Source organism: Variovorax paradoxus (assembly GCF_009498455.1).
Lineage (GTDB): Bacteria > Pseudomonadota > Gammaproteobacteria > Burkholderiales > Burkholderiaceae_C > Variovorax > Variovorax paradoxus_H.
In genome coordinates, this window is sequence record NZ_CP045644.1 from 399,998 (window position 1) to 513,800 (window position 113,803).

The 113,803-nt window shown below is 68.2% G+C and carries 101 protein-coding genes and 1 pseudogene (1 of these 102 only partly in view); 40 read left to right on the forward strand and 62 right to left on the reverse strand.

What is annotated here, in order from left to right; all coding sequences use genetic code 11:
- Window positions 1-9: 9 nt before the first annotated feature.
- On the forward strand, window positions 10-747 hold the full coding sequence (locus tag GFK26_RS01750) for an OmpW/AlkL family protein (RefSeq protein WP_153280588.1): 738 nt from the start codon (window positions 10-12) through the stop codon (window positions 745-747).
- Window positions 748-775: 28 nt separating this feature from the next.
- Here GFK26_RS01750 and GFK26_RS01755 read toward each other — a convergent pair whose 3' ends face one another.
- From GFK26_RS01755 to GFK26_RS01765, 3 genes are all read right to left on the reverse strand, one after another.
- On the reverse strand, window positions 776-1,462 hold the full coding sequence (locus GFK26_RS01755) for a glutathione S-transferase family protein (protein ID WP_153280589.1): 687 nt from the start codon (window positions 1,460-1,462) through the stop codon (window positions 776-778).
- Between the two features lie 109 nt (window positions 1,463-1,571).
- Entirely contained in the window at window positions 1,572-2,132 is a 561-nt protein-coding gene (locus GFK26_RS01760; protein WP_153280590.1) for an MgtC/SapB family protein, read from the reverse strand.
- A gap of 1 nt (window position 2,133) precedes the next feature.
- Window positions 2,134-4,164 (reverse strand): lytic transglycosylase domain-containing protein, encoded by a 2,031-nt coding sequence (locus GFK26_RS01765; RefSeq protein ID WP_153280591.1) that lies wholly within the window; start codon window positions 4,162-4,164, stop codon window positions 2,134-2,136.
- Window positions 4,165-4,173: 9 nt separating this feature from the next.
- Between GFK26_RS01765 and GFK26_RS01770 the strand changes: the two genes are divergently transcribed.
- Window positions 4,174-4,791: a 5-formyltetrahydrofolate cyclo-ligase gene (locus tag GFK26_RS01770; RefSeq protein WP_153280592.1), complete on the forward strand. Its 618-nt coding sequence runs from the start codon at window positions 4,174-4,176 to the stop codon at window positions 4,789-4,791.
- Between the two features lie 6 nt (window positions 4,792-4,797).
- Here the strand turns inward: GFK26_RS01770 and GFK26_RS01775 are convergent, their stop codons facing one another.
- Window positions 4,798-5,781 (reverse strand): LysR substrate-binding domain-containing protein, encoded by a 984-nt coding sequence (locus tag GFK26_RS01775; protein ID WP_153280593.1) that lies wholly within the window; start codon window positions 5,779-5,781, stop codon window positions 4,798-4,800.
- A gap of 173 nt (window positions 5,782-5,954) precedes the next feature.
- On the opposite strand from GFK26_RS01775, the gene GFK26_RS01780 reads away from it, so the two are divergent.
- Window positions 5,955-6,272 carry a DUF2917 domain-containing protein gene (locus GFK26_RS01780; protein WP_153280594.1) on the forward strand — a complete coding sequence of 106 codons (318 nt, stop codon included), beginning with the start codon at window positions 5,955-5,957 and terminating at the stop codon, window positions 6,270-6,272.
- 121 nt (window positions 6,273-6,393) lie between these two features.
- On the opposite strand, the gene GFK26_RS01785 is transcribed toward GFK26_RS01780, so the two are convergent.
- On the reverse strand, window positions 6,394-6,828 hold the full coding sequence (locus GFK26_RS01785) for a BLUF domain-containing protein (protein WP_153280595.1): 435 nt from the start codon (window positions 6,826-6,828) through the stop codon (window positions 6,394-6,396).
- 91 nt (window positions 6,829-6,919) lie between these two features.
- Between GFK26_RS01785 and GFK26_RS01790 the strand changes: the two genes are divergently transcribed.
- Window positions 6,920-7,690, forward strand: coding sequence for a Crp/Fnr family transcriptional regulator (locus GFK26_RS01790; protein WP_194274005.1), 771 nt, complete (start codon window positions 6,920-6,922; stop codon window positions 7,688-7,690).
- 21 nt (window positions 7,691-7,711) lie between these two features.
- On the opposite strand, the gene GFK26_RS01795 is transcribed toward GFK26_RS01790, so the two are convergent.
- Complete coding sequence (locus tag GFK26_RS01795; protein ID WP_228121870.1) at window positions 7,712-8,560, reverse strand: DUF6279 family lipoprotein; 849 nt, start codon at window positions 8,558-8,560, stop codon at window positions 7,712-7,714.
- Window positions 8,561-8,609: 49 nt separating this feature from the next.
- Here GFK26_RS01795 and glmU point away from each other — a divergent pair, with 49 nt between their 5' ends.
- Complete coding sequence (glmU, locus tag GFK26_RS01800; RefSeq protein ID WP_153280596.1) at window positions 8,610-10,040, forward strand: bifunctional UDP-N-acetylglucosamine diphosphorylase/glucosamine-1-phosphate N-acetyltransferase GlmU; 1,431 nt, start codon at window positions 8,610-8,612, stop codon at window positions 10,038-10,040.
- A 44-nt stretch (window positions 10,041-10,084) separates the two neighbouring features.
- Here glmU and GFK26_RS01805 read toward each other — a convergent pair whose 3' ends face one another.
- Window positions 10,085-10,423: a hypothetical protein gene (locus GFK26_RS01805; RefSeq protein ID WP_153280597.1), complete on the reverse strand. Its 339-nt coding sequence runs from the start codon at window positions 10,421-10,423 to the stop codon at window positions 10,085-10,087.
- 171 nt (window positions 10,424-10,594) lie between these two features.
- Here GFK26_RS01805 and GFK26_RS01810 point away from each other — a divergent pair, with 171 nt between their 5' ends.
- Complete coding sequence (locus tag GFK26_RS01810; RefSeq protein ID WP_153280598.1) at window positions 10,595-12,109, forward strand: PLP-dependent aminotransferase family protein; 1,515 nt, start codon at window positions 10,595-10,597, stop codon at window positions 12,107-12,109.
- On the opposite strand, the gene GFK26_RS01815 is transcribed toward GFK26_RS01810, so the two are convergent.
- From GFK26_RS01815 to GFK26_RS01850, 8 genes and pseudogenes are all read right to left on the reverse strand, one after another.
- Window positions 12,082-13,008, reverse strand: a complete 927-nt coding sequence (locus tag GFK26_RS01815; protein ID WP_153280599.1) for an ROK family protein — start codon at window positions 13,006-13,008, stop codon at window positions 12,082-12,084. The two genes, GFK26_RS01810 and GFK26_RS01815, sit on opposite strands and share 28 nt — an antisense overlap.
- A 40-nt stretch (window positions 13,009-13,048) precedes the next feature.
- Complete coding sequence (locus GFK26_RS01820) at window positions 13,049-13,243, reverse strand: DUF2905 domain-containing protein (protein WP_056575522.1); 195 nt, start codon at window positions 13,241-13,243, stop codon at window positions 13,049-13,051.
- Window positions 13,244-13,252: 9 nt separating this feature from the next.
- Window positions 13,253-14,029, reverse strand: coding sequence for a histidinol-phosphatase (gene hisN, locus GFK26_RS01825; protein WP_153280600.1), 777 nt, complete (start codon window positions 14,027-14,029; stop codon window positions 13,253-13,255).
- 101 nt (window positions 14,030-14,130) lie between these two features.
- Window positions 14,131-15,000, reverse strand: coding sequence for an ABC transporter permease (locus tag GFK26_RS01830; protein ID WP_153280601.1), 870 nt, complete (start codon window positions 14,998-15,000; stop codon window positions 14,131-14,133).
- A 121-nt stretch (window positions 15,001-15,121) separates the two neighbouring features.
- The gene (locus tag GFK26_RS01835) at window positions 15,122-15,994 is read right to left on the reverse strand and encodes an ABC transporter ATP-binding protein (protein ID WP_228121871.1); all 873 of its coding nucleotides are present in this window, start codon (window positions 15,992-15,994) and stop codon (window positions 15,122-15,124) included.
- Window positions 15,995-16,054: 60 nt separating this feature from the next.
- Window positions 16,055-17,065, reverse strand: a complete 1,011-nt coding sequence (locus GFK26_RS01840) for an ABC transporter substrate-binding protein (RefSeq protein WP_153280602.1) — start codon at window positions 17,063-17,065, stop codon at window positions 16,055-16,057.
- Window positions 17,066-17,104: 39 nt separating this feature from the next.
- On the reverse strand, window positions 17,105-18,004 hold the full coding sequence (locus GFK26_RS01845) for a TauD/TfdA dioxygenase family protein (RefSeq protein WP_153280603.1): 900 nt from the start codon (window positions 18,002-18,004) through the stop codon (window positions 17,105-17,107).
- A gap of 412 nt (window positions 18,005-18,416) precedes the next feature.
- Window positions 18,417-19,524, reverse strand: a pseudogene (locus tag GFK26_RS01850) (class I SAM-dependent methyltransferase).
- Window positions 19,525-19,563: 39 nt separating this feature from the next.
- On the opposite strand from GFK26_RS01850, the gene GFK26_RS01855 reads away from it, so the two are divergent.
- The 6 genes from GFK26_RS01855 to GFK26_RS01880 are packed head-to-tail and all read left to right on the forward strand — an operon-like array spanning window position 19,564 to window position 23,798.
- Window positions 19,564-20,346: an SDR family oxidoreductase gene (locus GFK26_RS01855; protein WP_153280604.1), complete on the forward strand. Its 783-nt coding sequence runs from the start codon at window positions 19,564-19,566 to the stop codon at window positions 20,344-20,346.
- Window positions 20,347-20,360: 14 nt separating this feature from the next.
- Window positions 20,361-20,738 (forward strand): dihydroneopterin aldolase, encoded by a 378-nt coding sequence (locus tag GFK26_RS01860; protein WP_056576172.1) that lies wholly within the window; start codon window positions 20,361-20,363, stop codon window positions 20,736-20,738.
- A 52-nt stretch (window positions 20,739-20,790) separates the two neighbouring features.
- Window positions 20,791-21,720, forward strand: coding sequence for a tRNA 2-thiocytidine(32) synthetase TtcA (gene ttcA, locus GFK26_RS01865; protein WP_153280605.1), 930 nt, complete (start codon window positions 20,791-20,793; stop codon window positions 21,718-21,720).
- 46 nt (window positions 21,721-21,766) lie between these two features.
- The gene (locus tag GFK26_RS01870) at window positions 21,767-22,390 is read left to right on the forward strand and encodes a DUF4136 domain-containing protein (protein ID WP_153280606.1); all 624 of its coding nucleotides are present in this window, start codon (window positions 21,767-21,769) and stop codon (window positions 22,388-22,390) included.
- Between the two features lie 22 nt (window positions 22,391-22,412).
- Window positions 22,413-23,063, forward strand: coding sequence for a histidine phosphatase family protein (locus tag GFK26_RS01875; protein ID WP_153280607.1), 651 nt, complete (start codon window positions 22,413-22,415; stop codon window positions 23,061-23,063).
- 42 nt (window positions 23,064-23,105) lie between these two features.
- A complete protein-coding gene (locus GFK26_RS01880; RefSeq protein ID WP_153280608.1) occupies window positions 23,106-23,798 on the forward strand; it encodes a Crp/Fnr family transcriptional regulator in 693 nt (230 codons plus the stop codon).
- 238 nt (window positions 23,799-24,036) lie between these two features.
- On the opposite strand, the gene GFK26_RS01885 is transcribed toward GFK26_RS01880, so the two are convergent.
- Window positions 24,037-27,201: an efflux RND transporter permease subunit gene (locus tag GFK26_RS01885; RefSeq protein ID WP_153280609.1), complete on the reverse strand. Its 3,165-nt coding sequence runs from the start codon at window positions 27,199-27,201 to the stop codon at window positions 24,037-24,039.
- The gene (locus GFK26_RS01890) at window positions 27,198-28,352 is read right to left on the reverse strand and encodes an efflux RND transporter periplasmic adaptor subunit (RefSeq protein ID WP_153285823.1); all 1,155 of its coding nucleotides are present in this window, start codon (window positions 28,350-28,352) and stop codon (window positions 27,198-27,200) included. The genes GFK26_RS01885 and GFK26_RS01890 overlap by 4 nt, the downstream gene beginning before the upstream one ends.
- Before the next feature lie 253 nt (window positions 28,353-28,605).
- Here GFK26_RS01890 and GFK26_RS01895 point away from each other — a divergent pair, with 253 nt between their 5' ends.
- From GFK26_RS01895 to GFK26_RS01935, 8 genes are all read left to right on the forward strand, one after another.
- Window positions 28,606-29,064 carry a hypothetical protein gene (locus tag GFK26_RS01895; protein ID WP_153280610.1) on the forward strand — a complete coding sequence of 153 codons (459 nt, stop codon included), beginning with the start codon at window positions 28,606-28,608 and terminating at the stop codon, window positions 29,062-29,064.
- Window positions 29,065-29,154: 90 nt separating this feature from the next.
- Complete coding sequence (gene miaB, locus GFK26_RS01900) at window positions 29,155-30,516, forward strand: tRNA (N6-isopentenyl adenosine(37)-C2)-methylthiotransferase MiaB (RefSeq protein WP_153280611.1); 1,362 nt, start codon at window positions 29,155-29,157, stop codon at window positions 30,514-30,516.
- Window positions 30,516-31,943, forward strand: coding sequence for a sensor histidine kinase (locus GFK26_RS01905; RefSeq protein WP_153280612.1), 1,428 nt, complete (start codon window positions 30,516-30,518; stop codon window positions 31,941-31,943). The genes miaB and GFK26_RS01905 overlap by 1 nt, the downstream gene beginning before the upstream one ends.
- An 86-nt stretch (window positions 31,944-32,029) precedes the next feature.
- On the forward strand, window positions 32,030-32,641 hold the full coding sequence (locus tag GFK26_RS01910) for a hypothetical protein (protein WP_416222536.1): 612 nt from the start codon (window positions 32,030-32,032) through the stop codon (window positions 32,639-32,641).
- A gap of 61 nt (window positions 32,642-32,702) precedes the next feature.
- Window positions 32,703-34,091: a sigma 54-interacting transcriptional regulator gene (locus tag GFK26_RS01915; RefSeq protein WP_101491163.1), complete on the forward strand. Its 1,389-nt coding sequence runs from the start codon at window positions 32,703-32,705 to the stop codon at window positions 34,089-34,091.
- A 402-nt stretch (window positions 34,092-34,493) separates the two neighbouring features.
- Window positions 34,494-36,509 carry a glucans biosynthesis glucosyltransferase MdoH gene (mdoH, locus tag GFK26_RS01925; protein ID WP_153280614.1) on the forward strand — a complete coding sequence of 672 codons (2,016 nt, stop codon included), beginning with the start codon at window positions 34,494-34,496 and terminating at the stop codon, window positions 36,507-36,509.
- A gap of 369 nt (window positions 36,510-36,878) precedes the next feature.
- Window positions 36,879-37,784, forward strand: a complete 906-nt coding sequence (locus GFK26_RS01930; protein ID WP_153280615.1) for an RNA ligase family protein — start codon at window positions 36,879-36,881, stop codon at window positions 37,782-37,784.
- The gene (locus GFK26_RS01935) at window positions 37,781-38,920 is read left to right on the forward strand and encodes an AAA family ATPase (protein ID WP_153280616.1); all 1,140 of its coding nucleotides are present in this window, start codon (window positions 37,781-37,783) and stop codon (window positions 38,918-38,920) included. The genes GFK26_RS01930 and GFK26_RS01935 overlap by 4 nt, the downstream gene beginning before the upstream one ends.
- Window positions 38,921-38,990: 70 nt before the next feature.
- On the opposite strand, the gene ffh is transcribed toward GFK26_RS01935, so the two are convergent.
- Window positions 38,991-40,385, reverse strand: a complete 1,395-nt coding sequence (gene ffh / locus GFK26_RS01940; protein ID WP_101491166.1) for a signal recognition particle protein — start codon at window positions 40,383-40,385, stop codon at window positions 38,991-38,993.
- Window positions 40,386-40,576: 191 nt separating this feature from the next.
- Between ffh and GFK26_RS01945 the strand changes: the two genes are divergently transcribed.
- The 8 genes from GFK26_RS01945 (at window position 40,577) to GFK26_RS01980 (ending at window position 50,928) form a co-directional block, all read left to right on the forward strand.
- Window positions 40,577-41,389: a cytochrome C assembly family protein gene (locus GFK26_RS01945; protein WP_153280617.1), complete on the forward strand. Its 813-nt coding sequence runs from the start codon at window positions 40,577-40,579 to the stop codon at window positions 41,387-41,389.
- Entirely contained in the window at window positions 41,386-41,643 is a 258-nt protein-coding gene (locus GFK26_RS01950; protein ID WP_153280618.1) for a PP0621 family protein, read from the forward strand. Before GFK26_RS01945 ends, GFK26_RS01950 begins: the two co-directional genes overlap by 4 nt.
- Complete coding sequence (locus GFK26_RS01955; RefSeq protein ID WP_153280619.1) at window positions 41,640-43,337, forward strand: two-component system sensor histidine kinase NtrB; 1,698 nt, start codon at window positions 41,640-41,642, stop codon at window positions 43,335-43,337. The genes GFK26_RS01950 and GFK26_RS01955 overlap by 4 nt, the downstream gene beginning before the upstream one ends.
- A 5-nt stretch (window positions 43,338-43,342) precedes the next feature.
- Window positions 43,343-44,893, forward strand: a complete 1,551-nt coding sequence (locus GFK26_RS01960) for a sigma-54-dependent transcriptional regulator (RefSeq protein ID WP_153280620.1) — start codon at window positions 43,343-43,345, stop codon at window positions 44,891-44,893.
- Window positions 44,880-45,497, forward strand: coding sequence for a 1,6-anhydro-N-acetylmuramyl-L-alanine amidase AmpD (ampD, locus tag GFK26_RS01965; RefSeq protein ID WP_153280621.1), 618 nt, complete (start codon window positions 44,880-44,882; stop codon window positions 45,495-45,497). Before GFK26_RS01960 ends, ampD begins: the two co-directional genes overlap by 14 nt.
- 348 nt (window positions 45,498-45,845) lie before the next feature.
- The gene (locus GFK26_RS01970; RefSeq protein ID WP_153280622.1) at window positions 45,846-48,758 is read left to right on the forward strand and encodes a ribonucleoside-diphosphate reductase subunit alpha; all 2,913 of its coding nucleotides are present in this window, start codon (window positions 45,846-45,848) and stop codon (window positions 48,756-48,758) included.
- A gap of 219 nt (window positions 48,759-48,977) precedes the next feature.
- Entirely contained in the window at window positions 48,978-50,168 is a 1,191-nt protein-coding gene (locus tag GFK26_RS01975) for a ribonucleotide-diphosphate reductase subunit beta (protein ID WP_099795108.1), read from the forward strand.
- Window positions 50,169-50,367: 199 nt separating this feature from the next.
- The gene (locus GFK26_RS01980) at window positions 50,368-50,928 is read left to right on the forward strand and encodes a histone H1-like DNA-binding protein (RefSeq protein ID WP_099795107.1); all 561 of its coding nucleotides are present in this window, start codon (window positions 50,368-50,370) and stop codon (window positions 50,926-50,928) included.
- Window positions 50,929-51,042: 114 nt separating this feature from the next.
- Here the strand turns inward: GFK26_RS01980 and GFK26_RS01985 are convergent, their stop codons facing one another.
- The 7 genes from GFK26_RS01985 to GFK26_RS02015 form a co-directional block, all read right to left on the reverse strand.
- Entirely contained in the window at window positions 51,043-51,945 is a 903-nt protein-coding gene (locus tag GFK26_RS01985; protein WP_153280623.1) for a carbohydrate kinase family protein, read from the reverse strand.
- 58 nt (window positions 51,946-52,003) lie between these two features.
- Window positions 52,004-53,383: a zinc-ribbon and DUF3426 domain-containing protein gene (locus GFK26_RS01990; protein WP_153280624.1), complete on the reverse strand. Its 1,380-nt coding sequence runs from the start codon at window positions 53,381-53,383 to the stop codon at window positions 52,004-52,006.
- Between the two features lie 82 nt (window positions 53,384-53,465).
- Complete coding sequence (gene prmA, locus GFK26_RS01995; protein WP_153280625.1) at window positions 53,466-54,356, reverse strand: 50S ribosomal protein L11 methyltransferase; 891 nt, start codon at window positions 54,354-54,356, stop codon at window positions 53,466-53,468.
- Window positions 54,357-54,379: 23 nt separating this feature from the next.
- Window positions 54,380-55,729, reverse strand: a complete 1,350-nt coding sequence (gene accC / locus GFK26_RS02000) for an acetyl-CoA carboxylase biotin carboxylase subunit (protein WP_099795103.1) — start codon at window positions 55,727-55,729, stop codon at window positions 54,380-54,382.
- A 2-nt stretch (window positions 55,730-55,731) separates the two neighbouring features.
- Window positions 55,732-56,190 carry an acetyl-CoA carboxylase biotin carboxyl carrier protein gene (gene accB, locus GFK26_RS02005; protein WP_153280626.1) on the reverse strand — a complete coding sequence of 153 codons (459 nt, stop codon included), beginning with the start codon at window positions 56,188-56,190 and terminating at the stop codon, window positions 55,732-55,734.
- Window positions 56,191-56,291: 101 nt separating this feature from the next.
- A complete protein-coding gene (locus GFK26_RS02010; RefSeq protein WP_153280627.1) occupies window positions 56,292-56,852 on the reverse strand; it encodes a TlpA family protein disulfide reductase in 561 nt (186 codons plus the stop codon).
- Window positions 56,853-57,449, reverse strand: coding sequence for a hypothetical protein (locus GFK26_RS02015; RefSeq protein ID WP_101491179.1), 597 nt, complete (start codon window positions 57,447-57,449; stop codon window positions 56,853-56,855).
- A 101-nt stretch (window positions 57,450-57,550) separates the two neighbouring features.
- Between GFK26_RS02015 and mpl the strand changes: the two genes are divergently transcribed.
- Window positions 57,551-58,963, forward strand: a complete 1,413-nt coding sequence (mpl, locus tag GFK26_RS02020; protein WP_153280628.1) for a UDP-N-acetylmuramate:L-alanyl-gamma-D-glutamyl-meso-diaminopimelate ligase — start codon at window positions 57,551-57,553, stop codon at window positions 58,961-58,963.
- The gene (locus GFK26_RS02025) at window positions 58,960-59,469 is read left to right on the forward strand and encodes a cupin domain-containing protein (RefSeq protein WP_153280629.1); all 510 of its coding nucleotides are present in this window, start codon (window positions 58,960-58,962) and stop codon (window positions 59,467-59,469) included. The genes mpl and GFK26_RS02025 overlap by 4 nt, the downstream gene beginning before the upstream one ends.
- An 11-nt stretch (window positions 59,470-59,480) precedes the next feature.
- Here the strand turns inward: GFK26_RS02025 and GFK26_RS02030 are convergent, their stop codons facing one another.
- The 6 genes from GFK26_RS02030 to GFK26_RS02055 all read right to left on the reverse strand — a co-directional run bounded on the left by GFK26_RS02030 (window position 59,481) and on the right by GFK26_RS02055 (window position 66,802).
- Entirely contained in the window at window positions 59,481-60,599 is a 1,119-nt protein-coding gene (locus GFK26_RS02030) for a 3-deoxy-7-phosphoheptulonate synthase (protein ID WP_153280630.1), read from the reverse strand.
- Between the two features lie 235 nt (window positions 60,600-60,834).
- Window positions 60,835-61,368 (reverse strand): hypothetical protein, encoded by a 534-nt coding sequence (locus tag GFK26_RS02035; protein ID WP_153280631.1) that lies wholly within the window; start codon window positions 61,366-61,368, stop codon window positions 60,835-60,837.
- 82 nt (window positions 61,369-61,450) lie between these two features.
- On the reverse strand, window positions 61,451-62,911 hold the full coding sequence (gene tldD, locus GFK26_RS02040) for a metalloprotease TldD (RefSeq protein ID WP_153280632.1): 1,461 nt from the start codon (window positions 62,909-62,911) through the stop codon (window positions 61,451-61,453).
- 115 nt (window positions 62,912-63,026) lie between these two features.
- Window positions 63,027-64,181: a rod shape-determining protein RodA gene (gene rodA, locus GFK26_RS02045; RefSeq protein ID WP_153280633.1), complete on the reverse strand. Its 1,155-nt coding sequence runs from the start codon at window positions 64,179-64,181 to the stop codon at window positions 63,027-63,029.
- A 35-nt stretch (window positions 64,182-64,216) separates the two neighbouring features.
- A complete protein-coding gene (locus tag GFK26_RS02050; RefSeq protein ID WP_153280634.1) occupies window positions 64,217-66,052 on the reverse strand; it encodes an ATP-binding protein in 1,836 nt (611 codons plus the stop codon).
- A 6-nt stretch (window positions 66,053-66,058) separates the two neighbouring features.
- A complete protein-coding gene (locus tag GFK26_RS02055) occupies window positions 66,059-66,802 on the reverse strand; it encodes a response regulator transcription factor (protein ID WP_153280635.1) in 744 nt (247 codons plus the stop codon).
- 281 nt (window positions 66,803-67,083) lie between these two features.
- Here GFK26_RS02055 and GFK26_RS02060 point away from each other — a divergent pair, with 281 nt between their 5' ends.
- Genes GFK26_RS02060 through mtgA form a run of 5 tightly spaced genes read left to right on the forward strand, consistent with a single transcriptional unit; the run spans window position 67,084 to window position 72,344 of the window.
- A complete protein-coding gene (locus GFK26_RS02060; protein WP_153280636.1) occupies window positions 67,084-67,677 on the forward strand; it encodes a YqiA/YcfP family alpha/beta fold hydrolase in 594 nt (197 codons plus the stop codon).
- A 60-nt stretch (window positions 67,678-67,737) separates the two neighbouring features.
- Window positions 67,738-69,813 (forward strand): ribonuclease catalytic domain-containing protein, encoded by a 2,076-nt coding sequence (locus tag GFK26_RS02065; RefSeq protein WP_153280637.1) that lies wholly within the window; start codon window positions 67,738-67,740, stop codon window positions 69,811-69,813.
- Between the two features lie 52 nt (window positions 69,814-69,865).
- Window positions 69,866-70,717: an energy transducer TonB gene (locus tag GFK26_RS02070; RefSeq protein ID WP_153280638.1), complete on the forward strand. Its 852-nt coding sequence runs from the start codon at window positions 69,866-69,868 to the stop codon at window positions 70,715-70,717.
- Window positions 70,718-70,746: 29 nt separating this feature from the next.
- Window positions 70,747-71,604, forward strand: coding sequence for a shikimate dehydrogenase (gene aroE / locus GFK26_RS02075; protein ID WP_153280639.1), 858 nt, complete (start codon window positions 70,747-70,749; stop codon window positions 71,602-71,604).
- On the forward strand, window positions 71,601-72,344 hold the full coding sequence (mtgA, locus tag GFK26_RS02080; RefSeq protein ID WP_153280640.1) for a monofunctional biosynthetic peptidoglycan transglycosylase: 744 nt from the start codon (window positions 71,601-71,603) through the stop codon (window positions 72,342-72,344). The genes aroE and mtgA overlap by 4 nt, the downstream gene beginning before the upstream one ends.
- On the opposite strand, the gene GFK26_RS02085 is transcribed toward mtgA, so the two are convergent.
- The gene (locus GFK26_RS02085) at window positions 72,289-72,726 is read right to left on the reverse strand and encodes a DUF2809 domain-containing protein (protein WP_153280641.1); all 438 of its coding nucleotides are present in this window, start codon (window positions 72,724-72,726) and stop codon (window positions 72,289-72,291) included. The two genes, mtgA and GFK26_RS02085, sit on opposite strands and share 56 nt — an antisense overlap.
- Window positions 72,727-72,735: 9 nt before the next feature.
- Here GFK26_RS02085 and GFK26_RS02090 point away from each other — a divergent pair, with 9 nt between their 5' ends.
- The 3 genes from GFK26_RS02090 to ruvC all read left to right on the forward strand — a co-directional run bounded on the left by GFK26_RS02090 (window position 72,736) and on the right by ruvC (window position 77,401).
- Window positions 72,736-73,599: a lysophospholipid acyltransferase family protein gene (locus GFK26_RS02090; protein WP_153280642.1), complete on the forward strand. Its 864-nt coding sequence runs from the start codon at window positions 72,736-72,738 to the stop codon at window positions 73,597-73,599.
- Window positions 73,600-73,603: 4 nt separating this feature from the next.
- Window positions 73,604-74,593, forward strand: a complete 990-nt coding sequence (locus GFK26_RS02095; RefSeq protein WP_101491192.1) for a phosphatidate cytidylyltransferase — start codon at window positions 73,604-73,606, stop codon at window positions 74,591-74,593.
- 2,259 nt (window positions 74,594-76,852) lie between these two features.
- Window positions 76,853-77,401 (forward strand): crossover junction endodeoxyribonuclease RuvC, encoded by a 549-nt coding sequence (ruvC, locus tag GFK26_RS02105; protein WP_101491194.1) that lies wholly within the window; start codon window positions 76,853-76,855, stop codon window positions 77,399-77,401.
- Between the two features lie 4 nt (window positions 77,402-77,405).
- Here ruvC and glyA read toward each other — a convergent pair whose 3' ends face one another.
- Complete coding sequence (gene glyA, locus GFK26_RS02110; RefSeq protein ID WP_153280643.1) at window positions 77,406-78,728, reverse strand: serine hydroxymethyltransferase; 1,323 nt, start codon at window positions 78,726-78,728, stop codon at window positions 77,406-77,408.
- Window positions 78,729-78,834: 106 nt separating this feature from the next.
- Here glyA and GFK26_RS02115 point away from each other — a divergent pair, with 106 nt between their 5' ends.
- Window positions 78,835-79,782 (forward strand): LysR family transcriptional regulator, encoded by a 948-nt coding sequence (locus GFK26_RS02115; protein ID WP_153280644.1) that lies wholly within the window; start codon window positions 78,835-78,837, stop codon window positions 79,780-79,782.
- Between the two features lie 10 nt (window positions 79,783-79,792).
- Here the strand turns inward: GFK26_RS02115 and GFK26_RS33940 are convergent, their stop codons facing one another.
- The 21 genes from GFK26_RS33940 to dksA all read right to left on the reverse strand — a co-directional run bounded on the left by GFK26_RS33940 (window position 79,793) and on the right by dksA (window position 104,010).
- Window positions 79,793-79,969: a hypothetical protein gene (locus tag GFK26_RS33940; protein WP_180838962.1), complete on the reverse strand. Its 177-nt coding sequence runs from the start codon at window positions 79,967-79,969 to the stop codon at window positions 79,793-79,795.
- Window positions 79,970-79,989: 20 nt separating this feature from the next.
- Window positions 79,990-80,913: a UDP-3-O-acyl-N-acetylglucosamine deacetylase gene (gene lpxC, locus GFK26_RS02120; RefSeq protein WP_056575680.1), complete on the reverse strand. Its 924-nt coding sequence runs from the start codon at window positions 80,911-80,913 to the stop codon at window positions 79,990-79,992.
- A 232-nt stretch (window positions 80,914-81,145) separates the two neighbouring features.
- A complete protein-coding gene (ftsZ, locus tag GFK26_RS02125) occupies window positions 81,146-82,360 on the reverse strand; it encodes a cell division protein FtsZ (RefSeq protein ID WP_099795080.1) in 1,215 nt (404 codons plus the stop codon).
- 170 nt (window positions 82,361-82,530) lie between these two features.
- On the reverse strand, window positions 82,531-83,760 hold the full coding sequence (gene ftsA / locus GFK26_RS02130; RefSeq protein WP_056575685.1) for a cell division protein FtsA: 1,230 nt from the start codon (window positions 83,758-83,760) through the stop codon (window positions 82,531-82,533).
- Window positions 83,761-83,780: 20 nt separating this feature from the next.
- On the reverse strand, window positions 83,781-84,530 hold the full coding sequence (locus GFK26_RS02135; RefSeq protein WP_153280645.1) for a cell division protein FtsQ/DivIB: 750 nt from the start codon (window positions 84,528-84,530) through the stop codon (window positions 83,781-83,783).
- A 137-nt stretch (window positions 84,531-84,667) separates the two neighbouring features.
- Window positions 84,668-85,639, reverse strand: a complete 972-nt coding sequence (locus GFK26_RS02140; RefSeq protein WP_153280646.1) for a D-alanine--D-alanine ligase — start codon at window positions 85,637-85,639, stop codon at window positions 84,668-84,670.
- On the reverse strand, window positions 85,636-87,111 hold the full coding sequence (gene murC / locus GFK26_RS02145; protein ID WP_153280647.1) for a UDP-N-acetylmuramate--L-alanine ligase: 1,476 nt from the start codon (window positions 87,109-87,111) through the stop codon (window positions 85,636-85,638). The genes GFK26_RS02140 and murC overlap by 4 nt, the downstream gene beginning before the upstream one ends.
- Window positions 87,108-88,172, reverse strand: a complete 1,065-nt coding sequence (murG, locus tag GFK26_RS02150) for an undecaprenyldiphospho-muramoylpentapeptide beta-N-acetylglucosaminyltransferase (protein WP_153280648.1) — start codon at window positions 88,170-88,172, stop codon at window positions 87,108-87,110. Before murG ends, murC begins: the two co-directional genes overlap by 4 nt.
- Entirely contained in the window at window positions 88,169-89,464 is a 1,296-nt protein-coding gene (gene ftsW / locus GFK26_RS02155) for a putative lipid II flippase FtsW (RefSeq protein ID WP_153280649.1), read from the reverse strand. Before ftsW ends, murG begins: the two co-directional genes overlap by 4 nt.
- Entirely contained in the window at window positions 89,461-91,722 is a 2,262-nt protein-coding gene (gene murD, locus GFK26_RS02160; protein ID WP_153280650.1) for a UDP-N-acetylmuramoyl-L-alanine--D-glutamate ligase, read from the reverse strand. The genes ftsW and murD overlap by 4 nt, the downstream gene beginning before the upstream one ends.
- Before the next feature lie 10 nt (window positions 91,723-91,732).
- Entirely contained in the window at window positions 91,733-92,911 is a 1,179-nt protein-coding gene (gene mraY / locus GFK26_RS02165) for a phospho-N-acetylmuramoyl-pentapeptide-transferase (protein WP_153280651.1), read from the reverse strand.
- A gap of 15 nt (window positions 92,912-92,926) precedes the next feature.
- Complete coding sequence (locus tag GFK26_RS02170; RefSeq protein WP_153285824.1) at window positions 92,927-94,378, reverse strand: UDP-N-acetylmuramoyl-tripeptide--D-alanyl-D-alanine ligase; 1,452 nt, start codon at window positions 94,376-94,378, stop codon at window positions 92,927-92,929.
- Between the two features lie 5 nt (window positions 94,379-94,383).
- Window positions 94,384-95,940, reverse strand: a complete 1,557-nt coding sequence (locus GFK26_RS02175; RefSeq protein ID WP_153280652.1) for a UDP-N-acetylmuramoyl-L-alanyl-D-glutamate--2,6-diaminopimelate ligase — start codon at window positions 95,938-95,940, stop codon at window positions 94,384-94,386.
- A 1-nt stretch (window position 95,941) separates the two neighbouring features.
- On the reverse strand, window positions 95,942-97,696 hold the full coding sequence (locus GFK26_RS02180) for a peptidoglycan D,D-transpeptidase FtsI family protein (protein ID WP_153280653.1): 1,755 nt from the start codon (window positions 97,694-97,696) through the stop codon (window positions 95,942-95,944).
- Window positions 97,693-98,037, reverse strand: coding sequence for a cell division protein FtsL (gene ftsL, locus GFK26_RS02185; RefSeq protein ID WP_153280654.1), 345 nt, complete (start codon window positions 98,035-98,037; stop codon window positions 97,693-97,695). The genes GFK26_RS02180 and ftsL overlap by 4 nt, the downstream gene beginning before the upstream one ends.
- A gap of 2 nt (window positions 98,038-98,039) precedes the next feature.
- The gene (gene rsmH / locus GFK26_RS02190; protein WP_062474238.1) at window positions 98,040-98,963 is read right to left on the reverse strand and encodes a 16S rRNA (cytosine(1402)-N(4))-methyltransferase RsmH; all 924 of its coding nucleotides are present in this window, start codon (window positions 98,961-98,963) and stop codon (window positions 98,040-98,042) included.
- 8 nt (window positions 98,964-98,971) lie between these two features.
- Window positions 98,972-99,400 (reverse strand): division/cell wall cluster transcriptional repressor MraZ, encoded by a 429-nt coding sequence (gene mraZ, locus GFK26_RS02195; protein WP_056576192.1) that lies wholly within the window; start codon window positions 99,398-99,400, stop codon window positions 98,972-98,974.
- Window positions 99,401-99,673: 273 nt separating this feature from the next.
- Window positions 99,674-101,002 carry an ATP-dependent protease ATPase subunit HslU gene (gene hslU / locus GFK26_RS02200; protein WP_153280655.1) on the reverse strand — a complete coding sequence of 443 codons (1,329 nt, stop codon included), beginning with the start codon at window positions 101,000-101,002 and terminating at the stop codon, window positions 99,674-99,676.
- 2 nt (window positions 101,003-101,004) lie between these two features.
- Window positions 101,005-101,550 carry an ATP-dependent protease subunit HslV gene (gene hslV, locus GFK26_RS02205; RefSeq protein ID WP_042578379.1) on the reverse strand — a complete coding sequence of 182 codons (546 nt, stop codon included), beginning with the start codon at window positions 101,548-101,550 and terminating at the stop codon, window positions 101,005-101,007.
- Window positions 101,551-101,655: 105 nt separating this feature from the next.
- A complete protein-coding gene (locus GFK26_RS02210) occupies window positions 101,656-103,296 on the reverse strand; it encodes an STAS domain-containing protein (RefSeq protein WP_153280656.1) in 1,641 nt (546 codons plus the stop codon).
- A gap of 48 nt (window positions 103,297-103,344) precedes the next feature.
- Complete coding sequence (gene dksA, locus GFK26_RS02215) at window positions 103,345-104,010, reverse strand: RNA polymerase-binding protein DksA (RefSeq protein WP_153280657.1); 666 nt, start codon at window positions 104,008-104,010, stop codon at window positions 103,345-103,347.
- 669 nt (window positions 104,011-104,679) lie between these two features.
- On the opposite strand from dksA, the gene GFK26_RS02220 reads away from it, so the two are divergent.
- The gene (locus GFK26_RS02220) at window positions 104,680-106,218 is read left to right on the forward strand and encodes a YdgA family protein (protein WP_228121873.1); all 1,539 of its coding nucleotides are present in this window, start codon (window positions 104,680-104,682) and stop codon (window positions 106,216-106,218) included.
- Between the two features lie 145 nt (window positions 106,219-106,363).
- Here the strand turns inward: GFK26_RS02220 and GFK26_RS02225 are convergent, their stop codons facing one another.
- The 8 genes from GFK26_RS02225 to GFK26_RS02260 all read right to left on the reverse strand — a co-directional run.
- Window positions 106,364-107,416 carry a CobW family GTP-binding protein gene (locus tag GFK26_RS02225; protein WP_153280658.1) on the reverse strand — a complete coding sequence of 351 codons (1,053 nt, stop codon included), beginning with the start codon at window positions 107,414-107,416 and terminating at the stop codon, window positions 106,364-106,366.
- A 101-nt stretch (window positions 107,417-107,517) separates the two neighbouring features.
- Window positions 107,518-108,732, reverse strand: a complete 1,215-nt coding sequence (locus tag GFK26_RS02230) for a class I SAM-dependent rRNA methyltransferase (protein ID WP_153280659.1) — start codon at window positions 108,730-108,732, stop codon at window positions 107,518-107,520.
- 73 nt (window positions 108,733-108,805) lie between these two features.
- The gene (locus tag GFK26_RS02235; RefSeq protein ID WP_153280660.1) at window positions 108,806-109,726 is read right to left on the reverse strand and encodes a tyrosine recombinase XerC; all 921 of its coding nucleotides are present in this window, start codon (window positions 109,724-109,726) and stop codon (window positions 108,806-108,808) included.
- Window positions 109,727-109,764: 38 nt separating this feature from the next.
- A complete protein-coding gene (locus GFK26_RS02240; protein WP_228121874.1) occupies window positions 109,765-110,418 on the reverse strand; it encodes a YdcF family protein in 654 nt (217 codons plus the stop codon).
- Entirely contained in the window at window positions 110,415-111,110 is a 696-nt protein-coding gene (locus GFK26_RS02245; protein ID WP_153280661.1) for a DUF484 family protein, read from the reverse strand. The genes GFK26_RS02240 and GFK26_RS02245 overlap by 4 nt, the downstream gene beginning before the upstream one ends.
- On the reverse strand, window positions 111,107-111,991 hold the full coding sequence (gene dapF, locus GFK26_RS02250) for a diaminopimelate epimerase (RefSeq protein WP_153280662.1): 885 nt from the start codon (window positions 111,989-111,991) through the stop codon (window positions 111,107-111,109). The genes GFK26_RS02245 and dapF overlap by 4 nt, the downstream gene beginning before the upstream one ends.
- Window positions 111,992-112,076: 85 nt before the next feature.
- Window positions 112,077-112,898 (reverse strand): alpha/beta fold hydrolase, encoded by an 822-nt coding sequence (locus GFK26_RS02255; protein WP_153280663.1) that lies wholly within the window; start codon window positions 112,896-112,898, stop codon window positions 112,077-112,079.
- 60 nt (window positions 112,899-112,958) lie between these two features.
- A protein-coding gene (locus GFK26_RS02260) for an MFS transporter (protein WP_153280664.1) crosses the window boundary here: on the reverse strand, window positions 112,959-113,803 show its 3' portion. It continues 736 nt past the right edge of the window; the window shows 845 of its 1,581 coding nt (coding positions 737-1,581); its start codon lies off the right edge, out of view; it ends in the stop codon at window positions 112,959-112,961.

A 113,803-nucleotide genomic window follows, 5' to 3' on the forward strand; every position in this document is an offset into this window, starting at 1 on the left:
TTCACACCTATGAAAAAACTCACAACAACAGCATCGTTGGCTTTGGCGGCATTCGGGGGCCTGGCATCGGGCAGCGCCCTGGCGCAGAACGCCGGCGACTGGGTCGTCGGCACCGGCTGGTTCCATCTGTCGCCGCAGGATTCAAGCAAGCCGCTGACCGTGACCTCGCCCGTGCACAGCGTGCTGGCCGGCTCGGGCGCGAGCGTCAGCAACTCGGACACGCTGGGCATGAACATCGCCTACTTCGTCGACAGCCACTGGGCCGTCGAAGGCGTGCTCGGCGTGCCGCCCAAGTTCAAGCTTCAGGGCACCGGCACGCTGGCGCGCGTGGGCGAGCTCGGCCAGGCCCGCCAGTGGAGCCCCACGGTGCTGGCCAAGTACTACTTCAACGAAGGCAACGACGCCTTCCGTCCGTTCGTGGGCCTGGGCGCCACCTATGTCTGGTACAGCGACGTGAAGCTCACGCCGAACCTGCAAGGCGCGCTGGCCAGCCAGTTCCACGTGCGTCCGTCGTCGGTGAACACCACGGCCAAGCTCGACAGCGCGTTCGCGCCCGTGCTCAACGCCGGCGTGGCCTACCAGTTCGACAAGCACTGGGGCGTGTCGTTCTCGGTGTCGTACATCCCGCTGAAGACCAAGGCCAAGCTCACGACGACCAGCATCACCGGCCTGCCGGTGGCGCGCAGCGAGTCGAGCCTGAAGCTGAACCCGATCGTCACCTACCTGGCGGCGACGTACCGGTTCTGATGAAGTCCGGCGAGCCCCGATCGCGCGCTCAATCGCGCGAGGTGCGGTAAGGCTCGTCGAAGGCCACGAAGGTCTTCTCGGCCAGGGCGCCCGCGATCCATGCGGCGACGCCCGGCAAGGCCGCCACGCGCGCGATGTACGCGTCAATGGCCGGCGGCACCGGCAGGCCGTAGCCGCGGATGCGCATGCCCACCGGCGCGAAGAAGGCGTCGGCGATGGTGAAGGCCCCGAACAGCATCGGGCCGCCGTGCGTCTCGAGCAGCTCGGTCCACATCTGCACGATGCGGTCGAGGTCTTCCTGCACGCCGGGCTGCTCGGCCAACAGCCGCGCGCCCACCTCGGGCAGCGAGGCCTCGATGTTCATCGGGCAATTGCCGCGCAGGTGCGTGAAACCCGAATGCATTTCGGCGCAGATGCTGCGCGCACGGGCCCGCTCGGCCACGCCCTGGGGCCACAGCTGCTTCTCGGGAAAGCGCTCGGCCAGGTACTCGGCGATGGCGAGGGTGTCCCAGATGGCGAGGTCGCCGTCGACCAGCACCGGCACCTTGGCGACGGGGTTGATGGCGCCGATCACGTGCTTGAACTGCGAGGTGGCGTCGAACGAGTCGAAACGCACCATCACCTCTTCGAAGGGAATGCCGGCTTGGGTCATGAGCACCCAGGGGCGCATGGACCACGACGAGTAATTCTTGTTGCCGATGTAGAGCTTGGACATCTGTCAGGGTCTCCGGGTCAGTGCGGGAATGCGGGGCAAAGCCGTCGATGCTAGCCGGGCGGCGCGCTGCGATTGATGCCGAAGGCGGCGCGAATTGATGCGAGCCGCTTCAGCGTTCGTCGTCACGGCGCGATTCGGGCGGCACGATCACGCGCGGGCTGGCGCCGTTCGCATTCGATGGCTTCACGACGCGCTCGATGAGGGTCACGAGACGCGGCACCAGCGACAGCACCGCGAGCGCCAGCAGTGCGCTGAGCACGGCCGTGACCTCGCGGCCGAGCCCGCAGGCCATGCCGATCGCGGCCGTCATCCAGAGCCCGGCGGCGGTGGTGAGGCCCTGCACGTGCGATTCGTCCTTGCCCTGCTTGAGGATGGTCCCGGCGCACAGGAAACCGACGCCGGCCACCAGCCCCTGGATCACACGGCTCATGTCGGCCGGCACGATGCCGGTCTGCTGCGGGATCAGCACGAACAGCGCCGAGCCGATGGCCACCAGCATGTGGGTGCGCACGCCGGCCGCCTTGCCCTGCTGCTCGCGCTCGAAGCCCAGAAAGAAGCCCAGCACGGCTGCGAGCAACAGTCGCACCGCGATGCGCGTGAGCTGCGCGACGTCGCCCACGTCCGAAAACTCGGACGCGACGGTGTCGAGCACCTCATCGCGCCAGGTCATCTCAGGGCAGGTCCTTGTTGGGCTCGGGCTCGGCGGCGTTGCGCGGCCCCACGCGGCCCAGGCGCTCTTTCAGCGACTGCGGCTTGCCGCTGATGATCGCGGCGTAGTGGGTGGTGTTGGCCAGCACCTTCTTCACGTAGTCGCGCGTCTCGTTGAAGGGCACGTTTTCGGCCCAGATGGCCGCGTCGATCACCGGGCCGTTGCGCCAGTTGCGCGGGCGGCCGGGACCGGCGTTGTAGGCCGCGGCGGCCAGCGCCATCGAACCGTCGAAGTCGTCGAGCGCGAGCTTCAGGTAGTTGGTGCCGATGGTGATGTTGGTCTCGCGGTCGTTGATCTGGCCGGGCGTGAAGTCGGTCATGCCGATCTTGCGGGCGGTCCAGCGCGCGGTGGCGGGCATGACCTGCATGAGGCCCGAAGCGCCGACGCCCGAGCGCGCGTCCATGATGAAGCGGCTTTCCTGGCGGATCAGGCCGTACACGTAGGCCGGGTCGAGGCCGATGTCCTGGCTCTTGCGCAGCACCGTGTCGTGGAAGGGCATGGGGAAGCGCTGCTCGACATCGATCACGCCCTTGGTGCGCTCGCTGGTGTTGATGCAGCGGTCCCACACCTCGCGCTGGCAGGCCAGGTCGGCGGCGGCCAGCAGGGCGCGGTCGTCCATGCCGCCCTTCTCGTGCAGGTTGGTGGCGTAGTTCCACTCGCGCGTGCCTTCGGAGCGCAGGCCCATGCCGATGGCGTACAGGCCGCGTTGCAACCCGGGGTTGGTGCGCGCGGCGTTCTTTTCTTCGGGCGTGAGCGGCGCGGGGCGCGTGGCCGCCACGACGCGCTGGCCCAGCTCTTCGAGCGCCAGCATTTCGTAGAAGCCGCGCGTGCCGGCGATGCTGGTGTACAGCTCGCGGGCCTGCGCGCGGCGCTCGTCGCCGCCCGCGGCGCTGAGCGCGCGGGCCTTCCAGTAGACCCAGGTGGGGTCTTGCTGGGCGGCGTCGCTCATGGCGTTGATGGCGGGCGCGACGTCTTTCCACTGGCTGGCGCGCAGTGCGGCGCGCACACGCCAGCCGAGCATGTCGTCGGACAGGTCGCTGTTCTTGGTGACATTGCCGAAGTAGCTCACGGCCATCGGCGAGAGCTTGTTCGCGGCCGCGCGGCCGATGGTGCCCCAGACCCAATTGCGCTCCTCGGCGGAAAGCATCGGGCTCCACTTGCTGTCGAGCTGCGCGGCGCCCTGGTCGGGGTCTGCGACCGCGATCTTGATGAGCGCGAGCACCACGAGTTCCTTGCGCGACTTGGCGGCCACGAAGGCGCGGCCGGTGAGGAACTTGGCGGCGCTGGCGTTGACCTCTTCGAACAGCGGCAGCGCGTCAGGCGCGGCGATGGTGACGGCGCCGCGCGCGGCCGCGGGCCGGTTGGCCTCGATGGCCAGGCGCGCCTTCTTCCAGGCGTCGTTGGTCGTCATGAGGCGGGCCGCGACCATGCGGTCGACGGCGGTGAGGCAGCCGTCGTCGCTGTCCTTTTGCGCGAACCAGTTGCGGCGTACTTCGTCGGCCTGTGCCTGCGTGGCCGTGCCGGTGCGCAGCGTGTCGACCAGCACCGCGTAGCAACGCACCTGGGCGTCGTCGCCCATGCGGAAGCCGGCGATGTTGGCGGCAAAGCCGTCCCAGTCGCGACGCTGGCCGAGCAGCAGCAGCCAGTCGTTGCGCAGGCGGTCTTCCTGGTAGGTGTTGGGGTAGCGGGCGTAGAAGTCCTGCACCTCGTTGGGCGCGGCTTCCTGCAGGCGGGCCTTGAGCTCCCAGTAGGCGGCCCAGGGTTCGAGTGCGTGGCCGCGGGCCTGCGGCAGCAGGGCCGTGAGGCGGGCCTTGTCGCCGCGCTGGAAGGCCTGCTTCATCTGGACCAGCACGTCGTCGTTGGTGTTGTTCTGCGCGGCGGCGGGCTGTTGCGACAGCAGCGCGGCGAGTGCAAGAACGGCGAAAAAAATCAGGGCGGGCGCGCCGCGACGCGGATGAGCGCGCGCGGATGCCAAAATGCTTGGGAACTGCATCGGGGGATTATGGACAAGTCAAAGGATGCCGACACCTCGGCCACGGCGAGTTTTCTGAAGGGTCAACTGCGAAAGGCGCTCATCGAGCAACGGCTGGGCATGCCCGACCGCCTCGCGCGGGCCGACCTGTTGCAGCGGGTGATGCGGATCTGGCTGGTCGGCCGGCCCGACACCGTGATCGGCGCCTACTGGCCGATCAAGGGCGAGTTCGACCCCCTACCCGCCCTGCACCGCTGGAAGGAAGACGGCGAGCTCATGGAAGAAACGCAGCGCCGCCGCATCGGACTGCCGGTGATCGACAAAGTCCACAAGACGCTCACCTTCCATGCCTGGTACCCGGGCTGCCAGATGGAAGAAGACGCCTACGGCATTCCCAAGCCCAAGGACACCGAGCTGATCGTGCCGACCCTGCTGTTCGTGCCCTGCGTGGGCTACAGCGCCGGCGGCTACCGGCTGGGCTACGGCGGCGGTTTCTACGACCGCACGCTGGCGGCGCTCGAGCCCCGACCGTTCACCGTGGGGCTGGGCTTCACGAACGGCTTTCTGGACGACTTCGAGCCCGAGGCGCACGACCTGCCCCTGGACGCGATCCTCAACGACAACGGCGTCGTCTGGCCGACGTCCTGAGCCGGTTCAGTCGAGGTTGTCGACCGTGTCCGGGTCGGGCACCTCGCCCACCGTTTCACGCGTGGTGGCGGCCTGCGCTTCCAGCCAGTCGGAAAAGGCCTTGATCTCCGGCCGCAGCGCATTGCGCGGCCCTGAAATGAGCCAGTAGGCCATCGGCGAATCGAGGCGGTGCTGCGGCAGCACCTCGATCAGGTCGCCATTGGCCAGGCTCTCGGCCACCAGCGAGTTGCGCGCCAGCACCACGCCCTGGCCGGTGAGCGCGGCCTGCACCATCTGGTAGGCATAGTTGAAATAGAGCCAGCGCTTGGGCTGCGCGCGCTCCATGCCGTTCACCTCGAACCAGCGCCGCCACGTGAGCCATTCGAGGTGCGTGCGGTGCGCGTCGCCGGCCTCGATGAGCGTGAAGCGCGCAATGTCGGCCGGCGTCTTGATCGGCGGGTTGCTCTTGATGAGCCACGGGCTCGCCACCGGCGTCAGGTTTTCGCCGAACAGGCGCACGGCGCCGGCGGGCATGGCCTCGGGCGGGCCGTAGCGCAGCGCGATGTCGACGTCGGCCACGTCGAGGTCGACCGCGATGTCGCTGGCGTCGATGCGGATGTCGATCTCGGGGTTGTCGCGCTGAAAAGCCTCGAGCCGCGGAATCAGCCACATCGAGGCGAACGAGGCAAAGGTGGTGAGCGCCACGCTCTTGCGGCCCGCGCTCTGGCGGATCTGCCGCACGGCCATGTCGATGCGCGGCAGCGCCTGCTGCACCGACAGCAGAAGCTGCGCTCCGGCGCTGGTCAGCTCGACCGCCCGCGTGTGGCGCAAAAACAGCGACACGCCCACCTCTTCTTCGAGCGACTGGATCTGCCGGCTCACGGCCGACTGGGTGAGCGCCATTTCCTCGGCCGCGGCGCGGAAATTGAGGTGCCGCGCGACCGCCTCGAAGGCCCGCAGGTGCCCCGCGGAAATCGGGCGGGAGCGCAGGTGGGTTTGCGAATGTTGCATGGGTATGACTTTGGTGTGCGTCCCGGCGGCCAGTCGATTGATGCGGGAATCGCATCAGTAGGCTACCTCGTTTTCATTGGACCTCCAAGGCCGCAAAAACGATCATTCATTCCCGAACTGCGCCAACCTCTCTGTCTGTCAATGCGCTTCGGACCAGCTTAGGAGTCCACACCATGTCCACCGCCGTCTGCACCAACGAATCGCTCGCTTCCCTGTCCCGTTCCACCCGCACCGCGGCCATTCCGCCGGCCGTGCGCCGTGGCGCCTGGCAGATCGCGCCCGGCGAGGCGATGAGCCTGAAGGCGCGGTCGGCGAGCGTGCTGCGCGTCAAGCAAGGCCGCGTGTGGGTCACGCCCGACGCCACGGCCCGCGGCCCCAGCGAAGACATCGTGCTGGCCCCGGGCGAGTCGCTCACGGTGGCTGCCGGCCAGCGCATCGTGATGGAAGCCTGGGATGGCTACGGTGCCACCTACGTGTGGGACCCGGTCTGACCGGCCGCCCGCGCGACCGGCAGCTCCCGCACTCCTGATCCAAGGCGGCTTCGGCCGCCTTTTTCTTTGCCCGGCGTTGTCGTGCGCCGCAGCAGCAGCAGCAGCAGCAGCAGCGCCGGGCTCAGCTGCTGATGTCGAAACTCGCGCGCAACGCCAGGAAGTACGCCAGCGCGGCCTCGCCGCGCAAGGCCTGCAGGGCCGAGATCGGGTCGGGCCCCTCGCACTCGGCCAGCCCCATGGCAAAGCCCGTGTAGCGCCGGGCGGCCAACGGCCCGTCGTGGACCACCACGAGGTCCGCATGCCGGGGATCGCGCTGCAGCCGCGCCATCAGGCCTTGCGCCGCCTCGTGCGGCCCCTCGAAATGCTGGCAGAAGAATTGGCCGTCGAACACCAGAAGGCCGGAGATGCCGTCCACGGCATTGCGGGCGCGGGCCTGGGTGACGATGGCGCCCACGGTGGCGGGCGGCAGGTCCTGCGTGAGCAGGCTGCAGTAAAGGAATTCGTGCAGTTTTTCCGGTTCTGCGGGATTGGATGCGGGTGATTGTTCTTGTGTCATTCGGTGCGGAAGGGTAAACGCTTCCGAGTCTAGGGAGCTGCCCGGCGTCCCGATATGTAAAAAGACACAGCGCCGCGGCCTATAGTGCGGCGTGAAATTCGAGGACTACCCCATTGCCGCCGCGCCGCCCCAGGGCGCGAATGCGTGCGAACACTGCGCCCTGCGCCGTCTTGAGGCCTTTTTGCCGGTGACGGCGCAGCAGCTGCAGGCCATCGGGGCCTTTCGCATCGGCACCCGGCGTGTCGAGGCGGGCGGCACCGTCATCGAGGAGCACCGCGCCAGCCCGCAGCTGTTCACGCTCTACGCAGGATGGGCCTTCCGCTACAAGACGCTGAGCGACGGCCGCCGGCAGATCCTGAGTTTCCTGCTGCCGGGCGACTTCATCGGCCTGCAGGACGAGTTTGCAGACGGCCACACGCACGGTGTCGAGGCCGTGACCGACGCCACGCTCTGCGCCTTCCCGCGCGACCGCCTGTGGGAGCTGTTCCACGCCGAGCCCCGGCTCGGCTACGACATCACTTGGCTCGCCGCGCGCGAGGAAAAGATGGTGGACGACCACCTCGTCACCGCGGGCCGCCGCAACGCCGGCGAGCGCGTGGCCATGCTGCTCATGCACCTGTACCGCCGGGCCCAGCGCCTGGGCATGGTGCGCGACGAGTGGGTCGAGTTTCCGTTCAACCAGCAGCACATCGCCGACGCGCTGGGGCTGTCGCTGGTGCACACCAACAAGACGATGCGGCGGCTGCAGGGTCTGGGCCTGTACAAGCTCGACGGCGGATGGCTGCGCATCCTGGAGCCGCATGCGCTCGAAACGCTGGGCGACTACTTCGAGCGCCCGATGCGGCCCGTGCCGATGCTCTGAGGGCGGCGTCCGCCCGCTGCCTCAGCGCGCGGCCACCAGCTGCCGCAGGTCGCCCTGGTAGGCCTGCAACCGCCGCACCGCCTGCTCGCGCTGCGCGGCGCTGGTGGTGTTGTGCAGCGCCGCCAGGTTGCGGCAGCCTTCCTGCAGCAGCGCCTGCTGCTGGTCGCGCCAGGGACCGGGCGGCGGATCGGCGATGCGCAGCACGTAGGCGTGCAGCGCGGCGCGGGCCTCGGCCTGCGAGGTGCGCGGGCCGCCGTTGCTGCCAAGAAAGCCCCGCAGCAGCACCAGCGCCTCCTGCTGGCGCAGGCGCCGTTCTTCATACGCCAGCCGCGGGCTGAACACCGACTGCGCGACCTGCTGGCGCAAGAGCGCGCGCTGCTCGGTCGTCAGGCGGCCGTAGAAGTCTTCCTGCCGCTCGAGAAACTGGTCGTAGCGCTTTTCCTGCACCTGCGCGGGGCTGCGGTCGAGCCAGTCCTTGCGGTACTCGGCGTTTTTCTTCGCGTACTTGCGTTCGAGCTGCTGCAGCTGCGCCTCGCTCAGGCTCAGCACGAGTTCCGCGCTGGCGGCCTCGGCACGCTCGGTGACGGCCAGCAGCCGCTCGCGCACCCGGTCGGCCAGCTGGCAGGCCTGGGCCGGCGTCACGTCGGCCGACGCCAGGCCCTGGGCCTCCTGCAGCAGGCCGATGAGGCGCGGCAGCTCGTTCTGGCGGTGCCAGGCCAGCAGTTGGGCCAGTTCGTCGCGCACCTTGGGGGTCTGGGCGTCGTCGAAGTCGAAGTAGCCGTCGAGCCACCAGTAGCTCAGCTCGGGCAGGTTGTTGTAAGCAAGCTTGACCGCGCTGCAAGCCCCCAGGGCAGCAGCCAGCAGGAGCACACCGATAATCCGGGCCAGTCCAGCACAACGAATCCGGGAAGAAAAGCGCATGAATCAGACTCCGCAGCAGAGCAACCAGGGACCGGTCGACGTCGTCATCATGGCGGCCGGCAAGGGCACGCGCATGAAGAGCAAGTTGCCCAAAGTGTTGCATCGTTTGGCCGGCCGCGCCTTGCTGGCCCATGTGACCGACACCGCCGCGCGCATCGGCGCGCGCCATGTCGTGGTCGTGACGGGCCACGGCGCCGAGCAGGTCGAGACCGCCATCAAGGCCACCGCCGTCAACGCCGCCGCGCTCGGCTTCGCACGCCAAGAGCCCCAATTGGGCACCGGCCATGCCGTGCAGCAGGCCACGCCGCAGCTGCCGGACGACGGCACCGTCGTCATCCTGTCGGGCGACGTGCCGCTGATCGCCGAGGACACGCTGCGCACCCTCATCGCCGCCAGCGGCGGCGAGCGGCTCGCGCTGCTGACCATCGAACTCGACGACCCCACGGGCTACGGCCGCATCATCCGCACCACGGCGGGCGGTGAAGTGACGGCCATCGTCGAGCACAAGGACGCGACCGAGGCACAGCGCGCCGTGCGCGAGATCAACAGCGGCGTGATGGCCGCGCCCGCGCGGCTGCTCAAGGGCTGGCTGGCGCGGCTGGACAACAAGAACGCCCAGGGCGAGTACTACCTGACCGACATCGTGAAGTTCGCGGCCGACGACCGCGTGCCGGTGGTGGCGCATGTCACGACCGACGCGCTGCAGGTGGCGGGCATCAACAGCCCGGCCCAGCTTGCGGCGCTGGAACGCGCCTGGCAGCTGCGCCAGGCCAACGCGCTGATGGAACAGGGCGTGCGCCTGGCCGATCCGGCGCGCTTCGACCTGCGCGGCACGCTGAGCTGCGGCGCCGACGTCGACATCGACGTCAACTGCGTGTTCGAAGGCACGGTGTCGCTGGGCGAAGGCGTGCGCATCGGCGCGAACTGCGTCATTGCCAACGTGCGCATCGAGGCGGGCGCGGTGATCCACCCCTTCACCCACATCGACGGCGAGAAGGCTGGCGTGACGGTGGGTCCGGGCGCGCTGGTCGGGCCCTTCGCGCGGCTGCGGCCCGGCGCCCAGCTGGGTGCCGAGGTGCACATCGGCAACTTCGTCGAGGTCAAGAACTCCACGCTGGCGGCGGGCGCCAAGGCCAACCACCTGGCCTACCTGGGCGACGCCACGGTGGGCGAGCGCGTGAACTACGGCGCGGGCAGCATCACGGCCAACTACGACGGCGCCAACAAGCACCGCACCGTGATCGAGGCCGACGTGCATGTGGGCAGCAACTGCGTGCTCGTGGCGCCTGTGACGATCGGCGCGGGCGGCACCATCGGCGGCGGCTCGACCGTGAACAAGTCGACCGAGCCCGGCGCGCTGACCGTGGCACGCGGCAAGCAGGTCAGCTTTTCAAACTGGAAGCGGCCGCAGAAGTTGCCGAAGAACTGACGGCGGCTTCGGGCGTGGGTTCGGGGCAGGCCCTGCCCCGGACCTCACCAGCCCGTCAGCAGGCGCACGAAGCGCATCACCGGCCGCACCTCTTCTGCCGGCGCCGTGGCCCGCGCGGCCCGCACCGGCGCATGCACCCGCAAGTGCACCGGCGTGATCGCCGACACCTCGATCCAGCCGCCCTGCGGAACGCAGTGCACATCGCCTTCGCCGAGCAGCGTCTCGGTCATGAACACCCGCTCGCCCAGCCAGCCCGGCGGCGACACCACGCGGGCGCGGCCTTCGGCCAGCTGAAGCCAGGCGCCCGCATCGACGGCGGTGCGCAGGCTCTGGCCGGGTTCAAGGACGATGGAATCGGGCGCTTCGCAGAGGGTGGTGATCATGGCGGACCTCGGGTGGATGAGGCTTCATCGTAGGAATTTCGCCGCCCAGAAAACAGGCACACCCGATGGCTATTGCGACCGGAACAGCCGGGCCGCCGCGCCATCTGTTATGGTCATTTTCCCGAGCAACTGCATCTGTTTTTGGATGCCCGATGCGGGGAACATCGACCCATGGACTCGCTACCGCTCTACCGCCAGCTCGCGGCGCACTACGTGGACGCGATCCACGCCGGCTCGCTCAAGGCCGGCGACAAGCTCCCGTCGCTGCGCAGCCTGATGCGGCTGCACGACATCAGCCTCTCGACCGCGCTGCAGGTCTGCCGCGCCATGGAAAGCGAAGGCTGGGTCGAGGCGCGCGACCGCTCCGGCTACTTCGTGCGCCGCCCGCAGCGGCTGGCCATCGCGGCCATGGAAGAGCCCGTGTCCGGCCTGCCGCCCGACCCCGCGCAGTTCGTCAACATGCGCACGCGCATGGCCAACTTCATGGCGCGCGGACGGCTCAACGACGTGAAGCTCAACTTCGCGATCTCGCGCGCCGCCCCCGAGCTCTACCCCGCCGAGGCGCTGCGCAACGCCATGACGCGCGCGCTGCGCCAGCGCCCCGAGCTGCTGACCACCGCCTCGTCGCAAAAAGGCCACGAGCAGTTCCGCCAGGTCGTGGCCCAGCGCAACCTGCGCGTGGGCATGACCGTGGCGCCCGACGACGTGCTGGTCACCAACGGCTGCATCGAGGCGCTGAACCTCGCGCTGCGCGCCATCGCCAAGCCCGGCGACACCGTGGCGGTGGAATCGCCCACCTTCTACGGCCTGCTGCAGGTGCTCGAAAGCCTGGGCCTGCGCGGGCTGGAGATTCCCACCAGCCCGCAGACCGGCATCTCGCTGGAGGCGCTCGACCTGGCCATTCACACCTACGACGACATCAAGGCCGTGGTGGTGGTGCCGCACCTGCAGAACCCCATCGGCAGCGTGATGCCCGACGCCCACAAGCAGCGGCTGGTGCAGATGTGCGAGAACCACGGCATCGCGCTGGTCGAGGACGACACCTACAGCGACCTGGTGGAAACCGAGGTGCCGCTGCGCGCCATCAAGTCCTGGGACCGCACGGGCAACGTGGTGTATTGCGCCTCGCTGCACAAGGTGCTGGCGCCCGGCCTGCGGCTGGGCTGGATCACGGCCGGGCGCTGGCATGCGCAGGTCGAGATGCTCAAGTACGCGCAGACGCGCAACAACGAAGCGCTGGCGCAGATCGCCGCGGGCGAGATCATTGCCAGCGGCGGCTACGACCGCCACCTGCGCCGGCTGCGCGAACGCCTGCACACGCAGCGCGACCAGACGGCCGACGCCATCGCCCGCTACTTCCCGGCCGGCACCCGGCTCAACCTGCCGCGCGGCGGCTTCCAGCTGTGGGTGGAGCTGCCCGATCGGCTCTCGTCTGTCGCGGTGTTCGAGGCGGCCCTGCGCGAGCACATGCTGGTGGCGCCGGGCGCGCAGTTCTCGAACGCCTCGCGCTTCGACCATTACCTGCGCATCAACTGCGGCTGGCCCTTCAGCGAAGCGGTCGATGCGGGGCTGCGGCGGCTCGGACAGATCGTCGAGGAAGGCTGCGCGGCGCAGAAGAACCAGCCGGCCCCGCGGGTCCGGTCGCCGCGCACCGCAACTCAGTCGAGCAGCGCCAGGGCCGCGTAGTCGCCCACCTTGTCGCCGAGCCCGGCGGGCACCAGCAACACGCCGCGCGTGAGCGGCAGCAGCTTGCCGTCGACCTGCGCCTGCAGCCGCGGCAGCACGAAATCGCGGTGATGCAAGAACACACTGCCGCCCAGGCTGATGCGCTGCAGGTCGAGCGTGATGACCAGGTTGTAGAGCATGCGGCCGATCACGCGGCACAGCGCGTCGGCCTTCTCAAGTGCAGCGGCGTCACCGGCTGCAGCGGCCGTGAACAGGTCGGCCGCGGGCTGGCCGAAGCGGTGCGCGATCGAGTTGCCGCCGGCCAGTGCTTCCACGTCGCCCAGGTTGCCGCAGCCGCACAGCGCGCCGCTGTCGTCGTCGACCACGAAGCTGTGGCCCGCATGGCCGGCGTTGCCGTTCTTGCCGCGCAGCGCCTTGCCGTCGACGCACAGGCCCACGCCCACGCCGGTGCTCCACGTGGCGTAGGCGCAGTTGTCGAGCCCCTTCAGCGCGCCCCAGTGGCGCTCGGCCTCGAGCGCGGCCACGGCGTCGTTCTCGACGCGCACGCGGGCGAAGCGGCGCGCCAGCGGCGCCTCGACGATGGCCGTCATCCAGTCGTTGGGCAGCCCGCGCGACGGACCGGCGATGCCGCCGCAGATGTTGGGCGTGGCCAGTTCGACCATGCCGTCGTGCAATTCGAAAGGCCCGGTCGACGACACGCCCACGCGGTCGATGCTCGTCGGATCGACGCCCTGCTCGGCGCAGACCTCGTCGATGAGCCGCAGGATCTGCACCGCCACGGCATCGTTGGCGCCGGTCTTGGCGGTGGGCTCACTGCGGCGGCCGATCAACGGCGCGTCGCTCGAAGCGGAAAGGCTCACGGCGACCTTGGTGCCGCCGATGTCTACGCAGGCTCTCATTGCGGGGTTCTCTTCTTTCTCAGTCTTTGCCGCTCCGTGCTCAGAGCAGCCGCGCCACCAGCGCCGCGATCATGCTGAGCACCACCGTGCTCGCGATCGGCAACTGCCAGTCGCGGCCGAAGGCGCGAAACTCGAAATCGCCGGGCAGCCGTCCGAAGCCGAAGCGGCGCAGCCAGGCGGTCAGGCCGCTCATGAGCACCAGCGCAAGGACGACGACGATCAGCCAGCGGAACATGAAAACAGTCTAGGCGGCCAGTACAGCCAGGGCTTGTCGGTGAAGTTCGGGTGTGGCTGCAGCGATCACGCGCTGATCGGGATTCAGCCCCAGCGGCCGGCCTTCCCAATCGGTGACGACGCCGCCCGCCGCTTCGATCAAGCCCGCCGGGCCCAGGAAGTCGTAGGGCTGCAGGCCCGTCTCGACCACGAGGTCGATGGTGCCGCCCGCGAGCTGGGCGTAGCCGTAGCAGTCGCCGCCGAAACGGCGCATCGCGCACTGGCGGCTCAGGCGGTCGAAGGCGCTCCAGTCGGCCGGCGAGAAGATGTCGGGCGAGGTGGTCACGATGCGGGCCTTGGCGATCTCGGTGCAGCCGCTCACGCGCACGGACTGGCCGTCGCGCGTGGCGCCCTTGCCGGCCTCGCCCACCCAACGCTCCTTAAGCACCGGCATGTCGACCATGCCGAACACCACGCGACCGCCCTGCAGCACGCCGATGAGCGTGCCCCACAGCGGCGAGCCGGTGATGAAGCTGCGTGTGCCGTCGATCGGGTCGAGCACCCAGATGCGGTCGGCGTCGAGCCGCTCGGGGCCGTGCTCTTCGCCGAAGATGCCGTCGGTGGGCACGCGTGCGCCGAGGATCTCGCGCATCGCCGTTTCAGCGGCACGGTCGGCCAGCGTGACCGGGCTTTCGTCGGCTTTGGTGATGATGTCCAGCGGCGTGCGGAAGTAGCGCATCGACTGGGCGGCGGCCGCATCGGCCAGCGCACCGGCGATCGCGGAAAGGTCGGGGGCGGAAGAGCTCATGGGAAGGAGAACGCGTGCCAAAAGCTGCGATTAGACCCGAGCCCGCGCCCGTTTCGCCATCGCCGGGGCATTCGTTCCGCCCCGCCCCGCTCACACGCCAGTTACCGCTGCTGGCCCCAGCGCCGCACCGTGAGCCGCTCCAGCGTGCGAAAGCCCAGGCTTTCCACCAGCAGGCCGATCAGCACCACCATTGCCAAGCCTGCGAACACGCGGTCGGTGTAGAGCTCGTTGCGGTTCTGGAAGATGTACCAGCCCAGCCCGCCCTTGCCCGACGAGGCGCCGAACACCAACTCGGCCGCGATCAGCGTGCGCCATGCAAAGGCCCAGCCGATCTTCAGCCCCGAAAGAATCGACGGCAGCGCGGCCGGCACCAGGATCTGCAGCACGTAGCGCAGCCCCGTCAGGCCGTAGTTGCGCCCCGCCATGCGCAGCGTCTCGGGCACACCCTGAAAGCCCGCATAGGTGTTGAGCGCCAGCGGCCACAGCACCGAATGGATCAGCACGAACACCAGGCTGCCGCGCCCGAGCCCGAACCACAGCAGCGCCAGCGGCAGCAGCGCGATCGCGGGCAGCGGGTTGAACATCGAGGTCAGCGTGTCCAGCAGGTCGCGCCCGATGCGCGTGGACACGGCCAACGTGGTGAGCCCGAAGGCCAGCAGCACGCCCGCGAGGTAACCCTGCAGCAGCACGGCGAGCGAGATGCGCACCTTCTCGACCAGCTCGCCGCTGGCCAGCCCTTCGACCAATGCGCGGGCGGTGGCGGTGAAGGTGGGCAGCAGCAGGTCGTTGTCCTGCCAACGCGCCGCCAGTTCCCACAGCACGGCGATGACGGCGAGGATCAGGCCCTTGCGCAGCCAGGTGTGCGAGGCGAGGCGCGTGGCCAGCGGCAGCGCGCGTTCGACCGGCAGCTCGGTGAAGGGCTCGAGCGTGCGTTCGTATTCGGGGCGGATGGGAGGCGAAAGAGTGCTCATCGTGTATTGCTCCTTCCCCCTCTGGGGGAAGGTTGGGATGGGGGCAGGCAGAGCGCCCGATAAGTACGCCGCGTGCCCCCACCCCCGCCCTCCCCCGGAAGGGGAGGGAGAAAGACCGGGGTCATGACGTTGTCACCGCTTCGGGTTCTTCTTCGAACAGCATGTCGTGAATGCGCCGCGCAGTCGCCTGAAAGTCCGCACCGCCGAGGCTGTCGAGCGAGTAGCCGTGGCTGTTCAGTTCGGCGCGCATGCGCCCCGGATGCGGCGACAGCAGTGCCACGCGGTTGCCCACCACCAGCGCCTCTTCGATCGAGTGCGTGACGAAAAGCAGCGTGAAGCGCACCTCGTCCCACAGCTCGAGCAACTCCTGCTGCATGCGGCGGCGCGTGAGCGCATCGAGCGCGGCAAAGGGCTCGTCCATCAGCAGCACGCGCGGCTGCATCGCCAGCGCACGCGCAATCGCCACGCGCTGCTTCATGCCGCCCGAGAGCTGGTGCGGATGCACGTCGGCGAACTTCGAGAGGCCCACCTTGTCGAGGTAGTGCAGCGCGCGCTCGGCCGCCTCCTTGCGGCCCAGCGTGCGCGACGCGAGCAGCGGGAACATCACGTTCTGCTTCACCGTCTTCCACGGCGGCAGCTGGTCGAACTCCTGGAACACGACGATGCGGTCGGGGCCCGGCTGCGTCACGCGCCGGCCGTCGAGGCGGATCTCGCCCTCGACCGGCGGGATGAAGCCCGCCACGGCCTTGAGCAGCGTCGACTTGCCGCAGCCCGAGGGGCCGAGCAGCACGAAGCGGTCGGCGGCGTGCACGTCGAAGCTCACGCGGTGCGTGGCGCGGACGACGCGCTCGGGCGTGCGGTACTCGAGGCTGACGTGGTCGACCTGGAGCAGCGGGGCAAGGAGGTCTTGGCTGCGGTCTTCCTCCCTCCCCTCCCGGGGGAGGGCCGGGTGGGGCAGACGGCGCCAGCTTCGCCACCGCTCTGCCCGCCCCATCCCAGCCTTCCCCCAGAGGGGGAAGGAGTCAAACCCCGAGCGCACCTTCGCCGTGCTCACTCAGTTCCCCGAGGCGGTGTGCGCATCGTCGAAGAAATAGTCCTTCACCGACGCCGGCTTGTTCTTGATCGCTCCCACGCGGTGCATGAACTCCGCGAACACGTAGGTGTTCTGCGGCGCGGTCTTGAACTGCACCTCGGGGTTCTTGATGATCTTCAGCAGCAGCGCGCGGTCGAGCTTCGCGTTGCTCACCTTGAGGTAGATGTCCGCCGCCTTCTCGGGATTGGCCGTGACGAACCTCGCTGCCTCGTCGAGCGCATCGACGAACGCCTTGTAGGTCTTCGGGTTCTCGTTGCGGAATTTCTCGGTCGCGTACAGCACCGTGGCCGACGACGGCCCGCCCAGCACCTGGTACGAGTTCAACACGATGCGCGCGTTCGGATTGCCCGCGAGCTCCTGCTCCTGGAACGGCGGATTGCCGAAGTGCCCCGTGATCTCCGTGCCGCCCTTGATGATGGCCGCGGCCGCATCGGGGTGCGGCAGCGCAACGCTGATCTTGTCGAGCCGATTGAACTCCTTGTCGCCCCACAGCTTGGCCGACGCGATCTGCAGCACCCGCGACTGCACCGACACCCCCACCGCAGGCAGCGCGATGCGGTCCTTGTCCGTGAAGTCGGCGATCGATTTCACCTTCGGGTTGTTGCTCACCAGGTAGTACGGAAAGTTGCCCAGCGACGCCACGCCCTTCACGTTCTGCTTGCCCTTGGTGCGGTCCCACAGCGTGAGCAGCGGCCCCACCCCCGCACCTGCGATCTCGATGTTCCCCGACAGCAGCGCGTCGTTCACCGCCGACCCGCCCGAGAGCTTGACCCACTCCACCTTCGCATCGACCCCTGCGGCCTTCGCGTGCTTCTCGATCAGCTTCTGCTCCTGCGCCACGTTGAGCAGCAGGTAGACGATGCCGAACTGCTCGGCGATGCGGATCTGCCCTTCGGCCTGCGCGGCCAGGCTGCCCGCGAGAAGGCCGAGGCCGGTGACGAGCGCAGCGGCGCGGCGTGTGAAGCGGTTCATTGAAAAGTCCGAGAGAAAGAAGGAAGAAAAAGAAAGAAATCAGAAAGGCGTATCGCCCACGATCGTGGTGCGGTTGAGCCGGCGACGCAGGTGATCGGGCGTGCCCGCCGCAAGGTGCATCAGCGAGCGGTTGTCCCAGAACACCAGGTCGTGCGGCGCCCATGCATGGCGGTACACGAACTCGGGCTTCACGCTGTGCGCGAACAGCTCGGCCAGCAGCGCATCGCTCTCGTCCTGCGGCAGGCCGACGATGCGTGTCGTGAAGTGCTCGCTGACGAACAGCGCCTTGCGCCCCGTCTCCGGGTGCGTGCGCACCACCGGCTGCACTGCGGGCGCGACCTGGTCGATCTGCGCCTGCGACAACTTGGGCCGCCACGGATTCTTCGCACGCAGCTCTTCGTACTTCGCGAGGTAGCTGTGCTCCGCCTTCAGCGGCAGGATGCGTTGCTGCAGCGCCTGGCTCAGTGCTTCCCACGCCAGGTGCTGGTCGGCGAACAACGTATCGCCACCTTCGCTCGGCAGCTCTTGCGCATGCAGCAGCGAGCCCAGGCTGGGCTTGGGTTTGTACGAAATGTCGGAGTGCCAGTACACGCCCGCATCGCCGAGACCGATCGGTTCGCCGTTCTCCTTGATGTTCGAGACGATCAGGATCTCGGGATGGTTCTTCAGCTGGAACTGGTGCAGCACGTGGATCTCGAGCGGCCCGAAGCGGCGGCTGAAATCGATGTGCTGCGCGGGCGTGATGCGCTGGTCGCGAAAGACCAGCACGTGGTGGTCGAGGTGCGCGCGGTGGATGCGTTGGAAGTCGGCGGCGTTGATCGGCTCAGCAATGTCGAGCCCGACGATCTCCGCACCGACCGGCGCATCGAAAGGCCGCACCTCGAAGTGCTGTGCAGGGGCATCTGCAGTGGGGGTTGCGCGGGAAAGAACGGCAGTCATGCCGCCAATGTAGGAGCGCAAGCAGCGTTCCCCAACGAAGTCTTTGTTGCTTGCTTATGACCAACTCTTCTCGTTGAAAGCACAAGCAAAAGGCACCAAAGGCGCGCAGCACCTGTGGTGCCTTGGTGGCCGAGCGCAGCGACGGCCCGCCCGGCTCCCAAGCCCCTCTGTATGCGCCGAGGAGCGCAGCGTTTCGCGGATCAGGGCTCGCAGCTGTTTGAGCCGAAGGCGAGTTCTGCGAGACCCCGCGAAACGCGAGCACCGCAGGTTGCCCGCAGCGAAGCGGAGGGACGCAGACAGTGGGGTCGCCTTTTCTTTGCTTACTTTCTTTTGGCGAAGCAAAAGAAAGCAAGTCGCCCGCCGGGGCGAGTCCCGGCCTCGGGAAGCAAAAGCTCGGCAAGAACCAAAGCCCTCAGAGCGTATGACTCCGATCCCCTTCAGCGAACCCAACGGCGTCCCAAGGCTCCCCCACAGCAAACCCCACCACCTTGAACAACTCCCCCATCTCATGCTCATGAATCAACCGAGCCGCCATCCCCCGCTGCGCCACAGTCCCGCGTTCCATCAACCCCAACATCCCGCAATTCAAAAGAAACCGCGCCTGGCTCGTGTAGCCAAGAACAGCAAGCCCCGCCTCCTGCCCCGCCACAGCGATCCCCGTGAAGTCGACGTGCGCCGTGATGTCCTTGTACCCAACCTCAGACAGCGGATCGCCATCCGCCTGGTGCCCCCGATGGCACATCACCGTCCCCATGTGCCGCTGCGGGTGGTAGTACTCGCCCTCGGGAAACCCATAGTCGATGAGAAAAGCCGCGCCCTTCTCCAGACGATCCGCCAGCGTCGCAATAAAAGCCTGAGCCTGCGGATGCACCTCGGTGAGGTAGTCATGAACTCCTGACACCTCGACTGGTGGCCGCAACTCGGTAGGCCGGTCCGCCCAGGTCCACCCATCCCCGCCGGATTCCGCACCACCCCGCTCGAACCAAGCCCCCTTCACCCGCGCCAGCAACTGCACCGGCATCGCGTCAAGCACTTCATTGCCGACCACCACGCCCTGCATCACCTCAGGCAGCTCCCAGCCATTCAACCCGCCCCGCATGCCCCGCCAGCGCCTGCTGCTGCCGCTCCCGCAAGGTGCCCGACAGATCGACGATGCGGTAGCGCACATCGCTGCGCCCCATCTCGCCCAGCGCATGCAGCAACTGCACCGCCAGCGCCCCCGAGCCCGCGCCGAATTCCCACACCGTGTCGGTGCCGGTTTTCTCCAGCGCCTCGAGCACCTGCACCGCGAGCGTGTGCCCGAACATCGGCGTCAGCTCGGGCGCGGTCACGAAGTCGCTGCCGGATGAAGGCATGTGGCCGAACTTGGCCGAGCTGTTAGCGTAGTAGCCGAGCCCCGGCGCATACAGGGCCAGGGCCATGAAGCGGTCGAAGCCGATCCATCCGCCCGCACGTTCGACAGAACGGGTAATCAGATGGTCGAGGGCGATGGGTAAACTGTTTGTAGTTGGCGTCGTCACGGCGCCATTGTCCTCTTCCTCCTCGTTTTCTTCCCTCGCATGCGTGCCACTCCACCCACCTCCCCCGATCGCCGCCGCACCGTCCTCGTCACGGGCGCAGGCCGCCGGCTGGGCCGCGAGATCGCGCTGGCGCTCGCGGCGGGCGGCTGGCAGGTGGCGGTGCATTACCGCAGCTCGCGTGCCGAAGCCGAACAGACCGTGGCCGACTGCGCCGCGCGCTCGGGCGACTCGGCGCTGTTCGAGGCCGACCTCGCCGACGAGCAGGCCACGCGCGCCCTGCTGCCGCGCGTGGCGGCGCGCTTTCGCACCGTCGATGCGGTGGTGCACAGCGCCGCCCTCTTCGAACACGACGACGCCGCCAGCTTCAGCTACGCGCTCATGGAGCGCCACGCGCGCAGCAACACGGGTGCGGCCATCCTGCTGGCGCAGGCGCTGCACGACCACCTGGCCCGTCGCGACGCGCAGGGCGCCGTGGTCCACCTGCTCGACCAGAAGCTCTGGAACCCGAACCCCGACTTCCTGAGCTACACGCTCTCCAAGGCCGCGCTCGAAGCCGCCACCCCCATGCTGGCGCTGGCGCTCGCGCCGCGCGTGCGCGTGGTGGGCGTGGCGCCCGGCCTCACGCTGGCGAGCCACATGCTCGACGACGACAAGTTCGCGCAGCTGCACACGCTGTCGCCGCTGGGCCGCTCGTCCACCTCCGACGACGTGGCCGCCACCGTGAAGTTCGCGCTGGAAAACAGCTCCATCACCGGCACCACGCTGCTCGTCGACGGCGGCCAGCACCTCATGAAATTCGAGCGCGACTTCTCGCTCATGTGACGAGCACCACCACCATGTCCACGAACACACCGCACGGCCACCAGACACTCACCCTCCAGGGCCTGCGCTTCGACGCCAACCTGGGCATCCTGGAGCAGGAAAAAACCGCGCCGCAGCCGATCCTGGTGGACGCCGAGCTCAACCTCGGCCCGCAGCCGCTGCTGCCGCAGGACGACGACATCTTCCACGTGCTGGACTACCGCAAGGTGCGCCGCATCATCATCGACGAGTGCACCGCCGAGCACGTCAACCTGCTCGAAAGCCTGATCGGCAAGCTCGCGCAGCGCCTGCTGCAACTGCCCGGCGTGCGGGGCGTGCGCGTGAAGATCGCCAAGCTCGAAATCTTCGACGACTGCGAAGTCGCCATCCGCATCGAAGCCGGGGAATGGTGATCCAAGGCAAAATCGGGGGTCTTTCCCCCGATTTGCCCGAAGTAGCCACCCAATGAACGCCGTCTGGATCGACGAAACGCCCGAAGCCGGCGCGCCCCCCCATTCGCTCAAGATCGAGCGCGAGACGCACAAGCTCGAGAAGCGCCTGTGCCGCCAGGTCGGCCAGGCCATCGTCGACTACAACATGATCGAAGAGGGCGACAAGGTCATGGTGTGCGTCTCGGGCGGCAAGGACAGCTACGCGCTGCTCGACATCCTGCTCAAGATGAAGGCGCGCGCGCCCATCCACTTCGACATCGTTGCGGTCAACCTCGACCAGAAGCAGCCCGGCTTTCCCGAAGAGGTGCTGCCCAAGTACCTGAGCGACCTGGGTGTGGCCTTCCACATCGAGAACCAGGACACCTACAGCATCGTCAAGCGCGTGATCCCCGAGGGCAAGACCACCTGCGGCCTGTGCAGCCGGCTGCGCCGCGGCATCCTGTACCGCGTGGCCGACGAGCTGGGCGCCACCAAGGTCGCGCTGGGCCACCACCGCGACGACATGCTGCAGACCTTCTTCCTCAACATGTTCTTCGGCGGCAAGTTGAAGAGCATGCCGCCCAAGCTGGTGAGCGACGACGGCAAGCACATCGTGATCCGCCCGCTGGCCTACGTGGCCGAAAAAGACACGGTGCGCTGGGCGCAGCACCGCGAGTTCCCGATCATTCCCTGCACGCTGTGCGGCAGCCAGGAAAACCTGCAGCGCAAGCAGGTCGGCGAGATGCTGCGCGAGTGGGACAAGAAGTACCCCGGCCGCGTGGAAAACATGTTCACCGCACTGCAGAACGTCGTGCCTTCGCACCTGCTCGACGGAACGCTGCACGACTTCCAGGGTCTGAAGGCGACGGGCGTGGCCGACGAGAACGGCGACAAGGCCTTCGACACGCCCGCTTTCGACCTGCTCTCCCAGGCACCCTCAGCCTTGCGCATCGTTCAAGGCTGACTTGGGCAACCCAGGGGAATTTAGGGCACTTGGCCCGGAGACCCTTATGTATCGTGCGTTTTCAGCTCTATTTTTGGTAGCAACCCTGAGCGGCTGCGCCACCTCCTGGGTGGTCGACAGCAACGTCAAGAGCTTTGCCACGCCGGGCACGACCGTGCCGCCCGGTGCCACCTACCGCTTCGAGCGCCTGCCTTCGCAGCAGGCCGACACGGCGCGCCAGGACGGCCTCGAGGCCATGGCCGCGGCCGCGCTCGACAAGGTCGGCCTGCGCCGCGACGACGCCAGGCCGCAGTACACGGCGCAGATCGGCGCACGCGTCACGGCGGCGCTGTCGCCCTGGGCCGATCCATGGCTGTATGGCCCCGGCCCCTGGGGCTACGGCTACAGCGGCTACTACGGCCACCGCTGGCATGGCGGCGGCTGGTACGGCGGCCCGATGTTCACACCGCCGGCCAACCCCTGGTACCAGCGCGAGGTGAGCGTCGTGTTGCGCGAGGCAGGCGGCAGCCACCGCGTGGTGTACGAGACCCGCGCGCGCAACGACGGCCCCTACAGCTCGAGCGCGGCGATCCTGCCGGTGATGTTCGAGGCCGCGCTGCAGGGCTTTCCGAACCCGCCGCCGGGCGAGCGCCGCGTGAACATCGAGCTCACGCCGGCCGCCAAGAAATGACGCACTTCTAGAATTCGGACGGATGGAAGCCCACCTCACCCGCCTGATCGCCGTGCGCCACGGCGAAACCGCCTGGAACGTCGACACCCGCATCCAGGGCCACCTCGACATCGGCCTCAACGCCACCGGCCTGTGGCAGGCGCAGCGCGCCGGACGGGCGCTGGCCGACGAGCCGATTGCAGCGGTGTACGCGAGCGACCTTTCGCGCGCCTGGCAGACCGCCCAGGCCATCGCCGCGCCCCACGGCCTCGACGTGCAGCCCGACCTGGGCCTGCGCGAGCGCGCTTTCGGCCGCTTCGAGGGCATGAGCTTCGCCGAGATCGAGGCCACGCTGCCCGAAGACGCCCGCCGCTGGCGCGAGCGCGATCCCGAGTTCGAGCCCGAAGGCGGCGGTGAAAGCCTGCTGACCTTTCGCGACCGCGTGACAGGCACCGCCTCGGCCATCGCCGCGCGCCACCCGGGCCAGCTCGTGGTGCTGGTGGCCCACGGCGGCGTGATGGACGTGCTCTACCGCGCCGCCACGCGCCAGGAACTGCAGGCGCCGCGCACCTGGCAGCTCGGCAACGCAGCCATCAACCGCATGCTGTGGACGCCCGAGGGCTTCAGCCTCGTGGGCTGGAGCGACATCACGCACCTGGCCGCGGACACGCCGCTCGACGAGTCCACGACCTAGCGTGACGGACCGCCTGCCGTTCCGCCCCGGCAAGACGCTTCCATGAAAAAAACCAATCCCACCCCCTCGGCATACGCCAGCTGGGATGCCGCCCAGACGCTGTCTGCGCCATGGATCGAAGCCACGCAGCTGGGAAGCTTCGTCACCCTGGACGCCGGCGACACCATTGCGCGCGAGGGCGAACGGCACGACTACTTCTATCTGTTGCGATCGGGGTTCGTGCATTCGACGATCCACCGAAGCAACGGCTCGGAGTTTCTGCTCGAGATCTTCGGACCCGGGGCGATCTTCGGCGAAGGCCCCGCCTTTGCCGACAGCCCTCGGCCGACGACGACGCGCGTCGTAGCGCCGGCGGTCCTCAGCCGCTATCGCCCGGCGGATGTCGCGCAGCAGTTCTCGGCGCTTCCCGAACTCGCGACCTCCCTGATCCGACTGCTCGGGTTCAAGAACCACATGATCGTCGCCAAGCTGGCCGGCGTGGCCTCGGCGGCGCCCAAGGAGCGGATCATCGATCTGCTGCTGCGCGTGGCGCGCCTGCCGTCGGCGCAGGCATCGAAACCGCTCACGGTCGACCTGACGCACGAACAGATCGGCGCCATGACGGCCTTGAGCCGCGTCACCGTCACCCGCACGTTGAATCTGCTGGCGGGACACGGCCTCATCGAAACGCGGGCCCGGCAGGTCAGCATTCCGGACGCGCCGGCCCTGCGTCGTTTCCGCGATACATCATCGTAAGAAAAACCTGCTTCCTGTATCGCTGGATACCGTCAAGACTTTCACCCCTGGCGATCATTCATCCGGTCACACACATGGACGGAAGAGGGCAGGAGGAGAGAACGGAGGGACCGTTGAAGAGAAGGCCGGAGCGCCTTCACATGGCGATCGCCCGGGTGTGACGTTTCGCAGGACTGCAGAAGTTCTTTCAGGCCGGATGGCGCACGCGCGTGGCCATCCGGCATCTTTTGAATCGCCGTCAGGCGTGCGAGGCGGCGCGACCGCCGGCCGAAGCCTCGGCCTTCGCCTCGCCCGGCAGTTCCACCATCGGACCGCTGCCGCTGTAGCGGTCGAGCGCCAGGTAGATCGCGGGCGTGATGTACAGCGTGATCACCTGCGAGAAGATCAACCCGCCCACCACGGCCACGCCCAGCGGCTGGCGCAGCTCGGCGCCGGCGCCCAGGCCCAGCGCAAGCGGCAGTGCGCCCATCAGCGCGGCCAGCGTGGTCATGAGAATCGGGCGGAAGCGCAACCGGCAAGCCTCGCGGATCGCATCGACCGGCTGCATGCCCTCGGTGCGCTGCGCGTCGAGGGCGAAGTCGATCATCATGATCGCGTTCTTCTTCACGATGCCGATCAGCAGCAGGATGCCGATGGTCGCGATCAGCGTGAGGTCGAAGCCGAAGAGCTTCAGCGAAAGCAACGCGCCCACCGCCGCCGAGGGCAGGCCCGCCAGGATGGTGATCGGGTGGATGTAGCTTTCGTACAGCACGCCCAGCAGCACATAGATGACCAGCACCGCCAGCACCAGCAGCACGGCCTGGCTGCCCTGCGAACTCTGGAACACCGCCGCGTCGCCGCCGTAGGTCGTGATGATCGACTGCGGCATCTTCAGCTCGTCCTTGAAGCGGTCGATCTTCGCGGTCGCGTTGCCCAGCGGCACGTCGGGGCCGAGGTTGAACGACACCGTCACCGCCTGGAGCTGGCCCTGGTGGTTGACCGAGGTCGGGCCGACGGTGCGCTTGACGGTCGAGAAGGCCGACAGCGGCACCAGCTTGCCGGTGGTGCTGCGCACCGACAGCCGCGCCACGTCTTCCTCGAACTGGCGGTCGCTGTCGGCCGCCGACAGGATGACCTGGTAGGTGTTGTTGGCGCCGTAGATGCTGCCAATCTGGCGGTCGCCGTACGCGTTGTACAGCGCGGTGCGCAGGTCGCCCACGGCCACGCCGAGCACGCCGGCCTTGTCGCGGTCGATCTCGAGCGTGGCCTGCAGGCCGCGGTTCTGCGAGTCGCTCGTCACGTCGCGGAAGTCGGGGTCGGCGCGCATGCGCTCCATGAGCTTGGTCGACCACGGCACCATTTCGCCGGCGTTGACGCTTTGCAGCGTGTACTGGAAGCGCGCCTTGCTCTGGCGCCCGCCCAGGCGCAGGTTCTGCACCGGCTGCATGTAGACGGCCACGCCCGGAATTTCGCGGAAACGCTGGCGCAGCGACTCGAGCACCTTCGGCATCTTCGGACGTTCGCTGCGCGGCTTGAGCACCGCGAACAATCGGCCCGAGTTCTGCGTGGCGGTCGGGCCGCCCACGCCGACAAAGGAGCTCACGTAGGCCACGCTCGGGTCGGCCTGCAGCGTCGCGGCCACGCGCGCCTGCAGCGCCTTCATGGCGGTGAACGAAATGTCTTCGGCCGCTTCGGTGGTGATCTGGATCTGGCCGATGTCTTCCTCGGGGAAGAAGCCCTTGGGAATGCTGATGAACAGCCACGCCGTGACGACGAAGGTCAGCCCCGCCATGACGAGCATGAGTGCGCGGTGCCCGAGCGTCCAGTCGAGCGTGCGCATGTAGGTGCCGTGCACCGCGCGGTAGCCGCGCTCGAAGGCGCGGCCGATCGCGGTGCCGGGCTCGGGGTGCCCTTCTTCATGGTCCAGCGCGCCGTCCTTGCGCGGCACGTGCTTGAGCAGCCGGCTCGCGAGCATCGGCACGAGCGTGAGCGACACCACGGCCGACACCAGCACGGCCAGCGCCACCACCACGGCGAACTCGTGGAACAGCAGGCCGATCACGCCCGGCATGAAGAAGATCGGAATGAACACGGCCACCAGCGAGATCGAGATCGACACGATGGTGAAGCCCACCTCGCGCGCGCCGCGCAGGGCGGCGGCCATCGGCTCCATGCCCTTCTCGACGTAGCGCATGATGTTTTCGAGCACCACGATGGCGTCGTCCACCACCAGGCCCACGGCCAGCGTGATGCCCAGCAGCGAGACGTTGTCCAGGCTGTAGCCGAAGGCGTAGAGCAGCGCCACGGCGCCGATCAGCGAAATGGGAATGGTGGCCGCCGGAATCAGCGTGGCCACCAGCCGGTGCAGGAACAAAAAGATCACCAGCACCACCAGCGCGATGGTGCCCAGCAGCGTGAGCTGCACGTCGTGCACCGCCTCGCGGATCGAGAGCGAGCGGTCGTTGACCATGTGGATCTCGACCGACTGCGGCAGCTCGGCCTTGAAGCGCGGGATGAGCGCCCGCACCGCGTCCACCACCTGCACGGTGTTGGCGTTGGGCTGGCGCTGCACGGCCAGCGAAATCGAGTCTTGCCCGTTGAAGCTGCTGGCGGTCTTGACCGACTCGAAGCTGTCTTCGAGCGTGGCCACTTCGTCGAGCCGCACCGGTGCGCCATTGCGCTGGGCAATGATGAGCTTGGCGAAGTCGGCCGCCTTCATGAGCTGGCGGTTGGCCTGGATGGTGAGCGTCTGGCGCGGACCGTCGAGCGTGCCGACCGGCGTGTTGGCGTTGGCCGAGTTCACGGCCTTGGCCAGTTCGTCGAGCGTGATGTTGCGCGCGTTGAGCAGGTCGGCATTGGCCTTGATGCGCACCGCGAAGGCCTTGCGCCCGTACACGCCCACCTGCGCCACGCCGTCGATCGTCGAGAGCGTGGGCGAAATGAGGTTCTCGGCGTAGTCGTTGAGCTCCGACGGATTCATCGACGGCGAGATCAGCGCAATGAACAGCACCGGCGCGTCGGCGGGATTCACCTTGCGGTACGAGGGCAGCTGCGTGAGTTCTTGCGGCAGCTGGCGCTGGGCGCGCAGCAGCGCGGCCTGCACGTCGACGGCGGCGGCGTCGATGTCGCGGCTGCTGACGAATTCGAGCGTGAGCGAGGTCACGCCCTGGGTGTTCACCGAACTGATGGTCTGCAGGCCGGGAATGGTCGAGAACTGCTTTTCGAGCGGGAGCGCCACCGAGCTCGCCATGGTCTCGGGGCTGGCGCCCGGCAGCTGCGCGTTGACGTTGATGACCGGCGTGTTGTAGCTCGGCAGCGCCGCGACGGGGATGCTGAAGTACGCAAAGATGCCGATGACCACGACGGCCGCGGACAGCAGCACCGTCATCGCCGGACGGCGGATGCAGAGCTCTGAAATGTTCATGCGCGTTCTCGCGCCGGCTGCACGTCCGACGAGGCTGCGCTGCCGGGCGTGACGCCCGTGGTGCCGTTGGCGGGCGCCCCGCCCGGGCCAGCCGGCGCCTTGACGTCAACGCGCACCTTGCCGCCCGGGCGCACGTTCTGGCTGCCTTCGATCACGACCTGCTCGCCGGGCGTGACGCCGCTCACCGCAACCTGGGTGCCGAAGGTGTGCAGCACCTTGACCTGGCGGCGTGCCGCGTTGCGCTCGGCATCGACCACGTACAGCGAGGTGCCGTCGGACAGCATCATGAGCGCCGCGGCCGGCACCACGGTGACGCCGCCGAGCATGCGCACGGTGATGCGCGTGTTGACGAACTGGCCGGGCCACAGGCTCTGGTCGGCGTTGGCGAACACGGCCTTGGCGCGCACGGTGCCGATCTGCGGATCGACCGTGTTGTCGACGAAGTCGAGCGTGCCGAACAGCGGCTCGCGCCGGCCCGTGACCAGCGCCTCGACCTTGGCGCGCGTGCGCGCGGCGGCCAGCAGGTCCTGCAGGTTGCCCTCGGGCACCGGGAAGCTCACGGCGATGGGGTCGAGCTGGGTGATGGTGACCAGCGACAGCGTGGGCTGCACCAGCGTGCCCGGGTAGATGTTGACGGCGCCGATGCGCCCCGCGATGGGCGCGCGCAGCGTGGCGTAGCCCAGCGCGACCTGCGCCGACTGCACGGCGGCGCGGTCGGCCGCGACGGCGGCGCGCTGCGCCTGGAGCTGCGACAGCGTGGCGTCGGCCGCGCTCTTGGCAATGAAGTTCTGTGCCACCAGGTCCTGGCTGCGCTTGTACTGGCGCTCCAGGTCGGCCATGGCGGCCTCGTCCTTCTGCTGCTGGGCCCGGGCGCGCGCGAGGTTGGCCTGGTCGTTGCGGTCGTCGAGCGTGAAGAGCAGCTGCCCTGCCTTCACGAACTGGCCTTCCTTGACGTGCACCGCGCTCACGGTGTTGGTGACCTGCGGACGCAGGTCGACGCTGTTGAGCGAAACCACGCTGCCGTTGACCTGCACGGTGACCGGCACGTCCTTTTTTTCGGCCGTGGCCAGCGCGACCAGCGCGGCGGGAGGCCCGGCGTTCGCGGACCTGGCGTCTTTCGTGTCTTTGGTGGCGGGCTGATCGCCCGACATGCGCCACCAGCCGCCCGCGACGGCTACGATCAACACGCCCGCGAGGGCGAAGGCGGCAGTTTTCTTCATGGGTTCTTGTGCACTTTGGGCTGACAGCAACTATTGCAGCAGTGGCCGACGCGCAGTGTTCATGGGCGCCGTAAAGAAATGTAAAGCAGGTCGACAGAAAGCCCCTCACCACCCGCTGCGTCCCGGCATGAGGGAAAACACCCCCTCGCTAAAATCGCCGGTCCACAGCCTCTGGATATACCCCATGAACCGCTGCAAGACACCCACGAAAACGCTCACTTCCCTCGCTCTTTGCGCAGCCCTTGCCGGCGCCGCAGGTCTTTTCTCCCTCCACGCCAGCGCCCAGGACGAGGTGCCCCGTCCGCAGACGCAGAACGAGTCGCTCAACGGCGGGCGCAACTTTCCCATCGGCACGCTGCGCGGCAAGTTCATGGTGACCAGCGCCCCGGACGTCGAACTCGACGGCCGGGCCGATCGCCTGGGCGCCGGTGCGCGCATCCGCAGCCCGCAGAACATGCTGGTGATGCCCGGCGCCATCATTGGCCAGAAGTACCTCGTGAACTACACGCGCGACGCCGCCGGGCTGCTGCGCGAAGTCTGGATCCTGACGCCCGACGAGGCCATGGCCAGCCGCGAATCGCTGAACAAGCCGTTCCTGAACATCTGGCCGTTCGTCTCGAACGACACGGTGAACACGCAGTAACGCGGCCACCCCGCAAGCAAGCAAAAATCCGCGGGCGCCACGCGCGCCTCGCAGTCCTTCACCTTTTCGAAGGGCACAGAGAACTCCCCCATGAAAAAAGTATTCATCAAGACCTTCGGCTGCCAGATGAACGAGTACGACTCGGACAAGATGGCGGACGTGCTCCACGCCGCGCAGGGCTACGAGCCCACGCAGAACGTGGACGAGGCCGACCTCATCCTGTTCAACACCTGCTCGGTGCGCGAGAAGGCGCAGGAGAAGGTGTTCTCCGACCTCGGCCGCGTGAAGCACCTGAAGGCCAAGGGCGTGAAGATCGGCGTGGGCGGCTGCGTGGCGAGCCAGGAAGGCCAGGCCATCATCGCGCGCGCGCCCTATGTCGACATCGTGTTCGGCCCGCAGACGCTGCACCGCCTGCCCGAGATGCTGAACGACCGCGACAGGCTCGACCGCCCGCAGGTCGACATCAGCTTCCCCGAGATCGAGAAGTTCGACCACCTGCCGCCCGCGCGCGTCGAAGGCGCGACCGCCTTCGTGTCGATCATGGAAGGCTGCTCCAAGTACTGCAGCTACTGCGTGGTGCCCTACACCCGCGGCGAGGAAGTGAACCGCCCGCTCGACGACGTGCTGGTCGAGATCGCCGGCCTCGCCGACCAGGGCGTGCGCGAGATCACGCTGCTGGGCCAGAACGTGAACGCCTACCGCGGCAAGATGGGCGACACCGCCGAGATCGCCGACTTCGCGCTGCTCATCGAGTACGTGGCCGAGATCCCCGGCATCGAGCGCATCCGCTACACCACCAGCCACCCGAACGAGTTCACGCCGCGCCTCATCGAGGCCTACGCCAAGGTGCCGCAGCTCGTCTCGCATCTGCACCTGCCGGTGCAGCACGGCAGCGACCGCATCCTCATGGCCATGAAGCGCGGCTACACAGCCATGGAATACAAGAGCACGGTGCGCAAGCTGCGTGCCATCCGCCCCGACCTCGCATTGAGCAGCGACTTCATCGTCGGCTTCCCCGGCGAGACCGATGCCGACTTCGACAAGATGATGAAGCTCATCGACGACTGCCAGTTCGACAACAGCTTCAGCTTCATCTTCAGCCCGCGCCCCGGCACGCCCGCCGCCGCGCTGCAGGACGACACGCCGCACGAGGTGAAGCTGGCGCGCCTGCAGACGCTGCAGCGCGTCATCGATGGCAACGTGCGCCGCTTCGGCGATGCGCTCGTGGGCAGCACGCAGCGCGTGCTGGTCGAGGGCGCGTCGCGCAAGGACGCGAACGAACTCATGGGCCGCACCGCCTGCAACCGCGTCGTCAACTTCGAAGGCGACGCCCGCCTCGTGGGCCAGATGGCCGACCTGCGCATCACCCGCTCGCTGGCGTACACGCTGCGCGGCGAAGTGGTCACGCGCGAATCGGCCCTGGCTGCCGCCGCCACGGCGCTCGCCCACTGATGGCGAAACGTCCGTCCGTCCGGGGCTCGTTCCAGCAGCTCCTGCTGTTTGCCTTTTTGCTCATCACCGCGCTGCTGGTGGGTGTGGCGCTGCGCTCGGTGCTGCAGTACGACGCGCTCGTCACGCAAAGCCGCGACGCCGCGGCGCGCGCGCTGCGCCTGTCGGGCGCTTCGCAGTCGCTGGCCGAACGCAGCGCGGCCATGGAGCGCGCGGGTCGCCAGTCGCTGGTGCTCAACGACGCCGTGCTGCGCCGCCGCTTCGACGAGGCGGCGCGCGAAGCCCACCAGGTGCTGGAGCGCCTGGAGCGCAACGGCCTGCCGGCCGCCGGCATCGACATGTGGCGCGGCCAGCTCGGCGTGATCGAAGGGCTGCTCAGCGGCAGCCCCGACAGCGCCCTGGCCCGCGAAAGCACGATGGCGATGCAGTTTCGCGAGCTCGACGCGCTGAACACCAACCTCGCGCAGCAGGCCCAGTTTCTGATCGAAACGCAGAACGACGCACTGGCCAAGCGCATCGAGAACGCGCGCCGCCGGCTGATGCGCGAGGTGGTGGCCGCCAGCGTGCTGGCCGTGTCGCTGGCGCTGGCCTTCGGCATCTGGCTGGCGCGTCCCTTCAAGCGCATGGAGCACGCCATCGTCGGCCTCGGCCAGAACCGGCTCGACGAACCGATCGACATCCGCGGCCCGGCCGACGTGCGCCGCGTGTCGCAGCAGCTCGAATGGCTGCGCCTGCGCCTGACCGAACTCGATGCCGACAAGGCGCGCTTTTTGCGCCACGTGTCGCACGAGCTGAAGACGCCGCTGGCCGCGCTGCGCGAAGGCGTGTCGCTGCTCGAAGACGGCGTGACCGGCCCGCTGAACCCGGCGCAGCTCGAAGTCGCGCAGATCCTGCAGCAAAACACCGTGTCGCTGCAGAACCAGATCGAGGCACTGCTGCGCTTCAACGCCGCCGCCTTCGAGGCGCGCGAACTGCGCCGCGAACGCACCGAGCTGCTGCCGCTGATCGAAGAGCAGATCGAGGCCCAGCGCCTGCAGTGGCAGGCACATGGCCTGCGCGTGCGCGCCGAGGGCGAGCCGATCACGCTGACGGTCGACCGCACCAAGCTGGGCACCGCCATCGCCAACCTGCTGTCGAACGCGATCCGTTTCTCAGCCGCGGGCGGCATCATCACGCTGGCCGTGTCGGGCACGCCCGAGGCGGTGCACATCGACGTGTGCGACGCCGGCCCCGGCATTGCCACGGGCGACCGCGACCGCATCTTCGAACCCTTCTTCCGCGGCGAGCGCCAGCCCGAGCACACGGTGAAAGGCACCGGCATCGGACTTTCCATCGTGCAGGAGTACATTGCAGCCCATGGGGGCCGCATCGCCCTGCTGCCGGACGGCCCCGGTGCACGCTTTCGCATCGAACTGCCGCGCACGACCTGACCCCGGACACCCCCACCCAACACCGCCCCGCGCTTTTTCGACCCATGTTCCTTTCGTTCGTCCGCAGATCCACCTTCGCCGGGGCCATGGCCGTGCCATGCGCCCTGCTGCTGGCGGCCTGCGCCTCCCAGCCCAAGCCGCCGGCCGAAGCCGACGCGCTGCCGCCGCCCGTGGCCGCGCCGCGCGTGGTGCCGGTCGAGGCCGAGCCCCGCGCGCCGGCCACGCAGCCGGCCTCGCTGTTCACGCAACTCACGCAGGGGCCCGTCGCGGCCCTGCTGGCCTATGCCGACAAGGTGCGCCCGCTGGGCGGCGCCGACCTGAGCGCCGAAATTTCGCGCGTCGGCGAACAGGGCGAAACGCCCGCAGCGCAGATGCAGCTCGCGATCCTGCTTGCGCAGACCCGCGTGCCGGCCGACCTGGCGCGCGCGCTGGGCCTGCTGCAGCGCGTGATCGGCAACCCCGCGCCCGAAGCGCAGCCGCTGCAACCGCTCGCACGGGTGCTGGCGGCGCGTTACATCGAGCAACGCCGCGTCGAGGACGACCGCGACAAGCAGGTGCAGCAGCTGCGCGACAGCCAGCGCCGCATCGACCAGCTCAACGAACGCATCGAGGCGCTGCGCGCCATCGAGCGCAGCTTCGCCCGGCCGAACACGCCGGCACCTGTCACTGCCCCCAGCGGAAGCCGAACCAATCCATGAGCGGCGTGCCGGGCCGCCCCAAACAAGCTCGCACCAAAGTGCGAAGCACGGAGGTAGATCGATGAGTACAACCGGCGCCCGCCTCCTCGTGGTCGATGACGACCCGGACATGCTGCGTCTGCTCTCGATGCGGCTGGTGTCGGCGGGCTACCAGGTCACGGCCGTCACCTCGGCCGAGACCGCGCTCACGCAACTCGAGATCGAGCACCCGCAGCTGGTGCTCAGCGACGTGCGCCTGCCCGGGCGCGACGGCCTGCAGCTGTTCGACGAGATCCGCAAGCGCCATCCGACGCTGCCCGTCATCCTGCTGACCGCGCACGGCACCATTCCCGACGCGGTCGAGGCCACGGCGCGTGGCGTGTTCACCTACCTCACCAAGCCCTACGACGCGCGCGAACTGCTCGAGAAGATCTCGCAGGCGCTGGCGCTCGGCGCGCCCACCACCACGCCGAGCAAGACCGGCGACGACAGCTGGCGTTCGGAAATCGTGAGCCGCAGCAACCGCATGGCCGAGCTGCTGGCCGAGGCGCGCATGGTCGCCAAGTCGGACGCCTCCGTGCTGCTGCGCGGCGACTCCGGCGCCGGCAAGGAACTGCTGGCGCGCGCCATCCACAAGGCCAGCGCGCGCGCCGACAAGCCTTTCGTGGCGGTCAACTGCGGCGCCATTCCCGAGGCGCTGCTCGAATCCGAACTGTTCGGCCACATGAAGGGCGCCTTCACCGACGCCCACGCGAATCACAAGGGCCTGTTCCAGCAGGCCGACGGCGGCACGCTGCTGCTCGACGAAATCGGGGACATGCCGCCCGCGCTGCAGGTCAAGCTGCTGCGCGTGCTGCAGGAGCGCGCGGTGCGCCCGCTGGGCGCGAGCCAGTCGATCGAGGTCGACGTGCGCATCGTCTCGGCCACCCACCGCGACCTGGACGCCGCGATGGAAGCCGGCCAGTTCCGCGAAGACCTCTATTACCGCCTGAACGTGGTGACGCTCACGCTGCCGCCGCTGTCGGCGCGGCGCGAGGACATTCCGCTGCTGGCCAATCACTTCCTGCAGAAGCTGTCGACCAAGTACGGCAAGCGGCTGTCGGGCTTCGCGCCCGAGGCGCTGAAGGCGCTGACCACCGCCGCGTGGCCGGGCAATGTGCGCCAGCTCTACAACGTGGTGGAGCAGGTCTGCGCGCTGTCGGGCTCGCCGCTGATTCCGCTGGCGCTGGTGCAGCGCGCGCTGCGCGTGCCGAGCGTGGAGGTGCTCACCTATGCCGAGGCCAAGCAGCGTTTCGAGCGCGATTACCTCGTCGGCCTGCTCAAGCTGACCGACGGCAACGTGGCCGACGCCGCCCGTCTGGCCGACCGCAACCGCACCGAGTTCTACCGTCTGCTGCAGAAGCACGAGCTCACGCCGGGCAACTTCAAGGCGGACGTTGTCGCTCCCGGTGGCGACCCTGTCGCCGAGTAGCGACAGGCCTAAGTCGTTGATTTGAAAGGCTGTTTTCCGAGGGCCGTCAGGGCTTGTCGGGATTCGGCGACAAAAACGGGGGTTTCAGGGGCCTGACGGGCCCCTCCCCCACAAAAAACGGCTCCGAGTCGCGCCAAGTCGTTGATTTGAAAGCGTTTTTCCAGGCTGGCACAGGGTTTGCCCCTGTACTGGCATGACAGCACTTACCAGCCCATCTTTCGCACTGCGTCCGCAGCGCGACGGCCTGCGTCAAAAGCAGTTTTCCTCCTCGCGGCCCCGTGCCGCGGGCCATTCGCTGACCGCGCTCCCGGGCGTCGGCGGCGCCGCCACGGACTGCGTCTTCAAGCGCCTTCCGGCCATTGGCGACACCCCCCTCGACAAGCAGCGTTGGTGAATGAAACGATGAAGCCGAACGACTTCTCCCAACTCAACGTCCTCGCCGAATCCGATTTCGCGCGCCGCAGCGCGCTGCGCGAGGAACGCCACCCCAACGCCGTCACGGCACCGCCGGTGAACCGCGGTTCCATGGCACCGCGCCCCTGGCGCGGTTTCTGGAACAGCCTGGGCACCGCCATGCTCGTGCGCCTGGGCGCCGGCCGCAATGCCGACAGCGCCCCTGCCGCCAAGCAAGCCACCCCGGCCCCGCAGGCCTGGGAACGCACCGCCGGCCAGCGCCGCCTCGCCTTCATGCTGCTCACGCTGCTGAGCACGGTGATCGCGTCGTCGCTGTTCGCCAGCGTGCAACCCGACTACGACAACGTCTGGCTCGAATACGGCCAGATCGGCCTGTACGGCCTGCTGTCGGGCTGGGTCGTCACCGGCTTCGTGACCGCGCTCATGGGCTTCTACGTTTCGGTGCGCGGTGACAAGCACGCGCTGTCGGCCAAGCAGGTCGCCACCCATCCGATGAACCCCGAGGCACGCACCGCGATCATCATGCCGATCTGCAACGAAGACGTTGCCACGGTGTTCGCCGGCCTGCGCGCCACCTGCGAATCGGTTGCCACCACGGGCCACGCCAGGCAGTTCGACGTGTTCGTGCTGTCCGACAGCTACAACCCCGAGACCGCCGCCGCCGAGCGCGCCGCCTGGGAAGACTTGCGCGCCGCACTGGCCGAAAGCCCGAACCAGCCGCAGGTCGAGGTGTACTACCGCCTGCGCACCCGCCGCACGCACCGCAAGGCCGGCAACGTCGCCGACTTCTGCCGCCGCTGGGGCAAGGACTACCGCTACATGGTCGTGCTCGACGCCGACTCCGTGATGAGCGGCGACTGCCTGGCCTCGATGGTCAAGCTGATGGAAGCCAACCCCACCGCCGGCATCATCCAGACCGCGACGCAGGCCATCGGCCACGTCACGCTGCACGCCCGCGCACAGCAGTTCGCTTCGCGCGTGACGGGTCGCCTGTTCACGCTGGGCATGCAGTTCTGGCAGCTCGGCGAGTCGCACTACTGGGGCCACAACGCGATCATCCGCGTCGAAGCCTTCATGAAGCATTGCGCGCTGGCCCCGATCAAGGGCACCGGCGGCATGTCGGGCGGCATCATGTCGCACGACTTCGTCGAAGCCGCGCTGATGCGCCGCGCCGGCTACCACGTGTGGCTGGTGTCCGACCTGGTCGGCAGCTACGAGCAGCAACCGCCGGACCTGCTGGCCGAGCTGCAACGCGACCGCCGCTGGTGCCAGGGCAACCTGCAGAACGCCCGCCTGATGGCCGAACCCGGCATCCACCCGGTGCACCGCGCGATGTTCGTGACCGGCACCATGGCGTATGTCTCGGCCCCGCTGTGGCTTGCGTTCCTGACGCTGGGCACCGCCCTCTGGCTGAGCGGCTCGAGCCTCGTGTCGAGCTGGAGCGTGCTGCCCGCCGAACTCGCCGGCCTCTGGCTCTGGACCCTGTGCCTGCTGTTCCTGCCGCGCGTGCTGGGCATCGCCGCCGTGCTGATGCGCGGCGAGCAACGCCAGTACGGCGGTGTGTGGGGCCTGGTGAAGAGCTCGGTGCTCGAAGCCGGCCTGGCCATCGTGCAAGCACCCGTTCGCATGCTGGCCCACTCGCTGTTCGTGCTCGTCGCCCTCACCGGCATCAAGCTCGACTGGAAGTCGCCCCCGCGTGAAGCCGCTGCCGTGCCGTGGAAGGTCGCTGCTACCCAGCTGGCCCCCATGACGCTGGTGATCGCCATGCTCGCCGTCGGCGTCGCCATGATCGACCCGAGCGCGCTGATCTGGCTCATGCCTGTCGGCCTGCCGCTGCTGCTGGCGATCCCGCTGACCGTGCTGACCAGCCAGATCGCGCTGGGCACCACGCTGCGCGACCGCGGCTTCCTGCTGATTCCCGAGGAATCGCGTTCGCCCGCCGTGCTGCGTCGTGCGTGGATGCATGCGCTGCGCCTGGCGCGCCCGGCACTGGCAACCGTCTGATGCGCTGAAGACACAGCGCCGATAAGAAGCCGACCTCAGGGTCGGCTTTTTTCATGGCGCGTGGTCAGTGTGGTGTCCCGCAAATAGCTGCGCAGATGAAATCGCGCAGCTATTTGCGGGACACCACACTAGAATCGCGCCTTCCTTTTTTATCCACCCACGGATCTCTTCGATCCCCTGGAGCGCCAAGTGCCCCGATTCGCCGTCATCACTCTCTGACGCCGACAACACCACTCGCTGGTCATGTCGGGCGCCAAGCTGCGTTCCCCCACTGACCAGACACGGCCCGCTCCGGCCGCCGAGTCGATCTCTCTCCAGCTTCGCTCCCGCACGTTGTCGGTTCTTCCTGATTTGCATCTGGAGACCAACGTGTTCCCTCTCTCTCCCCTTTCTCTTTCGTCGATCCCGCTGCTCAAGTACCCACGTACGGCGCACCTGGAAGGCTCGCGCCTGCAGGCCGGTGACACCGACGACGGCCAGACGCCGTTGTCTGCGCTGCACGGCCAGCAGGTGGTCATCGAGGAAAAACTCGATGGCGCCAACGCCGCCGTGTCGTTCACCTCGGCGGGCGAGCTGTTGCTGCAATCGCGCGGCCATTACCTGGCCGGCGGCGCGGGCGAACGGCAGTTCAACCTGTTCAAGCACTGGGCCGCGGCACATGAAGCCGCGCTGCTCGAACGACTCGAAGACCGCTACGTGATGTACGGCGAGTGGTGCTTTGCCAAGCACAGCTGCTGGTACGACCGGCTGCCGGCCTTCTTCCTCGAGTTCGACATCTACGACCGGCAGGCACAGTGCTTCCTGTCGACGCCCGCGCGGCATGCGCTGCTGGCCGGTGGCCCGGTGCTGTCGGTGCCCGTGCTGTACGAGGGCGAGATGCCGCGCAGCGCGAAGACATTGCGCGCGCTCGTGCGGCCCTCGCTCGCGCGCAGTGTCGACTGGAAGCCGGCCTTCGAGCAGGCAGTGGCGCACGAAGGCCAGCCGCTCGACCTGGTGCGGCAGCAGACCGACCTGTCCGACCTGGCCGAGGGCCTGTACCTCAAGACCGAATCGGACGGCGAGGTGACCGGCCGCTACAAGTGGGTGCGACCCGACTTCGTGCAGACCATCCTCGACTCGGGCTCGCACCACAGTCGCCGACCCGTGCTGCCGAACCAACTGGCGCCGGGTGTGGACCTCTACGCGCCGACACCGCAAGTGAGCTGGCAAGACCTGGGGCTGCGCACGCTGCGCGACCCAGCCGAGCTGGCACCAACTACAAGGAGGCCGCGATGACCTACGACGATTTGCGCGCACTCGTCCCGACGTCTTCACAGGACTACGACTGGGCGCAGTGCTGCGAACTGCTGCCGGCCCTGCTGCGCCTGGAAGAAACACCACAGGACCCGTACTACCACGCCGAAGGCAACGTCGGCATCCACACACGCATGGTGCTCGACGCGCTCCTGGCCGACGTGCACTACCAGCGCGCCGATGCCGACGGCCGCTTCGTGCTGTTCATGGCCTGCCTGCTGCACGACATCGCCAAGCCCGACACCACGGTGATCGACGAGGCCAGCGGCCGCATCGGCCAGCCGGGCCATTCGCGCCGCGGATCGGTCGACGTGCGCGTGCTGATGTGGAAGGCCCGCGTGCCGTTCGCGTTGCGCGAGGCTGTGTGCCGGATCATCGCCGTGCACCAGGTGCCGTTCCACGCCTTCGCCTCGCGCAAGGGCGTGCGGCCCGAATGGCTGGTGCACAAGCTCTCGTGGGAGCTGAGCCTGCCCGACCTGTGCTGCGTGGCGCGCTGCGACATGGTGGGACGCCACTATGAAAAGCGCGCCGACAGCCTGGCCGACATCGCGCTCTTCGAGCAACTGGCGCAGGAAGAAGGCTGCTGGGAAGGTCCACGAAAAATGGCCGATGCACACACGCGCCTGGCCTACTTCCGCGGCGCCGACACCAGCCCCGACTACCCGCTGTTCCAGACGCCGGGATCGCAGGTCACCGTGATGTGCGGCCTGCCCGCGAGCGGCAAGAACCACTGGGTGGCGCAGCACCGCAAGGGCTGGCCGGTCGTGTCGTTCGACGACGCGCGCGCTGAACTGGGCCTCAAGCACGGCGAGAACGATGGGCTCGCCGCGCACCACGCGGTCGACAAGGCGAAGGCATTGCTGCGCAAGCAGGAACGCTTCGTGTGGAACGCCACGCACCTGAGCCAGCAGATGCGCACCAAGACGCTCGACCTGCTCTGGGCGTACCACGCACAGACCGAGCTGGTGTACCTGGAGGTGCCGCATGCCGAGCTGATGCGCCGCAACCGCACGCGCGACACGACGCTGTCGAACGCCGGCATCGAGCGGATGCTGCACCGCTGGGAGCTGCCCGCGCCCGTCGAAGCGCACGCCACGGTCTACGACGTGCAAGCCTGAAAACGACAAAGCCCACCGGGGCATCCCCCGGCGGGCTCTGTCTGTCTCTATATATGTATGTGTGTACGGCTCAGAACGGCAGCTTGCCGCCGCCTCCGCCCATGCCGGGCATTCCGCCCATGCCCTTCATGCCGCCCATCTTCTTCATCATCTTCATGAGGCCGCCGCCCTTCATCTTCTTCATCATTCCCTGCATCTGCTCGAACTCGTTGAGCAGGCGGTTCACCTCCTGAACCTGCACGCCGGCGCCGGCCGCGATGCGGCGCTTGCGCGTGGCTTTCAGCAGCTCGGGCTTGCGGCGTTCCAGCGGCGTCATGCTCTGGATGATCCCTTCCTTGCGGCGGATGTCGCGCTCGGCACGCGTCATGTCGGCCTCGCTGGCCTTGGCGGCCATCTGCTGGGGCAGCTTGTCCATCAGGCTGGAGAGGCCGCCCATCTGCTTCATCTGCTGCAGCTGGCCAAGGAAGTCGTTCAGGTCGAAGCCCGCGCCGCTCTTGACCTTGGCCGCGAGCTTCTGCGCCGCTTCGACGTCGACGCCGGCCGTGACCTGCTCGACCAGCGCGACGATGTCGCCCATGCCCAGGATGCGGCCCGCATGGCGCTCGGCGTCGAACACCTCGAGGCCGTCGATCTTCTCGCTCGTGCCGGCGAACTTGATCGGCACGCCCGTGACCTGGCGCACCGACAGCGCCGCACCGCCGCGCGAATCGCCATCGGTCTTGGTCAGGATGATGCCGGTGAGGGGCAGCGCTTCCTTGAAGGCCTTGGCGGTGTTGATCGCGTCCTGGCCCTGCATGGCATCGACCACGAACAGGGTTTCGACCGGGTCGAGCGCCGCATGCAGCTGCTTGATTTCGGTCATGAGCACTTCGTCGATCGCCAGGCGGCCGGCCGTGTCGACCAGCAGCACGTCGAAGTAGTGGCGCTTGGCGTGGTCGAGCGCGGCGCGCGCGATGTCCAGCGGCTTCTGGTCGGGCGTGCTCGGGAACCACTCGGCGCCGGCCTGCTTGGTGACGGTCTTGAGCTGCTCGATGGCGGCGGGGCGGTACACGTCGCCCGACACGGTGAGCACCTTCTTCTTGCGCTTCTCGATCAGGTGCTTGGCGAGCTTGGCGGTGGTGGTGGTCTTGCCGGCGCCCTGCAGGCCGGCCATGAGGATCACCGCCGGCGGTTGCGCCGCGAGGTTGATGTCCGACACGCCCTCGCCCATGGTGGCGGCGAGTTCGCGGTTGACGATGCCGACCAGCGCCTGGCCCGGCTTGAGCGAGCCCAGCACTTCCTGGCCGAGCGCCTTCTCCTTCACGCGGGCGACGAAGTCGCGCACCACGGGCAGCGCCACGTCGGCCTCCAGCAGTGCCATGCGCACTTCGCGCAGCATGTCCTGCACGTTGCTTTCGGTGATGCGCGCCTGGCCGCTCATCGTCTTGACGAGGCGGGAGAACTTTTCGGTGAGGGCGGTGGCCATGAGCGGGATGCCTTGTCGCCCGCTGCGGCGGGCTATTGGAAAGTCGGAAAGTCGTGAACGGAATCGACGGCCTACGGCCCCTTCGCGAGACACCGAGGAACCGGCTTTGCCGGGCCTCTGGTGTCGCCCCCGGTGAGGGGGTTGGCGCTGCGACACGAAGTACGCAAGCCTGGGGGAGATAAACTGTACTGATGATTTTAGCGATCCCCTCCCCACTCGGCGTGGCGCTGGGCATCGCCACCGCGGCGGCCTACGGTTTTGCCGCTGCCGCCGGTGCGCGGCTCAGCCGCCAGACCACCCAATGGGCGCTCGGCATCGCATGGCTTCTGCATGCCGCGGTGCTCGGCCATGGGTTGGTCGGCGGCGACCCTCGCTTCGGTTTTGCGCCGGCGCTGTCGGTCACGGCGTGGCTGGTGCTCACGGTCTATGCGGTCGAAAGCCGCCTGTACCCGCAACTGAAGGCACGCCGTGCGCTGGCCTGGCTGGGCGCGGCGGCCGTGCTGCTGGCGCTGCTGTTCCCCGGCACGCCGTTGCATGTCAGCGCCTCGCCCTGGCTGCCGCTGCACCTGGCGTTGGGCATCGCCTCGTATGGCCTGTTCGGCGCCGCCGTAGTGCACGCCTGGCTGATCACGCGGGCCGAAAAGCAGATCCGCCTTGCCAGTGCCGACGCACAGGCCGGCGTGCCGCTGCTCACATTGGAACGGCTCACCTTCCGCTTCGTCACGGCGGGCTTCGTGCTGCTGTCGGCCACGCTGCTGGCCGGCCTGCTGTTCAGCGAACAGCTCTACGGCGCCGCCGGCCGCGCCTGGAAGTGGGACCACAAGACCATCTTCTCGGTGCTCGCCTGGCTCAGCTTCGCGGTCCTGCTGACCGGGCGCGCGCGCTTCGGCTGGCGCGGACGCACCGCGCGGCGCGTGCTCTACGCGGGTGCGGCGCTGCTGCTGCTGGCCTACGTGGGCTCGCGCTTCGTGCTCGAAGTCGTGCTGACGCGCCTGCCCGCATGAAGTACCTGCTCGTCCTCGCGGTGGTGTGGGTCGCGATCTGGCTCTGGCGCAAGAACCGGCGCGAAGAGATGCGCGACGCGCAACAGGAACGCGCCAGGAAGGCGCAACAGCGCACGCCGGCCGTCGGCCCGCCGCAAGCCATGGTGCGCTGCGCCCATTGCGGACTGCACCTGCCCGCGGCCGACGCGCTCCCCGGGCCGGACGGCGCGGTGTACTGCAGCGCCGCGCACCGTCAGGCCGGCACCGCCTCATGAGTTCGTTGCGCCGGTCGCGCGGCGAGCCGGCCACCGACTGGGACGTGCTCGACCTGGGCGCCGGCGACAGCACCGCCCTGCTGCGGCTGTGGCGCGGCTTCATGGCGGCACGCTGTTTCGTGGCGCTGGTGCTGGTGCTGCTGCAGGGCGTGGCTTTCGCCATCGGACAGGCCGTGCAGCCGCTGCCGATCGTGCTGTCGGGCGGCTACCTCGTGCTGGCCTGGCTGGAGATGCGCTACGCGCACTTCGAACCGCCGATCCGCGGCTTCTCGACGCTGTGGCTGCTGACCATCGGCGTCGACCTGGGCATCTTCAGCGCCTTGCAGGTGCTGCAGGGCGGCAGCGTCAACTACACGCCGCTGTTCGCGCTGCCGGTCTTGATGAGCGCGGTGCTCGGCACCCTGCTCGTGGGCCTGGGCACCACCGCCACCGTGACGCTGCTGCTGCTGGCCGACGCCGGCTGGCACTGGCTGCAGCAACCCAACGACCCGTCAGCGCGCTTCGTGCAGGCCGCCCTCACCGGCACCGGCCTGTTCGTGGTGGCGCTGCTCGCGCACGAGCTGGCGCGCCGGCTGGCACGCGAAGAGGCGGTGGCGCAGCGCAGCCGCAGCCATGCGCAGATGCAGGCGCAGGTCAACGACCTCGTGATCGAAACGCTCAGCGAAGGCGTGCTCGTGATCGACGCCGAAGGACTGGTGCATGCGGTCAACCCGGCGGCCGACGCCATCCTCGGCCAGGGCCTGGCGCAACTGGCGCTGCCGTTCCCGCTGCACACCCAGCCGGCCTGGCATGCGCTGGCCGCGCTGGCGCGCCAGACCTTCGCGCGGCGCGCGCCGCAGACCGAAGAAATCCCGGTGGCGCAGGCACGCGGCGCGGCGCGCGAGGTGCGCGTGCGCACCCGGCTCACGCCCACCGACGACCGCCGGGCCGACAGCCTGTGCGTGATGTTCCTGCAGGACCTGCGCGAGCTCGAAGCCCGCATCCGCACCGAAAAGCTCGCCGCGATGGGCCGCATGTCGGCCGCGGTGGCGCATGAAATCCGCAACCCGCTGGCCGCCATCGCGCAGGCCAGCGCGCTGCTCAGCGAAGACCTGACCGACCCGGCGCACCGCAAGCTGACCGACATGGTGCAGCACAACGCGCAGCGCCTGGCGCGCATCGTGGACGACGTGCTCGACGTTTCTCGCGCGCGCCAGCAGCGCGTGCTGTCGCTGGGCGAACAGCTGGTGCTCGACCCGGCCGCGCAGATCCTGGCCGAGGAATGGGTGCGCCAGACGCAGCGCAAGGGCGTGCGCATCGCGCTCGACGCGCCGGGCAGCGAGGTGCGCTTCGAGGCCGAGCACCTGCGCCGCCTGCTGGTGAACCTGCTGGACAACGCGGCGCGCTACGCGAGCCAGCGCGACGGCGCGATCCAGGTCATCACCACGGTGCAGCGGGCCGGCGTGCAGCGCGCCGCGTTGCTGGTGTGGAGCGATGGTGCACCGCTGGAACCGGCGGTGCAGCGCCACCTGTTCGAACCCTTCTTCTCGTCCGAGAGCCGCTCCAGCGGCCTGGGCCTGTTCCTGTGCCGCGAGCTGTGCCGGCGCCACGGCGCGACCATCGGCTACGAACGGCGCGCGCTGGTGCCGGGCGGGCCCGAGGGCAATGAATTCTTCGTCAGCTTCGCACCGAGCGAAAACCGGCTGACACAATAGCGGCCGTGAGCTCCCTCCCGCCCTCCGCCGCCGCCTCGCGCCCTGCGCAGATCCTCGTCATCGACGACGAACCCGACCTGCGCACGCTCTACGAACTCACGTTGCTGCGTGAAGGCTACCGGGTGGAAGCCGCGGGCAGCGTGTCCGAAGCCTGGCAGCACCTCGAGGCCGGCCGCTTCGACGCCGTGATCACCGACATGCGGCTGCCCGACGGCGAAGGCATGGAGATCATCCACCGCATCCAGAAAGACCAGCGCAGCGAGCGCTGCGTGGTCATGACCGCCTACGGTTCGGCCGAGAACGCGGTCGAGGCGCTGAAGGCCGGCGCCTTCGACTACCTCACGAAGCCGGTCGACCTGAAGCAGTTCCGCGCGGTGGTGGCGTCGGCCGTGCAGGCCAACCGCGCCGCGGTGGTCGTGCCGCAGAAGCCCGCGCCGCAAGCCGCCGGCCGCAGCGGCGAACGCCCCGACGCGCTGGCCGTGACGCGCAGCGGCGCCACCGCGCTCGACCGGCTGGTCGGCGACTCCGACCCGATGCGCCTCGTGAAGTCGCGCATCGCCAAGGTGGCGCGCGGCATGGCGCCGGTGCTGGTGCGCGGCGAGTCGGGCACCGGCAAGGAGCTGGTCGCGCGCGCCGTGCACGGCTGCAGCCAGCGCAGCGACGGCCCCTTCGTCGCGGTGAACTGCGGCGCCATTCCCGAGAACCTGCTCGAGGCCGAATTCTTCGGCGCCAAGAAGGGCTCGTACACGGGCTCGTCGCAAGACCGCGACGGCTACTTCCAGGCGGCGCGCGACGGCACGCTGTTTCTCGACGAGATCGGCGACCTGCCATTGGCCATGCAGTCGAAGCTGCTGCGCGCCATTCAGGAACGCAGCGTGCGCGCCATCGGCTCGACGCAGGAAGACGCGGTCGACGTGCGCATCGTGAGCGCCACCCACAAAGATCTGCACGCCGAGGTGCTGGCCGGCCGCTTCCGGCAAGACCTGTTCTACCGCCTCAACGTGATCGAGATCGCGGTGCCCGCGCTGCGCGAGCGCCGCGAAGACCTGCCCGCCCTGTGTACCGCGCTGCTCGCGCGCATCGCGCAAGACGGCGGCCTGCCGGCGCCGCGCCTGTCCGACGCGCTGCTGCAGCGCCTGGCCCAGCACCCGCTCGACGGCAACGTGCGCGAACTCGAGAACCTGTTGCACCGCGCCGTGGCGCTGAACGACGGCGACGAGCTGCACATCGACCTCATGGGTGCGATGCCGGTGGCGCCTCGCACCGAATCGATCGTGCCGACCGAGGCGGCGACCGCCGCTGTTGCGGCGCCCGCACCGGCACCGGCCGTCGAGCCCAAGCCCGCACCGCCGCCGCTGCCTTCCGATCTGCAAGCCTGGCTCGACCAGCAGGAGCGCGAGATCCTCGTACGCGCGCTGCACGAAAGCGGCTTCAACCGCACGGCCGCCGCCGCGCGGCTGGGCATGAGCCTGCGCCAGATCCGTTACCGCATCGCGCGCCTGGGCATCTCCACGCCCAACGGCGACGACGGCGCCACCTCGCATGCCGACGACTGACGACCTCGTCACGACACCGACCGGCGACGACGGACTCTGGCGCGCCGGCTGGTACCGCTTCGCCAAGGCCCTGCCCTCACCCAACTTCGGCCCGCGCCCCGTCGGCGCGCAGACCGACCTGATCGTGCTGCACTCGATCAGCCTGCCGCCCGGCGAGTACGGCGGCGACGCGGTGCAGCAGCTCTTCACCAACCAGCTCGACTGGGACGCGCATCCGTACTTCCAGTCGATCCGCGGGCTCGAGGTGTCCTCGCATTTCTATGTGCGGCGCAACGGCGAGCTGTGGCAGTTCGTGAGCTGCGACGACCGCGCCTGGCATGCCGGCGTGTCGTCGTGGCGCGGACGCACCAACTGCAACGACGACTCCGTCGGCATCGAGCTCGAAGGCCTCGAGGGCGAGCACTTCGAAGAGGCGCAGTACGAAACGCTGGCCAGCCTCTGCGCCGCGCTCGCGCAGCACTGCGCCATCGCCCACATCGCCGGCCACGAGCACATCGCGCCCGGCCGCAAGCAGGACCCCGGCGCCGGTTTCGACTGGCGCGTGCTGCGCGAACAGCTCGGCTGGAGTCCACAAATGTTTCCCGAGCAGGTGGTGGCGCGCTAATTTTTTCAATCGCTCCGTGGCCCGCGATGCGCCGCTCTCGCAGCGCAGCAATCTCGTAAGCGCAGGCACGCGACGCAGCAACCATGCGGCCTGCAGGCCCAAATCGCCTTGCAAGCCGCGCCCCGCGTGGGTTGCGCCACCATGGTCCAGTATTCACGCGGCATCGCTGGCGATGCGCTGAGTGCGGAGCAATTTCCGCAGGGACCGCCCCAGAGAAAAACACTACCTGTAGTGGCTTGTAGGGCGCCGACACCCTAGATATAGTGTCTTCCCGTTCGGCAACAACGCCGACGCAAGGCCCGCGAGGCCTTGCCAACCAACAAGAATTGCACAACCGAGAGGAAGCGAATGCAAACTGCACTGAACACCCCGTCGACCCCCCGCGCCGTCCCCGCGACGCCGCAGCAGCAACAAGACACTGCGGGCTCGCCCACCGGTCAGAACCTCGCCCACTACCAGATCATTCGCCGCAACGGCGCCGTCGTTCCCTTCGAACCGAACAAGATCGCCATCGCCATGATGAAGGCCTTCCTGGCCGTGCATGGCACCCAGGGCGCGGCTTCGGCCAGCGTGCGCGAGACGGTCGACACGCTCACGCAAGGCGTGATCCGCGCCATGGTGCGTTCGCGTCCGGGCGGCGGCACCTTCCACATCGAAGACGTGCAGGACCAGGTCGAGCTCGGCCTGATGCGTGGCGGCCACCACGAAATCGCGCGTGCCTACGTGCTGTACCGCGAACGCCGCACGCAGGAGCGTTCGAAGCAGGGCGAGCAGGACGTGCCCGCCGCACCGGCGCTGCATGTGCTCGACAACGGCGAGCGCGTGGCGCTCGACCTGAACGAACTCAAGGGCCTGATCGAGTCGGCCTGCCAGGGCCTGGGCGACAGCATCACCGCGGCCCCCATCGTCGCCGAGACGATGCGCAACCTGTACGACGGCGTGCCGCTGGACGAGGTCTACAAGGCCTCCATCCTGGCCGCCCGCACGCTGATCGAGAAGGACCCCGACTACACCTTCGCCACCGCGCGCCTGCTGCTGCACACGATCTTCAAGGAGATCATCGGCCGCGAAGTGATGCCGGTCGAGCGCGCCACCGCCTACGCCGATTACTTCCCGCAGTTCATCAAGAAGGGCGTCGAGAACGAGCTGCTCGACGAGAAGCTGCTGCAGTACGACCTGCCCCGCCTGGGCGCCGCCCTGAAGGCCGAGCGCGACAACCAGTTCGACTACCTCGGCCTGCAGACGCTGTACGACCGCTACTTCCTGCACGTGCGCAAGACCCGCATCGAGCTGCCGCAGGCCTTCTTCATGCGCGTGGCCATGGGCCTGTCGCTTGGCGAAATCGACCGCGAAGCCCGCGCCATCGAGTTCTACGAAGTGCTGTCGTCGTTCGACTTCATGTCGAGCACGCCCACCCTCTTCAACGCCGGCACGCTGCGCTCGCAGCTCTCGAGCTGCTACCTGACCACCGTGCCCGACGACCTGGACGGCATCTACGAGTCGATCAAGGAAAACGCGCTGCTGTCGAAGTTCGCCGGCGGCCTGGGCAACGACTGGACCCGCGTGCGCGCGCTGGGCAGCCACATCAAGGGCACCAACGGCGAATCGCAAGGCGTCGTGCCGTTCCTGAAGGTGGTGAACGACACGGCCGTGGCCGTGAACCAGGGCGGCAAGCGCAAGGGCGCCGTCTGCACCTACCTGGAAACCTGGCACCTCGACATCGAGGAGTTCCTGGAGCTGCGCAAGAACACCGGCGACGACCGCCGCCGCACGCACGACATGAACACCGCCAACTGGATCCCCGACCTCTTCATGCGCCGCGTGATGGAAAAGGGCACCTGGACGCTGTTCTCGCCTTCCAACGTGCCTGACCTGCACGACCTGTTCGGCGCCGACTTCGAGAAGGCCTACGTCGCCTACGAAGAAAAGGCCGCCCGCGGCGAGATCAAGCCCGCGCGCACGCTCCAGGCGTCGGACCTGTGGCGCAAGATGCTCACGATGCTGTTCGAGACCGGCCATCCCTGGATCACGTTCAAGGATGCCTGCAACGTGCGCTCGCCGCAGCAGCACGCCGGTGTCGTGCACTCGTCGAACCTGTGCACCGAGATCACGCTGAACACCAGCGACACCGAAACCGCCGTGTGCAACCTGGGCTCGGTGAACCTGCTGCAGCATCTGAAGGACGGCAAGGTCGACCAGGAAAAGCTGAAGAAGACGATCTCCACGGCGATGCGCATGCTCGACAACGTGATCGACATCAACTACTACGCCGTGAAGAAGGCGCGCGACTCCAACCTGCGCCACCGTCCGGTCGGCCTGGGCCTCATGGGCTTCCAGGACGCGCTGTACGAACTGCGCATTCCCTACGCTTCGCAGGAAGCCGTGCAGTTCGCCGACGAGTCGATGGAAGCCATCTGCTACCACGCCTACTGGGCCTCGACCGAGCTGGCCAAGGAACGCGGCAAATACTCGAGCTACAAGGGCTCGCTGTGGGACAAGGGCATCCTGCCGATCGACTCGCTCGACCTGCTCGAGAAGGCCCGCGGCGGCTACGTCGAAGTGGACCGTTCGGCCACCCTCGACTGGGACACGCTGCGCGCCAAGATCAAGGCCGACGGCATGCGCAATTCGAACTGCGTGGCGATCGCCCCGACCGCGACCATCTCGAACATCATCGGCGTGGATGCTTCCATCGAACCCTGCTTCGGCAACCTGTCGGTCAAGTCGAACCTGTCGGGCGAGTTCACCGTCATCAACCACTACCTGGTGCGCGACCTGAAGCGCCTGGGCCTGTGGGACGACGTGATGGTCATGGACCTGAAGCACTTCGACGGTTCGCTGCGTCCCATCGACCGCGTGCCGCAGGACGTGAAGGCGCTGTACGCCACCGCGTTCGAAGTGGAAACCACATGGCTGGTGGAAGCCGCCGCACGTCGCCAGAAGTGGATCGACCAGGCGCAGTCGCTGAACATCTACATGGCCGGCGCCTCGGGCAAGAAGCTCGACGACACCTACAAGCTCGCGTGGCTGCGCGGCCTGAAGACCACGTACTACCTGCGCACGCAGAGCGCGACGCACGCTGAAAAGTCGACGGTGCAATCGGGCCGTCTCAACGCGGTGTCGTCGGGCAACGACGCACCCTCGGGCATGAGTGCACTCGAAGCCGCCGCTGCTGCAGCGAAGGCACAGATGAGCGCGATGCCCGCCACCGACATCGCGTTCTGCGGTGTCGACGATCCGACCTGCGAAGCCTGCCAGTGATGTGCAAGTGAAGCGTCATTGAAAAAAGACGCTTCGATCGATCAGCGAGGTGCTCGCAAAAGCGAAAGCGAAAAGCGCGCGACGTTCAATCAATCAAGGCATTGACTGACGTCGCGCGATGCATGCGAGCAACATAACAACCCCATAAATGGCGCACGATGTGAACGAGCACTTTGCAACTCACATCGTTGCTCCGATAATTGCGCATTGGATTTTTCTATGTTGACCTGGGACGAAGAAGTCAAGCCCTCCTTACCAAAGGATATGCAACAAGGATTGCAGCAGCACCACGCATCGACCAGCGGTTCTTCCGCAGGTCGCGCGGTCGCCGCTCCGACTTCGTCGCTTGCACAACCCGCCACTGCCACCGCACCGGTGGCCGCCGCTGCAGGCCAGCGCGTCAAGGCTTCCGACAAGCGCATCATCAACGGCCAGACCGACGTCAACCAGCTGGTGCCGTTCAAGTACAAGTGGGCCTGGGAAAAGTACCTCGCCACCTGCGCCAACCACTGGATGCCGCAGGAAGTGAACATGACGCGCGACATCGCGTTGTGGAAAGACCCGAACGGCCTGACCGAAGACGAACGCCGCATCGTCAAGCGCAACCTCGGCTTCTTCGTGACCGCCGACTCGCTGGCCGCCAACAACATCGTGCTGGGCACCTACCGCCACATCACGGCCCCCGAGTGCCGCCAGTTCCTGCTGCGCCAGGCCTTCGAGGAAGCGATCCACACGCACGCGTACCAGTACATCGTCGAGTCGCTCGGCCTGGACGAAAGCGAGATCTTCAACGCCTACAACGAAGTGCAGTCGATCCGCGAGAAGGACCAGTTCCTGCTCCCGTTCATCGACGCCATCAGCGACCCGCTCTTCAAGACCGGCACGCACGAGACCGACCAGACGCTGCTCAAGTCGCTCATCGTGTTCGCCTGCCTGATGGAAGGCCTCTTCTTCTACGTCGGCTTCACGCAGATCCTTGCGCTGGGCCGCCAGAACAAGATGACCGGCGCCGCCGAGCAGTACCAGTACATCCTGCGCGACGAGTCGATGCACTGCAATTTCGGCATCGACCTGATCAACCAGCTCAAGCTCGAGAATCCCGGCCTGTGGACTGCAGAGTTCAAGGCCGAGATCAAGGACCTCTTCATGAAGGCCGTCGAGCTCGAATACAAATACGCCGAAGACACCATGCCGCGCGGCGTGCTCGGCATGAACGCCTCCATGTTCAAGGGCTACCTGCGCTACATCGCCAACCGGCGCGCGCAGCAGATCGGCCTCGAAACGCTCTTCCCGAACGAGGAAAACCCGTTCCCCTGGATGAGCGAAATGATTGACCTGAAGAAAGAGCGCAACTTTTTCGAAACCCGCGTGATCGAGTACCAGTCGGGTGGTGCGCTCTCCTGGGATTGAATTTTTCGATACACAACAATTCATGAATTCAAGAATTGCCCTTGCCACCGACTGCGCCACAGAGCGCGGCATGGACGAGGGCTCAGGTGTTCATGGTGCTGGAGCTCAGATTCCAACGCCATGAATCACTTCACGCTCCCAACGCGCGTGGAGTGCTTCAATAGGTTGATTTTTTCAACTTGATCAAGGAGAAATAGAAATGGCAACTGCAAAGAAAGCGCCGACCAAGAAGGTCGCTGCAAAGAAGGCTCCGGCAAAGAAGGCTGTCGCCGCGAAGAAGGCTCCGGCAAAGAAGGTCGCTGCCAAGAAGGCTCCGGCTAAGAAGGCTGTCGCCAAGAAGGTCGTAGCGAAGAAGGCTCCGGCAAAGAAGGTCGCGGCCAAGAAGGTTGCTGCCAAGAAGGTCGTAGCGAAGAAGGCTGCACCGGCGAAGAAGGCCGCTGCCAAGAAGGCTCCGGCAAAGAAGGCCGCCGCCAAGAAGGCGCCAGCCAAGAAGGCCGTAGCGAAGAAGGCGCCTGCCAAGAAGGCTGCTGCCAAGAAGGCCCCTGCGAAGAAGGCTGCCGCCAAGAAGGCTCCTGCCAAAAAGGCAGCCGCCAAGAAAGCCGCGAAAAAGCCCGCTGCCAAGCCTGCCGCTGCTGCCAAGAAGCCTGCTGCCAAGAAGGCCGCCGCGCCTGCGAAGGCTGCCGTAGCGCCTGCCCCTGCGGCGCAAACGACGCTGAATCCCCAGGCGGCTTGGCCGTTTCCGACGGCCAGCAAGCCCTGAGTGAATTCTCAGCGGCCCTGAAAGGCACAAAGCCCGGCACCGCAAGGTGCCGGGCTTTTTTCATGGGCGCCGCTATTTGCCGCATCGCCGAAGCAATGCAGGCACGTCAGCGAATCACAGGTCGAGCGTGGCGCGATCGATCTGGTAGTTCTGCGGTCCGCGTTGCGCAATCTTGAGCGCGCCGATGCGATTGCCGAGCGCTGCGCAGCGCGCCAGCGGCCATTCCTTTTCCAGGCCGTACAGCAGGCCGCCGCGCCATGCGTCGCCGCAACCCGTGGGCTCGATCACCGCTGTGGGCGTCACGCCGGGCACGTGCTCGCGTTCACCCTTCGTCCACACCTCACAGCCCTCAGCAGCCAGGGTGACCACGAGACCGCGCACGCGCTGCGAGATCTCGGCCAGGCTCCAGCCGGTGCGCTGCGACAGCATCTTGCCTTCGTAGTCGTTGACCACAACCCAGCTCGCGAGCTCGATGAAGTGACGCAGCGCGTCGCCGTCGAACATCGGAAGGCCCTGGCCCGGATCGAACACGAAGGGAATGCCGGCGGCGGCGAATTGCTCGGCGTGCTGCAGCATCGCGTCGCGGCCATCGGGCGCGATGATGCCGAGCTTGATGTCTTCGCGCGCCACCACCTTCGTGACGTGCGCCTGCTGCATCGCGCCGGGGTGGAACGCCGTGATCTGGTTGTTGTCCGTGTCGTTCATGATCATCGCCTGCGCGGTGAAGGTGTCGTCGAGCTGACGCACGAACTCCGTGCTGATGCCCAGCGTGCGCATGCGCTCGGCGTAGTCGGCGCCGTCGCTGCCCAGCGTGGCCATCGGCAGTGCCGTGCCGCCGAGTGCATTGAGGCTGTAGGCGATGTTGCCGGCGCAGCCGCCGAAGTCACGACGCAGGCCCGGCACCAGGAACGACACATTCAGGATGTGCAGCTGGTCCGGAAGGATCTGGTCGGCGAACCGGCCCTCGAAAGTCATGATGGTGTCGAACGCGAGGGAACCGCAAATCACTGCTGCCATGGGTGGACCGTAGGTTGGATGAAAAAGGGAACGAACGGCGCGCGTGTCGGCGCTCCGCTCAGGGATAGAAAGCTTCGACGCGGTAGCCCGCGATCGGCGGCAACGCCGCTGCTTCGCTGGCCGACAGGGTCAGCGGCAGCGAGGCCGCACGGTCGGCACGCGCGGCCAGCACGCCGGGCGCGCCGTAGTCGGTCGGTGTCAGCACGCGCCGCACGACAGCCTGCTCCTGCGAGTCGAGCAGCGACAGTTCGATGGCCGGCATGGCGAGCGGCACGGTCGCCGCATTGCGCAAGGTGAAGCTCAGCCGGTAGTCGTTGCCGCCGCTCTTCTCGCGCGCGAAGGCCGCGCCTTCGATCACGATGTCGCCAATCTGGCGCAGTGGCGCGAGCTCGCAGCCGGTGTACTGGCACAGCGCCGACAGGGCCGGCCGCAGGTTCGGCTGACGCGCCACGATGCCGTCGCGTTCATGGCGAACCACCTGCACGATGAGGATCAACGCCGCGAGCACGGCCAACACCGCGATCAGGCGACGCGTGCCCTTGCGTTGCCAGAAGCCGAGAGACTTTTCGACCGGCTCCTCTTCTTCGGCGAAGGGATGGTCCTCGGGCGCCTCGAAGGTTGCGGAGAGCGAGAAGTCGGGCTCGCCTTCGGCACGGATGCCGGGGCCGGGCAGCGGCGCGACCGCCGCTTCGTGCTGTTGCGCATCGCGGGCCTTGGCGTTCGCGATCTTGGCCGACTTGGCGCGCGCGCGGCGCAGCGCCTTCTGGATCAGGAGCTGGTCGTGGTCTTTTTCTTCCTGCTCACGCTCTCCAGCCGCGCCGTCGTCGTCCTCACCGGTCGCTGCGACCAGCCCGCGCAGCGCGGAACTGCGCGGCAGGTTGGGCAAGGGCGGCGCAGGCGACGGCGACGCGGGCGGCGGTGCGCCGAGGTTCAGGTCGATGTTCGGAAACGGCGGCAGCGAACTCGCGGGCGGACGCCATGCGGGTTCTCGGGTGTCAAGATCGGACCAGGGCTCGTCTGCAGAAAGTCCGTGCGCGGGCAGCGTCAGCGAGAAAGGCAGGGGCGGCGCGGCCGGCGCCGCGGCAGCGGTCGACAGGCCCGCCTCGTCGTGAGGCGCAGGCGTTGGCGCTTGCGGCTCGGACTCGTCGTCGAGAAAGTCTGCTTCCTCGACTGCTGCTGGCACCGCCGTCAGGTCGATGCGCGCATCCTCGAAAGACGCCACCAGTGCGGCCATAGAAGCCATCGGCGAAGAGGCCGGTGCGGGTGCCGGCGCCGCAGGCGCGGACGCAGCACCATCGGGCGCATCCTGCAGGTCGAGCGTGGCATCGAACACATGGCTGCAACGGCCGCAGCGCACCCAACCGTCCGAGATGCGAAGCTGGTCGCGCACCACCTTGAAGGTGGTGGTGCAGGCGGGGCAACGCGTGACGAGGCTCATGACGGGGCGATTGTAGGGTTGGGCCCTCGCCACTCAGGCAGGCGCCCGGGGCGCCCGCAGCGCGAGCGCCCGGCCGCGCGCTTCAGCAGCGCGCGGTCATGAGGATCCAGCCGTCCTCGGTGTCGCTGACTTCGAGCGCGGCGTAGGGCGCATAGGCTGCCTTCAGCTCGTCGGCCTGGCGCTCGAGGATGCCGGCCAGCACCAGCGAACCGCCGGCGGCCACGTGGCTGCGCAGCAGCGGCGCCAGCACCTTGAGCGGCGTCGCGAGGATGTTGGCGAGCACCGTCTGGTACTCGCCCTTGGCCGCTTCAGGCAGGCCGGCGTTCAGTTGCACGCTGTTGGCTTCGGCGTTGAGGCGGGTCGAGGAGACCGCGGCCTCGTCGATGTCGACGGCGTCGATGGTGCGCGCGCCGAACTTCGCTGCACCGATGGCCAGGATGCCGGAGCCGCAGCCGTAGTCGAGCACGCGCTGGTCGGCAAAAGCGCCCTCGCCTTGCGTCGCGATCCAGCGCAGGCACATGCGCGTGGTCGGGTGCGTGCCGGTGCCGAAGGCCAGGCCCGGGTCGAGCCGGATCACCTGCCTGGCTTGTGCCGGTGGCTCGTGCCAGGTGGGCACGATCCAGAACTCGGGCGTGATCTCGACCGGCGCGAACTGCGATTGCGTGAGCCGCACCCAGTCCTGATCGGGCACCGACGCCACGCCGAGCACCGCACAACCGCCGAAGAGGTCCTGCAGCGCGAGCACCGAGGCGGCCTCGTTGGCAGCAGCTTCATCGGGGAACAGCGCGATCACGCGCGAACGCTGCCAACCCTCCTTGGGCGGCGGCATGCCGGGCTCGCCGAACAGGGCCTGCTCGGCATCGGTCTGCGCGTCGGCGTCTTCGACCGACACGCTCAGCGCATCGAGTGCGTCGAGCGCGTCGCCGAGCCATTCGACCCGGTCTTCCGGCGCCATCAGGCGGAGTTCAAACATACAGGGCGTTTTCGCGCGTGGACTCAGCGCTTGTGCGCTGCGAGCCACTCTTCGAGGTAATGGATGTTCGTGCCGCCGCTCATGAACTTGGCGTCGACCATCAGCTCGCGGTGCAGCGGCATGTTGGTCTGGATGCCTTCGATCACGGTCTCGTTCAGGGCCGTGCGCATGCGCGCCATGGCCTGTTCGCGCGTGTCGCCGTACACGATGATCTTGCCGATCATCGAGTCGTAGTTCGGGGGCACGAAGTAGTTGGTGTACACGTGCGAGTCGACGCGAACGCCCGGGCCGCCCGGCGGGTGCCACATGGTGATGCGGCCCGGCGACGGTGTGAACTTCCACGGGTCTTCGGCGTTGATGCGCACTTCGATGGCGTGGCCGCGCATCTCGATCTGGCGCTGCGTGAACGGCAGCTTCTCGCCCGCGGCGACCATGATCTGCGTCTTCACGATGTCGATGCCGGTGGTGAACTCCGTCACCGGATGCTCCACCTGCACGCGCGTGTTCATCTCGATGAAGTAGAACTCGCCGTTTTCGTACAGGAACTCGAAGGTGCCGGCGCCGCGGTAGCCGATCTTCTTGCAGGCGGCTGCACAGCGCTCGCCGATCTTCTCGATCAGCTTGCGCGGAATGCCGGGGGCCGGCGATTCCTCGATCACCTTCTGGTGGCGGCGCTGCATGGAGCAGTCGCGCTCGCCCAGGTAGACGGCGTTCTTGTGCTTGTCCGCGAGGATCTGGATTTCGATGTGGCGCGGGTTCTGGAGAAACTTCTCCATGTACACGGCCGGATTGTTGAAGGCCGCGCCGGCTTCCGCCTTGGTCATCTGGATCGCGTTGACCAGCGCCGCCTCGGTGTGCACCACGCGCATGCCGCGACCACCGCCGCCGCCTGCCGCCTTGATGATGACCGGGTAGCCGATCGCGCGGGCGATGCGCTTGTTGGTGGCGGCGTCGTCGGACAGTTCGCCTTCCGAGCCGGGCACGCAAGGCACGCCGGCCTTGATCATGGCCTGCTTGGCCGAGACCTTGTCACCCATCGTGCGGATGTTGTCGGGCGTCGGGCCGATGAACTGGAAGCCGCTTTGCTCCACGCGTTCGGCGAAATTGGCGTTCTCGCTGAGGAAACCGTAGCCGGGGTGAATGGCTTCGGCGTCCGTCACCTCGGCGGCCGAGATGATGGCCGGCATGTTGAGGTAGCTCAGGCCTGACGGCGCGGGGCCGATGCAGACGGCTTCCTGTGCCAGCTTGACGTACTTGGCGTCGCGATCAGCCTCGGAATAGACCATCACGGCCTTGATGCCCATCTCGCTGCAGGCACGCTGGATCCGAAGGGCAATCTCGCCGCGATTGGCGACCAGAATCTTCTTGAACATGCTTACTCGATGATGAACAGCGGCTGGCCGTATTCGACCGCCTGGCCGTTTTCGCCGAGGATCTGCGTGACCGTGCCGGACTTGTCGGCCTCGATTTCGTTGAGGATCTTCATCGCCTCGATGATGCAGACCGTGTCGCCCTCGTTCACCTTGCTGCCGACTTCGACGAAGGCCGCAGCACCGGGGCTGGACGAACGGTAGAAGGTGCCGACCATCGGCGACTTCACGGCATGGCCGCTCGGGGCGGCTTCGACGGCGGGGGCCGCGGCGGCCGGGGCGGCAGCACCAGCCACGGGCGCTGCAACAGCGGGCGCGGCGGCCAGGGTCTGCACGTACTGCACGGGGGCGGCACCGCCACCCTTGACGATGCGGACCTTGCCTTCGGTTTCGGTGATTTCCAGTTCGGAAATATTCGATTCGGACACCAGATCGATCAGTGTCTTGAGTTTGCGCAGATCCATGGGACTCCAGTGCCAGCTTTGCCGGTCTTTAGGAAAGAACTTGACCGAAAACCGTCGATTTTCGGCGTTTGGCGTCTAACGCCAGCTTGTGTATTTAAATTCTAACCGTGAACAAGTTGGCGTCGCCAAGCGTCCAGGTCGGTGGTTTCAAGCTTGCCCATTTTACGAGCCAGTACCGAACCGTCGCCGTGGAGTACCAAGGTGAACGGCAGGCCGCCCCCAGTGTTACCCAGATTCTTGACCAGTTCCATGCCCTGCAACCCGGCCAATGCGGTCGGGTAAGTGACGGGCGTGCGCTGCAGGAACTTGCGCACGGCACTCGGTTGATCAATGGCCAAGCCTACAACTTGCCAGCCGTTGGCACCATGTTCACGGAAAAAGGCGTCGATCATCGGCATTTCTTCGACGCAGGGTGGGCACCACGTGGCCCAGAAGTTGAGCAGCACGGGCTTGCCGCGCAGGCTCGTCAGGGCCAGCTCGCCGCCTTCGGGGCGCTCGAAACGCTGGTCCCAGAACATGGCCGCATCGAGCTTTTCGCCGCCTTTGGCCGCCACGCCGCTGTCATTGCGCTCCCGCCACCAGGCGCCGGCCACGCCGGCCGCGGCAGCGACTGCCGCCACGCCGGCATACAGCATGCCGCGTCGTGTGGGCGTTGAAGTCATTCACTGGTCCTTTTCTTGTTCAATGCGTCGGCGCAGCGCGTTCAGGTCGCCGCGCGGCGCTCGCCCCTGGGCGTCGGGCTTGAGGGCGCCGCGCAGGTCATCGAGGTCGTACACCAGCAGGTGCACCCCGATTTCCTCGCCCAGCGCCCGGCTCGGCGCGTGGACGCTGAGGGCTTCGACCTGCTCGCCATGGAAGCCGGTCACCATGCGCGGCTCGTAGTCCACGTGGTGATCGATCAGGGCGATTTCGGCCGACTTGGAATCATCGCAGAACAATTGAATATAAATGTCTGACAAACGTGTGGCCGTGCCGTGCCAGACGGCGCCGCCGACATGCGGCCGGAACACGGCCATGCGCTCCATCCATTCGAGCGCGAGCAGACGCAGCGCGTGCAGTTCCTGGGGCTGGGTGTCGGCGCAGAAGAGCGCGATGTAGTCGCGCACCTCGGCCTCGACCTCGTCATTGTTGGGCAGCGCGGTGCGCGTCGGAAGGCCGAGTTCGCGCAGCGCCCGACGCTTGGCCGGGCCGTACTCGAGCCCCTCCTCGACGACGAGTCGGGCGGCAACGGCTGCGATTTCACGCTTGGACGTGTCCATCGGGGCATTTTGCCCGCTGCGGACGCCCCTCACATGAACATCAGTACGGCGCCCGGGGCGAAGCGGCCGGGGCACCCTCAGCGCCTCCCTAGAATTGGCCGATGCACATTCATATTCTGGGTATCTGCGGCACGTTCATGGGCGGTGTGGCCGCTCTCGCACGCGAAGCAGGCCACCGGGTCACGGGCTGCGACGCCGGCGTGTACCCCCCGATGAGCGACCAGTTGCGCGCGCTCGGCATCGACCTGATCGAAGGCTTCGGCGCCGACCAGCTGGCCCTCGCCCCCGACATGTTCGTGGTCGGCAACGTGGTCTCGCGGGCCCCGCTGCCCGACGGCAGCCCCAAGTTCCCGCTGATGGAAGCCATCCTCGACGCCGGCAAGCCCTACACCAGCGGCCCGCAGTGGCTGGCCGAGCACGTGCTGCAGGGCCGGCATGTGCTGGCCGTGGCCGGCACGCACGGCAAGACGACCACCACCTCGATGCTGGCCTGGGTGCTCGAACAAGGCGGCAAGGCGCCCGGCTTCCTGGTCGGCGGCGTGCCGCTCGACTTCGGCGTGTCGGCCCGCCTCGGGGACGGCCCGGCTTTCGTGATCGAGGCCGACGAGTACGACACCGCCTTCTTCGACAAGCGCAGCAAGTTCGTTCATTACCGGCCGCGCACCGCGGTGCTGAACAACCTGGAGTTCGATCACGCCGACATCTTTGACGATCTGGCTGCCATCGAACGCCAGTTCCATCACCTCGTGCGCACCGTGCCCGGCACCGGGCGCCTGGTGGTAAACGCCACCGAAGAAAGCCTGCAGCGCGTGCTGGCCCAGGGCTGCTGGAGCGAACTCGCCCGCTTCGGGGACGGCGGTCCGGCCACGGAGTGGCAAGCGCGCGGCACGCACGACGCCTTCGACGTGCTGCACCGCGGCGAAGTGGTCGGCCGGGTCGAGTGGGCACTCTCGGGCCTGCACAACCAGATGAACGCGCTGGCCGCCATCGCGGCCGCCGACCACGTGGGCGTGCCGCCGGCCGAGGCCGCCCGCGCGCTCGGGCGCTTTCGCAACGTGCGCCGCCGCATGGAGTTGCGCGGCACGGTCGAGGGCAAGAACGGCGCGATCACCGTGTACGACGACTTCGCGCACCACCCCACCGCGATCCGCACCACGCTCGACGGGCTGCGCAAGAAGCTCGATGACGCGGGCAAGCAAAGTGAGCGCATCCTCGCCGCCTTCGAGCCGCGCAGCAACACGATGAAGCTGGGCGTGATGGCCGCGCAACTGCCCTGGAGCCTGGCATCGGCCGACCTGTCGTTCTGCCACACGGCCGGCCTCGACTGGGACGCCGCCGCCGCGCTGGCGCCGATGGGCGCACGCGCTCAGGTCGCCGGCGCCATCGAGCCGCTGGTGCAGCAGGTCGTGGCCGCGGCGCGGCCGGGCGATCACATCGTCTGCATGAGCAACGGCGGCTTCGGCGGCGTGCACGAGAAACTGCTGGACGCCCTGCGCGCCGCCCACGGGTCATGAGCGGCATGCGCGCGCGTGAACTGATCGACACCCTGAAGCTCCAGCCCCACCCCGAGGGCGGCTGGTACAGCGAGGTGTTCCGGTCGGCCGCGCGCGTGACGCCCACCAATGGCCGCGCGCCCCGCAGCGCGCTGACCAGCATCTATTTCCTGCTCGAAGCGCACCAGCATTCGCGCTGGCACCGGGTGCTGTCCGATGAAGTCTGGGTGCATCTGGAAGGCGTGCCGCTGGCGCTGTGGACCTGCGACGCGACGATGCGGACTGCGCCGGCCCACGTGAAGCTGGGCCCTGTCGATATCCACGGCACCCGGCCGCAGCACGTGGTGCCCGCCGGCCAGTGGCAGGCCGCGCGCCCGATCCAGGGCCACGCGGCCGGCGACTACACGCTGGTCGCCTGCATGGTCGGGCCGGGCTTCGACTTCGCGGACTTCTCGCTGGTGCCGCAGGGCAGCGACGAGGCGGCGTCGATGCGGCACCACTGGCCCGACCTGGCCCACATGCTCTAACTAACTACGCTTCAGCCCCGGCGCTGCTTGACGGCTTGAGACAAGGTCTCGAGCACCTGCACCGAATCGTCCCAGCCGATGCACGCATCGGTGATGCTCTTGCCGTACTCGAGGCCCGACAGCTGGTCCTTGCCCGGCGTGAACTTCTGGGCGCCCGCCTGCAGGTGGCTTTCGATCATCACGCCGAACACGCGCTTGGAGCCACCGGCGATCTGGTCGGCGATGTCCTTGGCCACGTCGATCTGCTTCTGGTGCTGCTTGGAGCTGTTGGCGTGGCTGCAGTCGACCATGAGCGTGGGCGGCAGCTTGGCGGCCTCGAGATCCTTGCACGCGGCTTCGACGCTGGCGGCGTCGTAGTTCGGCGTCTTGCCGCCGCGCAGGATCACGTGGCAGTCGCGGTTGCCGTTGGTCTGCACGATCGCGACCTGGCCGTTCTTGTGCACCGACAGGAAGTGGTGGCCGCGCGCCGCCGCCTGAATGGCGTCGGTGGCGATGCGGATGTTGCCGTCGGTGCCGTTCTTGAAGCCGATGGGCGCCGACAGGCCTGAGGCCAGTTCGCGGTGCACCTGGCTTTCGGTGGTGCGCGCACCGATGGCGCCCCAGGCGATCAGGTCACCGATGTACTGCGGCGAGATCACGTCGAGGAACTCGCTGCCCGCCGGCAGGCCCAGGCGGTTGATGTCGATCAGCAGCTGGCGCGCAATGCGCAGGCCTTCGTCGATGCGATAGCTCTCGTCCAGGTACGGGTCGTTGATGAGCCCCTTCCAGCCGACCGTGGTGCGCGGCTTTTCGAAGTACACGCGCATCACGATTTCCAGCGTGCCGGCGTACTTGTCGCGCTCGGCCTTGAGGCGGCGGGCGTACTCGAGGGCCGCGGCCGGGTCGTGGATCGAACACGGGCCCATGATCACCAGCAGCCGGTCGTCCTTGCCGGCCATGATGTTGTGGATGCCCCGGCGGGTGCCGGTGATCAGCGTTTCGATCGGCGTGCCGCGGATCGGGAAGAAGCGGATCAGATGTTCGGGAGGGGGGAGCACGTTGATGTCCTTGATGCGTTCGTCGTCGGTCTTGCTGGTTTTTTCGACGCTCGCATACCAGCTGTCGCCGGTGGGAGGGGTGTTCGTGCTCATCATTTCTTCCTTGTTGGTGTGAATGAAAAATCGTCAGGGCATAAAAAAACCGCCGGGGGCTGGAAGCCACCGGCGGTTCTGGGAGGGTGTTCGTTTGCTTTACGCGCTCGCCTCTCGTCCGCCGGAAACCGGGAACCAAAAGTAGGCAAAAAAGTAAGCGCGGAGGGCGGACATGTGGGCGGAATGTAGCACGGAAAATAAAAAACCCGGCCGCGTGGCCAGGTCGGTGTTGTTTTTACCGGTAGCCCGATTCGTTGGCGTTGTGAATGATCCAGATCAGGTTGCCGCTGCTGAAATCGCCCATGCCGCCGCCTGCGAAGATCAGGCGGCCCTGGCCCTTGTAGGTCATCTCGAAACGGTGGCGATCGCTGCCGAAATAGAACGGAATCCAGGCCTTGCCCGTCATGTAGGCGCCCTGGTCGGTGGGCGGGCCGGCGATGTCGGTGACCTGCTTGGTGCTCATGCCGATCTGCAGGCGCGTGAACTTGCTGTTGCGCGCCGGGTTGCCGGTGATCTCGCCTTCGTAGCCGTTCAGGCCCTTGACGGTGCGGCCGCTACCTGCCTCGACCTTGGACGAGTCGACCACGTTGCCACGGGCGTCCAGGCCGGCCTTCGAACCGCTGGGCGCCGCGGGCGCCGCAGCAGCGGGTGCCGGTGCCGCGGCAGGCTGGCTGCCCGAACTGCCGCGCGATGCGCAACCGGCGGTGGCCAGCGCCACCACGGCGGTCACGGCCCACAGCACGGCGGGCGAATTGATCCTGCTTCCCATTGAAATGCTCCTTGATTCGTCGTTCGCAAAAAAGGAGCGCAGCTTAGCAACCGAACGAAACAGCCTGCAAGTGCCAAAAGTCCTAAGCCGTTCCACCTACCGTCAGGCCATCGATGCGAAGGGTCGGCTGGCCGACGCCCACGGGCACGCTCTGGCCCTCCTTGCCGCAGGTGCCGACGCCCGAATCGAGCGCCATGTCGTTGCCGATCATGGTCACGCGGGTGAGCGCGTCGGGGCCGTTGCCCACGATGGTTGCGCCCTTCACCGGGTACTGGATCTTGCCGTTCTCGACCCAGAAGGCCTCGCTGGCCGAGAACACGAACTTGCCGCTCGTGATGTCGACCTGCCCGCCGCCGAAATTGGTGGCGTACAGGCCCTTCTTGATGCTGGCGACGATTTCCTTCGGGTCCTTGTCGCCGCCGAGCATGTAGGTGTTGGTCATGCGCGGCATCGGCACGTGGGCGTAGCTCTCGCGGCGGCCGTTGCCCGTGGGCTTGACCTTCATGAGGCGCGCGTTCATCGAATCCTGGATGTAGCCCTTGAGGATGCCGTCCTCGATCAGCACGTTGCGCTGGCTGGCGTGGCCCTCGTCGTCCACGTTGAGCGAGCCGCGGCGGTCGGCAATGGTGCCGTCGTCGAGCACCGTGACGCCCTTGGCCGCCACGCGCTGGCCGATGCGGCCCGAGAACGCGCTCGAGCCCTTGCGGTTGAAATCGCCCTCGAGGCCGTGGCCGATGGCTTCGTGCAACAGGATGCCGGGCCAGCCCGAACCGAGCACCACCGTCATCTCGCCGGCCGGGGCCGGGCGGGCATCGAGATTGGTCAGCGCGGCCTTCACGGCGTGGTCGACGTACTCGGCGATCTGTTCGTCGGTGAAATAGGCCAGGCCAAAGCGCCCGCCGCCGCCGCCCGAACCGACCTCGCGGCGCCCGTTCTGCTCCGCGATCACGGTGACCGACAGCCGCACCAGCGGCCGCACGTCGGCCGCCAGCGTGCCGTCGGCGCGCGCCACCAGGATCACGTCGTACTCGCTGGCCAGGCCGGCCATGACCTGCGCCACGCGCGGGTCGCGCGAACGGGCCAGCTTCTCGACCCGTTCGAGCAGCTTGACCTTGGCGGTGCTGTCGAGCGTGGAAATGGGATCGACGCCGTTGTAGAGCGAGCGGCTCGCGGCGATCTTGCGGGCGGGCGTCTTCACGCGGGCCGTGCGACCGGCGGAAGAAATGGAGCGCACCGTGCGCGCCGCGTCGAGCAGCGAAGCCTCGGAGATGTCGTCCGAGTAGGCAAAGGCGGTTTTCTCGCCGCTCACGGCACGCACACCGACGCCCTGGTCGATGCTGAAGCTGCCGGTCTTGACGATGCCTTCCTCGAGGCTCCAGCCCTCACTGCGGGTGTACTGGAAGTACAGGTCGGCATCGTCCACGCGGTGCGCGGTGATCTCGGCCAGTGCCTTGCTCAGGTGCGATTCGTCCAGGCCGAACGGCGTGAGCAGGAGCTGTTGCGCCGTGGCGAGGCGCTCGATGGTGGGTTCGCGAGAGATCATGACGGATTATTGCTCGCCCCCAGGCTCCGCGCACTTCGTGTCGCTTCTCCAACCCCCTACCGGGGGCAACACCTGAGGCCCGGCAAAGCCGGTTCCTCGGTGTTTCTGGCCTGATTCAGTTCTGGGACAGTTTCCGCGCCCGCGCAATCGACATCAGCAGGCCCAGCCCCAGCCCCAGCGTGACCATGGCGGTGCCGCCGTAGCTGATGAACGGCAGCGGCACGCCCACCACCGGCAGGATGCCGCTGACCATGCCCATGTTCACGAAGGCGTAGGTGAAGAAGATCATGGTCACCGCCCCGGCCAGCAGGCGCGAGAACAGCGTGGTCGCGTTCAGCGCGATGGTCAGCCCGCGGAAGATCAGCAGGATGAAGGCCGCGATCAGCGCCAGGTTGCCGATCAGGCCGAATTCTTCCGAATACGCCGCGAAGATGAAGTCGGTGGTGCGCTCGGGAATGAACTCGAGGTGCGTCTGCGTGCCCTGCATGAAGCCCTTGCCGCCGACGCCGCCCGAGCCGATGGCGATCATCCCCTGGATGATGTGAAAGCCCTTGCCCAGCGGGTCCTTGCTGGGGTCGAGCAGCGTGCACACGCGCTGCTTCTGGTAGTCGTGCAGCACGCGCCAGTCGACGCCGTCGACGCACAGCCGCGACTCGAAACCCACGATGAGCGTGATCGCCACCGCGCCGATCACCACCGGCGGCACGATCAGCTTCCACGGCAGTCCGGCAAAGAAGATCACCGCCAGCCCGGCCGCCAGCACCAGCAGCGAGGTGCCCAGGTCGGGCTGCTTCATGATGAGCCCGACCGGCACCGCCAGCAGCACGGTCGCCACCACGAAGTCGAGCGGGCGCAGCTGCCCTTCGCGGCGCTGGAACCACCAGGCCAGCATCAGGGGCATCGCGATTTTCAGGATTTCGCTGGGCTGGATCACCACGCCCACATTGATCCAGCGCTGGGCGCCTTTCTTCGTGATACCGAACAGCGCGACCGCGATCAGCAGCGCCACCCCCGCTGCGTAGAGCGGCACGGCGAACACCATGAGCCGCTGCGGCGGCACCTGCGCCACCACGAACATGATGCCGCCGGCCAGCAGCATGTTGCGGCCATGGTCGAGAAAGCGCGAGCCATGGTCGTAGCCGGACGAATACATGGTGAGCAGCCCGGCAAAGGCGAGCAGCATCACGGCAAAGGCCAGGAAGCCGTCGAAGCCCTGGAAGATGGGCGCAATGCGACGCGCCAGGGAGGGCTGGTTGAACACGGCAGACATGATGGGGGCGGATTATCCCCGCCCCGCCCGCCCGATCAGTCGAAACCGAGCTGAACGACCGTGCGGCCCGGTCGGCTTTCGATCGCCAGACGCGCCCCGATCGCGGCGGCGCGCTTCGACAGCGCCGTCGGCACCTCGGTGGCGTCGAAACCCACGCCGTTGTCGATCACACGCAGGTGCACGGCGCCAGCGCGCGCGTCGGCCTCGATGCGCAGCGCGCTCGCGTGGGCGTGCTGCAGCACGTTCGAGATGGCTTCGAACAGCAGGAACTGCAGCTGCCGCGTGGCGTGGGCGTCGAGCTGCGTCACCGTGGGCAGCTCGTCCACACCCCATTCGAAGGCGATGTCCGCCGCGGCCAGCCGGGGCTCCAGCCGGTAGCGCAGCGCCGCCAGCAGCGCGCCGATGTCGCCGGGCGGCAGGTGGATGGAGTCGATCGACAGCTTGAGCTGGTCGAGCGAGTCGCGCAGGGTGCGCAGCAGTTCTTCGGGGCTGGTCTGGCCCGATTGCAGCTGGCGGATCGCCGAACTGATGTGCGAGCCCACGCCGTCGTGCATGTCACGCAGGATGCGCTCGCGCTCGTGGGTGCGCGCCTGGTCGCGCGCCACGGCTTCCAGCTCGGCGTAGGTGGCCGCCAGTTCGCGCTCGCGCTGCGCCACGCGGTCGGCCAGCGTCTGGACCCAGCCGCGCGCCTGCACGCTCGCGAAGTGAAAGCGCCGCAGCACGATGAGCAGCAGCGCCACCCCGAACAGCACCGAGGTGTAGCGCACCCAGGTGGTTTCGCCATAGGCGTCGCTCAGGCGGATCACCAGCCAGTCGCGCACACCGAACGCCACCGTGACCAGCGCGGCGCCGGCCACCAGCAGCCGCTCGACACTGGGCCGGCGCACCGTGGCCACGGCAAAGGCGATCACGAAGCCGACGACGATGGTGATCTCGACCGCCAGCCAGCCCGTGAGCCAGCGCGGCTCCTCGCGGTTCAGCGCCAGCCAGGTGAACACCACGGTGCCGGCCACCACGGCCGCCATCGGCCAGCGCGCCCAGCGCAGGCGCGGGTTCTGCGCCCAGTCGGCGAGGTGATAGCAGAACATCATGGCGGAGGCGGCCCAGCCTGCGTAGCAGCCGGCCATCAGCACGCCCCAGAGCTGCCACGGCAGCGGCGGCTCGGGGATCATGGCGTCGGCCACGCGCACCGCCCAGCAGAACTCGGCGACCGCGGCCCAGAAATAGAGGGCGTCGCGCTGGCGGCGGCCGGTCGCGCCGGTGTCGACCTGGGTGAACCACAGCGCCAGCGCGATGCTGCCGACGATCAGGCTGAACGCCGTCAGCAGCACCGACCCCGTGAAGCGCCAGGCGTAGGCGCGCTCGAACAGCGCGGTGCGCACCGGCGTCGCCGGCCCGATGGTGACGCGCGACAGGCCGGCGCGCCGTTCGCTGTCGGCGCGGATGCGGATCTGCAGCAGGTTCTCGCCCTCTTTCAGCAGCCGCCCGGGCACCGGCACGTAGACGGGGGCCTTGGCGTAGTCGGCACGGTTGCCCTGGCCGAGGTCGCCATAGGCCTGCAGCAGCGCGCCGTTGAGCTGCACTTCGAAGACGCTGCCGGCACGGGGAATGAAGACGCCCCAGGGCACCTCGGGCACGGTCTCGATCCGGAACGGCAGGTCGAAGCTCGCGAAGCCGGTGCGCCCCTGGTGCCGGCGGTCCCAGTGATAGGACAGGTCGACGGCTTCCGTCTGCACGACGCCGTCGATGGTGGTGGTCACCCTGGCGTGGCGCAGTTCGATCGGTCCCTGCGCGCTGGCCGCCATGACATTCACCACGGCAAACAGCGCGGCCAGCCCGAGCAGGCACAGGAACGCCAGCCGCCGCAGCATCCGTCCTCAGCCCGGGTGGGACAGCAGGCCGAGGCGCGTGGCCTCGAACACCGCTTCGCTCTTGGAATGCACCGCGAGCTTGCCGTAGAGATTCTTGATGTGGGTCTGCACCGTGTGCACGCTCAGGCCCTTGAGGCGCGCGATCTCGGCGTACGAGAAGCCGCGTGCGATCAGCGTCAGCACCTCGTGTTCGCGCGCCGAGAGCAGGCCGCGGTCGGTCTCGTCGAGCGCCGTCTCTGCCGGCGCCGCGCCGGCTGTGCCCGGCACGGCCGCCTGCAGGCTGCGGTACTTGGCGAGCACGCGGCGCGCGATCATGGGCGAGATCGGCGAGGCCCCGGCCTTCATCTCGACGATGGTCTGCGCGATGTCTTCGGGTGCGGCGTCCTTGTGGATGTAGCCCACGGCGCCGGCCTCGATGCTGGCCAGCACGTTCTCTTCGTCACCGAAGACCGACACCACCAGTGGCTCGCAGCCGGGAAAGCGCGCGACGGCGTCGCGGATCACGTCGAGCCCGGTGCCGTCGGGCATGCCGAGGTCGACCAGCAGCACGTCGGGAATGGTCGCGGTGGCGGCCAGCCAGCTGCGCGCTTCCTGCACCGTGCCGGCGCTGCCGAGCCAGAACAGGCGCGGGCTGCGCTGCACGCTCGCTTCGAAGAAGGCGCGTGCGCGGCTGTCGTCCTCGACCACGAGCACGCCCCAGCGGCGTGGCATCCCGTCATCCTGAGCCTCGGTATTCATGGGATGAAGCATAAGCCTCGACACCTGCGGCCATGCCGGCCCGACCTCCCGTGTTCATGGGATGCCCCCTGCCAGATGCGTCACGAAACTTGTCTCATCTTTCTCCCTTGCGCCGCATCGTCCGCATCCTGCGCGACCGCGCCGTGAATACTTTCGAATTCCAGTCACGCCCTTGTCGCCCGTTTCGCAGGGATTTGTGAGGCCGTCGCGGCATCGGCGGCGTAGACCTCATGCAAAATTGTCTGAACCCGGCCACGGGGCGCGACCTGCGCACCGCCAGTCACCCTCCTCCCATGGACCCGCAAACCACCCATCTGTTGTACCTGCACGGCTTCCGCTCGTCGCCTCGATCGACCAAGGCGCGGCTGGTGGCGAAGCACGTGGCGAGCGAGCACCCGAACCTGGAATGGTGGTGCCCGCAACTGCCGCCGTCGCCGCACGATGCCATCGACATGGTGATGAAGGGCATCGCGCACTGGCCGCGCAAGTCGATGGCGGTGATCGGTTCGTCGCTCGGCGGCTTCTACGCCACCTACGTCGCCGGCATGACGCGCTGCCGCGCCGTGCTGCTCAACCCCGCGGTGCACCCGGCGCGCGACCTCACGCGCTACATCGGCAGCCAGACCGCCTGGCATGACCCGGCCGAGCATTTCTATTTCCAGCCGGAATTCATCCAGGAACTGCGCGCCATGGAAATCGGCGCGCTCACGCGGCCGGAGCGCCTGTTCGCGATCATCGCCAAGGGCGACGAAGCGCTCGACTGGCACGAGATGTCGGCACGCTACCCCGACAGCCGCATCAAGCTGCTCGAGGGCGGCGACCACGCGCTGTCCGACTTCGAAAAAGCGCACCTCGCCGACGTGATGGCCTTCATCAACCCGGTTTAGGGCGCGCGCCGCCAGCCGGGGCGGCGGCTCCGGGGTTGCCGAGTCGTGGACAATCGCGGCATGTTTGTATTGTTTGAAGAAGCCGGTAAATACCTCGGCGGCCGCGTCCTGTCGGAAGCCGAAGCCTCGGCGCAGGTCGAGCTCGAGACCGGCAAGCGCGTCAAGGTCAAGGGCGCCAACATCGTTCTGCGTTTCGAGAAACCGGCCCCGGCCGAGCTGATGGCCGAGGCGCGTGCGCTGGCCGCAGCCATGGACCTCGACCTCGCCTGGGAATTCGCGGCCGAAGGCGAGTTCGGCTTTGCCGACCTGGCCGCCGACTATTTCAGCGACAAGCCCACGCTCGCGCAGCAGGCCGCCGCGCTGTTCGCGCTGTTCGAGGCACCGCACTACTTCCGCCGCGCGGGCAAGGGGCGCTTCAAGAAGGCGCCGGCCGAGATCGTGCAGCAGGCGCTGGCCGCCATCGAGAAGAAGAAGGCCGTCCAGGCGCAGATCGTCGAATGGGCCGGCCAGCTCGCCGAGGGCGTGTGCCCGCCGGCGATCCGCGAGCAGCTCTACAAGATCCTGTTCAAGCCCGACAAGAACGCGCCCGAGTACAAGGCCGTGGTCGACGCCGCGCGCGCCACGCAGCGCCCGCCGCTCGACCTGCTGGAGCGCGCCGGCGCCATCGATTCGCCCTACCAGTTCCACTGGCGGCGCTTCCTGTTCGAGAACTTCCCCAAGGGCACCGGTTTTCCCGCGCTCGCGGCGCCGGCTGTCGCCGACGACCTGCCGCTGGCCGAAGGCGTGCGGGCCTTCTCGATCGACGACTCACAGACCACCGAAATCGACGACGCGCTGTCGGTGCAGGGCATGGGCAGCGGCACCATCACGGTCGGCATCCACATCGCGGCGCCGGGCCTGGCGCTGACGCCGGGCAGCGCCATCGACGCCGTGGCGCGCGCGCGCATGTCCACCGTGTACATGCCGGGCTACAAGATCACCATGCTGCCCGACGAGGTGGTCGACACCTACACGCTGCTCGAAGGCGGCGACCGCCCGGCCGTGTCGCTCTATGCGCGCTTCGACGAAGCCACGCTCGAGCTGCAGGGCACCGAGACCAAGCTCGAGCGCGTGCCGATCGTCGCCAACCTGCGCCACGACCAGCTCGACGCCGTCGTCACGCAGCCCTGGCTCGAAGACGCCACCTTCAATTCGGACAACACCCCCGACGCCGCCGCGAAGCTGCGCGCGCCGCTGAGCTTCCTGTTCCGCCTCGCCAAGCACCTGAAGGCGCAGCGCGAAGTGGTGCGCGGCAAGCCCGAGAACTTCAGCCGGCCCGACTACAACTTCCGCCTCGTGGGCAACGACGGCGCCGAGCCCACCGGCAACGAGCAGGTGCAGATCACCACGCGCCAGCGCGGCGCGCCGCTCGACCTGATCGTGTCCGAGGCCATGATCCTGGCCAACAGCAGCTGGGGCGGCTGGCTCGGCGAACTCGGCGTGCCCGGCCTGTACCGCAGCCAGGCCAGCCTGGCGCCCGGCATCAAGGTGCGCATGGGCACGCGCGCGCTACCGCACGCGGGCCTGGGCGTGAAGAGCTACGCCTGGAGCACCTCGCCGCTGCGCCGCTACACCGACCTCGTGAACCAGTGGCAGATCATCGCGGCCGCCCGCCACGGCAAGACCGCCGCACTGGCCGCGCCCTTCAAGCCGAAGGACGCCGACCTGTTCTCGATTCTTTCGGGCTTCGACGCCGCCTATGCCACGTACAACGCCTACCAGGGCGGCATGGAGCGCTTCTGGACGCTCAAGTACCTGCAGCAGAACGGCATCACCGAGCTCGAAGCGACGGTCATCAAGGACATTCCCAACGGTGCGCTGGTGCGTGCCGATGCGCTGCCACTGGTGTTCCCGGTGGCGGGCCAGCAGGAGCGCGGCGCGCGTGTGCGCGTGAAGCTCGGCGAGATCGACGAGATCGCACTCGACGTGAGCGGCACCGTGCTCGAACGCTTCGACGTGCCGCAGGCCGATGCCGCAGCCGCTGAGGCCGACAGCGGCGAGGACGACGAAGAAGAAGTCGCCGGCCCGATCGCCATCGCGGTCGACCTGAGCGACAGCGAAACCGCACCCGACCCGACGACGACCGCGCCTGCATGAGCCCCGGTCGAACGACCGGAAACACGCGCCGCCCCCTGGAGGAGTTTCGAGAATGAATCTCAAGGACCTCAGCACGCTGCAGATCGCTCTGGGCGTGTCGGTCATCGCGCATGCCGCGTTGCTCGCGGTGCGCTTCGTCGATCCCGAATCGTTCAACCGGGTCTTCAGCGAAACCCCGCTCGAGGTGATCCTGGTCAACAGCAAGACCAACGACAAGCCCGACCCCTCGGCTCGCGTGATGGCGCAGACCACGCTCGCGGGCGGCGGCGACCTCGACAAGGGCCGCGCCACCAGTCCGCTGCCGCCGTCGAGCTTCACCACCATGGGCGACTCGTTCGAGGAATCGCGCCGCCAGGTCGAGGCCATGCAGGCCCAGCAGATGCAGATGCTGGCGCAGCTCAAGCGCGAGCTGGCCGCCATGCCCGTGCCCGATCCGCGCCAGGCCGGCGACCCGACCGAAGCCGTCGCGCGCGAAGAAAAGCGCCGCCAGATGGTCGCGCTGCTCGCCGAGATCGAGCGCCGCGTGAACGAAGAAAACGCGCGCCCCAAGAAGCGCTACCTGAGCCCCGCCACGCGCGAGGCGGCCTACGCGCTGTACGTCGACACGCTGCGCCGGCGCATCGAGGTCAAGGGCACCGAGAATTTCCCGACCGCGGCCGGCAAGAAGCTCTACGGCGAACTCAAGATGACCGTCACCATCAACCACGACGGGCGTGTGCTCGACACCGTGGTCGACGAAAGCTCGGGCGACACCACGCTCGACCGCCGGGCCCAGGCCATCGTGCGCAGCGTGGGCAACTTCGGCAAGTTCACCGACGCGATGCGCAAGCAGACCGACCAGATCGTGCTGCAGTCGCGCTTCAAGTTCACGCGCGACGAGACCATCGAGCTGTCGTCCCAGTAACCCCCACAGCAGAACACGGAACACCGGCCATGGATCAGTACTGCGTCATGGGCAACCCCGTCGAGCACAGCCGCTCGCCCCGCATCCACGCGCGTTTTGCCGAGCTCTGCGGCCAGCCCATGGCCTACGGCCGGCGGCTGGTGCCGATCGGCGCGTTTGCCGAAGGCATCGCCGCTTTCCGCAGCGAGGCCGCCGCGCAGGGCGACACCGCGCGCGGCTGCAACGTCACCGTGCCCTTCAAGTTCGACGCCGCCGCGCTCGCGCAGCACACCAGCGAACGCGCCACGCTGGCGCAGGCGGTGAACACGCTGCGCTTCGAGGCCGACGGCAGCATCCACACCGACAACACCGACGGCATCGGCCTGGTCAACGACATCGTGCGCAACGCCGGCGTGCCGCTGGCAGGCCGGTCGCTGCTACTCATCGGCGCCGGCGGCGCTGCGGCGGGCGTGCTCGGGCCGCTGCTCGACGCGGGCGCCGCACGCATCGTGGTGGCCAACCGCACGCTCGACAAGGCCATCGCGCTGGTGCAGCGCCATGCCGCGCTCGCGCTGCGCCACGGCGCCACGCTCGAGGCCTGGGCGCTCGACGAAGTGCCCGGCGCCTTCGACGTGGTGGTCAACGCCACCGCCTCCAGCCTCGCGGGCGACGCCGTGCCGGTGAGCGCGCAGGTGCTGCGCCCCGGCGCGCTGGCCGTCGACATGATGTACGGCCCCGCCGCCGCAGGCTTCATGGCCTGGGCCGAAGCACACGGCGCGGTCGCACGCGACGGCCTCGGCATGCTGGTGGAGCAGGCCGCCGAAGCCTTCGAATTCTGGCGCGGCGTGCGCCCGCCCTCGGCCCAGGTGCTGGCCGAGCTGCGCGCCTCGCTCGCCGCCGGCGCATGAAGGGCCTGCTGCGCCTGATCGCCTGCCTCGTGGTGGCGGGCCTGGCGCTCGAGCTGTTCTTCGTGGTGCGCATCGCGGCCATGGCGGTCGTCGATCCGCAGAGCACGGCCTTCCAGCGCTCCGAGGCCTGGCGCGTCGCGCTCTCGCAGGGCCGCGAAGGCGGATGGCGCCAGGACTGGGTGCCGTACACACAGATCAACGACTCCCTCAAGCGCGCCGTGATCGCGAGCGAGGACGCCGGCTTTGTCGACCACAACGGCGTCGAGTGGGAGGCCATCGAACGTGCGCGCCAGCGCAACGCCCGCGCCGAACAACTGGCCGCCAAGCGCATGGCGCGCGCGGCGGCGCGCGGCAAGCCGGTGCAGCCGGCCCCGCTGCGCGGCGGCTCCACCATCACGCAGCAGCTCGCGAAAAACCTGCTGCTGTCGGGCGAACGCACCATGCTGCGCAAGGGCCAGGAGCTGGTGCTCGCCACGCTGCTGGAGGTGCTGCTCGACAAGCGGCGCATCCTCGAGATCTACCTGAACAACGTCGAATGGGGCGAAGGCGTGTTCGGCGCCGAGGCCGCGGCGCAGTACTACTTCAAGAAGCCGGCCGCGCGCCTGAGTTCACACGAGGCCGCACGCCTGGCCGTGATGCTGCCGAGCCCGAAGTTCTTCGAGCGGCGACCCAACTCGTCGTACATCAACGGGCGGGCATCGACGATCGTGGCGCGGATGTCGGCGGTCGACCTGCCCTGAGCTTGCGCACCGCCGCTTCCACCGCCAGCACGGCGACGAAGCCGATCGCGTAGGCCACCACGTCCCACCAGTCGGCGGTGGCGCCGAGCACGATGCGCAGCGCGCGGTTCGGAATGTGCAGCTGCCACGTCGACGCGAGGAGCTGCCCCAGTTCGACCAGCAGCCCCACGCCGAAGGCGGCCAGCGCGAGCGGCAGCACGCGCGTGGCGACGAAGGTCTTGAACACCACGTACACCCACGCCACGGCCAGCACGTCGCCGAAGAAACTTCGCACCCAGCCCCAGCGCGCGCCGACGGTGGCCAGCAGGACGAGTAGTACAAAAAGGGCCACCGCCCACGCCAGGGAAAGAAGATCGAAACGCCATCGCATGGCCCGTATCATCGCCTCCATATGCTGGCAAAGCTCACAGGTTGGTTGCTGCTGGGAATCGTCCGATTGCTCACCGGCGCGCAGGCGCGCTGGTACGGCTGTCCGCCGAAAGCCGAGCAGCGCATCTACTTCGCGAATCACCAGAGCCACGCGGACCTCGTGATGATCTGGGCCGCGCTGCCCGAAGAACTGCGCAGCATCACGCGGCCGATCGCGGCGCGCGACTACTGGGCGAATACGCCGGTCAAGCGCTGGATCACGACGGAGGTGTTCAACGCGGTGTACGTCGAGCGTGCAGCCACGGCGCCTGCGGCTGCGGCAGCACCGGTTGCGCCACCGCCGCCTGAGGTGCGGCCACCCGCGGCGTCCAATGCACCGGCCGAGCGCATCGAGCCCTCGATGGAACCGCTGCTGCCGATCGAAACGATCACCGTCGCCGAGGCGCCGCAAGAAATCCAGGGCCAGCTCGACCTTCCCGCGCCCCCGCCGCCCCCACCACCGGTCGCACCGCCGCCCGTCATCGAACCCGACGCACCAGTCGCCGCGCCCGAGCCGCCCGCCGCCGACCCGCTCGCGCCGCTCATCGACGCGCTGCGCAGCGGCGACTCGATCATCATCTTCCCCGAAGGCACGCGCGGCCACACCGGCGAGCCGCAGAAATTCAAGTCGGGCCTGTACGTACTGGCGACGATGTTCCCCGACGTGGTCCTTGTGCCGGCCTGGATCGACAACGTGCAGCGCGTGATGCCTAAAGGTGAGATCGTGCCCGTGCCCATCCTGTGCTCCGTCACCTTCGGCGCCCCGATCCGCGTCGAGGACGGCGAAGAGCGCCGGCCCTTTCTCGACCGCGCACGTGCCGCCGTGATCGCTTTGCGCGACGTCTGAAGGTATGAACCAGTTCCTGCGCAGCCTCAGCCCGACCGAACAGGTCGCGGCCCTCTTCCTGATCGTCTTCGGCCTGCTCGTCATCGTGAGCACCACCGTCTTCTTCCTGAGCTTCAAGGAGCGGCGCAACCCGGTGCACGACGAATCGTGGCAGGCCGAGCTGGCGCATGTGCGCGCGCTGCTGGGCACCACCTGGTTCATGGTGATCGTGTTCTGGATCGGCTGGGCACTGGGCGAAACGGTGGCCACCGTGCTGTTCGCGCTGATCTCCTTCTTTGCACTGCGCGAGTTCATCACGCTCTCGCCGACGCGGCGCGGCGACCACCGCAGCCTGATCCTCGCGTTCTTCGTGGTGCTGCCGATCCAGTTCTGGCTGGTGGCCACGGCGCGCTTCGACCTGTTCACGGTGTTCATTCCGGTCTACGTGTTCCTCGCCATTCCGGTGGCGAGCGCGCTGGCGAACGACCCGAGCCATTTTCTGGAGCGCAACGCCAAGCTGCAGTGGGGCATCATGGTCTGCGTCTACGGCATGAGCCACGTGCCCGCGCTGCTGCTGCTGACCTTCCCGGGCTACGAAGGCAAGAGCGCGTTCCTCGTGTTCTTCCTGGTGTTCGTGGTGCAGACCTCGGTGCTGGTGCAGCACCTGATCTCGCGGCGCATGCAGCGCACGCCGTTCGCGCCGAACGTGAGCCGCAGCTTCAACTGGACCAGCTGGGGCATCGGCATCGTCGTGGCCAGTCTGGTCGGTGCGCTGTTCTCGTTCATCACGCCGTTCAAGTTCGGGCAGGCGCTCGCGGTGTCGATCATTGCCTGCGTCGCGGGCTCCATGGGCCACCTCGTGATGAAGGCGCTCAAGCGCGACCGCGGCATTCCGAACTGGGGCCAGAAGGGCGTGGGCGTGACCGGCGCCAACGGCCTGCTCGACCGCGTCGATGCGCTGTGCTTCGCGGCGCCGATCTTCTTCCACTCGATCCGCTGGTACTTCAACGTCTGAAGCACTGGGCGGCACTGGGCGATCAGGCCTTGCGCCGCACCACCCGGTCGAAGGCCTGCTTCGCGCGCCGTCCCAACGCCTTCGTCTTCAGCGCCTGAAGCTCGCGCTTGAGCCGCGTGCGCTGCTCGGCCGACAGCGCAGTGCCGAAACGCCCCAGCGCCTGTTCGAGCGCCTCGCGCTGCGCCGCCACCCGCCCCTGCCGGCCCTCGGCCTCGGCCAGCCATTCGCAGGCATTGGCGACACGCCCGCGCAAGGCCGCGTCGCCCGACTCGCCGAAGCGCGATGAGCAGGCGGTAGGCCTTGGCCTGCCCTGGCAGGTCGTCCATCTTGTCGAAGGCCTTGGCCTTGTTGATCATCGACTTGGCGGCCCACAGCTGCAGCGCGCTGTCCCGCGCCATCGCCGTGCGCGCGATCACCTCGTCGTAGCTCGCCACGGCCTCGGCGAACCGGCCCGCGCGGCGCAGCACGGCGCCCTTGCGGAACAGCGCACCGGCCACGCGCGCACGCAGGTCGGGCAACTCGGAATTGCCCCAGCGCGCGACGATCTCGTCGTGCACGCGCATCTCGTCGGCGGGCCGCGCGAGGCGGTCGAGCGCGGTGCTCTTGTATTGCAGGCACAGCGCCACCTGCGACTGCATCTCGGTGGAAACATCCGCGCCGTAGCGCGCGTCCATCGCGTCGGCGGCCTCGACGACCTCGACGAAGTGCTCCAGTGCCAGCAGGCAGAAGGTCTTGTGCGACAAGGCGCGCGCGCACTGGCGGCGCATCAGCGGGTGCGGCGAGGCGGCATGCGCCGCGAGCACCTCGTCGAACAGCGCGATGGCTTCGCGCGATGCGCCCGCGTCACCGAGCTTGCGGCCTTCGCGGACGGTGTCGCACGCCGCATCGAAGAGCTCGGCCGACAACTCGCCGGCCTCGAGGCCGCCGGTCTTGCGCAGCCGCTTCAGGCAGGCCTCGCGCCCGGCCGTCGCCTTCACGCGCAGCTCGCGCAGTTCGGGCGTGGCGCCGTCGCGCGACGCTGCCACGAGCGGCTCGTACACCGCGAGCGCGGCCTCGGGCCGCCCGAGCAGATCGAGCAGCACGAAGCCCTTGTGCAGCAAGGTGGTGGCCGCGGTGCGCTGCACCACGGCGTCGCCGTCACGCGCGAAAGTGCCGAGCAGGCGCTCGCAGGCGGCCAGCGCGGCCTCGCCGTCGCCCTGGTCGCGCAGCCCCACGGCCCAGTCGTGGGCGCGCACGGCCGCGAGGCGGCGCACTTGCGCCGAGGCGTCGTGGCCGTAGCGGTCGAGCAGCCAGCCGACCAGCTCGGCGCGGCGCGCCACCTCGTCGAGCCCGAGGCCGTCGAAGAACAGGGCCAGCGCGCGCACGCCTTCCAGCCGCAGCTCGGGTGCGGCATCGGCCAGCCCAGCCTCGATCTGGTCGGCCACCTGCAGGCACAGCACCTGCGCCTGCGTGTGCTGCGCCAGCTCGCGCAGGTTGAGCACCGCAGCCAGCCGGGCCCGCGCCACGCGCAGCACCACACCGGGATCGGTGCCGCCTTCGAAGCGTTCGATGGCGGCGTCGAGCGTGGCCAATGCGTCTTGCGGCAGGCCGCGGTGGTGTTCGATCTCGGCCTTGAGCAAACGCGCGTCGAGCCGCCACACATCGAGTTCGGCATCGGCCTGCGCATCGAGCTGCTCGCTCATGAAGTCGCAGGCCTCGCAACGCGCCGCGGCATCGTCGATGAGCCAAGTGCGTTGGTAGAGCGCGTGGGCGATGTGCGCGCGGATCTCGGGCTCGCTGCGCGCGCCGTGCGCGGCGACCAGGCGGTCGAGCGTGGCCAGCGCGTCGGCCGGGCGGTGCAGCTGGCGCAGCACGTGCGCGAGCAGTCGCAGCGCCTGGCAGCAGGGCACGACCACGGCGGCGTCGGGCAGCGCGCCAAACTCGGCGATCAACTGGCTGCAGGCGGCGATCGCCTCGCGACGGCGGCCGAGGTCGCTCAACAGCTCCGCCTGGCGAAAGCTCCCGGCGGCGCGTTCGGCGGGAGGCTGCAGGCGCGCGAGCGGGGACTGGGCGTCGTTCAGTGGCTTGAGTTGCTTCAGTTGCTGCTGTGCGGAGGACTCGACTACATTCACCTTCGCTTCCTTGTGTGGCGCGCCCCGCGCGGAGCGGGGCGGAATGCAAGAACCGGCGGATTCTGCCCGCGATACCCTCGCATCCCGCACGAATTCGCACCTTCTTCGATCTTCCTCACCCGGGCTTAGGCCTTTACGCTTCCTTTTCATGCGGATTCTCGGCATCGACCCCGGTTTGCAGACCACCGGCTTCGGCGTGGTCGATGCGGACGGCCATGCGCTGCGCTACGTGGCCAGCGGCACCATCAGCACCCGGCACCTGGGCAGCGGCAACCTGCCGGCGCGCCTGAAGGTGCTGTTCGACGGCATCGGCGAGATCACGGCGCGCTACCAGCCCGATGCGTCGGCGGTCGAAATCATCTTCGTCAACGTCAACCCGCAGTCGACGCTGCTGCTGGGCCAGGCGCGCGGCGCCTGCGTGACGGCATTGGTGAGCCACAACCTCTCGGTGGCCGAGTACACGGCGCTGCAGATGAAGAAGGCCGTGGCAGGCCACGGCCAGGCCGCGAAGGCGCAGGTGCAGGAGATGGTGAAGCGCCTGCTCGACCTGCCCGGCCTGCCGGGCGCCGACGCGGCGGACGCGCTGGGCATCGCCATCACGCACGCGCAGGTTGGCCGCTCGATGGCACGGCTCGCGGAAGCGGCCGAGCTGTCGAAGACCCACGCCGGCACCTACCGGCAAGGGCGTTCGCGCTGAGGTTTCAGCGCACGATGTAGCGCAGATCGCCCAGGCGCCGGCGGCGTTCGCGCACCTCGACAGCCACGGCGGGCGCATCGCCTGCCAGCGCGCGCGCGATCCAGCCGGCCAGTTGCGGCATGTCCTCGGGCGTGAAGCCCAGCCGCACGATCTCGGGCACGCCCAGGCGCAGGCCGTTGATGTCGCCGTCGACCGGCGCGATCGGCAGGCCGATGCCGCAGGCCAGCAACCCGCCTTGGGCCAACTGCTTCGCGGCGCGTTGCCCACCGCCCCAGCGCGCAGCCTCGAGCGCGAACTGGTGCGACTGCGTGAAGCCGCGCGCCTTGGCGAACACGGGCAGGCCTTCGGCATCGAGTGCACGCGCGAGCGCCTGCGCGGTATCGCGCATCGCTGCCGCATAGGCCACGCCATGCACCTTCCAGTCGAGCAGGCCACGGGCCAGTGCGGCCGTTCGGCCCGCGTCCGAGTTGGCCGTGAGCCCCGGGTAGGCGATGGCGTCGATGCGCTCCATCAGCGCCGCATCGTTCGACACGATCAGCCCGCCGGCCGGGCCACCCAGGCTCTTGTAGGTGCTCATGGTGATCGCGTGCGCGCCCTCTTCGAGCGGCTGCGGCCAGGCCTTGCCGGCCACCATGCCCGAGAGGTGCGCGGCATCGAAGAGCAGTTTCGCGCCCACGCTGTCGGCCACCTCGCGGATGGCGGACACCGGGTGCGGGAACAGGTTCAGGCTGCCGCCGATGGTGATGAGCTTCGGCTTCACCTCGCGCGCGAGCTTCGCCAGCGCGACCACGTCGACCGAGTAGCCGTCGGCATCGACCGGCGCCGGCACGGTCTTCAGGCCGTAGAGCCCGGCCGCGCCCGCCGCGTGGTGGGTCACGTGGCCGCCGATGGCGGGCGGCGGCGCGATGATCGTGTCGCCGGGCTGGCAGGTCGCCATGAACACGTAGAGGTTCGACAGCGCGCCGGAGCTCACGCGCACCTCGGTGAAGCGCGCGCCGAACACCTCGGCCGCGAGCTCGGCGGCGACGACCTCGATGCGCTCGATGGCGTCCAGCCCCATCTCGTACTTGTCGCCGGGGTAGCCCAGCGACGGGCGCGAACCCAGCCCGCGCGACAGCAGCGCTTCGGCGGCGGGGTTCATCACGTTGGTGGCCGGGTTGAGGTTCAGCCCGTCGACGTCGTGGATGCGGTGGTTGTCGGCCACGAGGCGTTCGATCTCGGCGGCCACGCCCACGGCGTCGCGCGCGGCGGCGTCGGCGGCGATGGCGAGCACGTGGTCCTCGCTGGCGGCGGGAACCCAGGAACGGCGGTGAAGGGCTGCGGGCATGCGGTGTCTCGCTGAGGAAGGGAATGACCGCATGGTCGCGCCCTGTGCCTGCGCCGGCAACACGGATAAACTGGGCCCGAGCCCTAGAAAATTGGGCCTCCACCCCATGTCCCTCGCCCCACCCCGCCCTCGCCTGCCGCCGCACACGGCCGTGCGCGCCTTCGAGGCCGCTGCGCGCCACGGCAGTTTCGCGCGCGCGGCCGAGGAGCTGTTCGTGACGCCCGCCGCCGTCGCGCAGCAGATCAAGGCGCTCGAGACCTGGGCCGGCGGTGCGCTGTTCGAGCGGCACAGCCAGGGCATCCGGCTCAGTGCGCACGGCCGGCGCGCGTTGCCCGCGCTCAGTGCGGCGGTCGACCAGCTCGGCCTCGCCGTGCAGGCGCTGCGCCAGGAAACGCAGACCGCCGCGCGCCGCAGCACGCTGCAGGTGGCGGCCTTGCCGGCCATGGCGCAGCTGTGGCTGTCGCCGCGGCTCTCGCGGCTGAAGGTTGCACTGCCCGGCGTGCAGGTGTCGGTGACGGCGCTGGAGCAGCCGCCGAACTTCCGGCGCGAGCCCTTCGATCTCGGGCTGTTCTACGCACGCGATACAGAGGCTGCCGTCGGCGCGACGGGCATCCCGCTCGCGCGCGACCGCCTTGTGCCCGTGTGCAGCCCGCGCGTGCGGCCGTCGCTGGAGAGCGGACGTCCGCGCCCGCTCGACGACCTCCTCGACGTGCTCGCGCGCTGCGGCGGCCTGCACGACACGGTGTGGCGCGACGACTGGTCCCGCTGGCTGCAGGCCGTGCGCCCCGGCACCACGTCAACCGAGGCCGACGCGCTGGCCGCCGGCCCGGACTTCTCGCTCTACAGCCTCGCGCTGCAGGCCGCGCTCGATGGCGAAGGGGTGCTGATGGGGCGCGAGCGGCTGGTGGCACCGCTGCTCGAGAAGGGCCGGCTGCACGCGCCCTGGGGACGACCGAAGGCGCTGGGAGACACGCTGATGTTGCTGGTGCCCGCGCACCGCAAGGGGCCGCTGCTTGCGCAGCAGGTGCAGGCCTTGCAGGCCCTGGTCGACTGAACGGCTCGCGCTATGCGACGCGCTCGGCGATCAGGACTGCGAAGAAGCCCAGCGCCGCCAGCACCGTCCACTTGAACACGACCCAGCCGAAGCGGCGGTACTTGACCTGCCCCGTGCCCGCGTAGAACGCGAAGGACACGCCCGCCACCAGCAGAAGCAGCAGGATGGCCCAGCGAAAGAGAAGCATCGGAAAAAGCGCGCGCCTGCTTACCAGGCCCGCGCCACTTCGCCGAAGCCGCGCGGTGCGCGCTTCTCGTCTTCGAAGGTCACGACCTCGTAGGCGTCGCTGTGCGAGAGCAGTTCGCGCAGCAGCTTGTTGTTGAGCGCATGGCCCGAGCGGAACGCGGTGTATGCGGCCAGCAGCGGCTTGCCGATGATGTACAGGTCGCCCATGGCGTCGAGGATCTTGTGCTTCACGAACTCGTCGTCGTAGCGCAGGCCGCCGGCATTGAGCACCTTGGTGTCGTCCATGACGATGGCGTTGTCGAGACCGCCGCCGAGCGCGAGGCCCTTGCTGCGCATGTACTCGACCTCTTTGGTGAAGCCGAAGGTGCGCGCACGTGCGATGTCGCGGCTGTACGAGTCGGTGCCCAGGTCGAACTCCACACGCTGGCCGGTGGAGTTGACGACGCGGTGGTCGAAGTCGATCTCGAAGCTCAGCTTGAAGCCGTGGTACGGCTCCAGGCTCGCCCACTTCTCGTTGGCGCCCTCGCCTTCGCGCACCTCGACCTTGCGCAGCACGCGGATGAAGCGGCGCGGCGCCTTCTGCAGTTCGATGCCCGCGCTTTGCAGCAGGAACACGAAGGACGAGGCCGACCCGTCGAGGATCGGCACTTCGTCGGCCGTGATGTCGATGTAGAGGTTGTCGATGCCCAGGCCCGCGCAGGCGGACATGATGTGTTCGACCGTCTGCACCTTGGCGCCGCCCGTGGACACGGTGGACGCCAGGCGCGTGTCGGTGACCGATTCGGCGGTCATGCGGATCTCGACCGGCTCGGGCAGGTCGACGCGGCGGAACACGATGCCCGTGTCGGCCGGGGCCGGTCGCAGGGTCAGCTCCACGCGTTGGCCGCTGTGTAGCCCCACGCCCACGGCGCGGCTGATCGACTTGAGGGTTCGTTGTTGCAGCACGCCCATGATTTTAGGCGGGCTGCGACCTTGACGCCCTATTCCCCTGGCTATGGCCGCGATAGACATGGACCGGTCAAAAAAAGAAAGCGCACACAAAAAAGCCGGGGAGCCCCCGGCGGTGGACGCAAGGGGCACGAGGTGGACGCAGCGCCTAGGGCCGGGGGTCAGTCCCTTTCAGGTCTTCCCCGTCCCCTTGCGAACCCTCGTGCCCTCTGCGTTCGGTGGCCTGCGGTCAGTCGGCCTGACGGCGCAGGAATGCAGGGATTTCGAAGTCGTCCATGCCACCCGACGACAGCGCGTCGACCTTGGCGGCGGCCATCGTGCGGTTGGTGCGCCACACGCTGGGCACGGCCATGCCGTCGTAGTTGGGCTGGCTGCCCGAACCACCACCCGCGTGGCCCATGCCGCCGAGCGTCGGCACGGTGAACGGGATGTTGTCGGTGCCGGTGCGGATCACTTCGAGCGTCGGAGCCTGGCGGCGTGCGTCGGCGCGCGACAGACCCGTGGCCACCACCGTGACGCGCATCTGGTCGCCCAGGCTTTCGTCGTAGGCGGCACCGTAGATCACGTGCGCGTCGGGCGAGGCGTAGGCGCGGATGGTGTTCATCGCGAGCTTCGACTCGTTCAGCTTCAGCGAACCCTTCGATGCCGTCACCAACACCAGCACGCCCTTGGCACCCGAGAGGTCGATGCCTTCGAGCAGCGGGCAGGCCACGGCCTGTTCGGCGGCGATGCGCGCGCGGTCGGGACCTGCAGCCGCGGCCGTGCCCATCATGGCCTTGCCGGGTTCGCCCATCACGGTGCGCACGTCTTCGAAGTCGACGTTCACGCCGCCGTACTCGTTGATGATTTCCGAGATACCACCCACGGCGTTCTTCAGCACGTCGTTGGCGTGCGCGAAGGCTTCGTCCTGCGTGATGTCTTCACCGAGCACGTCGAGCAGCTTCTCGTTGAGCACGACGATCAGCGAGTCGACGTTGGCTTCGAGCTCGGCCAGGCCGGCATCGGCGTTGGTCATGCGACGGCCGCCTTCCCAGTCGAAGGGCTTGGTCACCACACCCACGGTGAGGATGCCCATTTCCTTGGCCACGCGCGCGATCACGGGTGCCGCGCCGGTGCCGGTGCCGCCGCCCATGCCGGCCGTGATGAACAGCATGTGCGCGCCGTCGATGGCGGCGCGGATGTCGTCCACCGCGGCTTCGGCCGCGTCACGGCCCTTCTCGGGCTTGCTGCCGGCGCCCAGGCCGCTGATGCCCAGCTGGATGTTCTTGTGCGCGTTGCTGCGTTGCAGGGCTTGCGCGTCGGTGTTGGCGCAAACGAACTGCACGCCTTGCACACCACGCTCCATCATGTGGGCGACCGCATTGCCACCGCCGCCGCCGACACCGATCACCTTGATCTGCGTGCCCTGGTTGAATTCTTCGACTTCGATCATTTCGATGGTCATTTCTAACTCCTTGAATATTGCAGTTGCCGTTATGTGTCTATGAATATTTCTTTTGCCGTGACGTGATCAACGGGATCGCCGTCGCGATGGTGGACCGGTGCGTCGCCATCGCTCGTTGAAATGCAGCGGAGGGCCCGCGCGTGCGAGCCAGAGTGGGGAGTGGTTCATGGTCAGAAGTTCCCCACGATGAAGTCCTTGAAACGTCCGAACGCAGTCTTTACGGACCCGTTCTTCTGTGCGACCTTGAAACCACGCATGCGTGCAAAACGTGCCTCTTCGAGCAGGCCCATCACGGTGGCCGCGCGCGGCTGCGCCACCATGTCCGAGAGCGCGCTCGAGTACTTCGGGATGCCGCGACGCACGGGCTTGAGGAAGATGTCTTCACCGAGCTCGACCATGCCGGGCATGACGGCGCTGCCGCCCGTGAGCACCACGCCGGAAGACAGCACTTCCTCGTAGCCCGACTCGCGCACCACCTGCTGCACCAGCGAGAAGATTTCTTCGATGCGCGGCTCGATCACGCCGGCAAGCGCCTGCTTGCTCAACATGCGCGGGCCGCGATCGCCAAGGCCGGGGACTTCGACCTGCGATTCAGGGTCGGCCAGCAGCTGCTTGGCGTAGCCGTGCTCGACCTTGATGTCCTCCGCGTCCTTGGTGGGCGTGCGCAGGGCCATCGCGATGTCGCTCGTGATGAGGTCGCCCGCGATCGGGATCACGGCCGTGTGGCGGATCGCGCCATTGGTGAAGATCGCCACGTCGGTCGTGCCCGCGCCGATGTCGACCAGCACCACGCCGAGTTCACGCTCGTCTTCGGTGAGCACCGCCTGGCTCGAGGCCAGCGGGTTCAGCATCAGCTGGTCGACCTCGAGGCCGCAGCGGCGCACGCACTTGATGATGTTCTCGGCCGCGCTCTGCGCGCCGGTCACGATGTGCACTTTGGCCTCCAGGCGCATGCCGCTCATGCCGATCGGCTCCTTCACGTCCTGGCCGTCGATCACGAACTCCTGCGGCTCCACCAGCAGCAGGCGCTGGTCGCTCGATATGTTGATGGCGCGCGCCGTCTCGACCACGCGGGCCACATCGGCGGGCGTGACTTCCTTGTCCTTCACCGCCACCATGCCGCTCGAATTGATGCCGCGGATGTGGCTGCCGGTGATGCCGGTGTAGACGCGGCTGATCTTGCAGTCGGCCATCAGCTCGGCTTCTTTGAGCGCCTGCTGGATGCTCTGCACGGTGGCGTCGATGTTCACCACGACGCCGCGCTTGAGGCCGTTGCTGGGCGCGATGCCCAGGCCGGCCAGCTTGAGCTCGCCGCCTTGCAGCACCTCGGCCACGACCACCATCACCTTGGCGGTTCCGATGTCCAGGCCTACGACCAGGTCTTTGTATTCTTTGGGCATGTCAATGTCCTCGGTATTCGCTACTTGATTTTTCTTGGGGCCTCGGGCGAGACCGTGGTGACGCCGCGCAGCCGCAGGGCATACGCGTCGTTGTGGCGCAGATCGGCGCGTTCGACGTCGGCCACCGTGCGGCGGTACTGGCCCGCGACCTGCGTCACGGTCTTCAGGAACCGCTGCAGGCGCGCCGACACCTCGTCGCTCTGGCCGCGGCCGAGTTCGATCTCGGCGCCGTTGTCCAGCAGCACCTTCCAGCTGCCGCGGCTGGACAGCCGCAGCTCGGCGATGTCGAAGTCGTAGGGCTCGAACATCGGCGCGAGCACGCGGTACATGCCCAGCACCTGCCCAGCCTGCTCGATCGGGCCGTCCAGCCGCGGCAGATCGCCGTCGACCTCGGCCACGTTGGCCTCGAACACGTCGCCGAACCCGTTGATCAGCTTGGAGCCGGCCTCCTCGCCCCACACCGCCACCGGCACCTGCTCGGTCAGCGTCACGCGCAGCTTGTTCGGGAACTCGCGCCGCACGACCGCGCTGCGCACCCACGGCACCGTCTCGAAGGCGGTGCGCGCACGCGCCAGGTCGATGGTGAAGAAGTTGCCCTTCAGCTGCGGCGCCACATTGGCGCGCAGCGTGACCGCGTTGTTGTGCGTCACCTCGCCGTCCACCTTGATGCCCGAGATCGGGAAGAAAGGCTGGCGCAGCACCCACCACGCGCTCGCCGCCAGCAGCATGAGTGCCACCAGCACGAACGCAACGTTCGCGACGATGTTCATCAGCTTGACGTCAAAAGGAGCGGTAGTACTCACAAATGCTCCCCCAGGCTGCGCCGCTGCGCGGCTCCGCCACCCCCCTCGCAAGCGAGGGGGCGAACGCCTTCGGGCGGCCGGGCGGCGTTCATGTCGGCCATGGCTTAGTTCGCGCCTCCCCTGGCATCGAGCGATGCGGACGCCAGCACGCGCACGCACAGCTCTTCGTAGGGAATGCCCGCCGCGCGCGCCGACATCGGCACCAGCGAATGGCTGGTCATGCCGGGCGAGGTGTTCATCTCGAGCAGGAAGGGCTTGCGGTCGCTGGCGCGGATCATCACGTCGGCGCGGCCCCAGCCGCGGCAACCGAGCGTGTGGTACGCGGCCAGCGTGATGCGCTGGATCTCGCGTTCCTCGGCGTCGGGCAGGCCGCTCGGGCACTGGTACTTCACGTCGTCGGTGAAGTACTTGTTCTGGTAGTCGTAGGCGCCCTCGGGCGCGGCGATGCGCACCACCGGCAGCGCGCGTGCATCGAGGCCCTGGCCGAGCACGGCGCAGGTCACTTCTTCGCCGTCGATGAACTCTTCGCACAGCACGTCGGCGTCGAACTTCGCCGACAGCGCCACGGCGTCCTGCATCTGCGAGTAGCCCTCGACCTTGGTCACGCCGATGGACGAGCCCTCGCGCGGCGGCTTCACGATCAGCGGCAGGCCGAGCACGTCGGGCACGGCACGGATCTGCTCGCGGCTTTGCTGGTCGAAGGCCAGACGCACGTACTTGGGCGTCGGCAGGCCGTCGGCCTGCCAGATGCGCTTGGTCATGACCTTGTCCATCGCCACGCTCGAGGCCATCACGCCCGAGCCGGTGTAGGGAATGCCGAGCAGCTCGAGCGCGCCCTGCACGGTGCCGTCTTCGCCATGACGGCCATGGAGCGCGACGAAGCAGCGCGCGAAGCCTTCGCGCTTCAGGTCGGTGAGTTCACGCTCCGAAGGGTCGAACGCGTGCGCGTCGACACCGCGCGAACGCAGCGCCTCCAGCACGCCGGCGCCGGACATCAGCGACACCTCGCGTTCGGCGGAACTGCCGCCGAACAGCACGGCCACCTTGCCGAAAAGATGTGGTTCCTGAAGGCTCACGAGGCCCTCCCCTTGCGCGCGGTGCGCTCTGAAGTTGTTGATGAGGGTGCGGGCGACGGCACGACAACCGCGCCGAGCTCGACCACCTTGCCCGGCACGGCGCCGATGGAGCCTGCGCCCATGCACAGCACCACGTCGCCCGCGCGGGCGTTGTCCAGAATGGTTTGCGGCAGCGCGCCGATGTCGTCCACGAACACCGGTTCGACCTTGCCGGCCACGCGCAGCGCGCGCGCCAGCGAGCGGCCATCGGCGGCCACGATGGGTGCTTCGCCGGCGGCGTAGACCTCGCCCAGCAGCACGGCGTCGGCCGTGCCGATGACCTTCACGAAGTCTTCGAAACAGTCGCGCGTGCGGGTGTAGCGGTGCGGCTGGAAGGCCAGCACCAGCCGGCGGCCCGGGAAGGCGCCGCGCGCGGCGGAAATGGTGGCCGCCATCTCGACCGGGTGGTGGCCGTAGTCGTCGATGACGGTGAAGCGGCCGCCGGCCGTGTCGTTCGGCACGGCCACGTCGCCGTAGCTCTGGAAGCGACGGCCCACGCCCTTGAAGCCTGCGAGGCCGCGCTGCACGGCCTCGTCGGGAATGCCAAGCTCGACCGCCACGGCGATCACCGACAGCGCGTTGCGCACGTTGTGCTCACCCGGCAGGTTCAGCACGATGGGCAGGTCGGGCAGCGTCACGCCGTTGCGGCGCTGCGCGGTGAAATGCATCTGGGCGCCGACGGCGCGCACGTCGATGGCGCGCACCTGGGCGTCTTCGCCGAAGCCGTAGCTGGTGACCGGGCAGGTCACGTCGGCCACGATGTCGCGCACCGCCGGATCGTCGGTGCACAGGATGGCCACGCCGTAGAACGGCATGCGGTGCAGGAAGTCGACAAAAGCTTTCTTGAGCTTCGCGAAGTCGTGCCCGTAGGTCTCCATGTGGTCGGCGTCGATGTTCGTGACCACCGCCATCACGGGCAGCAGGTTCAGGAACGAAGCGTCCGACTCGTCGGCCTCGACCACGATGTAGTCGCCGCTGCCCAGCTGCGCGTTGGCGCCGGCGCTGTTCAGGCGGCCGCCGATCACGAAGGTCGGGTCGAGCCCGGCGGCTTCGAGCACGCTCGCCACCAGGCTGGTGGTGGTGGTCTTGCCGTGCGTGCCGGCAATGGCGATGCCCTGCTTCAGGCGCATCAGCTCCGCGAGCATCAGCGCGCGCGGCACGACCGGAATGCGCTTTTCGCGCGCGGCCAGCACCTCGGGGTTGTCCGACTGCACGGCGGTGGACGTAACGACCGCGTCCGCGCCGTCGATGTGCGCGGCCGCGTGGCCCACGAAGGTACCGATGCCCAGGCCCGCGAGGCGACGCAGCGTGGCGCTGTCCGACAGGTCGGAGCCGGTGATCTTGTAGCCCAGGTTCAGCAGCACCTCGGCGATGCCGCTCATGCCGGAGCCGCCGACGCCGACGAAGTGGATGTGACGGATCGCGTGCTTCATTTGGCAAGCTCCTCGCAGGCGCGGACGACCGCGTCCACAGCGTCGGTCTTCTGCAGGGTCTTGGCCTTCCGGGCCCGGTCGATCAAGGTCGCGCGTTCGGTTGTCTGTAGCAAATCAGCCAGCAATTCAGGGGTGAGGTCGGTCTGTTGCACCAGCCAGCCGCCGCCCGCGTCCACGAGGAAGCGCGCGTTGGTGGTCTGGTGGTCGTCGACCGCCGAGGGGAAAGGCACGAACAGCGCTGCTGCGCCGACGGCCGCGATTTCGGTGACGGTGCTGGCACCCGCGCGCGCGACGATGAGGTCGGCCTCGGCGTACGCCTGCGCGGTGTCGTCGATGAAGGGCGTGAGTTCGCCCTCGACGCCGGCCGCCGCGTAGTTGGCACGCAGCTCGTCGATCTGCTTGGCGCCGCTCTGGTGCAGCACCTGCGGGCGAAGGTCGGGCGCGATGCGCGCCAGCGCCTGCGGCACGACGGTGTTGAGCGCACGCGCGCCGAGGCTGCCGCCGACCACCAGCAATTTCAGCGGACCCGTACGGCCCGCGAAGCGCGTGGCCGGATCGGGCTGCGACGTGAACGCCGCGCGCAGCGGATTGCCCACCCACTGCGCCTTCTTCAGCACGTTCGGGAAGGCCGTGAACACGCGGTCGGCCACGCCCGCCAGCACCTTGTTGGCGAGGCCGGCGACCGAGTTCTGTTCGTGCAGCACCAGCGGCTTGCCCATGAGCACGCCCATCATTCCGCCCGGGAAGGTGATGTAGCCACCGAGGCCCACCAGCACGTCGGGCTTCACGCGGCGCACCACGCCCAGGCTCTGCCAGAAGGCGCGCAGCAGCTTCAGCGGCAGCAGGAACAGCGTGAGCGGACCCTTGCCGCGCACGCCGCCGAACTGCACCGGCTCGAAGGCGAAGCCGCGCGGCGGCACGAGTTTTTCTTCCATGCTGCCGGGCGCGCCCAGCCAGTGCACGCGCCAGCCGCGCTCGCGCAGGGCCTCGGCCACGGCCAGGCCCGGGAAGATGTGGCCGCCTGTGCCGCCGGCCATGACGAGTGCGGTGCGGCCGGTCATACGCGACCTCCCCGCATGAGCACGCGGTTCTCGTAGTCGATGCGCAGCACCACGGCCAGCGCCACGAGGTTCATCAAGATCGCCGAGCCGCCGAAGCTCATCAGCGGCAGGGTCAGGCCCTTGGTCGGCAGCGCGCCGAGGTTCACGCCCATGTTGATGAAGGCCTGGAAGCCGACCCACACGCCCACGCCCTGGGCCACGAGGCCCGAGAACACGCGGTCGAGCGCGATCGCCTGGCGGCCGATGTGCATGATGCGGCGCGTGAGCCAGAGGAACATGCCGATGATCAGCAGCACGCCGATGAGGCCGAACTCTTCGCCGATCACGGCGAGCAAAAAGTCGGTGTGCGCCTCGGGCAGCCAGTGCAGCTTCTCGACGCTGCCGCCCAGGCCCACGCCGAAGATCTCGCCGCGACCGATGGCGATCAGCGAGTGCGACAGCTGGTAGCCCTTGCCCAGCGCGTGCTCTTCGCTCCACGGATCGAGGTACGCAAAAATGCGCTCGCGGCGCCACGGGCTGCTCGCCACGATGGAGCCGAAGGCCACCACCACCAGCGTCGCGATCACGAAGAACATGCGCGCGTTCACGCCGCCCAAAAACAGGATGCCCATGGCGATCACGGCGATGACCATGAAGGCGCCCATGTCGGGCTCGGCCATCACCAGCATGCCGACCACCACCACCGCGATGCCCATCGGCAGCACGGCGCGAAAGAAGCGCTCCTTGATCTCCATCTTGCGCACCATGTAGCTGGCGGCGTAGAGCACCATCGCGAACTTGGCCAGCTCCGACGGCTGGAAGCGCATGAAGCCCATCGGCAGCCAGCGGCGCGCGCCGTTCACGTTGATGCCGATGTGCGGAATGAGCACCGCCACCAGCAGCAGCAGCGAGGCCACGAAGAGCCAGGGCGCGGCGCGCTCCCAGGTCTTCATCGGGATCTGGAAGGTCAGCAGCGCGGCGATGAACGCGATGACCAGCGAGGCCGCGTGCCGTGTGAGGAAGTACGAGGCGCCGTAGCCTGCGCGCGCGAAGCGCGGGTTGTCGGGCAGCGCGATCGAGGCCGAATACACCATGACCAGGCCCCAGGTCATCAGCGCGACCGTGACCCAGACCAGCGCCTGGTCGAAACCCAGCACGCGCATCGGCGTGGCCTTGGTCTGCGCAATGCCGGCGCCGCCCAGCCGCACGGGCAGGTGCACGGGCAGCGAATCCATGCCGCTGCGGGCGCGCCGGAACCAGCCGCCGAAACGGCTGCCGGTGCGGGTTTCCTGGCCTGCGGCTGCGGAGTTCAAATCGGGTCCTCCATCGATCCGGCGGTGGACAACGACGCGCCGGGCACGTACGACACCACGGCATCGTCGCCACCCACGGCATCGCGCGGGCTGTCGGCGTAAGCCTCCACGGCCTCGCGGAACACCTCGGCGCGGTGCGCGTAGTCCTTGAACATGTCGAAGCTCGCACAGGCGGGTGACAGCAGCACGGCATCGCCCGGGTGGGCGCGCGCGGCGGCGAGCTTGACGGCTTCTTCCATCGAGCCCGCGTGCTTCAGCGACACGCCGGTATTGGCCAGTGCGGCCTCGATGAGCGGGGCGTCGCGGCCGATGAGCACGACGGCGCGCGCGTACTGGCGCACGGGGTCGGCCAGCGGCTCGAAGTCCTGGCCCTTGCCTTCGCCGCCGAGGATCACGACCACGCGGCGCTCTTCGCCCAGGCCGCTCAAGGCGGCCACGGTGGCGCCGACGTTGGTGCCCTTGCTGTCATCGAAGAACTCGACCTCGTCCACGATGGCGATCGGTTCGACGCGGTGCGGCTCGCCGCGGTACTCGCGCAGGCCGTAGAGCATGGGGCCCAACGGGCAGTCGGCGGCGCTGGCGAGCGCGAGCGCAGCCAGGGCGTTCATTGCGTTGTGGCGGCCGCGGATGCGCAGTGCGTCGGCGGGCATGAGGCGCTGGAAGAAGATTTCTTCTTCGACCACCGCGCCGCGCTTGCGCTTCTGCGTTTCGTCGGCTTCCAGCGCCCGCACCAACCAGGCCACGCCGTTGATGCGCTCGATGCCGTAGTCGCCGGGACGCAGCGGCATCGCGCCGCCGAAGGTGACGTGGGTGCGGATCTGCGGACGCTGCAGCTTCACGCGAACGGGTGGCGGCAGCATGGCCATCACGCCGGCGTCGTCGCGGTTCAGGATCATCAGGCCCTTGGCGCCGAAGATGCGCGCCTTCGCGGCCGCATACGCCGGCATGTCGCCATGCCAGTCGAGGTGGTCCTGCGTGAGGTTGAGCACGGTCGCGGCCGTGGGCTCGAAGCCCTGCACACCGTCGAGCTGGAAGCTCGAGAGTTCGAGCACCCACACCTCGGGCAGCGTGCCGGCGTCGATGTGCGCGGCCAGCGTGTCGAGCAGCGTCGGGCCGATGTTGCCGGCCACGGCCACGGTCTTGCCCGCGCGCTCGACCAGCTGGCCGGTGAGCGAGGTGACGGTGGTCTTGCCGTTGGTGCCGCTGACCGCGAGCACGGCGGGCGTGTAGCCCTTGGGCGCTTCGGGCTCGGGTTCCGGCACGAGCACCATCTGGGGCGTGTCTTCCTCGACCGCCGCCGACGCCGGGTTGGTGGCGGACAGCTCGGCGATCGTGGCGACGAACGCGGCGGCCTCCAGCGCGGCCGTGGGCACGTAGGGCTTGCCGGGGGGCGGGAGCCGGGAGAGGCTGGCGGCGGTCGCGGGCGCGGGCGGCGCGTCGGCGGCCGGTGCTGCGCCTTCTTCCGTGGCGGTGTCTTCAGCGACGACGTCTTCGGTAGGCGGCGTCACCGGCACGCTCAGCGACGCGTCGCGCGGCATGGCTTCGGCCATGGCGGGCGGCGTGGCGTCGACAGCTTCGGTCGGTTCGACGGGCGCGGCGGGCTCGGCTTCTGCGGCAGTCGCATCGACTGGCAGTGCGGCTTCGATCGGCTCTGCCGTCGGCTCGGGGGCCACGGCGTCAGTGGGTGCAACAACGTCAGTTGCTTCAACAGGCGCAGTCGTTTCGGCTTCGCCTTCGACAACCGCAGCAGCCTCCGGCGCAGGGACTTCCGGCGTCTCGACCACCGCAGCATCCACCGCAGGGGCTTCTTCGCTCAAGGCCAGCTCGGCCTGGGCCGGCGTTTCAACGACAGGTTCGGCCACGGCGGTTTCAACGGGCACGTCAGCCTCGACTTCCACCACCGGCACCTCGACCGTGCGCAGGTCGAGCAGCGCGCGCACGAACAGGTCCAGCTCGCCGCCGACCACGAGGCCCACGGCCTTGGCGGCATTGACGACTGGCGCCAGCGTCGCGGGCGACAGGCCCGGCGAGCGGTACACGGCGCGGATCGGCGTGCCTTCGACCAGCGCGGCCGTGAACGGTCCGCCGATGAAGCGCGCGTCGGGCAGCTCGGCCTGCAGCGTTGCCAGCGAAGCCGGCGCCTCGCGCGTGTCGGCCACGGTCACGACCGCGCCGTGGCGCGCGCACCAGCGCGCCATCGCCAGCCCGGACGCGCCGAGGCCGAGGATGAGAACGGGGAGGTCTTTCAGGTGCCGCATGGTTGTGGGGTTACCGCAGCTTCAACGTGGAAAGGCCGATGAGGCACAGCAGCATCGTGATGATCCAGAAGCGCACGACGACCTGCGTCTCGCGCCAGCCGCTCTTCTCGAAGTGGTGGTGCAGCGGCGCCATCTTGAGCACGCGGCGGCCTTCGCCGTAGCGCTTCTTCGTGTACTTGAAGTACATGACCTGCGCCATCACCGAGATCGCCTCGACCACGAAGATGCCGCCCATGATGAAGAACACGATCTCCTGGCGCACGATGACTGCGATGGTGCCCAGCGCGCCGCCCAGCGCCAGCGCGCCCACGTCGCCCATGAAGACCTGCGCCGGATGCGTGTTGAACCAGAGGAATGCGAGGCCCGCACCGGCCATCGCCGAGCAGAACACCAAGAGCTCGCCCGAGCCCGGGATGTAGGGGAACAGCAGGTACCTGGAGAACACCGCGCTGCCCGTGACGTAGGCGAACACGCCCAGCGCCGAGCCCACCATCACCACCGGCATGATCGCCAGGCCGTCGAGGCCATCGGTCAGGTTGACGGCGTTGCTTGCGCCCACGATCACGAGGTACGTGAGGATCACGAAGCCGATGCCGCCCAGCGGGTAGCTCACTTCCTTGAAGAACGGCACCAGCAGGTTGATCTTGGGCGGAAAGTCGAGGTCGAAGCCCGAGCGCACCCAGGCGAAGAACAGCTCGAGCACGCGCCAGTTGGAGCTCTCGGAAATGCTGAACAGCAGATAGAAACCCGCGAGCAGGCCGACCACCGATTGCCAGAAATACTTCTCGCGCGAGCGCATGCCTTCGGGGTCCTTGCGCACCACCTTGCGCCAGTCGTCCACCCAGCCGATGGCGCCGAAGCCCATCGTCACCCACAGCACGATCCACACGAAGCGGTTCGACAGGTCGAACCACAGCAAGGTGGCGAACGCAATCGCGAACAGCACCAGCACGCCGCCCATGGTGGGCGTGCCGCTCTTGGTCAGGTGCGTTTCCATGCCGTAGCCGCGGATCGGCTGGCCGATCTTGAGCGCGGCCAGGCGGCGAATGACGTACGGGCCGGCCACCAGGCCGACCACGAGCGCGGTCAGCGCGGCCATGAGCGCGCGGAACGTGAGGTAACTGAAAACGCGCAAGAACCCGAACTCGGGCGACAGCGTCTGCAGCCATTGGGCCAGGGACATCAGCATGGTGTGTTGCGCGGCTCATGCGTCATGACCGGCCTCCTTTTGTTGTTGTGCCTCGATCGCCTGCACCACGCGTTCCATCTTCATGAAGCGCGAACCCTTGACCAGCACGCTGCCCAGCTGCGGCAGGCGGGCGAGCACGGCCGCGCGGAGCGTGTCGAAATCGTCGAAATGACGGCCACCGGCATCGCCGGCGTCGTCGTTGTTGTTGTTGAAAGCCGTTGCCGCATGCACGGTCTCGCCGCCCAGCGTGTAGACGGCGTCGAGCCCGCGCTGCCGTGCCCAGGCGCCGACTTCGGCGTGGAACGCGGGCGCGCGGTCGCCGACCTCGCCCATCTCGCCGAGCACCAGCAGCCGCGGCGCGGGCAGGCCGGTGAGCACGTCGATGGCGGCAATCACGGAATCGGGGTTGGCGTTGTAGCTGTCGTCGACCAGCGTGAGCGCGTGCCCGCCGGGCAGCACGATCTCGACGGCCCGCGAGCGGCCCTTGACCGGCTCGAAGGCCGACAGGCCCGCGGCGATGGTGTCGAGCGACACGCCGGCGGCCAGCGCGCAGGCGGTGGCGGCGAGCGCGTTGCCCACGTTGTGGCGGCCCGCAATGTGCAGGCGCGCGTCGAACGCGCCCAGCGGCGTGCGCACGCGCACGGTCCAGGCGCCCTGCAGCCATTCGGCACTGTCGAGCGAGATGTCGGCGTCGGCGTGCTCGCCGAAGGTCAGGCAGCGGCGCGAGCCGCTCTGGCGCGCCATGTCGGTCCACAGCGAGGTGAAGGTGTCGCCATAAGGGAACACGGCCGTGCCGTCATCGGGCAGCGCGGCGAACACGGCGGCGTTCTCGATGGCGACGGCCTCGACGCTGGCCATGAACTCCTGGTGCTCGCGCTGCGCGTTGTTGACCAGCGCGATGGTCGGGCGCGACATGGCGGCCAGCCGCGCGATCTCGCCCGGGTGGTTCATGCCCAGTTCGAGCACCGCCAGCTGGTGCTGCGCGCGCAGGCGCATCAGCGTGAGCGGCACGCCGATCTCGTTGTTGAAGTTGCCGGCCGTGGCCAGCGCGCGGTCGGCGCGGAAGGCGGCGAGCACGGCCGCGATCATCTGCGTGACCGTGGTCTTGCCGTTGCTGCCGGTGACGGCGATCAGCGGCAGGTTGAACTGCGCGCGCCAGCCGGCGCCCAGTGCGCCGAGCGCGATGAGCGAATCGGGCACCTCGAGGCCGGCAAGCCCCGCGGCTTCGAGGCCGCCGTGCGCGATGGCGGCCACGGCGCCCTGCTTCTTCGCGTCGGCCAGGAAGTCGTTGGCGTCGAAGCGTTCGCCCTTGAGCGCAACGAACAGGTCGCCGGCGGCCAGGGTGCGGGTGTCGGTGTGGACGCGGGCGATGACGGTGGCCGGGTCGCCCACGAGGCGCGAACCCGGCACCCATTGCTGCGCTTGCGCCAGCGTGAGGTTGAGCGGTGTAGAGAGGGGCGTGGCCATGGCGGTCATGCGGCACCCCGCTTCGTGAGCGCGTCGAGCGCGTGGGTCTTGTCGGAGAACGGCAGGCGCTGGCCCGCGATTTCCTGCCACTCTTCGTGGCCCTTACCGGCGATCAGCACCACGTCTTGCGGCGCCGCCTGCGCAATGGTTTCGGCGATGGCGCGGGCGCGGTCGACCTGCACGCGGGCCGCCTCGACGCGCGTGAAACCGCGCAATGCCTGGCTGATGATGGCGTCGGGGTTCTCGTTGCGCGGGTTGTCGCTGGTGAGCACGACGTGGTCGGCCTGCCGTTCGGCGACGGCGGCCATCAGCGGGCGCTTGATCGGGTCGCGGTTGCCGCCGCAGCCGAACACGCACCAGAGCGCGCCGCCGCGTTGCTTGGCGAGCGGGCGCAGGCCGGCGAGGGCCTTGTCGAGCGCGTCGGGCGTGTGGGCGTAGTCGACCACGGCCAGCGGTGCGTTGTCGGTCGGCTGCACGCGGTCCATGCGGCCCGGCACGCTGCTGAGGTGGGCGCAGGCGGCCACGGCCTGCGCGAGCGTGAGGCCCAGCGCGCGCAGGGTGCCGAGCACGCCAAGCAGGTTGGCGACGTTGTACTGGCCGATGAGCCCGGTCGCGAGCCGTTCGGCCGGCGCCGTGCTGCCGTGCTCGGCCACGGTGAACTGCAGGCCTTGCGCGTCGTAGCCGATGTCGCGTGCCATGAGCCGCGCGGGCTTGCCGGCTGCCGAGACGGTCCAGACGTCGAGCGCGCCGATGCCGGCGTCGACGAGGTTGGCGCACAGGCTGGCGCCGTGCATGTCGTCGATGTTGATCACGGCGGCGCGCAGGCCGGGCCAGCGGAACAGCTCGGCCTTGGCCTGCCAGTAGGCGTCCATGCTGCCGTGGTAGTCGAGGTGGTCCTGCGTGAAATTGGTGAACACGGCGACCGCGATGCGGCAGCCGTCGAGCCGGCGCTCGGCGATGCCGATCGACGAGGCCTCGATGGCGCAGGCGCCGAAGCCTTCGGTGACGAAGCCGCGCAGCGCGCGCTGCAGCATCACGGGGTCGGGCGTGGTCAGGCCGGTGTAGGTGAGGTCGGGCGGCACGCCGATGCCCAAGGTACCCATCACGGCGCAGGGCGACGGGGCGCCGCGCTCGGTGGTGCCGTCGGGGCGCATCGCGCGCACGCCGCCGGCCGCGCGCAGCGTGGACAGCGACTCGGCCAGCCACCACGCGGTGGAGGTCTTGCCGTTGGTGCCCGTTACGGCCAGCAGGTCGAGCTGCGCCGAGGGGTTGTCGTAGAAGGCGGCAGCGATCGGGCCGGTGGCGGCCTTGAGGCCGGGGTAGCTCACGATGCGCTCATCGCCGTCGAAGCCGAAGGCGTCCACGCCCTCGTGCTCGACGAGGCAGGCCACGGCGCCCTGCGCCAGCGCGGCCGCCACGTGCTGGCGGCCGTCGGTCGCGGCACCGGGCCAGGCGATGAAGGCGTCGCCCGGGCCGACCGCGCGGCTGTCGGCCTGCAGTGCGCCCTGCACGCGCTCTTTCAGCCAGAACGCGGCGGTGGTGGGAGAAGTGAATGTCAGCATGTCAGAAGCTCTCGGGGACGTCTTGCGTCAGCACGAGGGGTTTGACCGCCAGATCGGGCGCAACGTTCATCATGCGCAGCGTCTGCTGCACGACTTCGCTGAACACGGGCGCCGCGGCGAGGCCGCCGTAGTACTGGCCGTCGCTGGGCTCGTCGATCATCACCGCGACGATGATGCGCGGCTTCTCGATAGGCGCCATGCCGGTGAACCAGGCGCGGTACTTGTTGCTGGCGTAGCCCTTGCCGACCTGCTTGTGGGCCGTGCCCGACTTGCCGCCGACCGAGTAGCCGACCGTCTGCGCGCGCGTGCCGGTGCCGCCCGGGCCGGCGGCCATCTGCAGCATCTTGCGCACCGCGAGCGCGTTGGACGGCGAGAACACGCGCACGCCGACCGGCGGCTCGGTGTTCTTCAGGATGGTGACCGGGATGATGGAGCCGTCGTGCGCGAACGAGGTGTACGAATGCGCCATCTGGAACAGCGAGGCCGACAGGCCGTAGCCGTAGGCCATGGTGGCCTGCTCGACCGGCTTCCAGGTCTTCCACGGGCGCAGCCGGCCCGTCACGGCACCGGGGAACTGGATCTGCGGCTTCTGGCCGTAGCCGAGGGCGGTGTAGGTGTCCCACATCTCGTGGGGCGTCATCTTCTGGGCGATCTTGAGCGCGCCCACGTTGCTCGACTTCTGGATCACGCCCTCGACCGTCAGCGCCCCGTAGTTGTGGGTGTCGCTGATGGTGAAGCCGCCCAACTGGTAGCGGCCAGGTGCGGTGTCGATGATGGTCGACGGCTTCACGCGCCCGGCCTCCAGCGCCATCGCCACGGTGATGGGCTTCATGGTCGAGCCGGGCTCGAAGGTGTCGGTGAGCGCGCGGTTGCGCAGCTGCTCGCCCGTGAGGTTCTGGCGCTTGTCGGGCACGTAGCTCGGGTAGTTGGCCAATGCCAGCACCTCGCCGGTGGTGCTGTCGAGCACCACCACGCTGCCGGCCTTGGCCTTGCGCGCCGTGACGGCGTCGCGCAGCTTCTGGTAGGCGAAGAACTGCACCTTGCTGTCGACGCTGAGCTGGATGTCCTGGCCCTCGACCGGCGGCACCTGCTCGCCCACGCCTTCGACGACGCGGCCCAGCCGGTCCTTGATGACGCGGCGCGAACCGGCCTTGCCGGCCAGCTCCTTGTTGAACGCCAGCTCGATGCCTTCCTGGCCGTTGTCTTCCACGTTGGTGAAACCCACCACGTGCGCCGCGGCCTCGCCCTCGGGGTACTGGCGCTTGTATTCCTTGCGCTGGTAGATGCCCTTGAGGTTGAGCGCCGCGATCTGCTTGGCAATGGGCTCGTCGACCTGGCGCTTGATCCAGACGAAGGTCTTGTCTTCGTCTTCGAGCTTCTTGTCGAAGTCCTTCTGCGGCATGCCGAGCAGCCTGGCCACCTGCTTGAGCTTGGCGCGCACCTCGGGGTCGTCGCGCTCCACGTCTTCGGGAATGGCCCAGATGCTGGGCGCCACCACGCTGGACGCGAGGATGAGCCCGTTGCGGTCGAGGATGCGGCCGCGGTTGGCCGGCAGCTCCAGCGTGCGCGCAAAACGCACCTCGCCCTGGCGCTGGAAGAAGCTGTTGTTGAAGACCTGCACGTACGCGGCCCGCCCCGCCAGCATGACGAAGCCGAAGGCGATGCCGGCGACGATGAACTTGCTGCGCCACACCGGCGTCTTGCTCGCGAGCAAGGGGCTGGTGGTGTAGCGCACGCTGCGGTTGCCGCGGCTCATCGGGTGGGCCTCGCGGTGGCGGCGCCGGGCTTGGGCGGCGTGGTGGGCGGCAGCGGTGCGATGGCCGGGATCACCGAGCCGTCGGGGCGCACGTACTGGGTGATGGCCGGCGAGGCCGTGCGCATCTGCAGCTGTTCCTTGGCGAGCTTCTCCACGCGCAGCGGCGTGGCCTGGGCGCGCTTTTCCACCTGCAGGCGGTCATGCTCGGTTTCGAGCTTGCGCGTCTCCTGCTGGGCGCGGTCGAACTCCGTGTAGAGCTGGCGCGACTGGTACTGGGTGTGCACAAGGTACAAAGCCGTCGCAATGACGGCCAGCAGAAGGAGCAGGTTGATCCGCGCCATGGCTACCCGGCTTCCGTGCGTTCGGCCACCCGAAGGATGGCGCTGCGCGAGCGCGGGTTGCCGCGCACTTCTTCTTCGGACGGCTTGATGCGCTCGAGCGCGTGCAGCTTCATCACCTTGGGCGCAGCGAAGGGCGCGCGGCGGTCGTAGACCTCCTTCGAGTGCTTGGCGATGAACTGCTTGACGATGCGGTCTTCGAGCGAATGGAAGCTGATTACCGCGAGCCGGCCGCCGGGCGCGAGCACCGACAGGCTGGCTTCTAGCGCTTGTTGCAGCTCCTCAAGCTCGGCGTTGATGAAAATCCGAAAAGCCTGAAATGTGCGCGTTGCAGGGTTCTGGCCCTGCTCGCGGGTTTTGACCGTGCCAGCCACGAGCTCGGCCAGTTCGGTGGTGGTTGAAATTGCGCCCCGTTCTTGTCTGCGAGCAACAATCGCCTTTGCAATCTGAACAGCAAACCGTTCTTCGCCATAGTCACGGATCACCTCTGCAATTTGTTGAAGTTCGGCCGTTGCCAGCCACTCGGCCACGCTCTCGCCGCGCGTGGTGTCCATGCGCATGTCGAGCGGACCGTCGAAACGAAAACTGAAGCCGCGCACCGGGTTGTCGATTTGCGGCGAACTCACGCCCAGGTCCATCAGCAGGCCGTTGACGCTGGCGTCGGGCAATTCGCCCAGCGAGCGGAATCCCTGGTGGCGGATAGAAAAACGCGCATCCGAGATGCGCGCTGCTTCGGCCACTGCTTCCGCATCCTTGTCGAATGCGATGAGCCTGCCTTCCGGCGCCAGCCGCGCGAGGATGGCGCGCGCATGCCCCCCGCGTCCGAAGGTGGCATCCACGTACGTGCCCGTGGCTGCCGCGCTGCCGGAAAGAAGTGCTTCCACCGCCTCGTTCAACAAGACGGTCGTGTGGGTCAGGGGGGTGTTCACGGGGCTCCTCAGAACGCGAAGTCCTGAAACACATCCGGCATCTCGCCCTGGGTGGCCTCGGCCTCCTTGGCCTCGTAGGTCGCCTTGTCCCAGAGCTCGAAGTGGTTGCCCATGCCCAGCAGCAGCGTTTCGCGGTTGATGCCGGTGGCGGCGCGCAGCTCGGGCGACACCAGCACGCGGCCGGTGCCGTCCATCTCGACGTCCATCGCGTTACCGAGGAAGACGCGCTTCCACCACTGCGCCGACATCGGCAGCGCAGCAATGCGCTCGCGGAATTTTTCCCATTCGGGACGGGGGAACACCATCAGGCATCCGTGCGGATGCTTGGTGATCGTGAGCTGGCCGCCCGCCGTGGCGCTCAGGACGTCGCGATGCCGGGTCGGCACGGAGAGCCGCCCCTTGGCATCCAGACTGAGCGATGAAGCGCCTTGAAACACGACCACGAAACCCCTGTGGTGGGAGGTGCCGCGACACCCGAAAGGGGCGTTGCCCGCACTTTTTCCCACTTAACTGCACTTTTTTCCACTGTAGCAGGAAACACTTGCGACGCAACTGGGGCTCGAGGGTATTTTTTGTAATGGAATCAACGACTTAGCGCCGATTTCCAAACCTGGAAATCGGCGAATTGTGTTGAGAATGAAGTACTTAGCTCACGCAGTGAAAGTGATGCGTGAAGGACGACCCCGTTACAGGGGCCGAGGGAGGCGGCTTCAGAGGATGAAGCGCGAAAGGTCTTCGTCGTGACTTAGTGCCGCAAGGCGCTCGTCGACATAAGCGGCATCGATGCGGACCGTCTGACCCTCGATGCGGGTGGCGTCGAAGCTTACCTCATCGAGCAGGCGCTCCATGACGGTCGACAAACGGCGTGCGCCGATGTTCTCGGTGCGCTCGTTCACCTCGAAGGCGATGGCCGCCAGCCGCGTGATGCCGTCGGGCGTGAAGTCGAGCGTCACGCCTTCGGTGGCCAGCAGCGCCTGGTACTGCTTCACGAGCGACGCACGGGTCTGCGTGAGGATGCTCTCGAAGTCCGACACCGAGAGCGATTGCAGCTCGACGCGGATCGGAAAGCGCCCCTGCAGCTCGGGAATCAGGTCGCTCGGCTTGCTCAGGTGGAAGGCGCCGCTCGCGATGAACAGCATGTGGTCGGTGCGCACCACGCCGTACTTGGTCGACACCGCCGTGCCCTCCACGAGCGGCAGCAGGTCGCGCTGCACGCCCTGGCGCGAGACGTCGGAGCCCTGCGCTTCGCTGCGCGTGGCGACCTTGTCGATCTCGTCGATGAACACGATGCCGTTCTGCTCGGCGTTGGCAATGGCCTGCGTGCGGATCTCGTCCTCGTTGACCAGCTTGGCGGCCTCTTCGTCGATCAGCAGGCGCATCGCCTCGGCGATCTTGAGCTTGCGCGTCTTGCGCTTGCCGCCACCCATCTGGCCGAACATGCCGCGCAGTTGCTCGGTCATTTCCTCCATGCCGGCCGGGCCCATGATCTCGAGCGGCGCACGGGTCTCGGCGAGGTCGAGCTCGATTTCCTTGTCGTCGAGCTGGTGCTCGCGCAGCTTTTTGCGGAAGGCCTGGCGCGTGGGGTTGGGGCTGTCGAGTGCGGGCGCAGCGCCATCGACGCCACGTGCCGGAGGCAGCAACGCGTCGAGAATGCGTTCTTCGGCCGCGTCTTCGGCGCGCGCACGCACCTTCACGCTTTCGGATTCGCGCGTCTGCTTGACGGCGATTTCGGCGAGGTCGCGAATGATCGAATCGACGTCCTTGCCCACGTAGCCCACCTCGGTGAACTTGGTGGCCTCGACCTTGATGAACGGCGCGTCGGCCAGACGGGCCAGGCGGCGGGCGATTTCGGTCTTGCCGACGCCCGTCGGGCCGATCATGAGGATGTTCTTCGGCGTGATCTCGTGGCGCAGCGTGTCGTCGACCTTCTGGCGGCGCCAGCGGTTGCGCAGCGCAATGGCCACGGCACGTTTGGCGGCGGGCTGGCCGACGATGTGGTTGTCGAGCTCGGAGACGATTTCCTGGGGGGTCATGGACATGGTCAGAGCGCTTCCACCGTGTGGTTCATGTTCGTGTAAATGCAGATTTCTCCGGCGATCGCCAGCGATTTGCGCACGATCTGCTCGGCCGAAAGGTCGGTGTTGTCGATCAGCGCCTTGGCCGCCGATTGGGCGTACGCGCCGCCCGAACCGATGGCGATCACGCCGTCTTCAGGCTCCAACACGTCGCCATTGCCGGTGATGATGAGCGAGGTCGTGGCGTCGGCCACGGCCAGCATGGCCTCGAGCTTGCGCAGCACGCGGTCGGTGCGCCAATCTTTGGTGAGTTCGACCGCTGCGCGGGTCAGGTGGCCCTGGTGCTTTTCGAGCTTGGCCTCGAAACGCTCGAAGAGCGTGAAGGCATCGGCGGTGGCGCCGGCGAATCCCGCCAGGACCTTGCCGTGATAGAGCCGCCGCACCTTGCGCGCCGTGCCTTTGATGACGATGTTGCCGAGAGTGACCTGCCCGTCCCCGCCAATGGCGACCTGATCGCCTTGGGGGGTCTTGCGGCGCACGCTCACGATGGTGGTGCCGTGAAACTGTTCCATCGCAGCCATCTGGGGATGGGCCCCGCCAATGCAACCCCTGCGGTCGGACAAGCTGCTGGCGGAAAAAACCGCGGCGCAGAGGCCGCGGACACCCCTGTTACGGGGTCAGTTCTTGCGGACAGCGACCGTGGCGTGGTCGGTGATGCCGATCAGCCCGAACAGCGCCGCAATCAGCCGGTGCGCATCGACGAACTGCACCCGCTCGCCATTCGCGTCCCGCTCGCGGACCCAGCTCAGCAGCGTGCCGGCCGCCGCCAGGTCCATGCGCAGCAGGGCCGCGCACGAGATGACCGGCGCCGTCGTGTGGCGCAGGTCGTGGTCCAGGCGCTGCCAGCACGACAGCGAATCGCCGCGCAGGTCGCCCGCCAGCGCGGCAAAGCCGCTGTCGGTGGACGGGAAGCTCTCGGAATCGCCCCCGACCGACAGCAGCGACCACACCGAGCTCGGCCGGCTCGCCGGCGGCGCGGCCAGCGAGGTGCACTCGCCCTTCGGGTCCTGCCAGGACGGCGGCGACACCTCGTAGGTGATGCAGTAGTTGAGCGCCACCAGCTCGAAGTCGTCGGGCATGTGCAGCATGCGCAGCGTCGCGAGGCGCAGCTGCCACCAGGCGTCGTCGGGATGGCGCTCGTTGTTGGGCGTGGCCGCGGCCAGCACGGCCAGGAGCTGCGAGGCGCCGAAGAAGCGCAGCTGCACCGGCGAATCGGACCAGTGCGTGAACAGGATGCGCAGCGGCGCGACCGCGGGCGGATCGATGTCGGTGAGCGCGCGCCAGTCGAGCGTCCAGACCATGCCGGCCTGCGAGAGCGCCCGCGTGAGCGCCATGAGCCCCTCGCGCGTCAGGTGTGCGGGGCTGACCCAGTCGGCGGCGCCCGTCGTATCGGAGGCCGCTTCGGCGTCTTCGCTGGCCGTGACGGCCTTCACGCTGCGTGCGAGCTCGTCGAGCGAGACCCAGTCGGGCCCCATGCGCTTCATGCGCTGCGCGTAACGCATGCGGGCGGCCGCGAACTTGGCGGCGTCGCCGGTGGCACGGTACAGGTCGAACAGCGCGCGCCAGCGGGCGTCGTCGCGCTCCACCGTGGCGGCTGCGGCGCCGTCGTCGGTGGAGAGCGCGCTTTCGGCGGCCAGGGCCTGCAGCAGGATGGCTTCGGCGCCGGTGTCGTCGCCGTGCGCGAAGCGGATCACCGCTTCTTCGAGCGCGCCGTCGTGGGCGAGCCGGGACGGCTGCGGCGCGGGCACGGCTGCCGCGGCAACAACCTGCGGAGCCGCGGCTGCAGGCGCTGCAGCGGCCGGCAACGGGTCACCGCCACTGTCGACCGGCGGCAGCGTCTCAGCGCCCGCGTCGGGCGGCGGATTGACCAGCGTCTCGCCATTCGGCCCGCGGCCCTTCCACCACTGCTGCGACATCTGCTCTTCGATCTCGTCGATCTTCTTGAGCGTGAGCGCGCGGCCTTCGGGCTTTTCGGAGGTGCTGTTGAGGTTGAACGACGACGGCGTGACCGTGGCCTCGAAGGCATGGGCCGCCGCCTCGCGTTGGCGCAGCTTGCGCAGCATGTCGAACTCGCGGCGGCGCACGAAGTCGTTGCGCTGGCGCCGCTCGATCATTTCCTTCAGCATCTCGCGGCTGTAGGTCTGCTCGGGCAACGACGAGTCGGAGGACGGGGCGTCCAGCTCCGACCAGTCTTTCAGGGGATTCCGAACGAACTTGGCCACCTTCGAAAAAAGGCGGCCTGATTCTTCCTTTGGCATTCAGAGAAGGTTATCGAAAGCGCGGATTTCGCTCTACCTTGCAGCCGTTCAATCCCCGAACATTTTCTGTTTCAGCTCGCGGCGCTGCTGCGCTTCGAGCGAGAGCGTGGCGGTCGGGCGGGCCAGCAGGCGGCCGACGCCGATGGGCTCGCCGGTCTCGTCGCAGTAGCCGTAGTCGCCGGCGTCGATGCGCTGGATCGACTGCTCGATCTTCTTGAGCAGCTTGCGTTCGCGGTCGCGCGTGCGCAGTTCGAGCGCGTGCTCTTCCTCGATGGTGGCGCGGTCGGCCGGGTCGGGCACGACCACGGTGTCTTCGCGCAGATGCTCGGTGGTTTCACCGGCGTTTTCCAGGATGCCACGCTTCAGTTCCACCAGCTTCAGGCGGAAGAACGCCATCTGCTTTTCGTTCATGTACTCGTCGTCGGGCATGGCGATGACTTCGGCATCGCTCAGCTCGGCGGCGGTCTTGGCCTTCCAGTTGTTGACCAGCTTCGGGTCTTTCTTGACGGCCAGCGGCGGCGGCGGCACCAGCGCGGTGGAAGGCGCCTGCGAGAAGCTGGATTTGGCGGCGGTCGAGGCCACGGATTGGGGCATCGAGGGCACGGTCAGTTGCGACAGCCGGGACACGCGGCCACCACGCGCGGCGGGAGCGGGCGTAGCGGGGATCGTGGGTGTCGCCGGGGCGGAAGAAGAGGCGGCAGCCGTTTTTTTCATGGGGGTCGGGGGAGCAGAAAGGGTGGCCGCAGGACGGCCGACCGGTTGGGATGACGCAGGCGCCGCGCCCGCGGACTTGGTTGCGGGCTGGGCGGACTTCTTGGCAGCCGCGGTCCCGGTCTTGGCCGGGGTTGCCGCTGGCTTTTTGACAGCGCTTTTCTCTTTCGCGGCAGGGGCGGCAGCAGCGGTGGCAGAAACCTTCTTCGTCGCGGGTACAGCCTTCACAGCCGTCGCCTTCTTTGCGGCGGGCTTGGTGGCTGGCGTGGCCTTGGCGGCGGGTTTCTTCACGGTGACTGGCTCCTTGTACGAACTGGAACGCGCTTTCACTGGGTGTCTCCTCCCAAGGGAGCCGTCGCGGGTGTCAGGCCGCGTCGGCTCACGTTGTCGGGGGCGTCCTCAGTGGTGAACCCCGGGGTTATACCCCCGAAAGCCCGCCAAAAACCCTCGGCGCCCCGTGCCGTAAGTCATATCTCGCCGCTGTGGGCGAAGCATGGCTCCCGGAACAGGCGCGCGATTGTATAGAGAACTCGAAACGCAGCGCCATGGGGTCGCGCACTGCCCTGCTCCGGTAGCATCGCGCGGCGCCGCCGGCGGAGGCGGCGCAGGCAAGGCGTGTGCTCCGGGAGGCGCCGCGCCCGCCATTCAAATACAACCGATCGGGAAGAAATCTTGAGCAAAAAAGCAGTATTGGGAGTCCTGGCCGCGGCCATCGCCGTCGCCTATGGCGGCAGCACCTGGTGGGCCGGCACGCAAATCAAATCGAGCTACGACGTCGCCCTGGGCGAACTGCCCCAGCAGACCGCGCTGGTGCGCGTGATCGAACGCAGCTACGAGCGCAACTTCTTCGGTGCCGTGAGCACCGTGACGCTCGAACTGGGCTGCCCGGCCGAGGCCGAAGCCGCCACCGCCCCTGCCGCATCGGCACCCGCCGCCGCGCCGGCCGCGGACACGACCGACGTCGCGCAGGCCACGACCGAAGGCGACGAAGAAGAACCCACCGAAGACGACAGCGACGCCAAGGCCACGCCCCCCAAGCCCGTGCGCATCACCTTCCGCGACACCATCCGCCACGGCCCGTTCGCCGGCGGCACGCTGGCCGCGGCCGTCATCGACAGCGAGCTGGTGCTCGACGCCAAGGCGCAGGCCGAGGCCGAAAAGCTGTTCGGCAAGGCCAAGCCGGTGACCGCGCACACCAAGGTCGGCTTCGGCGGCGGCTTCACCAGCGACCTCACGGTCGCGCCCGCCAAGCTGGCCGAAGAAGGCAAGGGCGAGTTCGCCTGGCAAGGCGCGCAGGCCCGCCTGGACATGGACGCGGCCCGCACCCGCCTGCGCTACGACATGACGATGCCGGGCATGGACATCAATACCGCCTCCAAGGGCGTGCAAGTGAAGGTGGGCAAGTTCACCGCCAAGGCCGACATGGACGGCAGCGCCGGCTGGCTCCTGGCCACCGGCAAGTCGGAAGGCCGGCTCGACAGCTTCGAGCTGAACGCGCCCAAGGGCCTGATGCCCGGCGGCGAGGGCGCCGCCCCCGCCAAGTCCATCAAGGTGCTGCTGCAGAACGTCGACCTGATTGCCGAAGCCACCATCAAGGACGGCCTGTACGCCTCCGAAGGCGCGTTCAAGGGCAAGGGCAAGGTCAACGAGACCGCCATCGACAAGTTCGAGATCGCCAGCAGCGCACGCCGCATCCAGGCGGCCGGTTACAAGAAGCTGGCCGACGCCTGGCTGCAGTCGACCGACGGTGCCGGTTGCGGCCAGCGCAGCAAGGGCCAGAAGGACGCGATGCAGGCGCTGATCAAGCAGCTCGCACCCGACCTCAAGGCCATGGCCAAGCACAGCCCCGAAGCCGGCCTGGACCGCATGCTGATCGAGATCGGCGGCCAGAGCGCCGAGATCAGCTACTCGGTGGCCCTTGTCGGCGTGACCGACGAAGACCTGAAGCTGCCCGGCAACACGCTGCTGCTCCAGCGCGGCGTGCTCAAGGCCAACGCGCGCGTGCCCGTGAAGTGGATCGAGAAGCTGGCCGAAACCGGCGCCGAGAGCGGCCAGACGCCGCCGCCTGAAATGGTCGCGGGCCTGATCGAACAGGCCGAGGAGAACGGCTACGTGAAGCGCGCGGGCGACGACGTGGTGAGCCAGGTCGAGTTCAGCGAAGGCCAGCTCAAGCTCATCGGCAAGCCGGTGGGTTCGCCGCTCGGCAAGTAATCGGAAGTCTGGGTATTTCTCCCTCCCCGCTGGGGAGGGCCGGGGTGGGGGCACGACGGCCTCCGCAAAGACGCGGCGCCTCATCGAAGGCCTGCCCCCATCCCTACCTTCCCCCAGCGGGGGAAGGAGCAAGTCATTCAGGGCTTCAGACCAGGCACTGCTCCAAGCCCTGCTCCAGAATTTCGCGCGGCAGTTCGATGCCGATGAACACCATGCGGCTCTGGCGGTTTTCGTCCTTGCCCCACTCCGGGCCCAGGTCGCTGCCCATCAGCTGGTGCACGCCCTGGAAGATCACCTTGCGCTCGGTGCCCTTCATGTTCAGCACGCCCTTGTAGCGCAGCATGCGCGGGCCGTAGATGTTCACGATGGCGCCCAGGAAGTCTTCGAGCTTGGCCGGGTCGAAAGGCCGGTCGGCCTTGTAGACGAAGCTCTTCACGTCGTCGTCGGTGTGGTGATGGTGGCCGTGGCCTTCGTGCTTGTGCGAGGGGTGGTCGCACGCCTCGCCATGCGCGTGGTCATGGTCATGGTGATCGTGGTCGTCTTCCTTCAGGAAGTCCGGGTCGATGTCCAGCTTGGCGTTCAGGTTGAAGCCGCGCAGGTCGAAGATGTCCTTCAGCGGCACGTCGCCGAAGTGCGCCTTCTGCTGCGGCGCGCGCGGGTTCATGTGCTTCAGGCGGTGAATGAGCGCGTCGGTCTCTTCGGCCGACACCAGCTCGCTCTTGCTGATGAAGATCTGGTCGGCAAAGCCCACCTGGCGGCGTGCTTCCTGGCGGTCGTTGAGCTGCTGCGGCGCGTGCTTGGCATCGACCAGCGTCAAGATCGAGTCGAGCAGGTAGCTCTCGGCGATCTCGTCGTCCATGAAGAAGGTCTGCGCCACCGGGCCGGGGTCGGCCAGGCCGGTGGTCTCGATCACCACGCGGTCGAAGTCGAGCAGGCCCTGGCGCTTCTTGGCGGCCAGCAGCTGCAGCGCTTCGCGCAGGTCTTCGCGGATGGTGCAGCAGACGCAGCCGTTGCTCATCTGGATGATCTGCTCCTTCGACTCGGTCACGAGGATGTCGCTGTCGATGTTCTCTTCACCGAACTCGTTCTCGATGACCGCGATCTTCTGGCCATGGGCCTCGGTCAGGATGCGCTTGAGCAGCGTGGTTTTGCCCGAGCCGAGAAAGCCGGTCAGGATGGTCGCGGGAATGAGGGCCATGGAAAAGTGCTCCGAAAGCGGAAAACAGAAAAAGGCGGGGGATTGGCGGGCAGTTTAGCCAATGCCACTGAGTTGCGTTGCCGATGGGGTCAAGCCCCCGTTCACAGCGGCTTTCTGACCACCACCAGCCCCTTCAGGTACTCCCCTTCCGGGAACTCGATGGTCATCGGGTGGTCGGGCGAGGCGCCCAGGCGTTCGGCGATGTAACCGTCCACGCCGGCGTCGAGCCCGGCCGAGGCCACGATCTTGTGGAACAGGTCGGCGCTGATGCCGCCCGAGCATGAAAACGTGAGCAGCACGCCGCCCGGCTCCAGCAGCTTGAGCGCGAGGCGGTTGATGTCCTTGTAGGCGCGCGCGGCGCGTTCGGCGTGCAGCACCGTGGGCGCGAACTTCGGCGGGTCAAGCACGATCGCGTCGAAGGTGCGGCCCTGGTCGATGAACTCGCGCAGCACCGTGTTCACGTTGGCATCGAGAAACTCCGTGGCAATGCCCTGCCCCTCGAAGCCGTTCAGCGCCAGATGCGCGCGGGCCCGGTCGAGAGCGGGCTTGGACGAATCGACCGACACCAGCGAGGCCCCGTCGAGCGCCCCGGCCGCCTTCAGGCCCGCGAGCGCGGCCACGGTGAAGCCGCCCGTGTAACAGAAGCAGTTGAGCACGCGCCGAAAGCGCCGGTGCTGCGCCAGCTCGGCAAAGCGCTGGCGGCTGTCGCGCTGGTCGAGGTAGAAGCCGGTCTTGTGGCCGGTGGCGATGTCGAGCGACAGTTGCCAGTCGTGCTCGCGGATGGTGATCTGGGTCTCGCCCTCGCCGCGCAGCCAGCCCGTGACCGGCTTCAGGCCCTCGCGTTCGCGGCCGCTGGCGTCGGAGCGTTCATAGAGCTTGGTCAGGCCCGTGGCCGCGAGCAGCGCATCGGCCAGCACGTCTTTCCAACGCTCCACGCCGGCCGACAGGAACTGCGCCACCAGCGTGTCGCCATAACGATCGACGATCAGCCCCGGCAGGCCGTCGGCCTCGCCGTGCACCAGCCGCAAGCCGTCGCTCTGCAGGTCGAACAGGCCGCGCGCATGCACCGCGCGCGCGCAGACCGTGGAAAAAAAAGCAGCGTCGATGCGCTGCTTCTCATCAAAGCTCCAGGCCCGCGCCCGGATCTTGGACGTGGGGCCGAAGGCCGCCCACGCAAGGAAGTTGCCGTCGTGCGACTCCACGCGCACTGTTTCCCCCGAGTCCGCGCCGCCGCGCGCAATGGCGGATTCGAAGACCCAGGGATGGCGGCGTTGGAGCGAGCGCTCCTTGCCCGGCTTGAGGCGAAGGGTTTTCATGGGAGAACGGAGAAAGGAATGAAAGAAGAAATAAAAAACGAAAAGAAACCATGCAGGCGACGGGCCGTGGCTACTACTTGCCGTCCTTGTCCGGCCGGGCCTTGGCGCGCGGATGCGCCGCGTCGTAGACCTTGGCCAGGTGCTGGAAATCCAGCCGCGTGTAGACCTGCGTGGTCGCGATGTTGGCATGGCCCAGCAGCTCCTGCACCGCGCGCAGGTCGCTGCTCGACTGCAGCACGTGGCTCGCGAACGAGTGGCGCAGCATGTGCGGATGCACCGGCGCGGCCAGGCCCGCCTTCAGGCTGCGCTCGCGCAGCAGCTTCCACACCGCCTGCGACGACATGCGCGCGCCGCGCGCACTCACGAACAACGCCGGCTCCTGGCGCTCGCCGCGCACCGCGAGCCAGTCGCGCAGCGCCTCGGCCGCCTTGCTGCCCACGGGCACGCTGCGCCGCTTGCTGCCCTTGCCGAGCACGTGGGCTTCCATCGCATCGAGATCGACCCAGCCGCGCGCCGTGCCGCTCGCCTGCGCATCGAGCCCCGTGAGCTCGCTCACGCGAAGGCCGCATCCGTAGAGAATTTCGACAATGGCGCCGTCGCGCGCTTCGGTCCAGGGGTCGGCTTCGGAGTCGTACAGCTCGGCCAGGCGCACCGCGTCGTCCACGCCCAGCGCCTTCGGCAGCGGCCGGCCCGCCTTGGGCGCGTGCACGTCCTGCACGGGGTTGAAGCCGATCAGCCCTTCATGGCCGAGCCAGCGGTAAAAGCTGCGCCAGCACGACAGCACCAGCGCAATGCCGCGTGGCTCGCGCCCGGCGCTGTGCAACTGCGCCATCCAGCGGCGGATGTGCGCCGTCTGCACGCGGTCCAGCGGCAGGTTGGCCTCAGCCGCGTGGTCGGTCAGCGCGCGCAGGTGGAAGGCATACAGCTCGACAGTGCGCGGCGCGAGCCGACGCTCCACGCGCACGTGTTCGAGGTACTTGTCGATCCATTCCATGGTGTCGTCGTGCTCCGTGCGGCGCCCGAGCGCGTTAGCTAGAACAGATAGCCGAGCGATGCATTGTTCACGATGGCCGCCGGCTCACGCAATGCGCCCTTGAACAGCATGCCCCAGCGGCGCCAGCACGAGGTGGGCGCGGCGGCGTACTGCACGTCGAAGGCCTGGTCGAAGCCGCTGGCACGCACCAGGCGCTCGATGCGCCACAGGTGGTACGGCTCCGACACGATGATCACGCTGCGCACGCCGTTGGCTTCGAGCACCGTGCGCGACAGCGACAGGTTGGCGCGCGTGGACGACGACACCGACTCCAGCACCATCGGCCCCGTGTAGCCCTCGGCCGTGGCGTGGTCGCGCATCACCTCGGCTTCGATGCGGCCGTCTTCGACATCGATGCCGCCCGAGAACACCAGCGTCTGCACGCGACCGGCGCGCGCCAGCACGATGCCCTGGTCGACCCGGCCCGTGAGGCAGGGGTTCGGCTTGCCGTCGAGGTAGGCGCGGTTGCCCAGCACCAGCGCCACGTCGGCCACGCGCGGCAGCGGGCCGGCCAGTGCGGCCTCGGCACGCTGCCAGATCACGCCCGCGATGGCGACATACGTGAGCACGCCGGCCAGCAAGACCGCGCACAGGCCGGCCAGCCAGGGCCGGCGGCGCCACCCGCGTCGCGCGGGACGGCTGGGACCGCTCAAGGGCGCAGCCGCGACAGCGCGCCCGACGACAGCTCGGCGATGCGCTCGAGAAAGTCCGTGCCCATTTCGGCGTTGAAGCGCTGCGCGTCCGGCGAGGCCAGCACCAGCAAGCCGAAGGCCGGCGATTCGGCGTCGGCGCGCAGCGGAATCAGCGCGATCGATGCGGCGCCGGTCGGCTCGGGCAGCCAGTTGGCCGCCTCGAAGCCCGAGTTGAGCCCGCAATACGGCGAAGTGAGCGAGGTGGCCAGCGCCTTCACGTCGTCGCTCACCCACTGGGCATAGGCTTCGTTCAGGTACTCGGTGCCGCAGTCCCACACCTTGATGGCCGTTTGCGGCACCAGGAACAGCGACTGCAGGTCGACCGCGATGCGGTACGGCAGGCTGCGCGGGTCGCGCGTGGTCAGGAGGCCCTTGGTCCAGCGCTGCAGGCGGTCGGCGATGACCACGTTTTCGGTGCCGTGGCGCACCATGTCCATCAGGCGGTGCTCCAGCGCCTTGATCTTCTCGCGCAGCATCTCGGCCTGGCGCTCCTGCAGGCTCACGGCGCGGTTGCCGTGCGGGCTGGTGAGCTGCACCTGCGCCAGCAACTGGGCGTGGCGTTCGAAGAAGTCGGGCGTGTTCGACAGGTAGTTCGCGATGTCGTCTTCGGTGATCGGGTTCATGGCGTTGTTGTCGTGGGTGAAGTGGGTCATGGCTGTTCCGAAATGTCGGGCACGTCGATCTCGCCCTCGAACACCGTCGTGGCCGGTCCTGTCATGAGCACCGGCCGGCCGTCGCCCTGCCACTCGATCGTGAGAATGCCGCCGTGCGTCTGCACGTCGACGCGGGAATCCAGCAGCCCCAGGCGAATGCCCGCCACCACTGCGGCGCAGGCGCCCGTGCCGCAGGCCAGCGTTTCGCCGGCACCGCGCTCGAACACCCGCAGCTTGATGTTCGACCGGTCGACCACCTGCATGAAGCCCGCGTTCACGCGCTGCGGAAAGCGCGGGTGGTGTTCGATCTGCGGGCCCTGCTCGGCCACAGGCGCGGTGTCGACGTTGTCGACCACCTGCACCGCGTGCGGGTTGCCCATCGACAGCACCGCGACCGAAACGATAGCGCTGCCGGCCCGGGTGCCCAGTGCCAGGTGCCAGGTCTGCCACGCACCTTCGGGCTGCGGGTCGAGCCCGGCCGGGTCGAAGGGCACGCGCGCCGGCTCGAAGACCGGGGCGCCCATGTCGACCGTCACGCGGCCGTCGTCGCCCATGCGGGGTTCGATCACGCCGGCCAGCGTCTGCACGCGCACGTCTTTCTTGTCGGTCAGGCCGTGCTCGCTCACGAAGCGCATGAAACAACGCGCCCCGTTGCCGCACTGCTCCACCTCGCCGCCGTCGGCGTTGTGGATCACGTACTGGAAGTCGATGCCTGCAGCGGGCGACGGGCGCACCGTGAGGATCTGGTCGGCGCCGACGCCGAAATGGCGGTCGGCCAGGAAGCGGTACTGCGCGGCGCTGAGGCCCAGCGTGCCGCGCGTTTCGTCGAGCACGACGAAATCGTTGCCGGCTCCCTGCATCTTGGTAAAGCGGATTCGCATCGCCGGATTATCGCCACCGGCGCCGCCCTTCGCGCCGAAAGGGCCGCAGCGCGCGGCCCTTTCGGCACACCCCGTCTCAGTGGCCTCAGCCCTGGATGAACGCCAGCAGGTCGGCGTTGACCTGCGCCGCGTGCGTGTTGCAGGTGGCGTGCGGCGCGCCGGCGTACACCTTGAGCTGGCTGCCCTGGATCATTTCGGCCGCGAGCTTGCCCGTGGCCTCGAAGGGCACGACCTGGTCGTCGTCGCCGTGGATGACCAGCGTGGGCACGTCGATCTTCGCCATGTCGGGGCGGAAGTCGGTCTCGGAGAACGCCGTCACGCAGTCGATGGTGGCCTTGATGGAAGCCTGCAGCGCGATCTGCAGCGTCTGCTTGAACACGCCCTGCGACACCTTCGCGCCCGGGCGGTTGGTGCCGTAGAACAGCGTGCTGAAGTCGTCGAGGAACTGCGGCCGGTCGGCGGCCAGCCCGGCGCGGATGCCCGCGAACAGCGAGGCCTCGGGGCCCACGGGATGGTCGGGCGTCTTCATGAACAGCGGCGTCACCGCGCTGATGAGCGCGAGCTTGGCCACGCGCGCGCTGCCTTTGCGTGCGATGTAGCGCGTGACGTCGCCGCCGCCCATCGAGAAGCCCGCCAGGATCACGTTTTTCAGGTCGAGCGTTTCGATGAGCTCGGCGATGTCGTCGGCGAAGGTGTCGTAGTCGTAGCCGGTCCAGGGCTGGCTCGACCGGCCGAAACCGCGGCGGTCGAACGCAATGACGCGGTAGCCGCGCTCGGCAAAGAACAGCATCTGGGCGTCCCACATGTCGGCGCTCAGCGGCCAGCCGTGGCTGAAAAGAATCGGCTGGCCGCTGCCCCAGTCCTTGTAATAGAGCTCGGTGCCGTCGCGAAGGGTCAGTGTGGTCATGGTTTTTCCTTGAGGTTGGCGAGAGGTTGAAGGGAAAAGAGAAAGCAGAATCCGCGCCGCTCAGAGCGCCAGGAAGTGGTGCACCTCGGGCTTGCCCGGGCCGATGTGAAAGCGCAGCGCCTCGGCCTGCAGGTCGGCATCGGCCTGCGACACGCGGTGGTGCTGGCGCAGGTGCTCGGCCCACGATTCCACGAGGAACCACTCCATCACGCGCTCGGCGTCGGTCGTGTGCTCGTGCACGCCCCAGGCGTAGGCACCGTCACGGCGGCGCTCGAGCGAGAGCTTCTTCATCGCCTCCATGAACGCCGGCCGGTCTTCCTTGCGGATGCGGTACTCGACCTGGATCATCACGGGGCCGCGGTCGTGCGCCACAGGCTCGGCCAGCAGCGGTTCGGGCCAGTGGTTCGAGGCCTGCAGGTCGGCCTCGCCGGCGGGCAGCCGCACGCGGTGGAACACCAGGCCCATCACCACCAGGCCGACTGCGCCCGCCACCAGCGTGGCCGGCACGCCGATCTGCTGCGCGATCAGGCCCCAACCGAGGCTGCCGGCCGCCATCGCGCCGTTGAACACCGTGAGGTACACGGCCAGCCCGCGCCCGCGCACCCAGTTCGGCAGGATCGACTGGGCCACCCCGTTGAGCGTGGTCAGCGCAATGATCCAGCCCAAGCCGAGCACGCCCAGCATCGGCACCGCCAGCCATTGCGGCGGCGCGAACACCAGCGCGCCCATCACCGCGGCCGTGAGCAGCGAAGCCAGCAACAGCATGCCGTCGGCATCGAGCCGCGCACGCAGCCGCGGCATCACCAGCGCGCCGCCGATGGCGCCCGCGCCCACCGCGCCGAGCAGGATGCCGTAGAAGCTCGCCGTGCCGCCGAGCATCTGGCGCGCCACCAGCGGCAGCAGCG

Coding starts and splice junctions, on each gene's coding strand:
- GFK26_RS01750 (WP_153280588.1), top strand. CDS start 10: ATGAAAAAACTCACAACAACAGCATCGTTGGCTTTGGCGGCATTCGGG.
- GFK26_RS01755 (WP_153280589.1), bottom strand. CDS start 1,462: ATGTCCAAGCTCTACATCGGCAACAAGAATTACTCGTCGTGGTCCATG.
- GFK26_RS01760 (WP_153280590.1), bottom strand. CDS start 2,132: ATGACCTGGCGCGATGAGGTGCTCGACACCGTCGCGTCCGAGTTTTCG.
- GFK26_RS01765 (WP_153280591.1), bottom strand. CDS start 4,164: ATGCAGTTCCCAAGCATTTTGGCATCCGCGCGCGCTCATCCGCGTCGC.
- GFK26_RS01770 (WP_153280592.1), top strand. CDS start 4,174: ATGGACAAGTCAAAGGATGCCGACACCTCGGCCACGGCGAGTTTTCTG.
- GFK26_RS01775 (WP_153280593.1), bottom strand. CDS start 5,781: ATGCAACATTCGCAAACCCACCTGCGCTCCCGCCCGATTTCCGCGGGG.
- GFK26_RS01780 (WP_153280594.1), top strand. CDS start 5,955: ATGTCCACCGCCGTCTGCACCAACGAATCGCTCGCTTCCCTGTCCCGT.
- GFK26_RS01785 (WP_153280595.1), bottom strand. CDS start 6,828: ATGACACAAGAACAATCACCCGCATCCAATCCCGCAGAACCGGAAAAA.
- glmU (WP_153280596.1), top strand. CDS start 8,610: ATGAATCAGACTCCGCAGCAGAGCAACCAGGGACCGGTCGACGTCGTC.
- GFK26_RS01805 (WP_153280597.1), bottom strand. CDS start 10,423: ATGATCACCACCCTCTGCGAAGCGCCCGATTCCATCGTCCTTGAACCC.
- GFK26_RS01810 (WP_153280598.1), top strand. CDS start 10,595: ATGGACTCGCTACCGCTCTACCGCCAGCTCGCGGCGCACTACGTGGAC.
- GFK26_RS01815 (WP_153280599.1), bottom strand. CDS start 13,008: ATGAGAGCCTGCGTAGACATCGGCGGCACCAAGGTCGCCGTGAGCCTT.
- GFK26_RS01820 (WP_056575522.1), bottom strand. CDS start 13,243: ATGTTCCGCTGGCTGATCGTCGTCGTCCTTGCGCTGGTGCTCATGAGC.
- hisN (WP_153280600.1), bottom strand. CDS start 14,029: ATGAGCTCTTCCGCCCCCGACCTTTCCGCGATCGCCGGTGCGCTGGCC.
- GFK26_RS01830 (WP_153280601.1), bottom strand. CDS start 15,000: ATGAGCACTCTTTCGCCTCCCATCCGCCCCGAATACGAACGCACGCTC.
- GFK26_RS01835 (WP_228121871.1), bottom strand. CDS start 15,994: ATGGGGCGGGCAGAGCGGTGGCGAAGCTGGCGCCGTCTGCCCCACCCG.
- GFK26_RS01840 (WP_153280602.1), bottom strand. CDS start 17,065: ATGAACCGCTTCACACGCCGCGCCGCTGCGCTCGTCACCGGCCTCGGC.
- GFK26_RS01845 (WP_153280603.1), bottom strand. CDS start 18,004: ATGACTGCCGTTCTTTCCCGCGCAACCCCCACTGCAGATGCCCCTGCA.
- GFK26_RS01855 (WP_153280604.1), top strand. CDS start 19,564: ATGCGTGCCACTCCACCCACCTCCCCCGATCGCCGCCGCACCGTCCTC.
- GFK26_RS01860 (WP_056576172.1), top strand. CDS start 20,361: ATGTCCACGAACACACCGCACGGCCACCAGACACTCACCCTCCAGGGC.
- ttcA (WP_153280605.1), top strand. CDS start 20,791: ATGAACGCCGTCTGGATCGACGAAACGCCCGAAGCCGGCGCGCCCCCC.
- GFK26_RS01870 (WP_153280606.1), top strand. CDS start 21,767: ATGTATCGTGCGTTTTCAGCTCTATTTTTGGTAGCAACCCTGAGCGGC.
- GFK26_RS01875 (WP_153280607.1), top strand. CDS start 22,413: ATGGAAGCCCACCTCACCCGCCTGATCGCCGTGCGCCACGGCGAAACC.
- GFK26_RS01880 (WP_153280608.1), top strand. CDS start 23,106: ATGAAAAAAACCAATCCCACCCCCTCGGCATACGCCAGCTGGGATGCC.
- GFK26_RS01885 (WP_153280609.1), bottom strand. CDS start 27,201: ATGAACATTTCAGAGCTCTGCATCCGCCGTCCGGCGATGACGGTGCTG.
- GFK26_RS01890 (WP_153285823.1), bottom strand. CDS start 28,352: ATGTCGGGCGATCAGCCCGCCACCAAAGACACGAAAGACGCCAGGTCC.
- GFK26_RS01895 (WP_153280610.1), top strand. CDS start 28,606: ATGAACCGCTGCAAGACACCCACGAAAACGCTCACTTCCCTCGCTCTT.
- miaB (WP_153280611.1), top strand. CDS start 29,155: ATGAAAAAAGTATTCATCAAGACCTTCGGCTGCCAGATGAACGAGTAC.
- GFK26_RS01905 (WP_153280612.1), top strand. CDS start 30,516: ATGGCGAAACGTCCGTCCGTCCGGGGCTCGTTCCAGCAGCTCCTGCTG.
- GFK26_RS01910 (WP_416222536.1), top strand. CDS start 32,030: ATGGCCGTGCCATGCGCCCTGCTGCTGGCGGCCTGCGCCTCCCAGCCC.
- GFK26_RS01915 (WP_101491163.1), top strand. CDS start 32,703: ATGAGTACAACCGGCGCCCGCCTCCTCGTGGTCGATGACGACCCGGAC.
- mdoH (WP_153280614.1), top strand. CDS start 34,494: ATGAAGCCGAACGACTTCTCCCAACTCAACGTCCTCGCCGAATCCGAT.
- GFK26_RS01935 (WP_153280616.1), top strand. CDS start 37,781: ATGACCTACGACGATTTGCGCGCACTCGTCCCGACGTCTTCACAGGAC.
- ffh (WP_101491166.1), bottom strand. CDS start 40,385: ATGGCCACCGCCCTCACCGAAAAGTTCTCCCGCCTCGTCAAGACGATG.
- GFK26_RS01945 (WP_153280617.1), top strand. CDS start 40,577: ATGATTTTAGCGATCCCCTCCCCACTCGGCGTGGCGCTGGGCATCGCC.
- GFK26_RS01950 (WP_153280618.1), top strand. CDS start 41,386: ATGAAGTACCTGCTCGTCCTCGCGGTGGTGTGGGTCGCGATCTGGCTC.
- GFK26_RS01955 (WP_153280619.1), top strand. CDS start 41,640: ATGAGTTCGTTGCGCCGGTCGCGCGGCGAGCCGGCCACCGACTGGGAC.
- ampD (WP_153280621.1), top strand. CDS start 44,880: ATGCCGACGACTGACGACCTCGTCACGACACCGACCGGCGACGACGGA.
- GFK26_RS01970 (WP_153280622.1), top strand. CDS start 45,846: ATGCAAACTGCACTGAACACCCCGTCGACCCCCCGCGCCGTCCCCGCG.
- GFK26_RS01975 (WP_099795108.1), top strand. CDS start 48,978: ATGTTGACCTGGGACGAAGAAGTCAAGCCCTCCTTACCAAAGGATATG.
- GFK26_RS01980 (WP_099795107.1), top strand. CDS start 50,368: ATGGCAACTGCAAAGAAAGCGCCGACCAAGAAGGTCGCTGCAAAGAAG.
- GFK26_RS01985 (WP_153280623.1), bottom strand. CDS start 51,945: ATGGCAGCAGTGATTTGCGGTTCCCTCGCGTTCGACACCATCATGACT.
- GFK26_RS01990 (WP_153280624.1), bottom strand. CDS start 53,383: ATGAGCCTCGTCACGCGTTGCCCCGCCTGCACCACCACCTTCAAGGTG.
- prmA (WP_153280625.1), bottom strand. CDS start 54,356: ATGTTTGAACTCCGCCTGATGGCGCCGGAAGACCGGGTCGAATGGCTC.
- accC (WP_099795103.1), bottom strand. CDS start 55,729: ATGTTCAAGAAGATTCTGGTCGCCAATCGCGGCGAGATTGCCCTTCGG.
- accB (WP_153280626.1), bottom strand. CDS start 56,190: ATGGATCTGCGCAAACTCAAGACACTGATCGATCTGGTGTCCGAATCG.
- GFK26_RS02010 (WP_153280627.1), bottom strand. CDS start 56,852: ATGACTTCAACGCCCACACGACGCGGCATGCTGTATGCCGGCGTGGCG.
- GFK26_RS02015 (WP_101491179.1), bottom strand. CDS start 57,449: ATGGACACGTCCAAGCGTGAAATCGCAGCCGTTGCCGCCCGACTCGTC.
- mpl (WP_153280628.1), top strand. CDS start 57,551: ATGCACATTCATATTCTGGGTATCTGCGGCACGTTCATGGGCGGTGTG.
- GFK26_RS02025 (WP_153280629.1), top strand. CDS start 58,960: ATGAGCGGCATGCGCGCGCGTGAACTGATCGACACCCTGAAGCTCCAG.
- GFK26_RS02030 (WP_153280630.1), bottom strand. CDS start 60,599: ATGAGCACGAACACCCCTCCCACCGGCGACAGCTGGTATGCGAGCGTC.
- GFK26_RS02035 (WP_153280631.1), bottom strand. CDS start 61,368: ATGGGAAGCAGGATCAATTCGCCCGCCGTGCTGTGGGCCGTGACCGCC.
- tldD (WP_153280632.1), bottom strand. CDS start 62,911: ATGATCTCTCGCGAACCCACCATCGAGCGCCTCGCCACGGCGCAACAG.
- rodA (WP_153280633.1), bottom strand. CDS start 64,181: ATGTCTGCCGTGTTCAACCAGCCCTCCCTGGCGCGTCGCATTGCGCCC.
- GFK26_RS02050 (WP_153280634.1), bottom strand. CDS start 66,052: ATGCTGCGGCGGCTGGCGTTCCTGTGCCTGCTCGGGCTGGCCGCGCTG.
- GFK26_RS02055 (WP_153280635.1), bottom strand. CDS start 66,802: ATGCTTCATCCCATGAATACCGAGGCTCAGGATGACGGGATGCCACGC.
- GFK26_RS02060 (WP_153280636.1), top strand. CDS start 67,084: ATGGACCCGCAAACCACCCATCTGTTGTACCTGCACGGCTTCCGCTCG.
- GFK26_RS02065 (WP_153280637.1), top strand. CDS start 67,738: ATGTTTGTATTGTTTGAAGAAGCCGGTAAATACCTCGGCGGCCGCGTC.
- GFK26_RS02070 (WP_153280638.1), top strand. CDS start 69,866: ATGAATCTCAAGGACCTCAGCACGCTGCAGATCGCTCTGGGCGTGTCG.
- aroE (WP_153280639.1), top strand. CDS start 70,747: ATGGATCAGTACTGCGTCATGGGCAACCCCGTCGAGCACAGCCGCTCG.
- mtgA (WP_153280640.1), top strand. CDS start 71,601: ATGAAGGGCCTGCTGCGCCTGATCGCCTGCCTCGTGGTGGCGGGCCTG.
- GFK26_RS02085 (WP_153280641.1), bottom strand. CDS start 72,726: ATGATACGGGCCATGCGATGGCGTTTCGATCTTCTTTCCCTGGCGTGG.
- GFK26_RS02090 (WP_153280642.1), top strand. CDS start 72,736: ATGCTGGCAAAGCTCACAGGTTGGTTGCTGCTGGGAATCGTCCGATTG.
- GFK26_RS02095 (WP_101491192.1), top strand. CDS start 73,604: ATGAACCAGTTCCTGCGCAGCCTCAGCCCGACCGAACAGGTCGCGGCC.
- ruvC (WP_101491194.1), top strand. CDS start 76,853: ATGCGGATTCTCGGCATCGACCCCGGTTTGCAGACCACCGGCTTCGGC.
- glyA (WP_153280643.1), bottom strand. CDS start 78,728: ATGCCCGCAGCCCTTCACCGCCGTTCCTGGGTTCCCGCCGCCAGCGAG.
- GFK26_RS02115 (WP_153280644.1), top strand. CDS start 78,835: ATGTCCCTCGCCCCACCCCGCCCTCGCCTGCCGCCGCACACGGCCGTG.
- GFK26_RS33940 (WP_180838962.1), bottom strand. CDS start 79,969: ATGCTTCTCTTTCGCTGGGCCATCCTGCTGCTTCTGCTGGTGGCGGGC.
- ftsZ (WP_099795080.1), bottom strand. CDS start 82,360: ATGACCATCGAAATGATCGAAGTCGAAGAATTCAACCAGGGCACGCAG.
- ftsA (WP_056575685.1), bottom strand. CDS start 83,760: ATGCCCAAAGAATACAAAGACCTGGTCGTAGGCCTGGACATCGGAACC.
- GFK26_RS02135 (WP_153280645.1), bottom strand. CDS start 84,530: ATGAACATCGTCGCGAACGTTGCGTTCGTGCTGGTGGCACTCATGCTG.
- murC (WP_153280647.1), bottom strand. CDS start 87,111: ATGAAGCACGCGATCCGTCACATCCACTTCGTCGGCGTCGGCGGCTCC.
- murG (WP_153280648.1), bottom strand. CDS start 88,172: ATGACCGGCCGCACCGCACTCGTCATGGCCGGCGGCACAGGCGGCCAC.
- murD (WP_153280650.1), bottom strand. CDS start 91,722: ATGCGGCACCTGAAAGACCTCCCCGTTCTCATCCTCGGCCTCGGCGCG.
- mraY (WP_153280651.1), bottom strand. CDS start 92,911: ATGCTGATGTCCCTGGCCCAATGGCTGCAGACGCTGTCGCCCGAGTTC.
- GFK26_RS02170 (WP_153285824.1), bottom strand. CDS start 94,378: ATGGCCACGCCCCTCTCTACACCGCTCAACCTCACGCTGGCGCAAGCG.
- GFK26_RS02175 (WP_153280652.1), bottom strand. CDS start 95,940: ATGCTGACATTCACTTCTCCCACCACCGCCGCGTTCTGGCTGAAAGAG.
- GFK26_RS02180 (WP_153280653.1), bottom strand. CDS start 97,696: ATGAGCCGCGGCAACCGCAGCGTGCGCTACACCACCAGCCCCTTGCTC.
- ftsL (WP_153280654.1), bottom strand. CDS start 98,037: ATGGCGCGGATCAACCTGCTCCTTCTGCTGGCCGTCATTGCGACGGCT.
- hslU (WP_153280655.1), bottom strand. CDS start 101,002: ATGTCCATGACCCCCCAGGAAATCGTCTCCGAGCTCGACAACCACATC.
- hslV (WP_042578379.1), bottom strand. CDS start 101,550: ATGGAACAGTTTCACGGCACCACCATCGTGAGCGTGCGCCGCAAGACC.
- GFK26_RS02210 (WP_153280656.1), bottom strand. CDS start 103,296: ATGCCAAAGGAAGAATCAGGCCGCCTTTTTTCGAAGGTGGCCAAGTTC.
- dksA (WP_153280657.1), bottom strand. CDS start 104,010: ATGAAAAAAACGGCTGCCGCCTCTTCTTCCGCCCCGGCGACACCCACG.
- GFK26_RS02225 (WP_153280658.1), bottom strand. CDS start 107,416: ATGGCCCTCATTCCCGCGACCATCCTGACCGGCTTTCTCGGCTCGGGC.
- GFK26_RS02230 (WP_153280659.1), bottom strand. CDS start 108,732: ATGAAAACCCTTCGCCTCAAGCCGGGCAAGGAGCGCTCGCTCCAACGC.
- GFK26_RS02235 (WP_153280660.1), bottom strand. CDS start 109,726: ATGGAATGGATCGACAAGTACCTCGAACACGTGCGCGTGGAGCGTCGG.
- GFK26_RS02245 (WP_153280661.1), bottom strand. CDS start 111,110: ATGACCCACTTCACCCACGACAACAACGCCATGAACCCGATCACCGAA.
- dapF (WP_153280662.1), bottom strand. CDS start 111,991: ATGCGAATCCGCTTTACCAAGATGCAGGGAGCCGGCAACGATTTCGTC.
- GFK26_RS02255 (WP_153280663.1), bottom strand. CDS start 112,898: ATGACCACACTGACCCTTCGCGACGGCACCGAGCTCTATTACAAGGAC.